The 115,343-nt window shown below is 58.1% G+C and carries 99 protein-coding genes and 1 pseudogene (1 of these 100 cut by a window edge); 54 read left to right on the top strand and 46 right to left on the bottom strand.

The window, feature by feature from the left end; genetic code table 11:
• The first annotated feature begins 68 nt into the window (after positions 1-68).
• The 5 genes from HDF12_RS13060 (at position 69) to HDF12_RS13040 (ending at position 7,810) form a co-directional block, all read left to right on the top strand.
• Positions 69-1,172, top strand: a complete 1,104-nt coding sequence (locus tag HDF12_RS13060) for a glycosyltransferase (RefSeq protein ID WP_179584046.1) — start codon at positions 69-71, stop codon at positions 1,170-1,172.
• A 341-nt stretch (positions 1,173-1,513) separates the two neighbouring features.
• On the top strand, positions 1,514-3,811 hold the full coding sequence (locus HDF12_RS13055) for a GumC family protein (RefSeq protein WP_179584044.1): 2,298 nt from the start codon (positions 1,514-1,516) through the stop codon (positions 3,809-3,811).
• Positions 3,798-4,817, top strand: coding sequence for a polysaccharide biosynthesis/export family protein (locus HDF12_RS13050; RefSeq protein WP_179584042.1), 1,020 nt, complete (start codon positions 3,798-3,800; stop codon positions 4,815-4,817). The genes HDF12_RS13055 and HDF12_RS13050 overlap by 14 nt, the downstream gene beginning before the upstream one ends.
• Before the next feature lie 165 nt (positions 4,818-4,982).
• Positions 4,983-6,335 carry an O-antigen ligase family protein gene (locus HDF12_RS13045; protein ID WP_179584040.1) on the top strand — a complete coding sequence of 451 codons (1,353 nt, stop codon included), beginning with the start codon at positions 4,983-4,985 and terminating at the stop codon, positions 6,333-6,335.
• 176 nt (positions 6,336-6,511) lie between these two features.
• Entirely contained in the window at positions 6,512-7,810 is a 1,299-nt protein-coding gene (locus HDF12_RS13040; protein WP_179584038.1) for a lipopolysaccharide biosynthesis protein, read from the top strand.
• A gap of 16 nt (positions 7,811-7,826) precedes the next feature.
• Here HDF12_RS13040 and HDF12_RS13035 read toward each other — a convergent pair whose 3' ends face one another.
• Positions 7,827-8,738 carry a glycosyltransferase family protein gene (locus HDF12_RS13035; RefSeq protein ID WP_179584035.1) on the bottom strand — a complete coding sequence of 304 codons (912 nt, stop codon included), beginning with the start codon at positions 8,736-8,738 and terminating at the stop codon, positions 7,827-7,829.
• Between the two features lie 114 nt (positions 8,739-8,852).
• Complete coding sequence (locus HDF12_RS13030) at positions 8,853-10,070, bottom strand: glycosyltransferase family 4 protein (protein ID WP_179584033.1); 1,218 nt, start codon at positions 10,068-10,070, stop codon at positions 8,853-8,855.
• Positions 10,071-10,259: 189 nt separating this feature from the next.
• Here HDF12_RS13030 and HDF12_RS13025 point away from each other — a divergent pair, with 189 nt between their 5' ends.
• From HDF12_RS13025 to HDF12_RS13010, 4 genes are all read left to right on the top strand, one after another.
• The gene (locus tag HDF12_RS13025; RefSeq protein WP_179584031.1) at positions 10,260-12,863 is read left to right on the top strand and encodes a glycosyl hydrolase family 28-related protein; all 2,604 of its coding nucleotides are present in this window, start codon (positions 10,260-10,262) and stop codon (positions 12,861-12,863) included.
• A gap of 147 nt (positions 12,864-13,010) precedes the next feature.
• Positions 13,011-14,165 (top strand): glycosyltransferase family 4 protein, encoded by a 1,155-nt coding sequence (locus tag HDF12_RS13020; protein WP_179584029.1) that lies wholly within the window; start codon positions 13,011-13,013, stop codon positions 14,163-14,165.
• A 177-nt stretch (positions 14,166-14,342) separates the two neighbouring features.
• On the top strand, positions 14,343-16,292 hold the full coding sequence (locus HDF12_RS13015) for a glycoside hydrolase family 55 protein (RefSeq protein ID WP_179584027.1): 1,950 nt from the start codon (positions 14,343-14,345) through the stop codon (positions 16,290-16,292).
• A gap of 203 nt (positions 16,293-16,495) precedes the next feature.
• Positions 16,496-17,269, top strand: coding sequence for a WecB/TagA/CpsF family glycosyltransferase (locus tag HDF12_RS13010; protein ID WP_179584025.1), 774 nt, complete (start codon positions 16,496-16,498; stop codon positions 17,267-17,269).
• Between the two features lie 74 nt (positions 17,270-17,343).
• On the opposite strand, the gene HDF12_RS13005 is transcribed toward HDF12_RS13010, so the two are convergent.
• Entirely contained in the window at positions 17,344-19,233 is a 1,890-nt protein-coding gene (locus HDF12_RS13005; RefSeq protein ID WP_179584023.1) for a hypothetical protein, read from the bottom strand.
• A gap of 135 nt (positions 19,234-19,368) precedes the next feature.
• Positions 19,369-21,906 carry an ABC transporter permease gene (locus HDF12_RS13000; protein ID WP_179584021.1) on the bottom strand — a complete coding sequence of 846 codons (2,538 nt, stop codon included), beginning with the start codon at positions 21,904-21,906 and terminating at the stop codon, positions 19,369-19,371.
• Positions 21,907-22,191: 285 nt separating this feature from the next.
• Here HDF12_RS13000 and hemC point away from each other — a divergent pair, with 285 nt between their 5' ends.
• The 4 genes from hemC (at position 22,192) to HDF12_RS12980 (ending at position 25,330) form a co-directional block, all read left to right on the top strand.
• Positions 22,192-23,172 (top strand): hydroxymethylbilane synthase, encoded by a 981-nt coding sequence (gene hemC / locus HDF12_RS12995; protein ID WP_179584019.1) that lies wholly within the window; start codon positions 22,192-22,194, stop codon positions 23,170-23,172.
• 131 nt (positions 23,173-23,303) lie between these two features.
• Positions 23,304-23,921 carry a hypothetical protein gene (locus HDF12_RS12990; RefSeq protein WP_179584017.1) on the top strand — a complete coding sequence of 206 codons (618 nt, stop codon included), beginning with the start codon at positions 23,304-23,306 and terminating at the stop codon, positions 23,919-23,921.
• Positions 23,922-24,007: 86 nt separating this feature from the next.
• Positions 24,008-24,505, top strand: a complete 498-nt coding sequence (locus HDF12_RS12985) for a hypothetical protein (protein WP_179584015.1) — start codon at positions 24,008-24,010, stop codon at positions 24,503-24,505.
• Positions 24,506-24,574: 69 nt separating this feature from the next.
• The gene (locus HDF12_RS12980; protein ID WP_179584013.1) at positions 24,575-25,330 is read left to right on the top strand and encodes a hypothetical protein; all 756 of its coding nucleotides are present in this window, start codon (positions 24,575-24,577) and stop codon (positions 25,328-25,330) included.
• A gap of 619 nt (positions 25,331-25,949) precedes the next feature.
• Here HDF12_RS12980 and HDF12_RS22910 read toward each other — a convergent pair.
• Together HDF12_RS22910 and HDF12_RS12970 are read right to left on the bottom strand one after the other, a co-directional pair.
• The gene (locus tag HDF12_RS22910; protein WP_179584011.1) at positions 25,950-28,037 is read right to left on the bottom strand and encodes an RICIN domain-containing protein; all 2,088 of its coding nucleotides are present in this window, start codon (positions 28,035-28,037) and stop codon (positions 25,950-25,952) included.
• 558 nt (positions 28,038-28,595) lie between these two features.
• Complete coding sequence (locus tag HDF12_RS12970) at positions 28,596-28,886, bottom strand: GYD domain-containing protein (RefSeq protein ID WP_179584009.1); 291 nt, start codon at positions 28,884-28,886, stop codon at positions 28,596-28,598.
• Positions 28,887-29,028: 142 nt separating this feature from the next.
• On the opposite strand from HDF12_RS12970, the gene HDF12_RS12965 reads away from it, so the two are divergent.
• Entirely contained in the window at positions 29,029-29,799 is a 771-nt protein-coding gene (locus HDF12_RS12965) for a uroporphyrinogen-III synthase (protein ID WP_179584007.1), read from the top strand.
• Here HDF12_RS12965 and HDF12_RS12960 read toward each other — a convergent pair.
• From HDF12_RS12960 to HDF12_RS12950, 3 genes are all read right to left on the bottom strand, one after another.
• Positions 29,796-30,719, bottom strand: coding sequence for a class I SAM-dependent methyltransferase (locus tag HDF12_RS12960; RefSeq protein WP_179584005.1), 924 nt, complete (start codon positions 30,717-30,719; stop codon positions 29,796-29,798). The two genes, HDF12_RS12965 and HDF12_RS12960, sit on opposite strands and share 4 nt — an antisense overlap.
• A 93-nt stretch (positions 30,720-30,812) precedes the next feature.
• The gene (gene nth / locus HDF12_RS12955) at positions 30,813-31,607 is read right to left on the bottom strand and encodes an endonuclease III (RefSeq protein WP_179584003.1); all 795 of its coding nucleotides are present in this window, start codon (positions 31,605-31,607) and stop codon (positions 30,813-30,815) included.
• Between the two features lie 5 nt (positions 31,608-31,612).
• Positions 31,613-32,428 (bottom strand): chlorite dismutase family protein, encoded by an 816-nt coding sequence (locus HDF12_RS12950; protein WP_179584001.1) that lies wholly within the window; start codon positions 32,426-32,428, stop codon positions 31,613-31,615.
• Between the two features lie 274 nt (positions 32,429-32,702).
• Between HDF12_RS12950 and HDF12_RS12945 the strand changes: the two genes are divergently transcribed.
• Positions 32,703-33,329, top strand: a complete 627-nt coding sequence (locus HDF12_RS12945; RefSeq protein WP_179583999.1) for a DedA family protein — start codon at positions 32,703-32,705, stop codon at positions 33,327-33,329.
• A 14-nt stretch (positions 33,330-33,343) separates the two neighbouring features.
• Here the strand turns inward: HDF12_RS12945 and HDF12_RS12940 are convergent, their stop codons facing one another.
• Complete coding sequence (locus HDF12_RS12940) at positions 33,344-33,979, bottom strand: hypothetical protein (RefSeq protein ID WP_179583997.1); 636 nt, start codon at positions 33,977-33,979, stop codon at positions 33,344-33,346.
• A 306-nt stretch (positions 33,980-34,285) separates the two neighbouring features.
• Here HDF12_RS12940 and HDF12_RS12935 point away from each other — a divergent pair, with 306 nt between their 5' ends.
• A complete protein-coding gene (locus HDF12_RS12935; protein ID WP_179583995.1) occupies positions 34,286-35,131 on the top strand; it encodes an ATP-binding response regulator in 846 nt (281 codons plus the stop codon).
• A gap of 94 nt (positions 35,132-35,225) precedes the next feature.
• Positions 35,226-36,053, top strand: coding sequence for a protein-L-isoaspartate O-methyltransferase family protein (locus HDF12_RS12930; protein ID WP_179583993.1), 828 nt, complete (start codon positions 35,226-35,228; stop codon positions 36,051-36,053).
• A gap of 65 nt (positions 36,054-36,118) precedes the next feature.
• Here the strand turns inward: HDF12_RS12930 and HDF12_RS12925 are convergent, their stop codons facing one another.
• Positions 36,119-36,700: a KdsC family phosphatase gene (locus HDF12_RS12925; RefSeq protein WP_179583991.1), complete on the bottom strand. Its 582-nt coding sequence runs from the start codon at positions 36,698-36,700 to the stop codon at positions 36,119-36,121.
• Positions 36,701-36,851: 151 nt separating this feature from the next.
• Between HDF12_RS12925 and HDF12_RS12920 the strand changes: the two genes are divergently transcribed.
• Positions 36,852-38,207: an inositol-3-phosphate synthase gene (locus tag HDF12_RS12920; RefSeq protein ID WP_179583989.1), complete on the top strand. Its 1,356-nt coding sequence runs from the start codon at positions 36,852-36,854 to the stop codon at positions 38,205-38,207.
• A 371-nt stretch (positions 38,208-38,578) separates the two neighbouring features.
• On the opposite strand, the gene yihA is transcribed toward HDF12_RS12920, so the two are convergent.
• The 3 genes from yihA to HDF12_RS22355 all read right to left on the bottom strand — a co-directional run bounded on the left by yihA (position 38,579) and on the right by HDF12_RS22355 (position 40,049).
• Positions 38,579-39,190 (bottom strand): ribosome biogenesis GTP-binding protein YihA/YsxC, encoded by a 612-nt coding sequence (yihA, locus tag HDF12_RS12915; protein ID WP_179583988.1) that lies wholly within the window; start codon positions 39,188-39,190, stop codon positions 38,579-38,581.
• Positions 39,191-39,304: 114 nt separating this feature from the next.
• The gene (locus HDF12_RS22360) at positions 39,305-39,787 is read right to left on the bottom strand and encodes a hypothetical protein (RefSeq protein ID WP_246373422.1); all 483 of its coding nucleotides are present in this window, start codon (positions 39,785-39,787) and stop codon (positions 39,305-39,307) included.
• Positions 39,771-40,049, bottom strand: a complete 279-nt coding sequence (locus HDF12_RS22355; protein ID WP_246373423.1) for a hypothetical protein — start codon at positions 40,047-40,049, stop codon at positions 39,771-39,773. The genes HDF12_RS22360 and HDF12_RS22355 overlap by 17 nt, the downstream gene beginning before the upstream one ends.
• Positions 40,050-40,783: 734 nt before the next feature.
• Here HDF12_RS22355 and HDF12_RS12905 point away from each other — a divergent pair.
• A complete protein-coding gene (locus HDF12_RS12905; RefSeq protein WP_179583987.1) occupies positions 40,784-42,901 on the top strand; it encodes a hypothetical protein in 2,118 nt (705 codons plus the stop codon).
• A gap of 194 nt (positions 42,902-43,095) precedes the next feature.
• Positions 43,096-45,582, top strand: a complete 2,487-nt coding sequence (locus HDF12_RS12900) for an Ig-like domain repeat protein (protein WP_179583986.1) — start codon at positions 43,096-43,098, stop codon at positions 45,580-45,582.
• 19 nt (positions 45,583-45,601) lie between these two features.
• Here HDF12_RS12900 and HDF12_RS12895 read toward each other — a convergent pair whose 3' ends face one another.
• The 8 genes from HDF12_RS12895 to HDF12_RS12860 all read right to left on the bottom strand — a co-directional run bounded on the left by HDF12_RS12895 (position 45,602) and on the right by HDF12_RS12860 (position 52,898).
• Entirely contained in the window at positions 45,602-46,330 is a 729-nt protein-coding gene (locus HDF12_RS12895) for a ZIP family metal transporter (protein WP_179583985.1), read from the bottom strand.
• Positions 46,331-46,450: 120 nt separating this feature from the next.
• On the bottom strand, positions 46,451-46,936 hold the full coding sequence (locus HDF12_RS12890; protein WP_179583984.1) for a DUF4149 domain-containing protein: 486 nt from the start codon (positions 46,934-46,936) through the stop codon (positions 46,451-46,453).
• 1 nt (position 46,937) lies between these two features.
• On the bottom strand, positions 46,938-47,786 hold the full coding sequence (locus HDF12_RS12885; RefSeq protein WP_179583983.1) for a zinc metalloprotease HtpX: 849 nt from the start codon (positions 47,784-47,786) through the stop codon (positions 46,938-46,940).
• A gap of 10 nt (positions 47,787-47,796) precedes the next feature.
• On the bottom strand, positions 47,797-49,140 hold the full coding sequence (locus HDF12_RS12880; RefSeq protein ID WP_257025651.1) for a peptidase associated/transthyretin-like domain-containing protein: 1,344 nt from the start codon (positions 49,138-49,140) through the stop codon (positions 47,797-47,799).
• Between the two features lie 367 nt (positions 49,141-49,507).
• Positions 49,508-49,801: a hypothetical protein gene (locus HDF12_RS12875; protein ID WP_179583981.1), complete on the bottom strand. Its 294-nt coding sequence runs from the start codon at positions 49,799-49,801 to the stop codon at positions 49,508-49,510.
• A gap of 1 nt (position 49,802) precedes the next feature.
• Entirely contained in the window at positions 49,803-50,372 is a 570-nt protein-coding gene (locus tag HDF12_RS12870) for a cytochrome c-type biogenesis protein CcmH (RefSeq protein WP_179583979.1), read from the bottom strand.
• Positions 50,365-52,434 (bottom strand): heme lyase CcmF/NrfE family subunit, encoded by a 2,070-nt coding sequence (locus tag HDF12_RS12865; protein WP_257025650.1) that lies wholly within the window; start codon positions 52,432-52,434, stop codon positions 50,365-50,367. The genes HDF12_RS12870 and HDF12_RS12865 overlap by 8 nt, the downstream gene beginning before the upstream one ends.
• Positions 52,435-52,502: 68 nt before the next feature.
• Positions 52,503-52,898 carry a response regulator gene (locus HDF12_RS12860; protein WP_179583977.1) on the bottom strand — a complete coding sequence of 132 codons (396 nt, stop codon included), beginning with the start codon at positions 52,896-52,898 and terminating at the stop codon, positions 52,503-52,505.
• A gap of 340 nt (positions 52,899-53,238) precedes the next feature.
• Between HDF12_RS12860 and HDF12_RS12855 the strand changes: the two genes are divergently transcribed.
• From HDF12_RS12855 to HDF12_RS12840, 4 genes are all read left to right on the top strand, one after another.
• The gene (locus HDF12_RS12855) at positions 53,239-55,074 is read left to right on the top strand and encodes a sodium:solute symporter family protein (protein WP_179583975.1); all 1,836 of its coding nucleotides are present in this window, start codon (positions 53,239-53,241) and stop codon (positions 55,072-55,074) included.
• Between the two features lie 723 nt (positions 55,075-55,797).
• Positions 55,798-56,052: a hypothetical protein gene (locus HDF12_RS12850; RefSeq protein ID WP_179583973.1), complete on the top strand. Its 255-nt coding sequence runs from the start codon at positions 55,798-55,800 to the stop codon at positions 56,050-56,052.
• Between the two features lie 129 nt (positions 56,053-56,181).
• Positions 56,182-57,405: an MFS transporter gene (locus tag HDF12_RS12845; protein WP_179583971.1), complete on the top strand. Its 1,224-nt coding sequence runs from the start codon at positions 56,182-56,184 to the stop codon at positions 57,403-57,405.
• A 72-nt stretch (positions 57,406-57,477) separates the two neighbouring features.
• Positions 57,478-59,973, top strand: a complete 2,496-nt coding sequence (locus tag HDF12_RS12840) for a serine/threonine-protein kinase (RefSeq protein ID WP_179583969.1) — start codon at positions 57,478-57,480, stop codon at positions 59,971-59,973.
• Positions 59,974-60,119: 146 nt separating this feature from the next.
• Here HDF12_RS12840 and HDF12_RS12835 read toward each other — a convergent pair whose 3' ends face one another.
• Positions 60,120-60,431 carry a helix-turn-helix transcriptional regulator gene (locus HDF12_RS12835; RefSeq protein ID WP_179583967.1) on the bottom strand — a complete coding sequence of 104 codons (312 nt, stop codon included), beginning with the start codon at positions 60,429-60,431 and terminating at the stop codon, positions 60,120-60,122.
• A 150-nt stretch (positions 60,432-60,581) separates the two neighbouring features.
• A complete protein-coding gene (locus HDF12_RS12830) occupies positions 60,582-61,499 on the bottom strand; it encodes a hypothetical protein (protein ID WP_179583965.1) in 918 nt (305 codons plus the stop codon).
• A 344-nt stretch (positions 61,500-61,843) separates the two neighbouring features.
• On the opposite strand from HDF12_RS12830, the gene eno reads away from it, so the two are divergent.
• Positions 61,844-63,292, top strand: a complete 1,449-nt coding sequence (gene eno, locus HDF12_RS12825) for a phosphopyruvate hydratase (RefSeq protein ID WP_479729376.1) — start codon at positions 61,844-61,846, stop codon at positions 63,290-63,292.
• A gap of 187 nt (positions 63,293-63,479) precedes the next feature.
• Here the strand turns inward: eno and HDF12_RS12820 are convergent, their stop codons facing one another.
• Entirely contained in the window at positions 63,480-63,878 is a 399-nt protein-coding gene (locus HDF12_RS12820; protein ID WP_246373427.1) for a cupin domain-containing protein, read from the bottom strand.
• A gap of 138 nt (positions 63,879-64,016) precedes the next feature.
• On the opposite strand from HDF12_RS12820, the gene HDF12_RS12815 reads away from it, so the two are divergent.
• Both HDF12_RS12815 and HDF12_RS12810 read left to right on the top strand, forming a co-directional pair.
• On the top strand, positions 64,017-65,522 hold the full coding sequence (locus HDF12_RS12815) for a glycoside hydrolase 5 family protein (RefSeq protein ID WP_179583964.1): 1,506 nt from the start codon (positions 64,017-64,019) through the stop codon (positions 65,520-65,522).
• 139 nt (positions 65,523-65,661) lie between these two features.
• Entirely contained in the window at positions 65,662-66,360 is a 699-nt protein-coding gene (locus HDF12_RS12810; RefSeq protein ID WP_179583961.1) for an SIR2 family NAD-dependent protein deacylase, read from the top strand.
• A 336-nt stretch (positions 66,361-66,696) separates the two neighbouring features.
• Here the strand turns inward: HDF12_RS12810 and HDF12_RS12805 are convergent, their stop codons facing one another.
• Together HDF12_RS12805 and HDF12_RS12800 are read right to left on the bottom strand one after the other, a co-directional pair.
• The gene (locus HDF12_RS12805; RefSeq protein ID WP_179583959.1) at positions 66,697-66,942 is read right to left on the bottom strand and encodes a hypothetical protein; all 246 of its coding nucleotides are present in this window, start codon (positions 66,940-66,942) and stop codon (positions 66,697-66,699) included.
• 417 nt (positions 66,943-67,359) lie between these two features.
• Entirely contained in the window at positions 67,360-68,145 is a 786-nt protein-coding gene (locus tag HDF12_RS12800) for a PP2C family protein-serine/threonine phosphatase (protein WP_218892455.1), read from the bottom strand.
• A 212-nt stretch (positions 68,146-68,357) separates the two neighbouring features.
• Between HDF12_RS12800 and gpmI the strand changes: the two genes are divergently transcribed.
• Entirely contained in the window at positions 68,358-69,983 is a 1,626-nt protein-coding gene (gpmI, locus tag HDF12_RS12795) for a 2,3-bisphosphoglycerate-independent phosphoglycerate mutase (RefSeq protein WP_179583954.1), read from the top strand.
• 152 nt (positions 69,984-70,135) lie between these two features.
• On the opposite strand, the gene HDF12_RS12790 is transcribed toward gpmI, so the two are convergent.
• The 5 genes from HDF12_RS12790 to HDF12_RS12770 all read right to left on the bottom strand — a co-directional run bounded on the left by HDF12_RS12790 (position 70,136) and on the right by HDF12_RS12770 (position 74,900).
• Entirely contained in the window at positions 70,136-71,152 is a 1,017-nt protein-coding gene (locus HDF12_RS12790; RefSeq protein WP_179583952.1) for a metallophosphoesterase, read from the bottom strand.
• A gap of 71 nt (positions 71,153-71,223) precedes the next feature.
• Positions 71,224-71,802 carry a recombination mediator RecR gene (recR, locus tag HDF12_RS12785; RefSeq protein ID WP_179583950.1) on the bottom strand — a complete coding sequence of 193 codons (579 nt, stop codon included), beginning with the start codon at positions 71,800-71,802 and terminating at the stop codon, positions 71,224-71,226.
• A 45-nt stretch (positions 71,803-71,847) separates the two neighbouring features.
• Positions 71,848-72,180, bottom strand: a complete 333-nt coding sequence (locus tag HDF12_RS12780) for a YbaB/EbfC family nucleoid-associated protein (RefSeq protein WP_179583948.1) — start codon at positions 72,178-72,180, stop codon at positions 71,848-71,850.
• Positions 72,181-72,210: 30 nt separating this feature from the next.
• The gene (gene dnaX / locus HDF12_RS12775; protein WP_179583946.1) at positions 72,211-74,274 is read right to left on the bottom strand and encodes a DNA polymerase III subunit gamma/tau; all 2,064 of its coding nucleotides are present in this window, start codon (positions 74,272-74,274) and stop codon (positions 72,211-72,213) included.
• Positions 74,275-74,441: 167 nt separating this feature from the next.
• On the bottom strand, positions 74,442-74,900 hold the full coding sequence (locus HDF12_RS12770) for an SET domain-containing protein (RefSeq protein WP_179586839.1): 459 nt from the start codon (positions 74,898-74,900) through the stop codon (positions 74,442-74,444).
• A gap of 114 nt (positions 74,901-75,014) precedes the next feature.
• Here HDF12_RS12770 and HDF12_RS12765 point away from each other — a divergent pair, with 114 nt between their 5' ends.
• Together HDF12_RS12765 and HDF12_RS12760 are read left to right on the top strand one after the other, a co-directional pair.
• Positions 75,015-75,722: an outer membrane protein assembly factor BamD gene (locus tag HDF12_RS12765; protein ID WP_179583945.1), complete on the top strand. Its 708-nt coding sequence runs from the start codon at positions 75,015-75,017 to the stop codon at positions 75,720-75,722.
• Between the two features lie 87 nt (positions 75,723-75,809).
• Positions 75,810-76,364, top strand: coding sequence for a DinB family protein (locus HDF12_RS12760; RefSeq protein WP_179583943.1), 555 nt, complete (start codon positions 75,810-75,812; stop codon positions 76,362-76,364).
• 44 nt (positions 76,365-76,408) lie between these two features.
• Here the strand turns inward: HDF12_RS12760 and HDF12_RS12755 are convergent, their stop codons facing one another.
• Positions 76,409-76,849 (bottom strand): hypothetical protein, encoded by a 441-nt coding sequence (locus tag HDF12_RS12755; RefSeq protein ID WP_179583941.1) that lies wholly within the window; start codon positions 76,847-76,849, stop codon positions 76,409-76,411.
• A gap of 232 nt (positions 76,850-77,081) precedes the next feature.
• Between HDF12_RS12755 and HDF12_RS12750 the strand changes: the two genes are divergently transcribed.
• The 5 genes from HDF12_RS12750 (at position 77,082) to HDF12_RS12730 (ending at position 82,713) form a co-directional block, all read left to right on the top strand.
• Positions 77,082-78,254, top strand: coding sequence for a tetratricopeptide repeat protein (locus HDF12_RS12750; RefSeq protein WP_257025649.1), 1,173 nt, complete (start codon positions 77,082-77,084; stop codon positions 78,252-78,254).
• Positions 78,255-78,624: 370 nt separating this feature from the next.
• The gene (locus HDF12_RS12745; protein WP_179583939.1) at positions 78,625-79,656 is read left to right on the top strand and encodes an alpha/beta hydrolase fold domain-containing protein; all 1,032 of its coding nucleotides are present in this window, start codon (positions 78,625-78,627) and stop codon (positions 79,654-79,656) included.
• Between the two features lie 113 nt (positions 79,657-79,769).
• Positions 79,770-80,087, top strand: a complete 318-nt coding sequence (locus tag HDF12_RS12740; RefSeq protein ID WP_179583937.1) for a PspC domain-containing protein — start codon at positions 79,770-79,772, stop codon at positions 80,085-80,087.
• 3 nt (positions 80,088-80,090) lie between these two features.
• Positions 80,091-81,392, top strand: coding sequence for a diaminopimelate decarboxylase (lysA, locus tag HDF12_RS12735; protein WP_218892454.1), 1,302 nt, complete (start codon positions 80,091-80,093; stop codon positions 81,390-81,392).
• A 478-nt stretch (positions 81,393-81,870) separates the two neighbouring features.
• On the top strand, positions 81,871-82,713 hold the full coding sequence (locus HDF12_RS12730) for an alpha/beta fold hydrolase (RefSeq protein WP_179583935.1): 843 nt from the start codon (positions 81,871-81,873) through the stop codon (positions 82,711-82,713).
• A 106-nt stretch (positions 82,714-82,819) separates the two neighbouring features.
• On the opposite strand, the gene HDF12_RS12725 is transcribed toward HDF12_RS12730, so the two are convergent.
• The gene (locus HDF12_RS12725; protein ID WP_179583933.1) at positions 82,820-83,908 is read right to left on the bottom strand and encodes a hypothetical protein; all 1,089 of its coding nucleotides are present in this window, start codon (positions 83,906-83,908) and stop codon (positions 82,820-82,822) included.
• Positions 83,909-84,097: 189 nt separating this feature from the next.
• Between HDF12_RS12725 and HDF12_RS12720 the strand changes: the two genes are divergently transcribed.
• The 4 genes from HDF12_RS12720 (at position 84,098) to HDF12_RS12705 (ending at position 87,752) form a co-directional block, all read left to right on the top strand.
• On the top strand, positions 84,098-84,847 hold the full coding sequence (locus HDF12_RS12720; protein ID WP_179583931.1) for a YebC/PmpR family DNA-binding transcriptional regulator: 750 nt from the start codon (positions 84,098-84,100) through the stop codon (positions 84,845-84,847).
• A gap of 79 nt (positions 84,848-84,926) precedes the next feature.
• A complete protein-coding gene (locus HDF12_RS12715; RefSeq protein ID WP_373563925.1) occupies positions 84,927-85,676 on the top strand; it encodes an acyloxyacyl hydrolase in 750 nt (249 codons plus the stop codon).
• Positions 85,677-85,712: 36 nt separating this feature from the next.
• On the top strand, positions 85,713-86,633 hold the full coding sequence (gene ftcD, locus HDF12_RS12710; protein ID WP_179583929.1) for a glutamate formimidoyltransferase: 921 nt from the start codon (positions 85,713-85,715) through the stop codon (positions 86,631-86,633).
• A gap of 147 nt (positions 86,634-86,780) precedes the next feature.
• The gene (locus tag HDF12_RS12705; protein WP_179583927.1) at positions 86,781-87,752 is read left to right on the top strand and encodes a hypothetical protein; all 972 of its coding nucleotides are present in this window, start codon (positions 86,781-86,783) and stop codon (positions 87,750-87,752) included.
• A 397-nt stretch (positions 87,753-88,149) separates the two neighbouring features.
• Here the strand turns inward: HDF12_RS12705 and HDF12_RS12700 are convergent, their stop codons facing one another.
• From HDF12_RS12700 to HDF12_RS12670, 7 genes are all read right to left on the bottom strand, one after another.
• Positions 88,150-88,617: a GyrI-like domain-containing protein gene (locus HDF12_RS12700; RefSeq protein ID WP_179583926.1), complete on the bottom strand. Its 468-nt coding sequence runs from the start codon at positions 88,615-88,617 to the stop codon at positions 88,150-88,152.
• Between the two features lie 51 nt (positions 88,618-88,668).
• The gene (locus HDF12_RS12695) at positions 88,669-88,833 is read right to left on the bottom strand and encodes a hypothetical protein (RefSeq protein ID WP_179583925.1); all 165 of its coding nucleotides are present in this window, start codon (positions 88,831-88,833) and stop codon (positions 88,669-88,671) included.
• Between the two features lie 92 nt (positions 88,834-88,925).
• Positions 88,926-89,381, bottom strand: a complete 456-nt coding sequence (locus tag HDF12_RS12690; protein ID WP_179583924.1) for a YybH family protein — start codon at positions 89,379-89,381, stop codon at positions 88,926-88,928.
• A 260-nt stretch (positions 89,382-89,641) separates the two neighbouring features.
• Positions 89,642-90,154, bottom strand: a complete 513-nt coding sequence (locus tag HDF12_RS12685) for a GyrI-like domain-containing protein (protein WP_179583923.1) — start codon at positions 90,152-90,154, stop codon at positions 89,642-89,644.
• Positions 90,114-90,776: a TetR/AcrR family transcriptional regulator gene (locus tag HDF12_RS12680; RefSeq protein WP_179583922.1), complete on the bottom strand. Its 663-nt coding sequence runs from the start codon at positions 90,774-90,776 to the stop codon at positions 90,114-90,116. The genes HDF12_RS12685 and HDF12_RS12680 overlap by 41 nt, the downstream gene beginning before the upstream one ends.
• A gap of 626 nt (positions 90,777-91,402) precedes the next feature.
• Positions 91,403-91,855, bottom strand: coding sequence for a chemotaxis protein CheX (locus HDF12_RS12675; protein ID WP_179583921.1), 453 nt, complete (start codon positions 91,853-91,855; stop codon positions 91,403-91,405).
• Positions 91,856-91,962: 107 nt separating this feature from the next.
• Entirely contained in the window at positions 91,963-92,364 is a 402-nt protein-coding gene (locus HDF12_RS12670) for a response regulator (protein WP_179583920.1), read from the bottom strand.
• Between the two features lie 118 nt (positions 92,365-92,482).
• On the opposite strand from HDF12_RS12670, the gene HDF12_RS12665 reads away from it, so the two are divergent.
• From HDF12_RS12665 to HDF12_RS12605, 13 genes are all read left to right on the top strand, one after another.
• Positions 92,483-93,238: a flagellar hook-basal body protein gene (locus HDF12_RS12665; RefSeq protein WP_179583919.1), complete on the top strand. Its 756-nt coding sequence runs from the start codon at positions 92,483-92,485 to the stop codon at positions 93,236-93,238.
• 48 nt (positions 93,239-93,286) lie between these two features.
• A complete protein-coding gene (flgG, locus tag HDF12_RS12660; protein WP_179583918.1) occupies positions 93,287-94,075 on the top strand; it encodes a flagellar basal-body rod protein FlgG in 789 nt (262 codons plus the stop codon).
• A gap of 560 nt (positions 94,076-94,635) precedes the next feature.
• Complete coding sequence (locus HDF12_RS12655) at positions 94,636-95,457, top strand: flagellar basal body L-ring protein FlgH (RefSeq protein WP_257025648.1); 822 nt, start codon at positions 94,636-94,638, stop codon at positions 95,455-95,457.
• An 11-nt stretch (positions 95,458-95,468) separates the two neighbouring features.
• Complete coding sequence (locus HDF12_RS12650) at positions 95,469-96,644, top strand: flagellar basal body P-ring protein FlgI (protein WP_257025647.1); 1,176 nt, start codon at positions 95,469-95,471, stop codon at positions 96,642-96,644.
• Positions 96,641-96,967 (top strand): hypothetical protein, encoded by a 327-nt coding sequence (locus tag HDF12_RS12645; protein ID WP_179583916.1) that lies wholly within the window; start codon positions 96,641-96,643, stop codon positions 96,965-96,967. Before HDF12_RS12650 ends, HDF12_RS12645 begins: the two co-directional genes overlap by 4 nt.
• 40 nt (positions 96,968-97,007) lie before the next feature.
• A complete protein-coding gene (flgM, locus tag HDF12_RS12640) occupies positions 97,008-97,316 on the top strand; it encodes a flagellar biosynthesis anti-sigma factor FlgM (RefSeq protein WP_179583914.1) in 309 nt (102 codons plus the stop codon).
• A gap of 250 nt (positions 97,317-97,566) precedes the next feature.
• Positions 97,567-98,979 (top strand): flagellar hook-associated protein FlgK, encoded by a 1,413-nt coding sequence (gene flgK, locus HDF12_RS12635; RefSeq protein ID WP_179583912.1) that lies wholly within the window; start codon positions 97,567-97,569, stop codon positions 98,977-98,979.
• A gap of 49 nt (positions 98,980-99,028) precedes the next feature.
• Entirely contained in the window at positions 99,029-99,931 is a 903-nt protein-coding gene (flgL, locus tag HDF12_RS12630; protein WP_179583910.1) for a flagellar hook-associated protein FlgL, read from the top strand.
• Between the two features lie 965 nt (positions 99,932-100,896).
• The gene (locus tag HDF12_RS12625) at positions 100,897-101,586 is read left to right on the top strand and encodes a dienelactone hydrolase family protein (protein WP_179583908.1); all 690 of its coding nucleotides are present in this window, start codon (positions 100,897-100,899) and stop codon (positions 101,584-101,586) included.
• A 119-nt stretch (positions 101,587-101,705) separates the two neighbouring features.
• Positions 101,706-101,972, top strand: coding sequence for a 30S ribosomal protein S15 (gene rpsO, locus HDF12_RS12620; protein ID WP_158944128.1), 267 nt, complete (start codon positions 101,706-101,708; stop codon positions 101,970-101,972).
• 300 nt (positions 101,973-102,272) lie between these two features.
• Positions 102,273-104,687: a polyribonucleotide nucleotidyltransferase gene (gene pnp / locus HDF12_RS12615; RefSeq protein WP_179583906.1), complete on the top strand. Its 2,415-nt coding sequence runs from the start codon at positions 102,273-102,275 to the stop codon at positions 104,685-104,687.
• 148 nt (positions 104,688-104,835) lie between these two features.
• Positions 104,836-105,624 (top strand): hypothetical protein, encoded by a 789-nt coding sequence (locus HDF12_RS12610; RefSeq protein WP_179583904.1) that lies wholly within the window; start codon positions 104,836-104,838, stop codon positions 105,622-105,624.
• 52 nt (positions 105,625-105,676) lie between these two features.
• Positions 105,677-106,075 carry a hypothetical protein gene (locus tag HDF12_RS12605; protein WP_257025646.1) on the top strand — a complete coding sequence of 133 codons (399 nt, stop codon included), beginning with the start codon at positions 105,677-105,679 and terminating at the stop codon, positions 106,073-106,075.
• Positions 106,076-106,556: 481 nt separating this feature from the next.
• On the opposite strand, the gene HDF12_RS12600 is transcribed toward HDF12_RS12605, so the two are convergent.
• The 4 genes and pseudogenes from HDF12_RS12600 to HDF12_RS12585 form a co-directional block, all read right to left on the bottom strand.
• The gene (locus tag HDF12_RS12600; RefSeq protein ID WP_179583901.1) at positions 106,557-109,631 is read right to left on the bottom strand and encodes a DUF7948 domain-containing protein; all 3,075 of its coding nucleotides are present in this window, start codon (positions 109,629-109,631) and stop codon (positions 106,557-106,559) included.
• Between the two features lie 175 nt (positions 109,632-109,806).
• Positions 109,807-110,592 carry a dienelactone hydrolase family protein gene (locus HDF12_RS12595; RefSeq protein ID WP_179583899.1) on the bottom strand — a complete coding sequence of 262 codons (786 nt, stop codon included), beginning with the start codon at positions 110,590-110,592 and terminating at the stop codon, positions 109,807-109,809.
• Positions 110,593-110,728: 136 nt separating this feature from the next.
• Complete coding sequence (locus tag HDF12_RS12590; RefSeq protein WP_179583897.1) at positions 110,729-111,691, bottom strand: DUF3300 domain-containing protein; 963 nt, start codon at positions 111,689-111,691, stop codon at positions 110,729-110,731.
• An 87-nt stretch (positions 111,692-111,778) separates the two neighbouring features.
• Positions 111,779-112,336, bottom strand: a pseudogene (locus HDF12_RS12585) (DNA-3-methyladenine glycosylase); the annotation flags it as partial.
• 349 nt (positions 112,337-112,685) lie between these two features.
• Here HDF12_RS12585 and HDF12_RS12580 point away from each other — a divergent pair.
• Positions 112,686-113,507 carry a hypothetical protein gene (locus tag HDF12_RS12580; protein ID WP_179583895.1) on the top strand — a complete coding sequence of 274 codons (822 nt, stop codon included), beginning with the start codon at positions 112,686-112,688 and terminating at the stop codon, positions 113,505-113,507.
• Positions 113,508-113,516: 9 nt separating this feature from the next.
• A complete protein-coding gene (locus tag HDF12_RS12575) occupies positions 113,517-114,296 on the top strand; it encodes a hypothetical protein (protein WP_179583893.1) in 780 nt (259 codons plus the stop codon).
• An 87-nt stretch (positions 114,297-114,383) separates the two neighbouring features.
• On the opposite strand, the gene uvrB is transcribed toward HDF12_RS12575, so the two are convergent.
• On the bottom strand, positions 114,384-115,343 hold the final stretch of the coding sequence (gene uvrB / locus HDF12_RS12570) for an excinuclease ABC subunit UvrB (RefSeq protein ID WP_218892453.1). The gene runs 1,029 nt beyond the window's last position; the window shows 960 of its 1,989 coding nt (coding positions 1,030-1,989); the start codon falls outside the window, past its right edge; it ends in the stop codon at positions 114,384-114,386.

The raw sequence follows: 115,343 nt of genomic DNA, 5'->3' as shown, positions 1-115,343 counted from the left end.
TTCTGTTTCTACACAATAGATACATCTATCGAGGGGGAGAAGATGAATCTCGGGAGCAGGAGATCGCGATGCTTCGGTCTCGCGGAGAGGAAGTTAGCGATTACACGCTCGACAATGCTGAAATAAAGTCGGGGAACTTGGTCACTGTCGGTCTGCGTTCTGTCTGGAACACTAGAGAAGCCGATCGAGTGAAAGACCTGATTCGATCGACAAAGCCGGATCTCATGAAGGTGGATAATTTTTTCCCTCTCCTTTCACCATCTGTCTTCGACGCCGCGAAGGCAATGGGTGTCCCAACCGCTCTTTCCGTCCGAAACTACCGGCTTATCTGCCCTTCCGCAAATCTTTTTCGCGACGGGCACGTATGTACTACATGCGTTGGCAGCAAAATTGCACTTGCAGCCATACAGCATCGTTGTTATCGGCAGAGCTATCTGCAGTCGGCTGCCGTCGTCGCCAGCAACGCGTACGCTCATCTCCGCGGCGTCTGGACAAACTCCGTTGATCGCTACATCGCGGTCAGCAGCTTCGTGAAGCAGCAGCTGGTCGCAGGTGGATTTCCTGAAGAGAGAATTATTGTGAAGCCGAACTTCATCTCGGATAGTGGCATTGGCGACGGTTCCGGCGGCTACGGTTTATATGTAGGCCGTCTGACTGAGGAGAAGGGTCTTCGCTCGCTTCTGAATGCGTGGCCCGACGTCCCGCCATCCGTCTGTTTGAAGATCATCGGCGACGGCCCCCTTGAGTCCCTCCTCCGTCAGGCATCGGAGGCTGATCCGAGGATCGAATACCTCGGACGAAAGTCGCTCGCAGAAGTATGCGAATATCTCGCCAAAGCAGCTTTCCTCGTCTTCCCGTCGGAGTGGTATGAACCCTTCGGCCGCACCATCGTCGAGGCATATTGCAAAGGGACGCCAGTGATTGCCGCCTTGACCCCGCCGATGAAGGCGATGGTTGACGAAGGTGTAACTGGTCTCCTATACAACCGCACTGATAAGAAGGGCCTCGCCTCCGCGGTAAGCATCCTTATGGCAGACTCAGAGCGTCTGAATCTAATGCGGGAGCGGGCTCGAGCCAAGTACCTTGCTATCTACACTGAAGATCAAAATTATCGACAGCTTATGGATATCTTTCACCAATGTATTGACACCCATCATTCGCAACTGGCGTAACAACGAAAATAGGTACCTTCCTGAGGTAGAGTCAGTCTTACAGCATGACCAACGTATCGATGAGTAACAAGCTCTTCGCCAAGAATGTAGTTTGAAAATTTGTTACACCATTTGAACAGATCGACGTCCGAAAGAAAGTTCCCTTGGGAGCAGTTACGTTACAGAGGTTCGAGGAGATCCATAAGTCCTGTGGTAGTATTCAAGAATAAATCTCTTATCTGCGCTGTAAGATTTTCAGCCCTCGAGTCTCAAGAGGGTGTTGCTCTTGAGCTAGCACAATTCATAGCATTCCCCCGATCAGTCAATTCCGTCCGAGGCGAATGCAAAAAAGGATTATTGCTATGAGTGCACTTCAGCCACATCCTTCTCTCTCCAAACATCAGCCTGCAGCATTAGGTACATTGTCCGAAGACGCTCTCTTCGGATCGAGCCCCTCCGAGTACGAGACGCTTTCCGGCGTACTCCGGGTTCTGCGCCGGCGATGGAAGACTGTCGTTCTCGTGGCGCTCGGTATCTTTCTTCTGGGCCTGCTGGTCTGCCTCTTGATGACGCCGAAGTATGCTTCCACGGCCATCATCGAAATCAACAAAGAAGATAACAGTGCCAATGTCTCGACCGACACGGGAGCCGCGTCGCCTACTGCCGATGAACTGAAGGCCGAGATAGAAACCGACATCAGCGTGCTCGAGAGTGATGGCATCGCGCTGGCCGTCATACGCGATCTCAATCTCACCCACATTCGTCCCTTCGACAAGGCTATCGTCGCCTCTGAGAAAGACAAGCCTCTCGATCAGGCGCCGCTCACCCGCGAAAAGTTGATCAAACGCTTCGCGAAGAGTCTCACGGTTGAGTCACCGCCGGACACGCGGCTCATCACAGTTACCTTCCAGAATCCGGACCCAGTCGTAGCCGCCAACGTCGCAAACGCTATCTCGCAGAAGTTCATCGAAAGCGCGATGGATCGCCGCCACAACTCGACGATTCAATCGTCGTTTTGGCTCCGCAAGCAGCTCGATGATCTGAAGAAACAGGTCGAAGAATCCGAACAGAAGTTGGCTGATTACCAGAGACAATCCGGCCTGGCGGGCGTTCAACTCTCCGGTGGTGGTCCCGGCGATAATGCGGCCAGTGTTGGTGTGTCACCTCATAGCACCGTCACCGATCGACTCTTCGGCCTCAACCAGGAGCTCACCACCGCAGAGTCCAATCGCATCTCTGCGGAGACCGTCTTCCACCTCGTCCAGTCGCAGGATCCTGAGGTTGTACTTGGCCTTGGCTCGATGAGCGTCTCAGGCGGTGGTGGAGGCGCACTGACAGCAGACGGCGGAATTCAACTCGTCCGCTCCCTCAGGACCCAGGAGGCTGAACTCGCTCAGGAGTACGCAGGGGCAGCGGTCAAGTACGGCGCCAATAATCCGCGTCTCGCGCAAACCCAGCAGCAGCTCGATGCCGTTCGCCAGCAGATGCACGCCGAACTGGCCCGCATCAGCAAGCGCGCAGAGAACTCCTACCTCTACGCAAAGCAGAACGAAGACACCATCCGGCAACAGTTCGTCAAGCAGCAGTCCGCCGCAAATGAGATGGCTGACTCCACCGTCCATCTCCAGGTCCTGGCCCAGGAAGCGAACTCCAATCGAACTCTCTACGAGAACCTCTTCTCGAAGCTGCAGACTGCAAGCCTGGCCTCTGGCGTTCGCGCCACCCGCATTGATATCGCCGATCAGGCCCGGCCCGCCGGCACTCCGGCCGTACCGAACTACCTGAAGTATCTATCTCTGATCGCCGGCATAGGAATGTTCTTCGGTATCTCTTCCGCCTTTCTGCGCGAGAGTCTCGATGAGACAGTACGCAGACCGCGTGATCTGCAGGGGGTCGCTGGCCTTCGCATGCTTGGCTATGTCCCCAGAATGCAGACCAAGAGTCTGCTGACCGCGTCAGGTGGAGATAGCAAGCTGATCGACGCTCCAAAGGCTCCTTTCTCCGAGGCCTTTCGCGTCATTCGAACCTCCATCCTGCGTGCCCTCCCATCCATCGGCTCCAGGACGCTGCTCGTCACAAGCGCCGCAGGCCGCGACGGCAAGACAACGGCGGTCTACAACCTTGGAGTGGCCTTCGCGCAGCAGGGCGCACGTGTTCTGCTGCTTGATTGCGATCTTCGCAACCCGGATCTGCACCGCCTCTTCGGATGCGCGATCTCTCCCGGTGTAAGCGACCTCGAAGACCCAGTCACCAAAGCGGAAGTTCTCGGCGTCGTACGGCACACCTCGCTCCCCAACCTCTTCATGCTCCCCGCCGGACGCCCCCCCGAGTTCCCCGCGGAGTTCTTCGAATCGCAAACCTTCGACGCTCTCCTGCGAGTCTGCGCCGCCGACTATGACTACGTTCTGATCGACAGTCCCCCAATCCTGTCGGTCACAGACACCGCCATCATCGCCAGCAAGGTTGGCGGCACCATCGCAGTAGTACGCTCACGCAGCACAACCCAGTCCGTGCTCTCCAGCCTGATCGACAGCCTCCATCACGCCAACACGCCTGTCCTGGGTGTTGTGTTGAACGATGTTCGCAATCCGACAGCTGACGGATTTCACGGCTACAGCTACTCCAGACAAGAGGAAGGTCAGGTTCATGCGACTATCTAGTCTTTATGGAAAAATGGTTCTTGCACCGGTATTTCTAGGCGCTCTCGCGTTCTCATCGCCTACCGCCCACGCTCAGCTTGCCCCACAAAAGGTAGGAGGGACCAGCACCTTCGACGGTCCCGGAGCCGGCGACACGGAACCGACCACCAGAAGAAGATTGACAACCCTGACGGTGGTTCCCGAGGACTTCTCCGGGCTGCAACTCGCGCCGGGCTTTCTTCTCAGCATGGAAGTGTATGACGCTCCCGAGCTATCCACCGACGTTCGCATCGACACCCATGGAGACATCACCCTCCCCATGATCGGATCAATCCACGTGGCAGGTCAGACCATGACCGAAGCTGCCGCCGCGATCGAGACGCGTCTTAAAGACGGCAAGATCCTCAACAATCCGCAGGTCAATCTGAACGTCAGCCAATACGCAGGCTCGAACGTCAGTGTTCTGGGCGAAGTACACAATCCCGGACGAATCGAGTTGCTCGCACCGCACAGCCTCGAGGACATCATCGCCCTCGCCGGCGGCGAAACCCAATTGGCTGGAAACGCCATCGAGATCCGTCACCCCGAAGGCGTCAATCCGCAGAAAGAGATGGTCCACTACTCGCGGAGCTCTGACGACATGACCCTGGTGGATACAAAGGTTCGCCCCGGGGACACGGTCACGGTGCGGCGCGCCGGTGTTGTCTACGTCCTTGGCGGTGTCAACAGGCCAGGAGGTTACATCATGCAGGAGGGAGGCGAACTCAATCTCACCCAGGCTCTCTCCCTCGCCTACGGAACGACCATCAACGCCGCGGTTGGCTCCATGCGGCTGATCCGCAAGATGCCGGACGGCCAGGTTCAGGAGACCGCCCTCGCATACAGAGACATCGAGAAGGGAAAGATCCCCCCACCCCGGCTGCAGGCGGAAGACCTGATCTATGTGCCGATCAGCAAGACGAAGACAGTTTTGACAAGCGGACTCTTCGCAAGTACGTCGCAGGCCGCCCTCTACGTCTATCACTAGAACTCTCTTGCCGAGTTCAGCCGCCATTTTGCTTCGCAACCAGCTGACGCCGGCATATCGTTATCTCAGCTCTGCGACTGTATATCGAGCCCGAAAACCCGATCACTCGTTTCTAATGCAGACTGACACTGGCGCTACCGGTTTTCGAACAGGATGGAAGTCTCTATGACGGCAGATCAACCCTACCCATTGCAAAGGCAGAACCCCCTTCTGTACTGGGCGACGTTGATCTACCTCGTCGGCGTACCGAACTTCATTCATTTCGACGTAACCGGCCGAACGCACGCGCAAGGGCTGTTCAACCTGACATCTCTCAGCGCAATGCTGATCACCTTCCTGTCGAGTTACGTTCTCGTTGTCGTCGTAATCCTGGGGCGTCGCCCGCTACTGTGCCGCAAAGTGAACATTGGCAACTGGCTCTGGATCGTCCTCGTCCTCCAAATGCTTTTGTCCACAGCTCTTCAGCCCGTCAGTCGCCTCACACCACCCGCCTACAGCGATATCCTCATCAGTCTGTACCGCATGTACGAGTGGGTTCTTGCCTTCGCTCTTGTCCTCGCGCTCTACACCCGCACTCCCGCAGATCGTAGAACGGAACTGATGGCTCACCTGATCGGCCGTGTCGCCTGGATATGGATCGCAATGACCTACATCGTCCTTCCGTTCATGCCGTCACAAGTCTACGGCGGCGCCGGCGAAGGAGAGATGACCAGTGCGCACGCACAGCTCGGCGGCGAATTTCTGTCTCCGTCCTACCTCGCCACACTCTCTGTTGCGGCTTTCTTCTACGCTCTTTTCTTCTTCCCTCGCGGCCTCATCAGATTTTGCGGGTGCGTCCTCGCCTTTGTGACCCTGGTCCTGGCTCGTACGCGCATCGAGCAGCTTAGCTTCTTGATCCTGATTCTTCTCTACGCCATCTTTTTCTCAGGTAAGTTCGTTTTACGAATCGGCACGATCATCTCCACCGCGGTTCTGGGAGCACTCGGTATTCTGTTTCGAAGCACAATCATCGAGTATGTCTCTCGAGGCCAAAACGCCAACTCACTGGCCACGCTGAACGACAGAACTCGCGTCTGGCAATCAGCCATCGAAGCAATCCGTGACAGGCCGGTCCTCGGATACGGCTACGTCGTGGGCGCCAAAAACGCGCTCCGCGATCACTGGATCTACACCCACTGGATTCCGCCTCACGCACATAACGAGTATCTCCACGCCTTTGTGAGTGGTGGGATTCTCGCGGCTATTCTGGCCCTCTGTATCTACGGCCTCGCCCTCTGGACAGCTTTCAGAACCGCATATCGCGGTCTCCATCAGGTCTTCTTCCTGTTCTTGATGATCCTCTTCACGGTCAGATCTCTCGGAGGTCCAAACCTCACCTACATTTACACCAGACCAGGTGCCATTTTTCTGCTCACATTCATAGGGCTCGTGGGTGGCGTAGATAAACTATCACCACGGAAGCTCAAGAAAAAGTCGCGACCTCTCAGTCACTCCATACCTCAGGAAGTGGGCGCATAGAAGCTTTCCTGTGCCGGTGATATCGTTAACCCAATTCATGGATTCAACAAGAGCATTCGGCTGTTGCCTTTGGATATCTCCTGATGACCAGGGCGCCCCGGCGTTGTTTTCGCAAGCTATAAACGTACGCAGAGGATCCATTGCGCACTGAAACTTCTGAAATCAAGCAGACTTTCTTGTCTCGATCCCTCGCCCGGATCGGCGGCGGCCGGACGCCTGCTGCACTCTTCGACCAGGGGCTGGTCAGCGGTGCAAACTTTATCACCAACGTTCTTCTCGCCCGCGCCTTCGGGGTTCGCGACTACGGTGTCTTTGCCCTCGGATGGGTAGCCGTATTGTTTGCTAACAGCCTCCAGTACGCAATGATTGTGACACCCATGATGAGCGTCGGGCCGAAACAGGAGCCGGAAGACCGCCCCGCGTACTATGGCTCGGTTCTTATACAGGAGCTTGCCTTCAGTCTGCTGGTGGCATTCGTCATGTTTCTCTGCGTATGGGGCTCCACAAAATTCTTTCCGCAATGGGGCGTGGGAGGTTTGGCGCTTCCGCTTAGCGGTGCAACGATCGCCTACCTGCTTCAGGAGTTCCTCCGCCGCTACTTCTTCTGCACCCGTCAAAGCAAGCGGGCTCTCGTCACCGATATCGTGAGCTACCTCACTCAGGTGCCAATCATCTTCTGGATCTCGCGCCACCACGGCGCAAAGCTGTCCACCATGCTCTGGATCATCGCCGCAACCTCATTCGCAGGATTCGTCACGTGCCTCCGCTGGTACGAGTCCGTCACCTTCAGTCGTCACGCTCTTCGAACCGTCTTTCTCAGGCACTGGCGCATGTCTCGATGGCTCGCACCTTCGGCCTTTATGCAGTGGGGAGCGGGCAATCTCTTTCAGATGGCGGCTCCGATCTACTACGGTGCGGCAGCCTCGGCAATTCTGCGCGCCGCACAGAACATCGTCGGCGTCGCCCACGTCTGGTTTCTCGGCTTGGATAATGTCGTACCCTCCGAGGCAGCCCGGCAGATGCGCCTTGGCGGTGTCGACGGCATGTTGCGTTACATCAAGCGGATCTCCCTCCAGTGGGGCGCCGTAACCCTGGCCTTCACAGGCATCGTGGCATGCTTTCCTACCTTCTGGCTGAAGCTCGCTTATGGAACGAAGTACTCCTCCGACGGCTTTGTGCTCCGTCTATACGCATTCATGTACTTGATCATCTTCGTCTCGGGCCCCTTGCGCTACGGTCTGCAGGCGCTCGAGTACACCGCACCCATCTTCTGGACCTACCCGGTACTGATCGCATTCTCCGCAGCGCTAGCCGGACCCCTCGCTCGACAACTTGGGTTGAACGGAGTCATGTTGGGCATGTGTGCGAGTCAGGTGATCTTTCAGGGACTCGTCGGGGTCGCGTTCTGGTTTAGAGTTCGAAAGCTCCGTCGCGAAGCCGCGTTAGAGAATACCGGAACGCTCCATCCAAGCTGAAGTCGACTCGACACGACTAGCGCGGGTGGAGCGACGACTCCTCCGCTTCAAGAACAGCAATATCTTCAGCCGTATACGTACTTCGAATCTGCTCGTCATTACGAGCAAGCAGAACATTGCTGTGGTAAAGCCCGCTGCCCTGCGTTCCGGGAACGAACGGAAATCTCAGCGGACGATTCCATATCTGGCGTGTCTTCATGCCCGCACGCAGCGCATTCACGTGCAGCCACACGTCGTCCGCCTTCGGGCAAAGCTGCATAAACTCGGCGCCCGCCAGTTTGAGTCTCTTCAATAACGACATCGGATAGATGCACCCGGATACTCCCGTACCAAAGTGAAGGAAGCCCGCCTCCGACGATCTGCATGGTTCCCACGTCTGATAGGGCGTGATGGCTCCATTCCCAAGTCCGATGCGGTGAGCTCGATAGCAGTTCACTCCCTCCGGATTCTCGCGATGCGCTCGAACCAGACCCTCCAGCCACCATCTGCTGTACAGCAAGTCGTCATCCGCGGTCACCAGCGGTACATCGAACGTATCGGTAGACAAAAGGTAAGGATAATATTTGGTGTGCGGACCGAAGTTCTCGGTGAGATAGATCTCCAGTCCTCTCTCCACCAACCTCTTCAGTCCGGCAGATCGATTCGCAAATCCTTCGGCACTATCCACCCACAAAATCAGCCTCGAAGGCAGAACAGAGCCTGCAGCGATTGATTCCAGCGCCAGGTGAACAGTACTCAGCCGCTCGCCGTAGGTGGTGACGGACACCACCGGCCCGCCCGCTGCCACTACACGCTCTTTCGAGTGTTCGTTGCGAGAAGTCAGTCGCCTCAGTTGAAACTTCGTAACCTTCGTCTCATTTCTCAAAAAGAAAAGCCACGCCTCAACGACGCGACTCGACACGTCACTCTTCGCCGCGCGTAGATTCAACGAGCGCCTCCTGAAAGATAGTGAAGTAAACACAAGCTCCAGAGAACCTGCCCATCCGGCGCACATGGAACAGTCGCGAGGTTATTCCGTTTACCCGCATCGATCTTGTGCAACTCAACCTTCACGTTGTCTCCCCACAAGCTCCGTATACAACTGTTCAGCTGCAGCCGCGCGCGAGGTCCACGTGTTCGTCCTAGCGAACTCCCAGCTCGCTCGAGACATCGCATTCTTTTCCTCGACACTCAGAGACGCGAATCGATCGATCGCAGCAGCAAGACCGCAGACAACTTCAGCCGGAGTCGTCACTGGTACCTTGATGCCGGCCTCCTCGGGCACAACGTCGCGGGCGCCATGCAGGTCCAGCGTAATCACAGGCAGACCAAGCGCCATCGCCTCCAGCAACTGCACTCCGGAGGTCTCACGAAGGCTCGTAAACAAAAGCACGTCATGTTCCAAGTAAGCCGCTCGAACCTCTTCCCACGTTAGTCGTCGTCCAGCCCAGTGCACCCGGTCACTCAACCCCCGCTCAGCGATCATCTGTCTCACCGTCGCCTCTGCGAGTCCGTTGCCAACGATCGTAAGCGTCCAGTCATGTTGGACCTTTGCCAGTGCATCGAGCGCCATCGGAAGCGCCTTTCTCGGCAAAATCCTTCCTACCCAGATCAGGCGGACCGGACCAGCATCCGGTTTGAAACTCCTTGGCCCCTTCGCGAGATAATCCGTTCCGACTCCATTATCGAACTGCAGGCCAACTTCCGATCGCCCCATCTTTTTTATAAGTCGCAAGGTATCTTCGTTCGCGGCAAGCACAGTGCTCATCTTCCCGAGCCATCGTCTGTGCAAGGGAGAGTAGGGAAGTGCCTTCGTCAACAATGTGCGGCTCTCCTCCGCCCGTCTGCTCGATCCGAAGTACCCCAGCATATTGGCGGGTGCAGTCTGACCTCCTCCCACTGGTCCGAATACAGTCGGAATGCCTAACCGCCAAAGCTGCGTCGGCACATGAATACTCGTGTACGTCACGTGATGCACCAGATCGAAGCGGCGTTGACGATTCAAAGACCTCGCAACTCCAACCGCGAACATCTGCCAGAGGGCATAGTGCATCCCGGTTCCAGGTTTGAACAGCTTCGTTGGAACTGTGACATAACCAAAGGCAACATTCGCATTCGGGTGATCCCGTCGGTAAGCTTCAATCTCTTCGCGCCCTTCACCACGAGTCAGAACCGTCACGTTGATTCCACGTTCTGCCAGATGCTTCGCCCAGTTCCAGCCGTTGCCAGGTTCAGAGCCGGAGTTCGGCATGCACGCATAAGCCGACAGCAGAACATTCATTCGAAGCAGACCTCTCTATCAACTTAGATGTCTTTTTACGTTGTTTGTATAATCGAGGAACCTGCTCGATAGGAGGCAATTGCATCTACAGGAACAGTTTACTGAGAACTGCATCGTTGTTGTTAAAAATGAGAAGACAACAGTTCCTCAACCTTCCATCCTGATCGTACTTTCACTCGAGGAGACGCGATGAAGAGGCCCATGGCATTGTTCCTGCTGCTCCTTCTCACAGGCATCCGCGCACAGGCCGCGACTTATACCGCCACCGCAACGCACCTCACCATGCATGCCGGCGACCCGCTCCCCCCCCTGATCTTCAAGTTGTCGTCTTACTCCGGACCGTACGCTGCTCTCTTCAAAGGCCAGCCGAAGTTGAGCACCTCCGCAACCTCGAGTGCTCCCCCAGGCAACTACCCCATCAAAATCGCCGCTGGCTCCATGTCGACCGTCAATCGGGCCGACAGTCTCACCTTTGTCGACGGCACCCTCTCGATCATTCCCGCCGACGGAATCGGAGCCCGCCTCACAAACAACATCATCTACCCTCCAGGCTTCGCCAGCGCCGCCGCCTTCCCCATCATCGACGTCACGCACAACCCGATCGCGAATCTCAAAGGCGATGGCATCACCGACAATACCGCCGGCCTCCAGAAGTTATTTGCATTCGGCCGTGGATCGGCACAAAGCAAGGTCAGCACCTCCGTCAGCGGAAACACCTACACTGTGACACAGGTTGGAGAATCGGTCTTCACCGGACTCGCTCCAGGCTCACCCATCCGCATAGCAGGTGTGGTCTACACCATCGCAACCGTACTCGATGCGCAGCACCTCACGCTCACAACAAATCCCGGCCCACTCTCCAACGTCGCCGCACGTCTCCCACCCAACGTAGTCAGCACCAGCGGAACCACGGTAACAGCGACCAGCGGTCCAACCTTCGTAGCATTGAAGCCGAACGCGAACCTTCAAATCGGCAGCGCCTTCTACAAGGTCGCCTCCGTCACGGACGCAACGCACCTCGAACTCACCACAACCCCACCCTCGCTCAAGAACGTGGATATGTACTACGGGTCAGGCGCAGGCGGCCAGCTTGGGGCGCTTCCGATGTTCCTCTACTTCCCGCCGGGAGTGTATCTCGCAAGTGACACCATCATTCCCTACGGCAACTACTGGTCTATCTACGGAGCCGGCGCTCAAACATCAATCATTAAGTTGGCGCCAAACTCGCCCGCCTTCAACACAGGCACATCGCCGGTCCAGTTCTTCAGTCCGCTCAGCGTCAACAAGAACGACAACTTCCATATCTTCATCGAAAACATGGGCTTCGAATCGGGTGTCGGAAATCCCAACGCCGAAATATTTACCACCCAGGTAAACAACATCGGCGCCGTTAGGAACGTTCAGGTCTGGTCCGACGATTCGAACTGCGTCAACGCCCTCAACATCCGCCGCGCCTACCCCGGCCCCGGAATGATGCGCAACGTAGCCGTCTACGGATGTCAGAACGGTATCTACAGCAATCAGCAGGAGTACAACTTCACCTTCGAAGACATCACTCTTGAAGGACAGACTGTCGCAGGAATCGGCAGCATGAACATGAAGTTCAGCATCCGTCACCTCCTCAGTGACAACACGGTCCCCGCACTTCAAGCTGAGCTCTTTCACGCCAACACCACCATCATGGATTCGGAACTCTTCGGAGACAACTCCACCGGCATCGGTCTGCAGAATGGCAAAGAGAACGGCCAGCAGGGTTGTCACCTCTACACTCGAAACGTAAAAGTCGTTGGCTACGCGACCTCAGAGGCAGACTACTGCGTCACTCCCTCCAAAACCTACAAGGGCGACCTGGCAGAGACTTGGTCGGGCGAAGCTCAGACCGTGTTCGATCAGACCGCCCCTCCGGCATCTCTTCATCTTCCAGAATCCGAGACGCCTCAGCCCAATGACCCCGATCCACGCACATGGACGATGCTGGGGACCTCTCCTGCAACCTGGGCAGCCATTATCTCCGGATCGAAATCTCCCACCGTCTACGCGCCTCCAGGCCAATATGGAGGCAATGGCGCATACGCAATCACAGTTCCTGACACGGTCAATCATCTCCAGTTTTTTAACGCCATGCCGACCCCGGGACGCACCTACACCATCAATCTCACAATCGCAGGTTCTTCGAAGACTCCCTTGATCATCGAAGGCTGCCCCAACAACGCCTGCGTCATCACTCACACAGGATCAAGAACTCTGGTCCTGATCGACGACAACACCTACAACTATTCGACTGCCGCAGGTGCCGGCAATCTTTACATCGATGACGTTATCCTCGGCTCCAACAATAATCCGGGAAATACGGTCACGTTCTATCCCGGCCAGCAGATCTGGGCGCGACAACTCGATGAAGAGCCTGCTCGCGCGGACAAGATAACCTGTAATGGCTGCACACTCTGGATCCTCGGCTACAAAACCGAACACAACGGCACCGACATCGTAGCTACTAACGCCCAGATCGAGATCTTCGGATTTTTTTACTACAAGCTCTCCCTTGCCGCCCCCGATTCAACAACCATGCAGATCACCGATTCGAACCTCTTCGCCACCGGCTACGAAAACATCAACATCGCCGGTTACGGAGCGCCGAACTGGGTCATCGAAACTCGAAACGGCACAACCTCACATCTCGTCGCTCCAGGTGTCAACAGCCCTCAACACCTCCACGTCTTCTATTCCTACGGTGGGAAAAAAGCATCAACCACTCCCGTCCGAAAGTTCCACAACACAATCCAGAACTTCTAACTCCCCACCCACCATCGACATCGACATCACAAATCAGGTAGTGCAGTCGAGAGGCTTCGACAGGGCTCAAGCAACTATTTGCCTTTACTTCGCTTCAGAGCATGTCAGCCATAGCCACGCCACGAACTACGTCTAGGAGGCTAAGGATTGCGCATCATCCACATGATTCCAGGAACCGCTGACCCGAATTCGGCCAATGGAGTTAACAAAGTCGTGCACTGGCTTGCAACCAACATGGTTGCCCAGGGTCACGAGTGCGAGGTCTGGATCTTACTTCCAACTGAGGAGCATTCCAATCACGCACGCACCTACAAGCTCGTTCCTTTTCCTGGGAGCAGATCGCAACTCGGGCTCACAAAAGATCTCCACGCCGCCCTGTCGGATCTGCCGGAAGGCACATGGGTGCAGTTGCACTCTGTTTTTGTTCCGCAACTCACATCCGCCGCAAAGCTACTGCACAAAAGAAAGATCCAATTCGGCATCACGCCGCACGGAGGTTATCTCTCCGACCGCAGCGGTCGATCCATCGCCGGCCGAATCCGGAAGCGACTCTATCTCTCCGCGTGGGAAGGCTGGACTCTACGAAACGCCTCCCTGATACACGCCATAGGCCAGACCGAAGTGGACGATCTCAAATCTAGATTCTCTTCGCTCCATCAGATCGCTCTAATTCCGAATGGCTTCGAACTGCCCAACCATGAGACTGCCAGCCAGCCCGGCCTCGAGAGCCGTTCTGACACCGAGATCATCAAGCCCACCATCACTTACTGCGGAAGAATGGTGATCTTCCAAAAGGGCTTGGACATCCTTCTAGAAGGATTCGCAGCATACCGGAAATTAGGAGGCACGCTCAACTTGACCATGGTTGGCGATGGCCCTGACCGACCTCAGCTAGAGGCGCTCGCGAAAGAACATGGCATCGTCGAATCCATCACCTGGACAGGGCAAATCTTCGGAGCGCCTCTTCGCAACATTCTTAGCGGCTCGACGTTCTTCGTTCACTCCTCCCGCTTCGACGTAATCCCCACGGCATGCCTTGAGGCCGCTTCATGCGGCGTTCCACTGATCGTCTCCGAAGAGACCAACCTCGCCGACTTCGTCCGGCACTCCGGCTCCGGACTGGTCCTTACTCCAAATACTCCCACTCGACTAGCCGGGCTCTTAGCAGAAGCAGAGAGACTTGGAGTCACTGAACGCACCCGCATGGGCGCCTCGGCGAAATTGATGATCGATCGAGATTTCACCTGGAGCGAGATCTCTCGCCATCTAGTCCTCGCAATCGAGCACGCAACTCACCCGTAGCGCGAGAAGGACGCTGCTTCATAAAAGTCAAAACAAATCTCAAGCCCAAAATTCAGCTCTTCAAAAAATATTGTTGCCACGCAACTTGGTCTCATCGAAGAAGTTCAGCCGTAATCTTCATAGGATGTACACCTTAGTACCATTGTGATGGCTGGGGAAGTATGCAACTATTTGCGTATGAGAAAATGCCCTCCCCCTCCCCAATTTCTCCATGAGATCTCTGCGTCCAGCGGAGGCCATCGAACGCCCTCAACCTTTCGCGCTGCGATAAGCGCCATCAGCCTGCTATGCATTGTGATTTTGGCGGGTTGCTCCGGACAGACCATCCCCGTCGAGGAAGGCGGCACCGCCGCGGTGCAGCCTGCCTTGTCAGGCGCAAACCTGAACAAGGGCCCTCTATCGTTTCCCACAGGCTTTATGACCTCGGTTAAAACATACGGTGCCGTCGGTGACGGCGTAACCGATGACACCGCGGCCATTCAGAAGGCTCTCTCCGACGGACGATCCAACGCTTCCGGCGACTACTACGGAGTGCCAAAGGCGTTGTACTTCCCGCCAGGAACCTACCTCGTTAGCAACACTCTTCAGTGGGTCGGATGCTGTGTCACACTGCAGGGATCGGGTTCGTCGAGCAGCATCATTCGCCTCGCCCCCGACTCCGGCGGCTTCAACAACACGTCAGCTCCAAAGCCGATGATCCTTACGCCGCTCGGAAACCAGTCCTTCCGTCAGAACGTTTGGGATCTTGGTCTCACGATCGGCTCCGGTAACCCAGGCGCCACCGCCATTACCTATGTCTCCAACAACATCGGCTCGATCCACAACGTCTTCGTCAAGAGCGAAGACGGAAAGGGGCATGCTGGTATCGATCTCACGCAGCACTACGCCGGCCCTCTGATGATCCGCAACACGGAGATACAGGGCTTCGACGTAGGCATCGATCTTCAAAACGCCGAGTACAGTGCCACCATGGAAGGCATCACCCTCACGAGCCAAAACATCGCCGGTATTCGCAACAGCAATCAACTGATCAATATTCGCGGTCTCACCAGCACCAACAAAGTTCCAGCCATCACCAACTCCGGAGGGTTCGTCGTTCTGCTCGACGGCACCCTCTCCGGCGGCGTGGCAACAGTTCCCGCAATCGAGACCGACAACACGATGTTCGTGCGAAATGTATCCTCAAGCGGATACGAAGCGACCTTGCAGGACACGAGCACCTCCACCCCAACTCTCCACAAAGGTACCCTCACGCATCTCGTAGTCGGCACGCCCTCAACGCTCACAGGAACCGCATCCTCAACCAACGGTCTCGATCTGGCCGTTCAAGAGACGCCCTCCTTCACTAGTACAAGCCTGTCCGATTGGGCCGTCTTCACTCCTAAGTGGTACGGGGATACCTCCGGTCTTCAGACCGTTCTCAACAGCGGCAAGCACACCGTTTACTTCCCATTTGCCGCATACTTTTCCTACAACGAAGCCGACGTCACCGTGCCCGATACTGTCGATCGAATCGTCGGCTTCTCCTCCGTCGTCAACACAGGCGCCGGAACAAACGGCGGCGGCATTCGCTTCGTCGTCACCAGCAACAGCACTCAGCCGCTCATCATCGAGCAGTTCGGCTACGGAATCAAGATCGATCATCGCGGTAGCCGCCCTGTCGTTCTCAAGGACGCATTCATCACTAACTACGCGAGCTACCCCGGCGCCGGGAAGCTCTTTCTTGAGGACATCGGCATCAACAGCTTCAACATCCAGAAGGGGCAGCAGGCCTTTGTGCGACAACTCGACAACGAGATCTCAGCAACCAAGATCTCGAATCTGGGCGGCTCCCTCTGGATTCTAGGCCTCAAGACCGAGAAGGCAGGCACAGTCATCAACACTGCCAGCGGTGGTCAGACAGAGCTTCTCGGAGGCCTTATCTATCCAGCCGTACCTGTGTCCTCTAGCCAACCCGCGTTCATCTCAACAGACGCCCAGACATCCTACATCTACAAAGAATCCGTCTACTGCTCAGGCTGCGGATACTCCATCCAGGTGCAGGAGACGCGCTCCGGCGTTACACAGGAAATCACCTCACCGAACAACAAATCATTTCGAATGCCGCTCTTCGTTGGTTACAAATAGGAAAGGCACAAAGGAGTGCTGTCGAACCGCGCAACCGGTCGACAGCCTCCGTCTACTTTCGTATACTCAAGCCATCAGCAACGCCAATCACGCAGTCAGACTCAGGTAGTCCGATCAAGCGCTCGGTCCCATTGCGAGCACGCGACTCCCGACCAACCGGCAACACAACAGATGCAGCACGAGTTCATAGTCAAGGAGCGATCATGATCTCTGCCGATCCGCCGAGAGTCAATATCCTTGGTGTCGGAATCAGTGCACTCTCCATGGAAAGCGCACTAGAGTGCAGCGAAGCCCTGCTAAACCGCGGTGAAAGCGGATACGTCTGCGTCACTGGCGTTCATGGCATCATAGAAGCACAATCGGACGAAGCCTTCCGAACCATCCTCAACAAGTCTTTTTTATCAACCCCTGATGGCGTGCCCACCGTATGGCTCGGCCACCTGCACGGTTTCAAACACATGACCCGCGTCTACGGTCCGGACTTCATGCTCAACATGTGCGCGCTCTCCGTGCAGCGCGGCTATCGCCACTTCCTTTACGGAGGCAGGCCCGGCATCGCCGAGGAGCTGCGGACAGAACTTACGCGCCGCTACCCCGGCCTTCAGATCGTTGGCACCTACACTCCGCCCTTCCGTCCCCTCAACGTCGAAGAGGAAGAAGATCTGCGAGCCCGCCTTGCAGCATCGCAGGCTGACATACTCTGGTGTGGCCTCAGCACGCCCAAGCAGGAGCGCTTCATGGCTTCCTACAACGGTCGCCTGCCGGTAAAGCTTATGGTCGGCGTCGGCGCGGCGTTCGATCTCCTCAGTGGCAACCTCGCCGAAGCTCCCGATTGGATGAAGCGATCCGGCCTGCAGTGGCTCTACCGCCTCATCAAAGAGCCCAAACGCCTGTGGCGCCGCTACCTGTTAAACAACCCACGCTTTATCTGGCTCAGCTTCTTACAACTCTCCCGCCTCAGACGCTTCTCCGTATAGGCACAGCAAAATAGAGCGGTCTTAGATCAAACTGGCAAACACCCGTAAAGACATTGCTTCACAAGAAGACGATTCTATTTAGTCAACTCGATCGTCAGTATCTGACCAGCAACGATCGAATCCGAGACCTCGGCATATCCAACTTTGGCCTTCATCCCTTCAATATCTGAGCATGGCTTGAGATCGCCTTCTGTCTCGTAGTTCGCCAGAGTAAACACCACCTTGTAGTAGTTATTGTTGTACAGTGAGACGGACTTCCCCTCCTTCTCAATCTTCAGAGCGATGACATTCGGATACGAGCATTGCACGTTGCGTATGATCCCCTGAATCATATGGCGAGGCCCTTTCGAGTCACCATCCGGATACTTCGGCGCCTCTTCCATCGTACCCATCATCTTGCCGTCGACCTTTCTAAACACAACCGTCTTCGAATTGTCCGGCTGCGCTCCAGAGGGCCGCGCTGTCTGCGTAACAGTTACTTGCGTAGATGCTTCGTTGTTCCGTTGCTGAGCGCGATCCATCTGCGACTGAAACTGTTCCAGTTGCTTCACGCGGTTCTCTAGCATCGCGACCTCCTCCGGAGTCTTTGCCACCCCCTTCGCGGCCTTCAGCACATTGGTCGCGCTCAAGTACTGCTGTTGCTGGCTTAAGACAGCCGCCGCGTTGATCCGATAGTTGAGGTTCTCGGGTTCGAGTTGAATCGCCTGTGCATTCAACATATGGGCTTCGCTCAAATGCTGGTTGCGCGAGGCGTAAAACATGGCCAGGGTATCGTAAGCAGGCGCAAAAGTCGGGTTCAGTTTGATCGAAGCACGCAGGCTCGATTCGATCGCTTCATCATGCTCCCGACCACCCGTCTGCAGGGACATAGCAGCAAAGTAGTAGTGAGCTAGATAGCTGTGAGAATCAAGCTGCACCGCTTCGCCATACCACTTCTTCGCGCTCGCGATGTCTCCTTCGCGATACTTCAAAAAACCCATCGTTTCGTGGGCGAGGGCATTGTTCGGATCGCCGCTAAGGCTGGTCTCCAGCAGTGCCTCGGCCTCCTTGATGCGGTCGTTGTAGACCAGAACATCAGCACGGACCGCATCGATTTCGGGTTTAGGAACAATCCGCACCTGAAATGCGGACTCATCGACGAGTACACCGGAATTTCTCTTGAACATCGAGAAGCTGCCTTGCTGCACGTAAGAATTCAATGCCTTCTGCAACACGCTCAAGTCGCCAAAGGCATGCTGCGCCGCTGTCACAGGATCTTCGTTCTGTGAGAGAAACTTGGCGTAGTCTCTCACGTGGTCAGTGTGTTTCTCGTAATCGCTCACTTCGAGATAGTGCGTCAGAGCCCAGGATTCGGCATAGAAGACTGACCCTTTCTGCTCGTCGTGATAGTACGGGGAGGTGTAATCGACCTTGAGCAGAGTCGTCAGCGGCAACAGGCGGTTCTGACGCAGGAAGAGAATATCGTCCGAACTTGGCTGGCCGAGCAGAACTTCTTTTTCGTGTATATCTGTATTCTGGTAAAACTCCGCGAGCCCCTCGTTCAACCAAAGCGGCATCCACGTCGCCTTTCTCATGATGTAGTGGGTGTACTCGTGATACACCACTGCAAACGGATGCTCGCTCTCGCCGTCAAGGCGAAGCAATATGTAGTTTTTGTCCGGCGCTCGCATAAAAAGTCCAGCCAGATCCAGTTGTCCTTTACTCAAGTACGCCGCAGGCTCAAGCGCTTGAAAATCCTTCTTGCTCTTTAAAGCAAGCACAACGATTGGAGAGCCCGCATCCGAGGGTGCGTTGGGAAGCATAGTCTGAAATACTGATCGCATCTGCTCAAACTGGCTTGCGATGCGAATCGCCTGTTTGTTATTGCTGTTGGTCAGAACGGTAAAGTGGGGGCTCTTTACCTCCAGCCAGTGATCGCTCGAATCTCCGCCAAAGACAGTTAAAGTCGTACACAAGAGAAACAAAACAGACGCGCATTTGTACATGATGCCAATGAGACTAAACGAACGAACTATTTGAAGATAGTAAAAAAAGACGGCTGGTTAGTCGTTGTTACCAACCACACAACCGCCAACTCTCTGGGGCTCCAAGCAGGCAACTCATTCCGTACGTAGCGCCGTCATCGGTTCGATATTCGCGGCGCGGCGAGCAGGGATAAAGCCAGCCACCGCGGCCGATCCCAGCAGCACCACCATTGCAACCAGCAAACTCACCGGATCATACGAGCGCACACCGTACAGTTGATCGGCCATCGCCCTTGCTCCAAAGATCGCAACAGGAATTCCAATCGCCAGTCCCAGTCCTGCCTGCAGAAACGCGCTTCGCATCACCATGCGCACCACGTTCCCCCGGTCCGCTCCCAGCGCCATACGGAGCCCTATCTCGCTCGTTCTTCGCGCCACCTGATACGACGTGATTCCATACAAACCAACCGCAGCAAGCACCAGCGCAAGCCCACCAAACAACATCGTCAGCCTCGCAATCAACCGCTCCTGCGTAAAGTTGTCAGCCACCTGGTAGTCCAGCGAATGCAGATCAAGCACCGTCAGATCCGGGTTGATCTTTGCAAGAGTTCGTCTCACCGTCGCGTCAAGATTTTGCGGCTCGCTTCGAAAAAAGAAAGTCACCGAGTTGATATAGCGCCCTCGCCCCTCAGCCATTGTTTCATTCGGATCCGTCAGCCCCGGCATCGTCTGCGTCAGCGGACGAAAGTACATCGTTCTCACCTCGTCGCGGGGATTCTGATACTTGGCATCCGCCACAATCCCCACAATCTCGAACAACGACGAGAACTTCTGCTCGTAGACTCCGAAGTGCTTTCCCATCGGATCTTCCTTTGGAAAGAACTTCCTCACGAACGCCTGATTCACCACGGCAACCTGCTGCGACGTCGCCGTATCCTGATCCGTAAATCCGCGTCCACGCACCACAGGCTGTCCCACCGTCTCAAAGAAGTGGTTGCTCACCCGGTCCCACGTTGAATTATTGTGATCGTTCGGTCCCGGTGCTGGCCGCCCATCAAAAAATACACCCTCGCCCCAGTTATTCCCCTCTAGGGTGCTGTAGAGCGCCAGTCCAACACTCTGGACTCCCGGCAGCGATCCAAACTCCTGCTCCAGCGCCTGATAAAACGCAGGCAGCTTCTCAGGCGTATATCCCGCACCCGCTGGGTCGATATGTAACACATAGCGGTTCTGCGTTTGAATACCAAAGTTCTGGTGCTCCATGTTCCGCAGGCTCTTCGTCAACAGACCTGCACCCACCAGCAGCACCAGCGACAGCGCTGCCTGAAACACAATCAGCGATCTCTGCGGCAGCGATGCCCGATCTCGCGTAGACCGATTCGACCCACGCAGCGCCTCCGCCGGGTCCGAGTGCGAGGTGATCCACGCCGGCACCACGCCAAACACCACTCCCGTCAGCAACGACAACAAAAATGCAAATCCCAGCACCGCCAGCGAAGGACTCGCCGCAATCGGCAGATTCGGAGAATCGGGAAACGCAAGCGCCAGAATCATCCGCGTCCCCGCATAAGCCACGCCCAGCCCAGCCAGACCGCCCGCACACCCCAGCAGCAAACTCTCCGTCAACGTCTGCCGAATCAATCTGCTCCTCGCCGCACCCAGCGCAACCCGCACCGAAGTATCAGCCCTCCGCGTCGTTCCCCGCGCCAGCAGCAGGTTCGCCACATTCGCGCACGCCACCAGCAGCACCAGTCCGGAGATCGTCATCAGCAGATAAAGTCCTTTGCCCGTCTCCTTCTGCAGATTCTGAATACCCGCGCCGCCCGGCACAATCACCACATGCTGTTTCGGAATAACCGCCGATCCGCCATTTCGAGAATAATTAGGTTGCGCCGCAAGAAACTGTCTCAAGCTGCCGGACATCTTGTCCTGCAACGCGCTGACGCTGACACCCGGCTTGAGCCTACCCACCGCATACAGCCAGTTGCTGTCCGGCACATGCAGAAGCGTATTCTTCCCCTCGATCGAAGGCTCCATGGCCAGTGGAATCCACAGCCCCGGCGGATTGCTCCTGATTCGGTCGCCAAAAAATCCCGGCGGTGCGATTCCCACCACTGTAGCGGGCTGCCCCTGTAGATAAAATGTCGACCCCACCACCTTCGGATCGCTCCCGTAGTCCGACTGCCATGCCTGATAGCTCATCACCACCGCCGGAGCCGCACCCGGCGTATCATCCGCATCCGTCAACACTCGCCCTGCAAACGGACCAATCCCGAACGTCGTAAAAAAATTGCCTGAAACATACTGCGCCCGCTCAGACTTAGCCGGCTCCGAACCTCGCCGCGTCGTCTTCTGTTCACCGCCCGACTGCATCGCAGCAAGGCGTTCGAACTCCGGCGTCGTCTCTTGAAGATGCTTGTACAACTCGTAAGAAAAGAGATCGAAATCCCCGTTGTCATTAATAAAGCCGCCGTTGACGCAGCAATCGTCCAGGTCCCCCACACGAAACAGCGTCTTCGGATCCGCTACCGGCAAAGACTTCATCAGGATCGCGTGCACCAGCGTAAAGATGGCCGTATTCGCCCCAATTCCCAGGGCAATTGTGAGCACTACCGTAATGACAAAGCCCGGCGACTTGTAGAACTGACGCACCGCAACCCAGACATCCTGCATGAAAATCCCTCCAGCTCTCAAGGCTGTCAGGCACTTACGCTGGCAGCGTCGACTTAGTTCCGAAGATTCTTTTCTGTTATCCACAAACAAGTCGTTGCGTCAGCGACGTTCCGTGACTCAAAACGCTTTTCACCCAACGAATATTTGTCGCCGCCCAAACCATGTCACTCCGACCGAACCCCGAGCGGAGTCGAAGGGGAAGGGAGGAGCCCGCTTCTCCTCAACCCAGAACAAACCGCCGTAAACGAACCAGCCCACCCATCATCCCGTATCCTAGTTAAGACTATGAGTTCCGAGCACAATAATCCCCGCAATCCCATCCGCATCGGCAGCCGAGGCTCTCAACTCGCTCTCTGGCAGGCCAACCACATCCTCTACGCCCTCCGCGACGCCGGCTACCACGTCGAGCTCGAGATCATCCGCACCACCGGCGACCGCATGCAGCAGCCTGGCTTCGTCCCGCCGCCCAACCTCGACGGCAAAGGCATCTTCATTAAAGAAATCGAGGAGGCCCTCGAAGAAGGCCGCATCGACCTCGCCGTCCACAGCTTGAAAGACCTCCCGACAAAATTAGCCCCTCAGTTCACCCTCGCCGCCATCCCCAAACGCGCCGACGCCCGCGACGTCTGGGTCTGCGAACCCTACTGGGCCCTTCACACCCTCCCCACCGGAGGCCGCATCGGCACCACCAGCCCTCGCCGCCGCGCACAAATCCTCGCCCTCCGCCCCGATGTCACCTTCGTCGAAGTCCGCGGCAACATCGACACCCGCCTCCGCAAGCTCGAGCAGGGCCAGTGCGACGCCCTCGTCCTCGCCGCCGCCGGCCTCGATCGCCTCAAGCGCACCGAATCCGTCCATCAGCGCTTCTCCCCCTGCGAACTCTGTCCCGCACCCGGCCAGGGAGCCCTCGCACTCGAAACCCGCAGCCCCGAACACGCGATCGACGAAGACCGCGACACCTACATCCGCAACGCCATCGCCTTCCTCGAGCACCCCTACACCCGCTTCGCCATCGACGCCGAGCGCACCACACTCGACGCCCTCGGCGGCGGCTGCTCCCTCCCCATCGGTGCCCACTGCTTCCACGAAGAAGGGAAGTGGAAGATGGTCGCCCAGGTCGTCTCCCCCGACGGCGAATCTATGGTCCAGGTCGAAACCGAAGCCACCAACGACGCCAACCCCATCGCCTTGGGCAACTGCGTCGCCGACGACCTCAAATCCAAAGGTGCCCTCGACCTCCTCAACCCAGTATTCTCCGCCGACTGACCGGCCCGCCAGCCACGAAGAAAAATACGACCAAACCAGTAATTTTGCCAATTCCTACTTGTGCAAGCTCCGGCGTAGACTCGCGATGAGATCAGGCCCCCCATCGAAAATCGCAGCTATTGGAGAGTGCTATGTCAAACACTTCAAGGATCTTCAACTCGAAAATCTTCAGGATCGCCATCAAGTGCCTGGTTGTCGCCGGCATCGCACTGCTGGCGCCCCATTCCGGATTCACCCGCGACAAGTACGAAACCCTCGAGGCTCAGGCCTTTGGCACCGGCACGCAGATGGGTCAGAACATCGGCATCACCCTGAACATCTACGAGTTCTCGACGCCCGCCGACAGAGTCAACTTGGTTCAGGCCTTCGAGAAGGGGCAAAATCAAGGACTGGTCAATGCACTTTCGAAGATGAAGGCCGTAGGCCACATCGAGATCACCGGCACGCTAGGCTATGACTGCGCCTATATCAAGATGACGCCAACGCCGACCGGTCGCAAGATCGTCTTTGTCACCAATCGCCAGATCCGCTTTGGCGAAGCCTTCTTCGACACCCAATCGCAGTCCTTTAATCTCACAGCCGGTGTCTTCGAACTCAACGCCCAAGACAAGAGCAAGAGCACGGGGATGCTCTATCCTCAGGCCCAGTTGATCCTGGATAAAGAAGGCCAGTTGCAGTTGGACTTGAGTCAGAATCCCTGGAGACTCTCTGACGTCCTCGATTGGGCAGGAACGGCCGGCGTCAACTAGCGCAGCAATTTTAAATCTGTTGCTGCACAAACGGCCATCGACAGCGTCTGTTCATGGCGCTGAGTAATCCACGTGTGAGGCGAATCATGACCACGAATCGACGCTTTGAGTTCAACCGTACTTCGCTATTATTATCAATCCTTGTGTTGTCCACCTACGCGACGGCCCAGTCAAAGAGCAGCGACTACGCCTGCTCAAAGGACGTCTCCGCACAAATGTGCACTGCGGAGAATACCTGCGGCTCCGCATCCAGTCCATGTGTCGTCGACGTGAAACGCACCGCGAATGCGGCCTCATCCACTCCCAACATTCCGAACGCCAAGGGCAATTCGCTCTTCTGCATAAAGCCCGGAACAAACGTCCAGTGGAAGAGCACAGGCAAGGACATAGGATTCGTCGTCGATTTTGGTCCTGAGTCTCCATTCGATCCGCCGGGAGCCATCCTCGGCGGCTCTGACCGCTCTGTCACCGTCGTGGCTAAAAGACCTGGGTGTTACAAATACTCCGCCGGAGCCTGCCGGTCCGGTGCCATCTATGGGATGTGCGGCCAAACCAACGTCCAACTCATCGTCACAGCGAACTAAACTCCCAACCCAGAGGCCGTGCCCCCGGACACCCTTATCAGTAGCACGCTGTGGCTCACGGAAGCGACTATGAAACCAGAGGGAATCGAAAAGCCCGAAAAAGAAAACCCCGAAAAGCTAAGGCCGCGATTCTTTCTCATGGCCGCGCTCCTTGCAGTTTTTTTTGTCGGTCTGTGGGCGCTGATGTTTTGGGCAGTCTTTCGCTTCGCCCCGACTGAGATTCACTGGAACGATATATACCTCAGCTGGATTGAAAAGGGTGGTCCGCGCCTCATCATTCCTCACGCCATCGCCTTCTTTATTTTGCCGATAGCCCTGCTTCTCTTTGTCGTTTACAGAAAGTTTCACGCATTCGAGAACTCCCGGACCCGCCCGCTCTACTGGCTCTATCTCACCATCGCTGCATTGACCTGCCTCCTGCTCAGCCTGCTCTGTTGGTACTTGATCTTTCGCCGTACCTTCGGAAGCCACTTCGCCTCCCACCACTTTTATTACAACGTTCTCGTGCGCATCATTCTCTGTACCGCGCTCATCCTCTTGGGCATCGTCATCTATCTGTTCAAGAAATACTTGAAAATCCTCTTCGGCCTGTGCGAAATCGTTATCGCAATCCTCACCAACATCGGTCTTTTAACGGGCTCTGATCTCACCCACATGCCCCCGCTCAATCTGCAACCACTGGGACTCTTCGCATTCGGCGCATTCACCTTCCTTCTCAGCAAGGGTGTCGGCGACGTAGTAGAAGGAGTACAGGAACGCATCGACAAGACCCTCGCCCCGCCGCAGCCTGTCGAGCCTATAGCCGTCGAGCCTCACGCTCCTTGAAACACATCCACGCGAATCCGATTCAGCAACACTCACCGGCTGGCAAACCCACACCCACCTCATCGCATCTACCTCTGCATAGCCGGTGACTGATCGCGTCGTCTTCAGCCCGTCTCTCCGTACGCCGAGAGTGTCCGAAACCTCGATGCCGTCAAAGCCACCGGCACACTCGGCATCGTCGGAGTCTTCATCCGGCAGGACTCCAAGGCCGAAGACGCCCTCGAGAAGAAGGGCCAGATCGCCTTCGACATGGGCAAATTCTGGTTCAAAGGACAGAAGATGGGCACTGGCCAATCCAACGTCAAGGCCTACAACCGTCGCCTCATGGACCTCATCCACCACGACAAAGCCAACCCCTCCTTCATCATCTCGCACGAACTTCCATTAGCCGAAGCCCCCAATGCCTACAAGCACTTCGACAACCGCGACGAAGGCTGGACCAAAGTATCCTCCACCCCCACGACGCATAAATCCGAGAACGCGAAAAGCGCGAGCCTTCCGTCGGTCAGCAAGATCCTCATCGCCGACCAACGGGAGGCCCGTGCATCTGGACCCGAAACGAAACGGTATTCCAGTCACGAAGTGACCGCCTCCCGCGCAGGGAGCCCGTCCGGCAGGACTACTTCAGCAACCAAGTCTGGTTCGACACGCCGCCCGCAGTCTCAAGATCCACGTACGGTCCCACGGTCTTGGTGCCGTTGATAACATCAAACACCAGCCCGGTCGCCTTATTCGTGATCACGTACCCGCCCCCTGAAGCCGCAGTCAAAGACCACAGCTGGCTCGCGTCGCTGGCGGGCAGTTCCTGTTCAAGAGAGATCCCGCTACTGCTCGAACTGCCGGGGTCGGTCAGAAACATCGCGCTGCTCACATTCTGCATTCTGTAATATCCCTGCCCGTCGTAGGAGAGGAACCACTTCTGATCGGACCCCACATCGATCACCGCCTGGCACATCGCGGTGCCGGCTACCTTCGAACCCGACGGATCTTCAAGCGCTAGCCCACTGTTGCTGTTCACCAGCGTGTAATCTCCATCAGCGACCAATGCAGGCGTCTTCCGAATCAAGCCGAAGATCCCCACGCTGTTGGTCGTTGCCACATACACCTTGCCGTTGACGACCGTCGGGGTAATGAACTTATTGCCCGCTCCGAAGTGGTCCCGTCCTGCGGCTGCCTGGCTAGTGTTATAAAACTCAGTGCTCAAATTGCCCGCGTCATACGCATGCAACAACGCAGGGTTTCGGTTATCCACCGCCCACACAATCGCGTTCGCCGTTCCATACGCCGAGATGCTGGGCGTCGTCCCGGGATAAGGAAACCCGGTCGCTGTGGTCTGAACCGTACTCCCCAGCCGCGCCGCGGCAATTGGAAATGACATCAAATTATGTCCTTGCGGCCCGTAGTAAACCCGCTCGTTGAAGTATGCAGGACTCGACCAGACCCCGCCCGCCAAAGCTCCCGTCAACTGCTGGTAGATCGTGCCGTCGTTGGTCGCGTCGTAGTGACCCATATTGTCTCGATCGGCCACATACAAATTGCCGTCCTTCCCCGCCGCTACCGCAAGGTGCCGCACCTTGCCCGTTGCGTCCTTCTGGTCCGGCAGCAGCATCAGTCCCCCCGAGCCAAGGTCCACGTCCTGCCCAGACTCCGAGCCGGTGTTATACATCGTCCAGTAGTCGAGCGGCGTCAGCGTCGATGCGTGCAGCTTCAACATCGAGTTGCCGTAATCTCCCTTCCCCGGCATACCCGCGGAGTTCAGCGTCGTATCGAACGTGCCGTTGCCCAGAGAGATATAAACATTGCCCAACGTATCCGCAGCCGGCCCCGCGCCCGCATTCCACGGCGCCGCCTCCGAGCCGTTCGGCGCAAAGTTGAACACCGCCGTCTGCGCCAGCGTGCGTTCGTTGTAGCTGATGATCCAGCCCGCGTAGGGCTCCGCATCACAGTGCGAACCCCAGGTCGTATACAGCGTTCCACTCAACACCAGCAGTGCAGGACGATCCTTGTACTGCTTCGGGTCGAACACCACCTTGCCCCCCGAACTCGCACGGCCCACCCCCGGATACGTAGCCGAAACCGTCACCGGACTGCCTTTCTGCTCCGCTCCCGACGACATATCCAGCGAGTGCACCCGATGGTAGTAATTTCCCGAACTGTCCTTGCTCATCGCCACCACAAAGATGGTCCCATGCCCTCCGACCCCACGGTCGATCACCGGCGTCGCCGTGATCCCGATCTCTGGCACCACCTGGCTGCAGCTGCGATCATCCGATGTCGTCTCCCCCGCGCCCAGCATGCTCTTGCGCCAGTAAATCTTTCCTGTATCTCCATCGATCGCATAGAGACTGTCATGCTCGGTCGCCACATACAGAATGTTGTGCGTACCCTGTCCGGCGACCGCTACCGCAGACGCATACAGCGGCTGCGCATCCACCTTGCCGTCCACCACCACGTTCGCAAGCAGCCCGAAGCTCGCCGAATTCACCACCGCAGGCGTCAGCAGAGACTCGCGAAGATTCTGACCCGTTCTCGCCACATCGTTGTGCCACGTCAACACATCGGTCTGCGCCATCAACGGTAGCGTGCCTGCAAACACTGCGGCAACCAACAGGAAGATGGACCGAAGCCCCGCGCGTCCGGGAAAAAAATCTCGTCGCAAAAAAGAATTTCGACGAATGAAGAAGTCTCGATGCAAAGAAAAGTACACGGGCTGCCTCCTTGATAGGTCTGATAGCAGATAAGTTCGGTAGCACCTCGCAGAATCATGTTCGCCCCGTCTTTGGCTCGCGCCAAGACGGATGTGTTCCGCAGCACTACACAGGTTGTCCAGAGCAGCAAAGAGCGGTACAGCCTCGCGACATGCCGAGGTCGCAACTCAACAAAAAGCCCAGCAGGGAAGTACCAACAGCGTAGCAGCAGAACGCGCTGAAGACCAGAAATGTGACCTAAAATGTCACAAAGATTTCATAGGAATTTGCTCGGAGCATTTCGCACACTACCCCACTTCTTCTGTAAGCACCACGGATACATAACCGAGACATACTGAAGTAATTTCTTGCCGCGTCCGCCAGGAATCCCCACGCGGTTCCGGATGTAACGCGCGCCCATCCCGCGCGCGCTCGCCCTCGAGCTCATTCGCCACACCCGAACCGTTGGCTCGCGGCAAATCAATTGTGCTTCCGAACCCAGCTCTCCGCAGCACTCGAATAACTTCCACTTCGACCGAAGATTCGGCGTCGCCCTGATCAACCTTCTGATGACATCGCTAGAGACTACCCAGGATCGCCCGATACTCATCCTCTGTAAAAGCCCGTGAGGTCTGCGTGGTGATTCCTCCCTTAGAAATCTGCGTGAGGAGCGCCTTCGCCATCGCCTCGTCGTTAGGGGCTTCAGAGATGATGACCATGTCATGGGTTCCTGTAGTCATATAGAAGTGAAGTATCTTCACTCCATCCGCCGCAAACCCTTTTCTCGCGGCGTCCAATCTGCTGGGACTCTCCTTCATATGTTGTGTCCCCTGCGCCGTCCATCGGCAAAGTGAAACGTAAGTTGGCATAGATCACCTCGTAGCCGGGCATCCTAGCCTCGCAACTCCAACAAGTCAAAGCCCGCCCACCGCATCGCTCGAGCAGCGGGAAAGCCGCCCACCACCACTTCTCCTCTAAGTCTTCCTCTATCGCCATCTACAATTGCAACACATGCCACTCGCCGGCAAACGCATCCTCATCACCCGAACCCGCCACCAGGCCTCCGACCTCGCCGCTCAACTCGAAGCCCTGGGTGCAACTCCTATCACCATCCCCACCATCGAAATCGTCCCACCTGCCTCATTCGCCGCCCTCGACGCCGCCCTCACCTGCCTCCGCACCTACGACTGGCTTCTCTTCACCAGCGCCAACGCCGTCGAAGCCTTCCATCGCCGAGCCCAGTTCCTCCACCTCACCCAACTCCCCAAGCACATCGCCGTCATCGGTCCAGCCACCCTTCGCGCCGCCAACGCCATCGGCCTCACAGTTGACCTCGTCCCCCCGCAGTACATCGCCGAATCTCTGGCCGAAGCTCTCCTTCCCGAAGCCCCCGGCAAGACCTTCCTCCTCCCCCGCGCCACCGAAGCCCGCGACATACTCCCCGAAGCCCTCACCGCCGCCGGAGCCACCGTCACCATCGCCGAAGCCTACCGCAACCAGACGCCCCCAGACTCCATCCCCGCCCTCCGACACCTCTTCAGCACTCCCGAGAACTACCCCGACGCCATCACCTTCACCAGCGCCTCCACCGCCACCAACCTCTTCGCTCTCCTCGAAGCCGCCAACCTCACCCTCCCACCCAACATCACCCTCGCCTCCATCGGCCCCATCACCAGCCGAACCCTCCGCGACCTCGGCTACTCCCCAACTGCAGAAGCCACCGAACCTACCATCCCCGCCCTCATACAGTCCCTAAGCTCCTGCTTTGAATCAACCGTCTAAGCGCGCACCCACGCAGCAAACGTCTCGCCCAGGTAAACCGGAATGCACATACTCCCCAACGAGTTCTCCTGCACCATGCGATGACCCAGACTGCTCCCCGGTATCCCATGCTGAGAGAGACGGTACAGCACATACTCAACCGTAAACGACGCCGGTCGCCGATCGAAGGCGATCCATCGCAGTCCAGCTGCATCTCCGCACCGCTTCAACGTCGTTCGGTCGAAGTAGTTCAGGTGCTCGGCCAGAAGCAGCGGCCATCGACCACCCAGCACGCGAGCCTGCAGGCTGCTGATGTCAGGAACGTTCGCAAACAGATACCCCCCAGGCTTCAACAGCGACGCGCACTCGGTAAGGAACGCCAGCGGATCGGTCACATGCTCCAGCACATCGAAAAGCGTCAGAGCATCGAAAGATTGAGGTTGCAGCTTCGCCTGCTGCAGCGTCGCGCAATGAACATCGCCGCGGCCATCCAGCAACTTCTTCGCATAGTTGGCAAGCGTCTCCGAAGGCTCAACTCCAGTGACCGTCCATCCAGCCTCGGCTGCAACCTTCAGGAACGAGCCAGAGGCACAGCCCACGTCCACCAGCCTGCCGCCTGCGATGTGTCGTTGCACCATCTTCAGGTGCCGCTGCGCTGTCTTTAGACGCCCCTGCGCCTCCTTTTCATACACCGTAGGATTCATCTCGCGATACAGCGTATGAAGCTCCTCGTCGGCTGGACGAAACTCCGAGAAGACAAACCCGCATCCCCTGCAGCGCAGCACCTTGCCGTGGCCAACGTCGGTCCGCGAAGAGCCAAGCGCGTCATGAGCGAGTGCACCGCCCGTTGCCTCCAGATGAACTTCTATGTCGCTGCCGGCACACAACGGGCATCGCTGCAGTGACGAGCCGGTAGTTACAGTTCCTTGTTCCAACGTCACTCTCTCTCCCACAATAAAACTCCTCATCGCACCGATCGCAAACACTCAACATTGATCAAACTTCGAAAAAACTCCTCACGCCTAGTGCGAGCTCTACGTCTTATCCCCCGAGTTACACAGCCTCTCAAGCGTACAGTCCACACACTTCGGCTTGCGAGCCACACAAATCTGCCGCCCATGATGAATCAACTCATGCGAAAACGCGATCCACCGATCCTGCGGAATAATCTTCATCAGATCCCGCTCCACCTTCTCCGGCGCCGTCGACCCAGGTGTAGTTCCAGCCAACTCCAGCCGTCGCGACAATCTCATAACATGCGTATCCACAACGACGCCAACCGCAATGTTAAACCACGAGCCCAACACCACATTCCCAGTCTTCCGAGCCACCCCCGGAAGCGTAAGAATCTCCTCCATCGTCTGAGGCACCTTACCCCCAAACTTCTCGACAACCACCCGCGCCGCCCCCTGAATCGACTTCGCCTTATTCCGGAAAAATCCGGTCGTCCGAATCAACTCTTCAAGCTCGGGCAGGGAAGCGGCAGCCATCGCCTTCGGAGTAGGAAACGCCTTGAACAACGCCGGAGTAACCAGATTCACCCGAACATCCGTGCACTGCGCCGACAGAATCGTAGCCACCGTCAGCTCCCACGCACCTCTATGATTCAGCGCGCACACCACACCGGGGTATGTCTTCCGCAGAGCATCCAGAATCGCCGCAACCCGCTCCGGCGCCAGCGGATTCCGTGTCTTCCCAGCCTTGTTCTTTACCGCAACAGGCTCAGACTTCGCAATCGCGCGAGCCTTCGCACCAACCACAGCTTCACTCTTCGCACCACGAGGTTGCTTTGCCGGCGTTCCCGTCCGAACCACAATCGTCTTCGCCATTCGCTCTAACCCAGACGATCCAGCATCTCCGCCGCAGGAACGCGAACACAACTGAAGATCGGTGTGTCCTCGAGCGTATACAAGCTGATCTCCGTCTCCCGAAGCTGCTGCACCAGATCCAGAAAGTCCTCGGGGAAGTTCGTCTCGAACGCCACCACAAACTCCTGGTCGTCGATCCCGAACGAGTAAGTCGTATTCAACTTCACCCGCGGATACATCAACCCAATCCGAATATGCTCATCCATCAGCCGCTTCCGCTCCGCAGCCGACAGCAGATACCACGGCCTCGTCTTCCAGAACGGATAAATAAAGATGTACTTCTGCCCCCCCGGACGAATCGCCCCGCGCCCTTCGCCCTCACTCTCATCCGGCCGGTCAATCTGGTACTGAGACCGCTTCGTCATCGCCAGAAAATTATGCGGCGAGTTCAAATATCCACCCAGCGGCGTCCGCATCAACTCACTCCGCATCTGGTTCAGCTCATCCACACCATACCCAATCGACCACACGCACATATCCACATCGCCTCGTGTCCCAATCGTCGAGTACGTCAACGACACAAACTCACCCGGCTTATTCCACCTCGTCAGCACCTCGGCAAACGCTGCTTTATGCGCCGCCTTCTCCTCCGCCGGCAATCTCCGCCACTCCGGCATCACCTTGTAGAAGCTGAAGCACACAATCTGCCGCTTCACCGGCGGCTTCGACGGATCGTGTGGCGCTGCCCCATAGCTGCTCGCCGGTCTGCCAGTCTGCGTCGGTTCAGTACCTTTAGTTTCAGTAGCGATTGAGGTTCCTGCTTCGGTAACGGTATTCGACATGGCGCAAATCTCCTGACTCCTCCATGCTAGAGCACCGAACCCGAAATGCCAAAGGGCTCCCCGCTAAGCAAAAACGCAGCACGGCCAAAGAAGCTGCACATAACCTCAATTTTCGGAAGAGCGCTTTCCTAAAAAGGTGTCATCCTGAGCGAAGCGCAGCGGAGTCGAAGGATCTGCATCTTTCCACGGCTGCAAATCGCAAAGCCCGCTAAATCATGCCCTCGTCACCCAAAACTCATCCCAACTAAACCCTCACCTCGTATACTGCAACTACATGTCAGAGAAGATCATTGCACTCCTTATCGGAGCCATCGTCAGCGGCGGCTACGCCAGTGTCGTCATCCTCATGGCGATCCAATCCGCGTGCATTCCCATCCCCTCCGAAGTCATCATGCCGCTCGCCGGCTATGCTCTCGCGCACACGCAACTCCAACTCATCATCCTCGCCACCGTTGCCTCTCTTGCGTCAAACCTCGGCTCCATCCCCGCCTACTGGGTCGGCGCCAAGGGCGGACGTCCCATGGTCGAGCGCTATGGAAGCATGATGCTCCTCAGCCGTCGCGACCTCGATCTCGTCGACCACTTCTTCTCCAAATACGGCTCCATCACCGTGCTCATCGGACGCATGCTCCCCATCGTCCGCACCTTCATCGCCTTTCCCGCGGGCGTTGCAAAGATGAACCAGCTCCGCTTCCACATCTACACCTTCATCGGCTCCTGGCCCTGGTGCTACGCACTCGCCTACATCGGCATGAAGTTAGGCGCAACCTGGAACACTAACCCCCGCTTCAAAGAGATCTTCCACCGCTTCCACCTCGCCGTCGAACTCGTCATCGTCGTGGGCTTCATCTGGTTCGTAGTCTCCCACTGGAAGAATCGCATCCGCACCGAAGCCGCCTGACCTGTCGTCGCAGCTCACTGCACGACGACCGGTCTGTTGGAATGGTGTTGATACGGTTCAATCTCCAAAGTATCAACCGGCTTGCCGTCTGCTTCACCCGCATTGAGGCGCAAAACCCACATCCCCTTCGAGCCCAAGTCGACGATACGATTTGCGATCTCTTGTGTGGTCGCGGAAGGAATCTCCGCAAAGGTAAACTGTTCCTCGTTGTTCGACGACGGGTGGCTGAGATTGTAGCCAGTCATTGGATTGGTGGCATCTCTTAGCCACATGTTCAAATGAAGCCCCAAGTCAAACATCGTGCTACCAGGCAATGTCTTGAAATTTGTGAGACGTAACGCCAGTAGATTGCGTTGCCGATCGGTCAAGGTCACAGGGACGATCACAAGCACATCCCCTTCCTGTTTCAACTCGTAGCCGGTCTCCCGAATAGCCTCCCGCAAAGCAGACGCTGCATCCGCACCTATCAGATCGAACTGCCGCTTCGTATGAAATATGGTCTCTTGGCGCGCATCGAGCACAAGTCCGATTGGGATTCGCGCCTGACGTCCCGCAGACTCGATCAGATCGAGCGCCGTGCCTTGACACCTGAAGGTGACCACCCTGTTCGGATTGTCAACGAGCTTAGGGGCAAACTCTGGCTGCGTCATGCACTTCGAAGCGATTGCGCTTTGGCCTTGCGAGCAGCCCGAGCCGAGCAGAAATAACGCAGTTGCAACCAAGGGGCGTAGCATATCGACAACCTCTAAAGATTAGACACCAAAGCTTATCGCGTTGAGCCAGAATGGATCTCCCATCGTAAGAACCGCATCCGCACCGAAGCCGCATAGCCATTGTGGATCTGATGTCCGCGACTCGGCTGCGGTTTAGCTGAAAATGAAGAATATCGCTAAACCTGCCACGACTCAGCGAACGAGATGATCTAAAGTTAAACGCGACCGCCCTCGGAGCCAACCATGAGTCGCGTCCTGATCATTGGAAGTGATACCCAAGTCGCCCGAAACATCGGCGATGCCCTCAACACCGCCAGTATCCCCAACGAGTATGCCTCTGGTCGCGCCGACGCTCTGCGCCGCCTTCGCATGCGATCCTTTGGCGTCGTCATCACCTGCGCCGAGAGCTCGGTCGAAGAAGACCTGGCGCTGCTCGAAGAGATGCGCCACATCCGCCCCGGCGTAAAGTGCATCGTTCTCGCCCGCGACAGTACTCCTGACGACGTCATCGCTGCCCTGCGAGCCCGTGTATTCGCCTGTTTTACGCCTCCCTTCGACGAGCGCGCGATCGCAAGCCTGGCCGGCGATACAGCCTCCGACAATCACTGGGAGCACGACATACAGGTTCTCTCCGCCCGCCCCGGCTGGGTCTCCGTCCGCGTCAGTTGTCGCCTCATCACCGCCGAGCGCCTCCTGATCTTCGCGAAAGAGCTCACCAACCATCTGCCCAGCGACGTACAGACCGACATGATGCATGCGCTGCGGGAGATTCTGCTCAACGCCATGGAGCATGGAGCCGCCTTCAATCCAGAACAGGTTGTAGAGGTCACCGCCGTTCGTACAGCACGGACGCTGGTCTTCCACGTACGCGACCCCGGCGCAGGCTTCCGCCAGGAGTCTCTCACCCACTCCGCCGTCGCAAATCCCGCTCAGGATCCCACCGCACATATCCGTCAGCGTGAAGAGGAGGGAATGCGCCCCGGCGGCTACGGCCTGCTCGTCGCAAACGGCACCGTAGACGAGCTGATCTACAGCGAGATCGGCAACGAAGTCCTGCTCATCAAATACGTCGATACTCCTTCCACCTAGGACCCGAACCCGGAGCCGACTTCAGGACTCCCACCACAAGAGCCGTCGCCCCAAACCTCATCCAGGTCTAGGATGAAAGTGTTGGAGAACGGCCATGGAACACATTCCGGCACACAGATGTTCTTTCGCCAATCTAATCACTGCCAGTGCCGGCCTTCCTCCAAACAGCGAACTCGCCTATGCCTTCGCCTCTACCCCCCGGGAGAACTTCGTAGGACCGCCTCCGTGGCATGTATTCATAGGTGCCGACTTCGTCCGGACCACCTCCGACGATCCAGCATGTCTCTATCAGGATGTCGTCGTCTCGCTCGGCGCCAAAGGCCCGCTCAACAACGGACAGCCCACCCTGCACGCCCTCTGCATCGCGGCCCTGAATCCAACGAAGGGCGAGCATGTCGTCCACATCGGCGCCGGCACCGGTTACTACACCACTCTGCTCGCGAAGCTGGTAGGAGAAACAGGAGCCGTAGACGCCTACGAGATTGAGCCAACCCTCGCTCAGCGCGCCACCGACAACCTCGCCGAGCTTCCCCACGTCAAAGTGCACCTCCGCTCCGGAGCAGAGGCGCCGCTCCCCCAATGTGATCTCCTCTACGTAAGCGCTGGAGCAACCCACCCACTCGCCGTTTGGCTTGACGCCCTGCGCCCCCTGGGGCGGCTCATCGTTCCCCTCACGCCCTCGGAGGGATACGGAGCCATGCTCCACGTCACCAAACGCGAAGACGGCACCTACGCGGCTCATTTTCTGACCCAGGTACAGTTTGTCTCCTGTATCGGAGCAAGGGATGAGGCAACCGCGCAAAAGCTCACCAAACTCTTCCGCAAGAGCAGCTGGACCAGGGTCAGGTCGCTGCATCGTGATGACGAGCCCGATGACACCTGCTGGTGTTCCGGCCCCGGCTGGTGGCTCTCAATGAGATGAGTTGAGCAGGACTGTCTACACCCGAGCCACCACGCAAGCCGCAGCCGGCAAATTGCGCCCGAGTGCTACGCCAGCGCCAGCGGCACGGCCTCTTCCCACCGCCCCTGTGCTTTCAGGATCAGTTCCACCACTTCGCGCGCAGTGCCGCGTCCCGCAAGTCTCCGAGTAGTAAAGTGACAGACCGCTTGCAACTCCGGTGCGCCGTCAGCCACACACACCGCCAATCCGGCTCGCCGCGCCAGAGGAATATCAGGTAGATCGTCGCCCATGTAGGCGACCTCTTCTTCGGTCACGCCCGCTTTTTGCATGCACTCCTCAAAAGCCTCTGTCTTCTTCGCCTGCCCGAGATAAACAAAGGTGACTCGAAGTTCTTCAGCGCGCTTCGCAACAGCTGGCGACGCTCGACCGGTGATGAAACCTGTCTGAATTCCCATCGTGTGCGCGAGCGAAAGTCCCTGCCCATCCTGGGCGTTGAACACCTTCATCTCGGAGACGACCGCGGTGCCCGAACCACCAGCGGAAGTCGACGAAATAAGACAGACGCCACCATCGGTCAGCGTGCCATCCACGTCCATCAAGAAGAGTTTGATCTTGCGGGCGCGTGCCAGAACTTCGGGCGAAGCGAGGGTAACGCTGATGTCGGTCATAGGGCGATTCTAAAACAGCGGCCTGCCGTCGGAAGCTGCACTCCATCCGTCGAACGCTCGCCTCCGCATTTGCCGCCACCGTCCTCGCTAAGCGATACTAAAGAGTCCGCGTTACACGGAACAATCGCACGATAGAAGGGTACCGCCAAGAATGTCTACACCCCCAGCCGCTAAGCCAGCATCCGCTGCGCAAGACGCGGCAACCATCAAGCCTGCCACTGGAAAACTAGGCGTCATGATTCCCGGCATGGGAGCCGTCGCCACCACCCTGATCGCCGGCGTCGAAGCCGTTCGCCGCGGTCTCGCCAAGCCCATCGGCTCCGTCTCCCAGATGGGCCACATTCGCCTCGGCAAACGCACCGACAATCGCAGCCCCCTCATCAAAGACTTCGCTCCCATCGCCGACCTCAACGACATCGTCTTCACCGGCTGGGATATCTTCGGTGGTAACCTCTACGACGCAGCCAAGACTGCACAAGTCCTCGACCGCGACCAGCTCGAACAGATCCGCCCCTTCCTCGAGTCCATCGAGCCCATGCCCGCCGTCTTCGACCAGCACTACGTCAAGCGCCTCACCGGCAAAAAAATCAAAACCGGCAAGAACAAGTGCGACCTCGCCAACCAGATCCGCAACGACATCGCGGAGTTCAAAACCAAGACCGATCGCCAGATCATGATCTGGTGCGGATCCACCGAGATCTTCCTCGAGCAGACCGCCGTCCACCAGACCCTCGAAGCCTTCGAGAAGGGCCTCGTCGACAACGACCCCAACATCTCTCCGTCGATGCTCTACGCCTGGGCCGCGCTCAAAGAAGGCATCCCCTTCGCCAACGGCGCACCCAACCTCACCGTCGACATCCCCGCCCTCAACGAGCTCTCCCGCAAGATGAACGCCCCCATCTGCGGCAAGGACTTCAAGACCGGACAGACCTTCATCAAGACCGTCCTCGCACCCGCCTTCAAGACCCGCATGCTCGGCGTCTCCGGCTGGTACTCCACCAACATCCTCGGCAACCGCGACGGCGAGGTCCTCGACGACCCCGAGTCCTTCAAGACCAAGGAAGAGTCCAAGCTCGGAGTCCTCGACGTCATCTTCCAGCCTGAGCTCTACCCCGACCTCTACAAGGACCTCTACCACAAGGTCCGCATCAACTACTATCCGCCCCGCGGCGACAACAAAGAGGGCTGGGACAACATCGACATCTTCGGCTGGCTCGGCTATCCCATGCAGCTCAAGGTAGACTTCCTCTGCCGCGACTCCATCCTCGCCGCCCCACTCGCCCTCGACCTGATCCTCTTCATGGACCTCGCGGCCCGCACGCCATCACTCCGCGGCCTCGGTATCCAGGAGTGGCTCAGCTTCTACTTCAAAGCTCCCGACAGCGCCCCCGGCGTCTATCCCGAGCACGACCTCTTCATCCAATCCATGAAGTTAAAAAACACCCTCCGCCACATCATGGGCGAAGACCTCATCACCCACCTCGGCCTCGACTACTACGGCGAATAGCCAAACCCGATCCAAAACCACCGAACAAAAAAAGCAGCCGCGACGGACAAATCGTCACGGCTGCTTCTTCCGCTGCTGCTCGCTCTATCGTCTTTGACGTCGTTATTTTCCCTTCAAACAAAGTGGAACGGCGAAGCCTAGTATGTGGATGGCGAAGCCAGTATGTGGAACGCCGAAGCCACGTATGTGGAATTGGGGAAGCCCAGTATTTGCCGTCATCCTGAGCGCAGCGAAGGATCCCGACGAATCCTGATCATCCCTAACCGTTCATTCCTTTTAACCCACCTTCTCCATGCTTTTGCCGTTGCGTGTTTTGGACACGCGGAAACCCACTTAATCCAAGCGTAGTCCATTTGTGTTCAGTAACACAGCTACTCCGCTACTTCCATCATCTTCGCCCAAAGCACCTTCGTCCCCGCATCCGTCTTCGCGCTCACCGGCAAAATCTCCTCCACCTCATGCACTTTTTTCAGCGCTGCCACCGACTTCGCCAACTGGTTATTCGATAGCTTGTCCGCTTTCGTCCCCACCACCAGATAAGGCCGCTGCGTCTGCTTGAAATATGTAATCAACTGAGTATCATTCTCCTGCGGCGGAATATTCGTATCCACCAGGCAGATGCAAAGCGCCAGCGTCTCCCGCTCCGCAAGATAAGGCTCAATAAACGAGGGCCACTCCGCCGAGATCGACTTCGAGATCTTCGCATACCCATACCCGGGTAAGTCCGCAAAAATCAACGTAGGCCGCACCTTCATCTTCTCTCCCGAACCCTCATGCAGCGCAAAGAAATTGATCGCCCGCGTCCGCCCCGGAGTCGACGACACCTTCGCCTCGCGCGAACCAAGCAGGGAATTGATGAGCGAAGACTTGCCCACATTCGAGCGCCCCAGGAACGCTACCTCCGGCGCGCCATAGGTCTTCGCTTCAGAAGGGAAGTGCGCGACATCGGTCGCAGATAACAGAAAGACAGGATTCAGCCGCATCTCTCAAGTCTACCGTCATCCGGCCGCGCTCTCTCCAAATCGCAACCGGACACAAAAAAGCACCTGCTCCAATCAATAGAGCAGGTGCTTTTTGGAATGAGAAAGCTTCAAACGTTATTCCCTGGGTTCTCTGGAACGAGCCGTGACCGTCACCGGAGCGGTCAAGTGAAAGCTCACCGTGGATTCGGAAGGAATTACAACGTCCTTGTTTCCCGTAAACGCCGCTCCGGCAGTTCCAGCGCCGGCGCCCAGCAGGCCGCCGATCAGAGCGCCTTTGCCGCCCCCGGCCAGCCCACCGATCAAAGCGCCACCGCCGGCACCGCCGCCGATAAAGCCCGCGGACCGCTTACCCTTGCCCGCTTGCTCCTTCTCATAGGTGCTCGTACTCACCGTAGTACCTCCGATCTCGGTCACGGCGATGCCAAGTGCACCTGACCCCTTGAACCGTCCGCGGCCCTTCGCAGCCACTACCGTACCCACCACATGCGCCCCACGCGGGAAGATCGTGCCTCCGCCCGAGCTCTTAACCGGCGCCGCCAACACCCCGGTAAATCCATCCCCAACATTGTTCTTGCTGGCACTAAGCTGTTCGGTCACTGTAACCGTCACGGTAGTGCCGGCCGGAGCGGTCAATCGGACGGGAGGTGGCGGAGGAGGTGGCGGCAGCGGAGCCGCCGCAACGGCTGGCTCCGAGGCTGGAGGCGGAGGTGGTGGCACCGCTGGCATCCCTGTCGTAGGCGATACCGCAGGCGTAACCGGCGCGGTTGCCGCGCTCGACGAAGTCGGAGTCGCAGGCGTCCCATCGGGGTTCTGGCTTTGCGTCGGCGCCGGCGTCGGAGCGGGCGCTGAGCTTTTGCATCCGCCCAAGAGTAGAGTCGCCGAAAGGGCTAAGCTTGCTGCAAGATACATCGATTTCACACGCATGGTCTTCTCCGGTCGCGAAGGATCTGATTGGCGAAGCAGTCTACTCGGATAGATTAGCTCTCTTTCACGAAAGTTGTCTGTAATTTACCCGAGCTGCAGAGAGTAAAACCGATCCTTTTTTGAAGATCTGACCGAGACTGACGACACCAATCAAAATCACGCTGATCGAAATCCACGGACAATTCGACAACAAGCCCTCTACAGTTTCCTTCAAATCTAATCTCGAACTTTATCAGGCCGAAGACTCTGCCCCCACAATCCTCAATCAACGGCCAGCGGACGAAACTGCAAAGAGTTGCATATTGCCGGGAGTCCTTCGTTTTTGCTATAGCTGTCCCGGTCACCGCTTTAACACACGCCACACGAATGACCCAAAAGTGTCACGAGTTATTTAGCAACAGAATGGCCAACCTCGGGTATGCTCCATCATGAGATGTTGAAAAGGTTTCAGTTGTCTTGTAACTGTCCTCCCCCTCAGGGGCCCTCCGACCCGAAGAGGCTCCGTTATCGAAGGAAGTTCCAGTTGCTTCATAGAACTCTTGCATTGACTAGCAATACGATATCTTTTTCCCCAGCCTGTTTCACTCTTGATTCGACGTCGTCCCGCTGGTCAGCACAACCATTACTTTGAACAGCAAACCGCACTACCACCTTTCGGAGGGAACACCCATGATTGGCAATTCTTTCGCCCGGCTGACGGGCTCAAAGCGAAATCTGCTCGCGCTTATGGCATCGAGCGCGGTCTTCACCGCAGGCTGCTCGAATATGGCCTCGACTGCGCCTTCCATCGTTAGCCCCGCCAGCTCCCCCGCTGCTCTCGGTGGGAAGATTCATGGAGGAAATCAGCCGGTCGTGGGGGCTACGGTCAAGCTGTATTACGCTGGTCAGAAATCGGGCTTCCCTCCCACCCTTGGCGCCACCACCACGACAGACGCCGCCGGGTCCTTCGGCTTCACGAAAGACACAACCAACGGCAATCCCGCGGATAACGGTTCCACCAGCACGTTCTCCTGCCCAACGAGCGTAGGAATCTCACCCCTCGTCTACGTCATCTCCACGGGCGGAAACACGCAAAACAACGGTGACTCCAGCCAGAACAATGCAGCAGCCGAATTTATCTCTGTCTTCGGTCCTTGCAATACGCTTACCGGATCCACCTTCATCGACATGACCGAAGTGACGACCGTAGCCACAATGGCCGCCTATCAGGGATTCTTCGATCCCACCACAGAGAGCATCGCCGCCGACGGTACAACCCAGCAGACCGCAATCATCACGGCCATCCCCAATACGATCGCTCTTCTTGCCAATCTAGCCACAGGTGCCTCCGTGACTTCAACCACGCTGAGCGCATCCGCCACAGGCAACATCAATCCGGCTGTCACGGTCACCGCGACTCCGGAGCCTGGCAAAGTCAACCTGCTCGCAAATATTCTCTCCGCCTGCATCAACACCGCATCCGCCTCTTCGGCAGCCTGCACTTCGCTCTTTGGGGCTGCAACTCCACCGAACTCCGCCTACACCTCTAACTTCGCACATGGCACTCTCCCCACTGCGACTACCACCCTCCAGGCGATCTACTATCTTTTGTCCAACCCGACCAGTACCAGTGGCGGCACCTCCAACATCCCCACTCTCTTCGGTCTCGCGGGTGGAGTCAGCGGCCCCTATCAACCGGCGCTCGCTACCCAGCCCACGGACTGGACCATCGCTATCAGCTTCTCCAGCACCAGCACCTGCGGAACCGCTTCCACCCCGGGTGGCTTCATCAGCGGGCCGATCGACATCAACATCGACGCCGCTGACAACGTTTGGATCGCCAACTCACAAGCTGCATCCGGTAACCTCTCCCAGATCTCGAGCGCCGGCATCCCCACCACCTGCGTCTTCCTCGGCAGCGGCGGCTCTCTGGGCGGTGCAGTCCTCGATTCGGCAGGTAACACCTGGTTCGGCTCCGGCACCAGCCTCTACCGGTACAACAATGGCACCACTCTTGCCTTCCCGACCACGGTATCGCCCATCGGTGTAACTGCGGATGGCCTCGGAAACGTCTACTTCACCGCAGTCTCCGGCTCCGTCGGTTCTCTCTACAGAATCCCCGGCGCAGCAGCGGCCGCCTCTGCCGTTGCCCCGGTCCAGATCTCAAACGGTGTCGGTACCAACCCGGTTCGCCTCATGCCGGATTTGCAGCGGACAGCTGGCGTCACAGTACAGGGCAACATCTTCGTCTCGACGGGAACAACCTCTGTCGCTGAGGTCTCGCCAAGCGCTGCAGTCGGAAACCTGAATGGATTTGTCACCAGCCCCATCTCCACCTCCGGCAACTCCTACGGTCTCTCTCTCGGACCTCAAAACAACCTCTTCGTCTCGGCCATCGACAGTGGTGCCATCACCGGGCTAACCGCTTCTAGCGGCTACACCGCGCCTATCAATGGTGGATTCCCCTTCAACACTCCGGGAACCATCGGCATCGCCACCCCGACCTCCATCGCAGTCGATGGTCGTCTCAACGTCTGGATCCCCAACAATGCAAACGGTACCGGCACCGGTAGCGTAAGCGAACTCGGAAGCCAGAACACCGCAACTGGGCTCTCACCCTCCACCGGCTACCAGAAGGCCTCGACCTTCCTGACCTCCGGCCGTGCCCTCGCGGTCGACCAGGCAGGCAACGTCTGGGTCGCAGGCGATGGTACGAACTTCATTACCGAGATCGTTGGTGGTGGCGTCCCCGTCTTCCAGCCCTACGCGCTCGGTTTGAAGAACGGCCGCTTCCAGGCTATCCCCTAACCTAACGCCGAACCAAACAGTAGAAGACCCCGGAGGCACTCTTCCGGGGTCTTCTACATTCAGGACCGGCCTTCGTCCACGACACTGCACTCTGCCCATCCGGGTTCAAAGCTCCGTTCTTCCGGTAAAGTAGGTCTAGTTGCAACCAAACCACCACCAACATCCTCTCCGCAGAGTTCCTTTGACCAGTCTTTATGGGTAAGCAGAGCATCCCTCACCCTCTTCGCGCCGAGCCCGTACCACTCAGGATCGCACTCGTTCTCCTGCTCTCCCTCCTGTCCCTTTCGAGCCTCCCAGCCCAGACCACCTCCGTCTCAGCGCTCACGATCCCCCTCGTCCTCCCCTCCGCCATCGTCTTCGATTCAGTCGGCAACCTCTACTTCGCCGAGACCGGAAACCACGTCATCCGCAAGGTCGACACGGTCGGCAACATCACGACCATCGCGGGCACCGGCACGCAAGGCTTCTCTGGCGATACGGGCCCCGCCACCACCGCAACGCTCGACTCTCCCCAAGGCCTCGCCCTCGACACCGCAAACGACCTCTACATAGCGGACACACACAACCACCGCATCCGCAAACTCAACCTCACCACCGGCATCATCACAACCATCGCCGGCACCACCTCTGGCTTCTCAGGAGACGGCGCCCCCGCACTCTCCTCCCAACTCAACCTCCCCACCGCTCTCGCGACCGACACCTCCGGCAATCTCTACCTCGCCGACACCGGCAATCACCGCATCCGCAGGATCACCTCCAGCACCGGCGTCATCACCACGATCGCGGGCACCGGCACGCAAGGCTACTCCGGCGACGGCGCCCTCGCCCTCTCAGCCGTCATCGACTCGCCCACCGGCATTGCCGTGGACGCCTCCAACAACCTCTACCTCGCCGATACTCACAACCATCGCATCCGCAGGATCACCTCCAGCACCGGCATCATCACAACCATCGCCGGCACCGGCCTGCCAGGCTTCTCCGGCGACACCACCCCCGCCACTGCCGCGACCCTCGCGCTCCCACACGGCCTCACCGCCGACGCCTCGGGCAACCTCTATCTCGCCGACACCGCGAACCACCGGATCCGTCGCATCGACGCCGTCACCGGCCTCATCACCACCGTCGTAGGCGACGGCACTCAGGCCTTCGCCGGCGACAACGGTCCCCCTACTGCCGCCTCTCTCGATAGTCCCACTGCACCATCGTTCTCTCCCGCCAACAACCTCACCCTCTCCGACACCGGCAACCAGCGCATTCGTCAGGTCGAGACCCAATCCGGCTCAAGCAGCACCCTCACCACCATCGCTGGCCTTGGTGTGACCACCCCCGGTGCGCTCACCCTCACGGCTCCTTCCACCATCCCGTATGGCACCGGGCAGCTCACAGCCTCTCTCGCCACCAGCCCCGCCACCGGCAGCGTCACCATCCTCGAAACCACCAGCACCACGACGAAGACTCTTGGCACTGCACCTCTAGTCTCCAACACCGCCACTCTCCCAACCACCACATTGCCTGCCGGCGCCTACACTCTCACTGCAACCTACTCCGGTGACCAGACCCATCCCTCCGCACAGAGCCCCGCGCTCGCTCTCACCATCACCCCGCAGCAACTCACCGCCACCATCGCACCCATCTCCCTCACCTACGGCCAATCGATCCCGAGCATCAGCGGCACTCTAACCGGAGTCCTTCCTCAAGACGCCGCAGCTCTCACCGTCACCTTCACCACCGCTTCCGCCGGATCGCCCGTCGGCACCTATCCCATCACGCCCGTTCTCACCGGCTCAGCAGCAGGGAACTACACCGTCGCCGCTCCCTCCGCATCCCTCACCATCACCCCCGCCCACACCCTCATCACGCTCAGCGACCTTGTAGCCACCGGCACCACCGGATCGACGGTCACCCTCACGGTGCACGTTGCCAGCAGCACCACCGGCACTCCACTCGGTTCGGTCACCCTGCTCGATGGCAACAGCCCCCTCTTCACCACGCCGCTCTCCTCTTCTGGAGACGCCGTCTTCCTCACCACCACCCTAGCCCAGGGCGCTCACACCTTTATCGCTGTCTATGACGGCAGCTCAAACTTCACCCCCAGCGAATCTGCACCCCAACTGATCACAGTAGGAACAGCTCCCCCATCTCCCGACTTCGCCCTCTCCGCCACCGGCAGCACCGCGCAAACCATCCTCTCCGGCGCCAGCGCCAGCTTTACCTTCGCCGTTCAGACCCAGAACAATCTATCCAGCCCCATCACACTCGCCGCCACCGGCCTGCCGAACCTCGCCACCGCCTCCTTCAACCCCGCCACCCTGCCCCCCGGCGCCACTCCCAACGCCTTCACCATGACGATCGCAACGCCGAAGACCTCCGCGACGAACGGCCCCTCACCCCGCCGCCTCTACCAGCCATTCCTCGCAGGAGTATCTCTCCTCTGTCCCATCGCCGGCCTCGCCCTTCGCAGGCGCAAATACACCGCCACCACAAAACTCGTCCTCTTCATCATCGCCAGCGTCACCCTGTCGCTCGCCACCGGCTGCGGAGACCGCATCAAAACCGACCCACTCCTGACCACTCCCGCCAAAAGCTACACCATCACGGTCACCGGCACAGCTACCTCCCCAACCGGAAGCTCTCTGCAACACTCCGCGACCGTAACCCTCGTTCTCGATCCCGCCAGCTGACCCGGCTGGCTCGCCGCAACTATCCAGGCCCCAGCAGCCGCAGAATAAAAAACACCACCACCCCAACAAAGAAGACCAGCGCCATCCGCAAACCCGGCTCCCGGTTCACTTCCGGCACCAGATCGGTAGCCGCAACGTAGATCGTCACTCCGGCCGACAGCGGCAGCCCCACCCGCACCCAGTCAGGCTTGAGATTAATCACAAGCACGCCCAGCACAGTCATCGCCCCCAGAAATAGAGCCGAGTTCAACGCCGCCGCCGGCCCTCGACCACCGGCCAGCATCACGCTCGCCATCGTAAAACCCTCAGGGATCTTATGCAGGAACACCGCGAAAAACAGAATCCACCCCAGCCAATGCGACAGCACAAACCCCGACCCAATCGCCACCCCATCGAAAAAAGTATGCGTCGCCAATCCCAGCAGAACCGAGTAGCTCGTCTTCGCCGAAAGAAACTCGTGGTGGTGCGTCTCCTCCCCAAAATGAAAGTGAGGCACCAGCGAATGTTCCAGCAGATGCACCCCGCAGTACCCCGCCAGAATCAACAGCGGAGCGAACCGCGCATTCACCCGCAGCCCCTCCGGGATCATCTCCAGCACCGCCGCCGCCAGCATAAAACCCGCACCCAGCGCGACAAAGTAGCGCAAAGCCCGCGCCGAAGGCGACTGCCGAACCAACAAAAATCCACCCAGATAATCTGCCAGTCCCGCCACCAGCCCCAGTGTCAGGCTCAACCACAGCGCCGACACCGCTAACGCCTCCGGCCGACGCTCAAAGCATCGCCACCCATCACAATAAATAACGCGCCCGCGTCCAGCCGCAGCAAACCAATCGCACAGATCTCCATGTTCTTACGATTCTACCGTCTCCTACTGCGACTCACGAGACAGCACAAACACCACACCCAACCCGCAAAAAAAGACGAACCCCTCCAGCCTCTCCGACAACACATGCAGCCGCTCAAAGTCCACGCGCCCCACGTTCGCCGCCGGAGCCGTCTCCACCGCCCCACCCGCCAGCGCCCTGTCCACCTCCATCGCCGGCAGTATCTTGAACTGCGAATAAAATGTTCCCGCCATCATCAGCCCGGTAAGAATCATCTCGATGGCAAACTCCATCCTCGCCGTCACCCCGGCCCGCAGCCACAAAAGCCCCGTCGCCACATAAAAGATCGCGCCGCCCACCAGCCCGATCCAGTGCAGCACCCGCAGCGTTCCGCCCACCACCATTCCCGCTTCGTGCGCACTCGGCAGACTATGAAAAGCCACCGGTGCCACCACAAACGCGAAAAATCCAAGCCCACCAACCCACGCCACCATCGCAAACAACCGCAGAGCCCGCAGCAAAATCTGCATCCTAAATGTGGTCCCTTCCAATCAGCCGCTGAATCCGTTCCTTCATAGGAGGATGCGTAGAAAAAAGATTTCCAATCCCGCCGCTCCCCAGCAGAGGAGCAACAATAAACAGATGCGCATTCGACGGCGAAGCCTGCATCGGAATCCTCTTCGAATAGTCCTCCAGCTTCTGCAGCGCCCGCGCCAGAGCATACGGATTCCCCGTCGTCGCCGCCCCCGTAGCATCAGCCTCAAACTCCCGCGTCCGCGAGATCCAGAGCTGAATCAGCGAAGCCGCAATCGGTGCAACGATAATCATCAACAAAGCCTGCAACCCGCCACCGCCGCGTCTGTCTCTCCCACCACCACCGCCAAACAACGAGGCGTAGTATCCCATCCGCGCGACCATCGTGATCGCTCCCGCCAGCGTCGCGGCAATCGAGCTGGTCAGAATATCCCGGTTCCTAACATGCCCCAGCTCATGCGCCAGTACACCTTCCAGCTCCTCGTCATCGAGCAGCTGCAGGATCCCATGCGTAACCGCCACCGAAGCATGTTGCGGATTCCGCCCCGTAGCAAAAGCATTTGGAGACTCCGTCGGCAGCACATAAATCTTCGGCATTGGCAGCCCCTGCTTCGCCGTCAGCCTCTCCACCGCCGCATACGCTCGCGGCAACTGCTCCCGCGTCACCGACTGCGCGTTGTACATCTTCAACGCTATCTTGTCCGAGAAGAAATACGTCCCAAAGTTGAAGGCAACCGACAGGACGAACGCAAGCACCATCCCATTCCGCCCGCCAACGCGATCCCCAATCAAAATCAAAAACACCGTCAGCAACACCAGCAGCAACGTCGACTTGAACGTGTTCATCGCCAGCACCTCAAACCACGGGTCCCGCCACATTAGACGTATCTAAACTCCGATCGCCTCCCGGGCCGCCGCGAGCCAGTGCCCGTCGCAACACCACCTCAAGCGCAGCTTTCTGCTCAACATACTCGCTCTCAGTCAATCTGCCCTGCAGCCTGTCAGTCTCAAGCGCAAACAGCTCTTCCTTCATCGCTGCCAGCAGGGAACCAGGAGCCGCTGGCCCCGCGCCGACCGGACTCGCCGCAGCCGCCGGCCCGTTCTTCAACATCACCCCCGCACCCACCGCCAGCACCAGCCCAAGCCCACCCAGAATCCACCACTTGTACTTCGCCCACGGATCGTTCGTCCCTTCAGGATCAAGCGGCGTCCCCAGCCCACCACCCGGCCTCGTATCGCTGGCCGCCGCACTTGTCGCACCGCCCGCACCAGGCTGCGCTGTAGCACCCGCCTCCGCGCCACCCTCTCCAGCCGTCGCAGCGGCGCTCGTATCTCGCGGCATCTGCCCGGTACCCGACACAGTAAAATCCAGCGTCTGCGAAGGAGCCACACTTCGCGCCACATAAGTCTGCGCCGTCGTCTCTTCGGTCACCGGCGTATACGGTGTAGAAGGCCCCGGCTTGAACGTCATGCTCTTCGGCATCATCACCGCAATCGTGTCCGTCGGCATCATCACCCGCGGCGAAAACTTCAGGCTCCCGCTATACGGCAGCTTGTACGTAATCTGAAACCGCGTCTCCCCCGGCCGAATTGGAAAGATAAACGCATAGTGATTCGGCTCCCCCAGCGGCACCGGCGAAGCCTGCACCGGCATCCCGCCCGGCGACAGCGCCGCCGAACCCTCCACCACCGCACCCTCCGGCAGATAAAACTCAAACGGTCTGTCGCTGAACTGCGTCAACGGAGGACTCGACTCATTCTTCACAAAAAAATTCTCCACCACATGCAGCGACTTTCCGCTCTCATCCGTCTGCAGCCGCATCACGTCCGCCTCGCTGCTCACACCCTTCACCTTCGCCGCAGCGTTATAAACATCCACCTCAACCGACTGCGTCCCTGGAGGCGCCGGCCGAAAATAATTCGCCTTGTCATGCGTCACCCGCACCAGGTGAATCGCCTGACCCTCGTTCGCCGGCACATCCAGCGTGAAGCGGCCCTTCGCGTCCGTCTTGGTCCGCGTCGCCTCCTGCATCCCCTGCTGCAGACGAATCAACACCACGTCATCACCAGCCGCAGGCTTGTTGGTTGTCTTATTTGTAACCGTGCCGGTGATCGAATCGGCAACTGCAAAGCTCGAAAACGCCGCCACCACAGCAGCAGCCACAACAACACGTCGAAGGGAAGAAGAAAAAAATCTCACCCTTCAAGTTTACGTCAAACCAACCCCATTCCTACGCAGTTGCAACCGTAGCTGCCACCATTGGAACCGTAGCCGCCGCCGCAATCGCCGTCGTTAGTCCTTGCCGTCATCCTGAGCGCAGCGAAGGATCCCGACAAACTCCACCTACCCATACCGCCCGAACCCACCCACCCAAATCACCACACCACACGAATCGCGCCCGTCAGGCCGTACCCGCCACCCTTGCCACCACCGTTCCTGGTTTTGCCGTCATCCTGAGCGCAGCGAAGGGTCCCGACAAACTCCGCCCACTCACACCGCTCGAACCTTTTCCACCCACACCGCACGAATCCCGTGCCCCAAACCATCGAAGCCGCCACCAACCAGCCTAAGCCCGACTCCGCCGCCCAAAATCCCCACGAGCCTCCAGCGCATCCATCTCCGCAATCACCCGCGCCGCCTCATCCTCAAGCCCCGCCCGCTGCTCCGCATAGTCCTGCTCCGGATACTTTCCAGCCAGATACTCGAAGTTCAGATCCCGCAGGTTCTCGTAAATAACATCCTTCCGCTCCCGCAGATAGTCCACCCGCGTCTTGTCCGCCTGCACAAAAGGATTCCGCTCCGGCCAGAAGATAAACCCAAACAGTGCCAACGTCAGCACCACACCTGCGATCATGCCCATCTCAGTACTCCGTCTCGCGCCGAATCCGCTCGCGCACAGCATCGCCACCCATCACAGTCCCCGCCGCACTCACAGCCCGACGCTGCGCCGACCGCGCCGACCACATCTTCACCAGAAATCCCGTCCCAATCGTCGCAAGCAGAAACACCGCCATCGGCGCAATCCAGGCGACGTTATCAAATCCCCCGCGAATCGGAGCCGCCAGCACTGTCGCCCCATACTTCGTCTCGAACCAGTTGAAGATCGAGGTATCGGTCCCCCCACCATCGATCCCCGAATGCAACTCGCTAATCATCACCGGAGAAACCGGGCAACCCACGTGATTGCACTCCAGCAGCACCTGCCCGCATCCGCAAGTGCAGATCATCTCGTGCCCCATCTTCTGGAACCGCGAATCAGGCGTAGCCCCCAGCATCACCACCGCCAGCAAACAAACCAGCCCAGCACCAGCAAAGCGTCGAAAGCGACCAACGGGAGCCGCACCCAAAGGGGTAAACAAGTCACGAAGTGGCCGCCCCACGCGCAGTGGGCCCGTCCGGCAGGACAGCCTTTGCCTCAATCCCTCAAACATGATGAACCTCAGCCTCAATAACCGGCGTCTCTGCCGCAACCCGCGCGGCAGTCCGAGCAAGGTTAGGCACCAGCGCCAAAAACGTCCCCCCCACCACAATCAAAACCCCAATCCATATCCAGTTCATCAGCGGGTTCAAAAACACCTTGATGATCGGACGATCGGTATCAGGATTCTTCCCCTCATAGATCACATACAGATCGCTGGCCAGCGTAGAGTGCAGCGCCACCATCGTCGACGAAGTCTGACTCGCAATGTAGAACCGCTTCTCCGGAGCAAGCTGCGTAATCTTCTTACTCCCGCGGAAGACATCCATCAACGCATACTCCGTGTCGTAGTTGCGGTTGCTGTCCTGCGTATAGCTCTTGCACACCAGCCGATACGGCCCCAGCTTCAACGTATCGCCAAAGCCCATCTCCTGCTCATGCGACTGGTTGAACGCCCCACCAGCAATTCCGATAAACATCACCACGATGCCGAAGTGAACAACATACCCGCCATACCGCCGCGTATTCCGCCGCACCAGCAGCACCGTAGAAGCCATCAGGTTCTTTCCCGTCTGCGTCGCCACCACGTTCGCCCCGCGCAGAAACTCCGCCCCAATCGCCGTAATCACACCAGCCGCCAGCGTAAACGTCACCAGCGAAAACAGCGTAGCCTGCCAATCATCGCCGGCCTGCCACGGCCTCACGCCCACGCCAAGCAAAACCACCAACGCCACACCCATCGCGATCGAAGGCAAAATAAAATTCCGCCGAATCGACCGCAGCGAAGTAGAACGCCACGCCAGCAGCGGCCCAATCCCCGTCAAGAATAGAAGAAACAATCCAATCGGCAGATTCACCCGGTTATAAAACGGAGCACCCATCGTGACCTTCGTGCCCTGCACATACTCGCTCAGCACCGGAAACAGCGTCCCCCACAGCACCGTAAAACAAGCCGCCAACAGAATCAGATTGTTGAACAGGAAACTCGACTCGCGGCTCACCAGCGACTCCAGCCGATTCTCGCTCTTCAAGTGATCCCGCTGCTTGAAGAACGTAAACAAACAAACCGCAAACACAATCAGGATGAACCCATAAAACCAATCACCGATCGAGCTCTGCGCAAACGCATGCACCGAGCTCACAATCCCTGACCGCGTCAGCAGCGTCCCCAGAATCGTCAGCATGAACGTCGAGAAGATCAGCCACACATTCCAGCTCTTCATCATCCCGCGCTTCTCCTGCATCATCACCGAGTGCAGAAACGCCGTCCCCGTCAGCCACGGCATCAGGCTCGCGTTCTCCACCGGATCCCAGCCCCAATACCCACCCCACCCCAGCACGCTATAGGCCCAGTGTGCGCCCAGAAAGATCCCGCACGTCAAAAACAACCACGTCACCATCGTCCAGCGCCGCGTAATGTGAATCCACTTCTCCCCCGGATACCGCATCATCAGCGCACCCAGCGCAAACGCAAACGGCACCGAGAACCCCACATACCCGAGGTACAGCATCGGAGGATGAATCACCATCTCCGGATACTGCAGCAACGGATTCAACCCAAACCCATCGGTCGCAATCGGCCCCGGCTGAATCGCAAACGGCGGCGCCGCAAAGTTCAGCAGCAACAAAAAGAAGACCTGAATCCCAGCCAGAATCGTCGAAGCAAACGCCGACAGCCGCACATCCACCTTGTGCCGTATCCGCAACACAAACCCATAAGCCGACAGTAGCCACGCCCACAGCAGTAGCGAGCCCTCCTGCCCCGACCACAGCGCAGAAAACTTATAAGCCGTATTCAAATCGCGATTCGTATGGTGCAGAATGTACGAGACCGAATAGTCGTTAGTAAACGAAGCCCACACCAGCGCAAACGCCGCACAACTCAAAGCCACAAAACTCGAAATCCCCGCCCGTCGCGCCGTCTCACCCAACCGCCCCGCACCGCCATCGACGCCAGCCGCCATCCCCCGCGTCCGCCACAAAGCAACCCCACCCATCACCAGCGTGTAGGCGCTCAGTGCCAGAGCCAGCAAAAGCGTAAAACTACCAAACTCCGGCATAGGATGTAGTCGCATGGATTCCTCTGCCTTATTCTCTCAAGCGCAGAGCGTATCAGCAATAAAGCATCGTTTACCGGACAGAGCTATTGCGGCAGCAGGTCGGAGTCGCGCTTCCCATCCCGGACCAGGCCATGAACTGTCGCCAACAGATGATCCGGCAGCAGCGGCTTCATCCGAAAGGTCACGTTCAAACCCTCATACTGCTCCTCCGCCTCTTCCAGCCCGCTGATCACCAGCACCGGCACCGAGGGGTTCGTCTGGCGCAGAGCCCGCACAAAATCCGCCCCGTTCATTCCCGGCATTACGTGGTCGGTAATCACCAACCGTATCTCTGCAGGGAACTCGCCACCCTGAATCTGCTCCAGTGCCCGTGAAGGGCTCAGCGCCGCAATCACAAAGTACCCGGCCCGTTTCAAAATCGTCTGTCGAGTTGCGGCCTGTACAGCATTGTCGTCAATAAGAAGAAGGGTGGCCGGCATTCGAGAGATCGCTTGTTCCAAAGGAGAATTCACCAATAAATCCAATTCAGAACCTCTTCCAGAAATCTGTGTTAGCGGTGCTGCGAGAGTGATCAGACCAATTCCACAAGCCGTGGGATGCACTATCTCGGTCAAACGTTGGTACTTGATCTCCATCTTTAGGAAAAAAATAGCGAACCGTGCGACATTTTGGCCCTGCACTACGACTTAATGTCCCAAAACCCTCAACATCCTACAAAATTTGGAAGACAACACCAAAACAATTTACAGTTGGCCCCAGTACCATAGAACTACCGAACCGAAAACTGCACCGAACGCCAGCCGCACCTCAAGGGTTACCGTGAATCTCTCTATCATCGACTGGCTCATCATGCTGGTCTACTTCGTCTTCGTTCTGGGCATCGGCTTCGCCCTCAAGCGATACATGCGCACCTCGAACGACTTCTTCCTCGCCGGCCGCTCCATCCCCGCCTGGGTCTGCGGCCTCGCCTTCATCTCCGCCAACCTCGGCGCCCAGGAGGTCATCGGCATGGGCGCCTCAGGCGCCAAGTACGGCATCATCACCAGCCACTTCTACTGGATCGGTGCCATCCCAGCCATGGTCTTCGTCGGCATCTTCATGATGCCCTTCTACTACGGTTCAAAAGCCCGCTCCGTCCCCGAGTACCTCCGCATGCGCTTCGACGAGAAGACCCGCGCCGTCAACGCCTTCTCCTTCGCCATCATGACCGTGCTCTCCTCCGGCATCTCCATGTACGCCATGGCGCTTTTGATCCAGACCCTCGGCCTCCTCCACGGCGTCATCCCCGACGCCTACGTCTTTCACGTCTCAGTCTTCCTATCGGCAATTATCGTGCTGGGCTATATCTTTCTTGGCGGACTCACCAGCGCCATCTACAACGAAGTTCTCCAGTTCTTCCTCATCGTCGCCGGCTTCGCCCCTCTGGTCTGGATCGGCCTCCGCAACGTAGGCGGCTGGCAGGGAATCAAGCACACCCTTCCTGCCACCATGACCCACTCCTGGCGCGGCATGGCCCACGCCTCCACCAACACCCTCGGCGTCGAGTGGGTCGGTCTCGCCATGGGCCTCGGCTTCGTTCTCTCGTTTGGCTACTGGTGCACCGACTTCCTCGTCATCCAGCGCGCCATGGCCGCCGACTCCGAGGTCTCCGCCCGCCGCGTCCCCCTCATCGCCGCCATCCCCAAGATGTTCTTCCCTTTCCTGGTCATACTCCCCGGCCTCATCGCCGTCACGGTAACCAGCCACATGGCTGGAGCTGGAACTCCGGCATCCATCCAACGCTTGGGTGCCCCATCCTTGGCAGCCCCGTCGCCAAGTGTGGGATCCACAAATATCCCCCTCGACGAAGCCCATCCCCACGGCATCATCCCCCAAAAGACCGACCCCGTCAGCGGCCAGCCCGTCCTCGACAACCACGGCAACCCCGTCTATAACTACGACCTCGCCATCCCCGTCATGCTCCTCCACTTCTTCCCAACCGGAATCCTCGGGCTCGGCCTCACCGCCCTCCTCGCCAGCTTTATGTCCGGCATGGCCGGCAACGTCACCGCCTTCAATACCGTCTGGACCTACGACATCTACCAGGCCTACATCAACAAAAAGGGAACCGACGCCCACTACCTCTGGATGGGTCGCATGGCCACCATAGGAGGCGTCGCCCTCTCCGTCGGCGCGGCCTACCTCGTCACCAACTTCAACAACATCATGGACGCGCTCCAGCTCGTCTTCTCCATCGTCAACGCGCCCCTCTTCGCCACCTTCCTCCTCGGCATGTTCTGGAAGCGGACCACAGGCCACGGCGCATTTACAGGTTTGCTTGCCGGCACCGGCGCCGCCCTCGTCCACCACGGCCTCACCCTCCCCGCAGACGCGGCCCCCGGCATCCACGGCGGCTGGATCGCCATCCTCCACCATTACCCCAGCGACATGGCCCAGAACTTCTGGACCGCCATCTTCGCCTTCACCGTCAACCTGCTCGTCACCAGCGCAGTCTCACTCGCCACCGCCCCACGCCCCGAGTCCGAACTGGTAGGCCTGGTCTACTCCCTCACCCCCAAGCCCATCGACACCCACCTCAGCTGGTACCAGAAGCCCGCCACCCTCGGCATCGTCGTCCTCGCCATGCTCATCGTCCTCAACCTCGTCTTCGCCTAACCCGGCATCTGCTGTTGCTTGTTCTTTTGTTTGTCATCCCGTAGGGATCTGCTGGTGTTTTTTCTGCTGTCTCTCGCCTCATTTCCGGCCCTAAGCCGCGGAGGATTTTGTCTTAGCTTGCTTTTCTTGTTGTCATCCCCGCAGGGGATCTGCGTTTGCACTTCCCAACCATCCACACCTCAAAGGAGCAACATGGGACCAGACAACCGCGATCGCTCAGGCATCGTACTCACGAACAGTCGTCATCCTGACCCTGAGCGAAGTCGAACGGCGAACGATGCCTCGAAGGATACGTGTAAGATAGGCGCGCACCGCAAGTCGCTCGCTGGACTTGATGCTTCAACCGCAGGAGTCCTCACCATCAACCACTCGGGAGATGGGAGACGGTGACGGCTCCTTGCGGTTCAGGATGCTGATCTACCTCTGTACCGCGTGCTGATACGAAGGCTTCTGAAAACGAAAGAAGCGACAATCGCAACGATCGCATCGGAACGGAAACAGAAAGATCAGGCTGAGGATTTTATCGAGTGGATGACGATGAGACCGTCTCACTTCACCTTGACTCACACATTCAGGACATTTCGGCATCATGTTTTTGCTCCGGGGAGGCGCAAAGAATAGTCCCACACCGCCGGTTGTAACGGAGCACCACCTTTGTGGGATTTACGCCAGAGCCGCGCCCTCCTCGATGCATAATGAAACCATCAACAAAAAGGACACATCTTGGGACTAGACATCCGCATCCCCCTCGGCCTCATCTTCCTCCTCATCGGAGGCCTCATGAGCGTCTACGGCCTCATCACCCGCCACAGCGCCGACATCTACGAAAAGTCCATGGGCATCAACCTCAACCTCACCTGGGGCCTGCTCATGTTCCTCTTCGGCCTCATCATGTACCTCGTAGGCCGCCGCCAAAAGTGGCAGGACGACCCAGTCAACCCCCGCCCCTGGGAAAAACCCGCCGGTCCCCGCCACTGATCCATGCACATCGAATAGGACATCACCGAGGCTGACTTCGTCGCCGCGAGATAATTCTCAACCCACTATCCGGCTTCATAGAAAAAATCTATACCCGTATGCCTGCCCGGACACGCTACCCTTGAATCCATGGGTCAGACCTCCACCATAGCCACCCCACTCTCCGCACCCTCCTCCTCGCAGACCCTGCTGCGCGTCCTCACCGCCGCCAGCTTCTGCCATCTCCTCAACGACATGGTGCAGTCCCTGCTGCCCTCCATCTACCCCATCCTCAAGAGCTCCTTCCATCTCAACTTCACCCAGATCGGCATCCTCACCCTCACCTTCCAGATCACCGCCTCCCTCCTTCAGCCCATCATCGGCCATCTGGGAGACCGCACTCCCCGCCCCTTCGCTCTGCCCATCGGCATGACCTTCACCCTCGCCGGCCTGCTCCTCCTCGCCGTGGCACCCACCTTCGGATGGCTCATCTTTGCGGCCTCCTTTGTCGGCATCGGCTCCGCCATCTTCCACCCCGAGTCCTCCCGCATCGCCCGCATGGCATCCGGCGGACGCCACGGCTTCGCGCAGTCCTTCTTCCAGGTCGGCGGAAACGCCGGCTCCGCCATCGGCCCACTCCTCGCAGCCTTCATCGTCCTGCCTCGCGGACAGATCGGCATGGCCTGGTTCGCCATCCCCGCCCTCCTCGCCATCTGCATCCTCATCTGGGTTGGCCGCTGGTATCGCACCACTCACACCCACGCCGCCGCCAACCAGCGCCCCGAAGCCACTCATCACACCCATCTCTCCCGCGGCAAAGTCATCGGAGCCATCGCGGTCCTCATCGCACTCATCTTTTCCAAGTATTTCTACCTCGCCAGCCTCACCAGCTACTACACCTTCTACCTCATCAACCGCTTCCAGGTCTCCGTCCGCACCTCGCAGGAGCTGCTCTTCCTCTTCCTCGCCGCGGTCGCCGCCGGAACCCTCATCGGCGGACCCGTAGGAGATCGCTATGGCCGCAAGTACGTCATCTGGGTCAGCATCCTCGGCGTCCTGCCCTTCACCCTCATCCTGCCCCACGCCAATCTGCTCTGGACCGCAATCCTCAGCGTCATCATCGGCTTCGTCCTCGCCTCCGCCTTCTCCGCCATCCTCGTCTACGCGCAGGAACTCGTCCCCGGCCGTGTCGGCATGATCTCCGGCCTCTTCTTCGGCTTCGCCTTCGGCATGGGAGGCATCGGCGCCGCCGTCCTCGGCAAAGTAGCCGACGCCACCAGCATCATCCACGTCTATCAGCTCTGCGCCTACCTGCCCGCCATCGGCCTCCTCACCTGGCTCCTCCCCAATCTGGAGCCAGCCAGAAAGCATTGAGAGAGGGCACACCTCCCCAACAAATAACCCTCCCTCAACCATCCACACCTCGCCCCTTGCGATAATCAATCCATGAAGCGCCGCGAGATCAAGCAGTACGAGTTCGTCCGCAAGATCGGCACAGGCGGCAGCGGTGTCGTCTTCCTCGCCACGGACACCCTCCTCCAGCGCCCCGTCGTCCTCAAACTCCTCAAACGCGGCAACCTCACCATCGAACAGATGCGCGCCACCCAGCTTCGCGAAGCCCGTCTCGCCTCCGCCATCGACCACCCCAACGTCTGCGCCATCTACGACGTCGGCGAAGCCCCCGCCGAAGGCGGAGACGGCGAAGAAGCCTACATCGTCATGCAGTATATCCCCGGCAAGTCCCTCGACAAGCTCATCGCCGAAGGCCCCGCCAGCCTCCAGCTCGTCCTCTCCGCCGGCATCCAAATCTCCGACGGCCTCTCCGCCGCCCACAACCTCGGCATCTTCCATCGCGACCTCAAGCCCGCCAACGTCATGCTCACCGACGGCGGTCTCATCAAGATCCTCGACTTCGGCCTCGCCCGCCGCCTCCGCCCCGACCAGACCGAGTTCGACCCCGGCGGCCCCGTCAACAAACGCACTCCCATGGCCGGAGCAACCTATACCGCCCGCGGCGGCACCATCGCCTACATGGCGCCCGAGCAGTTCGTCACCGGCCAGTCCAGCGTCCAGTCCGACATCTTCGCCCTCGGCCTCATCCTCTACGAGCTCGCCACCGGCCGCCACCCCTTCCACCGTCCCGACGCCGCAGAATTCCAGTCCATCCGCGCCATCCAGTTCGCCGATCCACCCTCCATCCGCGACATCGCCCCCGACCTCCCCATCGAACTCGAGTCCGTCATCCTGCGCTGCCTCGAAAAACAACCATCCGCCCGCTTCGGCTCCGCAGCCGAGGTCCGCGACGCACTCAAAACCATCATGCGCGCCATGCAGCTCGACTCCGTCCTCCTCCCCGGCGACAACATCCGCCCCTCCCATCAAACCCGTCTCCCACTCGACACACCCGAAGAAGAAAAGCGCACCACCGGCATCCTCTCCATGCTCGCCGAGCGCTTCCGCGAGTCCGGCACCTCCTCCACCAGCAATCAAAACAGCATCGTCGTCCTCCCCTTCGTCAACTTCGGCGCCGCCGACGTCGCCCCCCTCTACGGCTATGCCCTCGCCGACGCAATCGCCACCCGTCTCACCCGCATGTCCACCCTTGTCGTTCGCCCGTCGAGCTCCTTCATGAACATCCCCACCCAACAGCTAGACCCTCTGAGCATCGGCAAAAAACTCCTCGTCAACTTCGTCCTCGCCGGCAACTTCCTCCGCTCCGACAAAGGTTTCGACCTCAACTGGCAGCTTCTCGACGTCCCCAACCAAAGCGTCCGCGCCGGCGGCTCCATCAACGTAGCCTCCTTCGATCTCGTCTCCGTCCAATCCGAGATCTGCAACGAAGTCTTCAGCACCCTCCAGGGCTTCGGCGATCTCGCCCCACACGAAACCAGCCGCGTTGCCTCACTCTCCGCACCCTCTCTCAACCAGGCTCTCTCCGAGCAGTACCTCCAGGCCCGCGCCGTCCTTTCCTCCTTCATGACGCGCACCGGCAGCCGCGACGATCTCAACCGCGCCTGCGAGCTCTTCACCGATGTCGTCAAGCAAGACGAAAAATACGCCCCCGGCTGGTCAGGCCTCGGCATCACGCATCTTCAATACGCCCGCCACGGCCTCGGCGGCCAGATGCACGTCCTCGAAGCCCGCCGCGCGTTCGACAAAGCCCTCCAGCTCGACCCTGGCTCCGTCGAAGCCAACCTCTACCGCGTCTACATGCTCCTCTCCCGCGGCGAAAAAGAGTCTGCCCGCCACGGCATCGAAAACCTCCTCCAGACTGCAGGCAACGACTGGAACGTCCGCCTCGTCGCCGGCCAGACCCTCCGCATCGACGGCATGTACGACGAGGCCCTCGAGCAGTTCAACGCCTCACTCCGCATGAACCCTTCAAACGCCGCCATGGTCTACAACCACCGCGCCCGCGTCTACCAATATCAAAACCAGATGGAGCTAGCCGCCGACGAGATCGAAAAGGGCCTCACCCTCGAACCCCGCCAGCCGCTCCTCAGAATCTCCCTCGGCTACCAGCAGATGCGCACCGGTGATCTCCCCAAAGCCATCGAGACCCTCGAGAACGTCATCCGCGACGAGTCCTCTCTCCGCATCGTCTTCCCCACCATCGCCCTCTGCTACGTCCAGCTCGGCGAACGCGAAAAAGCCGCTACCTTCATCGTCGACGAAACCCTCTCCGCCGCCGAAGCCGACAGCGAGATGGCCTACCGTCTCGCCACCTACTTCGCACTAGAAGGCGACGAGTCCGAGGCCCTCCATTGGCTCCGACGAGCGATCTACTTAGGCAACGAAAACTATCCCTGGTTCAGCATCAACCCAGCCTGGCGCAAGCTAAAGGGCCACGCCGACTTCGAACGCATCCTCGAAGACCTCAAAAAGTCCTACCGCCGCAACCAGAAAAACTGGAAGCGCCTCCTGGCCCAGGTCCGCAACTAGCAAGCGCGGATCACAGGCAATAAGGCCCCGAAGGCGCGTCAGCCTCGATGGCAGATCGCGCCGTGCGCGCAGCACGCCGTTGCATCTGCATCTTTCCGCCGCAGACGGAAAGATGCTCGAAGCGGGTCTCTGCAAAAAAAAACCTACTACTCTTTTGTCGGTACCGGAGCGGCCGCCTTTGCACTTGGAGCCGCAGTGGCAACCGAAGCGGCTTTGGGTACGGTCACACCCAGATAGCCATCGACCGTCGCTACCGAGATCCCGAGGTTGGAAGCAATTTGAGAGAGCGCCTGCCCCTGTTGCTTCAGCTGGTGAACCTGTGCAGCCTGCGATAGTTTCACCGTGTCGCCGGTTGCCGAAACGGGTTTATGAACGACCTCAGTCGGAGTCGATTCAGCGGGGGAGGGAGGAGCAACGGTCGATTGAGATGACAACGAGCCGGAGATAGAAACAGCCATGGGAGATCCTTTCTTACACAAACGTAAGATCGGCAGGCCTACTGAAGAACATCTCCGTGTCGCAGAACGGCACAAAATCCCGGGATTCGGCGGCATCTGACACCCTTGCACACGCGCCGGTACTATCGCTACGAAGCGGCCTACTGCGAACTACTGCGTAGCTCCCACCCCACCCACCGCACTCGTATTCAAGCTGCTAAGCGGCGACCCACTCAGCGGAGTCAAAACCATCGGCGTAGTCAAGCTAAACACCAGCAGCTCATCCTTCGGCAGCGTAGCCTGACGATCCTGCTTCAACCACATCACCGTGCTGACCCCTGCGCCGATACCCGCACCCACCACAGCGCCCACGCCGCCGCCGATCATCGCTCCCGTCACCGCACCCGCGCCAGTCACGCCGCCCACGATCGCCAGTGTCTCCTTCGGATGGTCCTTCCGCTTCAACGTACCTTCGTTGTTCACATTGAACTCGCCCTTGCCCGTATCGATCAACTGAGCATGAACAATATAGTGCGTTCCATCCGGCAGCGTAACGTCATTGGTCTCCAGGTGCATCAGCGCCGCACCTGAAATCCGCCGTCCGCCGCGAACCTCCGTCACTCGCCCCTCAAGAATCGAACCAACGGGAATGATCACTCGCCCATTCCTCTCGATTGCCTCCGTGACTGTCGCAGAAAATCTCGTCCCCGCGACCGTCTTGTCCGTAGCCAGCGTCTCGCCAATCCGTACTTTCAGCAAAGTCCCTTCGCGCAACGTGCCTTCACGCTCCGGCACACTCGTCACGATCATCGCATCAGGATCGTCCGCCGCAGTCTCATTCACCACAGCACTCGAACCGCCAACCGTCGCGCCCTTGTAAGGAACATACGGCCCATACTCCACCGCCGGCGACGAAGGAGCAACCTCCGGCACATCTGCACTCGGCTTCGCAATCGGCGTCTGCGGAGTCGTCTCCTCTGTGCTCGTGATCACAGCGGAGTCGGGATGAGAGACTCCCGTCATCGCACTCTGAGAAAACGCGGGAGCAGCAGCAAGAACGAGAGCGGCGGTAGTGATGTGCATCTTCATGGCGATACCTCGGTGAAAATTTCGGTGAAACCTCTTGGCCCACTCAGAGCACTGAATTCTTCCAGTACTCTTATCACTCCAAAGGATAAAACTCTCCTCGCCCCAATGGAACAAATTCCTTACCCCGGAACCGACCCTGCTAATAAGCCCTTCAACGCCTTTTTTCACAGACACAAAATCGCGTCATCCCGACCGAAGGCGACGCACTTGTCGCCGCAGTGGAGGGACCCCCGCATTTCGCCTCTGCTGTTGCCTTTGCGGTTGCTTCTACTTGCAATCACACATTGTCCGCCAATTCATCCCCGTTCCAACAACCCTCCCATCCCTTTGCTAGAATCCGACAGGTGAGCCCATCGGACGCAAAGCTGGTCGAATCCATCACCCTCGCCGGCGGCAGCACCCTCCCGGTCGACCGTCGCCCAAAGCTCAACGAACGCTTGAACCATCGCATCGTAGCCCAACATTCCGCAGCACCAAGCCAATCAAATTTCAGGAGCAACATGACCGAGATCGTCTCTATCCACGCACGCGAAATTCTGGACTCCCGCGGTAATCCCACCGTCGAGGCCGACGTCCTCCTCGATAGCGGAGCCAAAGGCCGCGCCGCCGTTCCCAGCGGAGCCTCCACCGGCGAGCACGAAGCCGTAGAACTTCGCGACGGAGACAAAGAGCACTATCTCGGCAAAGGCGTTCTTCAGGCCGTAGAAAACGTCGAGACGATCCTCGGGCCCGAGCTCACCGGCATGGACGCCAGCAACCAACGCCTCATCGACGCGACCATGATCAACATCGACGGCACCGAGAACAAATCCAAACTCGGAGCCAACGCCATCCTCGCAGTCTCCATGGCGGTCGCCCGCGCAAGCGCCGAAGCCCTCAAGCTCCCTCTCTATCGCTACCTCGGCGGCGTCAACGCCTGCCTCCTCCCCACGCCCATGATGAACATCCTCAACGGCGGCTCGCACGCCGACTCCAACGTCGACTTCCAGGAGTTCATGGTCATGCCCGTCGGCGCAGAAACTTTCTCCGACGCCCTCCGCTGGGGCACCGAAGTCTTCCATACCCTCAAAGGCGTTCTCAAGAAAAAGGGCTACAACACTGCAGTAGGCGACGAAGGCGGCTTCGCTCCGTCACTCAAATCCAACGACGAAGCCCTCGACCTCATCCTCGAAGCCATCCAACTCGCCGGCTACACCGCAGGCGAAGACATCTCCATCGCGCTCGACCCCGCCTCCAGCGAGTTCTACAACAAAGAATCCGGCAAATACGTCTTCAAGAAATCCGACAAGCGCGAGCTCTCCTCCGAAGAGATGACCGCCTTCTGGGAGAACTGGGTCAACAAATATCCCATCATCTCCATCGAAGACGGCCTCGCCGAAGACGACTGGGCAGGCTGGGCTCACCTCACCAAAGTCCTCGGCGACAAAGTCCAACTCGTAGGCGACGACCTCTTCGTCACCAACACCCAGCGCCTCCAGCAGGGAATCGAGCAAAAAGTAGCCAACTCCATCCTCATCAAGGTCAACCAGATCGGCACCGTCTCCGAAACCCTCGAAGCCATCGAGCTGGCCCGTCGCTTCGGTTACACCAGCATCATCTCCCACCGCAGCGGCGAAACCGAAGACACCTTCATCGCCGACCTCGCCGTAGGCACCGGTGCCGGCCAGATCAAAACCGGCTCTGCCTCCCGCACCGACCGCATCGCCAAGTACAACCAGCTCCTTCGCATCGAAGAAGAGCTGGGCCAATCCGCCGAATTCCTCGGCATCGAATCCGTCAACTTCGGCGAATAGGTACTCCGAGGGTTCCTCTAGTGCTTCAGGTATGAGGTTTGCCTCAGCACTTAAGGATGTTCTTTTCTCATCACCCCAAAACCACGTCATCCCGACCGAAGCCGCTCACAGTCTCATCGTGAGCGGCGCTGCGGAGGGACCCCCGCATTTTGCCCGCAGCGCCAACACCCTTCCTACACCTTTACCATCAAACCGCAACCGTCTCACTCTGCGCCAACTCAAACGTAATGTTCACTGACCTCCCACCAACCGGCCGCGTCCGATGACGAACCCCGCGAGGAATCGTCACTAACTGTCCCGGACCAAGCTCGACCGATCCGCTCTCAAATTCAATGGCAAGTCGTCCTTCAACCACCAGAAACGTCTCATCCGAGTTCGGATGGAAATGCCAGTAGTAAGGTTCAACCATCGTGGCAATCCGAACGACATGGTCATTGATCTTAGCAATCGGATGATTGTCGTATCCGACCTGCAACGAAGACTCCGCCGTCAGCGTGATGACCTCTGGAAGCTGCCCATTCATCGTCAACCCTCGCGTTTCAATTGATCCCGCAACTCTCAGCATGCAACTCTTGATAGAGATCATCTCAAAGCGATCCGCACAAGCGAGAGCTCCATCCTAGGCGAAGAACGCGAAGCCCATCATCTCTAGTTTGCAAACCGTTGAACACCCATTCATAATGGCCAGCGATAGAAAAGCCAGCCTAACCGGGACGGAGAACGAATGTCAGGGACCCGCACGCGCAACATCATCTTAGCGACCTCAGCAATCATCCTTTTAGCCCCTCATCTCCCAGCCCAGACCGACGCCTTCGTCCAACGCACCGGAACCAAACTCACTCTTTCCGGCGCACCCTTCCGCTACTCCGGCCCAAACATCGAGTGGCTAGGCCTCGAAGGCTACGGCCCCCACGATCCCATGGGTCCCCGCCTCCCCAGCCACTTCGAGATCGACGACGCCTTTGATACCGCCGCCGAGATGGGCGCCAAAGTCGTCCGAGCCCAAACCATGGGCGACACCGTCGGCTGCCCCCTCTGTATCGAGCCCACCGAAGGCAACATCAACGAAGCCGCCTTCGCATCCTCTGACTACGCCGTCGCCACCGCCCACAAGCACGGCATGAAGCTCATCATCCCCCTCGTCGGCGACTGCGCCACCTGCGCCGGCGGAGGCATCGGCCAATACCTCGCCTGGCACCGCAAGCCAAACCCACAAGACTTCTTCACCGACCCCGCCCTCATCGCCGCCTACGAAAAACACATCGACGCCGTCCTCAATCACCTCAACCCCATCACCGGCCTCCGCTACAAAGACGACCCCACCATCATGGCCTGGGAGAACTGCAACATGTGCGGCCTCATCGCCCTCATCGGCCATCCCACTCCCGAATCCCTCGCCCAAATCTCCACCTGGTCCGAGACCATCGGCGCCCACATCAAGCAGACCGACCCCCACCACCTCTACCTCGACACCACCGGCCTCTTCCGCTACTACGCCAAAATCATCGACAACCCCAGCACCGACCTCGTCACCTTCGAGTTCTACCCCCACTGGGACGCCCTCCTCGGCCCAGGCGCACCCGCTACCACCGCCGCCACCTTCAGCCACGACGCCGCCACCGTCACCAGCCACGGCAAGGCCTTCATCGTCAATGAATTCGGTTGGGACCCCACCGACTGGAAGACCCCCGCCGACCTCGAACAAGTTCTCCACACCCTCGCCACCGATCCCAACATCTCCGGCGACGGCTTCTGGGCGCTCCAGGCCCATCTCGACAACTTCGGCTTCCAACCCATCCCCGCCGACAGCACCAACCCCATCTTCGCCGAGCACGGAGAATCCGGCCAATGGTGGGCGCTTTACTACCCCGGCGTCAAAACCCTCGTCAACACCGCAGATGACATGGCCGCCCGAGCCCAGCAACTCCGCGCCCACGCCTACGCCATGTCCGGCACCGCTGTCCCCAAGCACGCGATCCCACCGCGCCCCGTCATCACCTCCACTGTCATCGTCGGCCTCATCGCTTGGCGCGGCTCTGCAGGTGCCGTGCGCTACTCCGTCGAACGCAACGACGCGGGCTCAAAAGAATGGAAGTCCATCTGCGACCGCTGCGCCACCGACGCCGATGACCCCTGGGTTGACCCCCACGGCACCTTTGGCGGCATTCAATATCGCGTCATAGCCTGGAACGCAGACGGCATCCCCAGCGAACCCTCCGACCCAAGATAAGTGAAATAAAGCCGAGCAACGCGAGGCCCGACGCCTTTCACCAGGCAACACAAGGTACACAAGTCACGAAGTGACCGCCCCGCGCGCAGCGGGCCCGTCCGGCAGGACACAAGCAGCAGGACACCTGCATCCAACCAACATGCGCCTGACCCGACAGGATCGTCTCTTCGTCCTAACCGGAGCCGGCATCTCCGCCGAGAGCGGCCTCGCCACCTTCCGCGGCTCCGGCGGCCTTTGGAACGGTTACCGCGTCGAACAAGTCGCCACCCCCGAAGCCTGGGCCGCCGACCCGGCACTTGTCTGGCACTTCTACTCCCAGCGCCGCCGCAACGCCTCCTCCGCCCAACCCAACGCCGGGCATCTCGCACTCGCTCAAATCGAACAACAACTAGGCGATCGCTTCTACCTCTGCACCCAAAACGTCGACGAGCTCCACGAGCGGGCCGGCTCCCAGCGCATCCACCACATGCATGGCAACCTCTTCCAATCCCGCTGCACCCAATGCAATCAACCCTTCCCGGACACCGGCCTCTACGAAACCGCCGAAACTCTCCCCATGTGCACGAACTGCAATGCCCCAGTCCGCCCGCACATCGTCTGGTTCGGAGAAATCCCACTCGACATGGACACCATCTACGACAAACTCAACGAAGCCACCGTCTTTCTCGTCGTCGGCACCTCCGGCTCCGTCTATCCCGCCGCCGGCTTGGTCAATATCGCCAACCAGCAGCGCACCCGCACCATCTACATCGGCCCCGAAGAGCCGCTCAACCACGAAGCCTTCAAGGAGATCCTCCTGGGCACCGCCACCCAACTCCTCCCCACATTAGTGCCTTAGAAAAAAAGGCGCCGCAGGCGCGTCAGCCTCGATGGCAGATCGCGCCGTGCGCGCAGCACGCCGTTGCTTGTTCTCCTCCCCGTCCCTCCCCACAAGCTGTCATCCTGAGCAATCTCCAAAAACCTGTCAAGCCCCCAAGCGCACAAAACCCTCGTCAACAGCGAAGATTCGCGTGGCGTATCCACCCCACCCAATCCGCTAAAATAGAAGAAGCAACAAAAAAGAACCCGGCGCAAGCCGGGTCTTCCAATTTAAACCCGAATTAACCAGACCCATAGGTTCGGACCAGTGCAGGTCCAGACCTATGCCGTTTCATTCGAAGACTTTGCACACTTTTCACCCAGTGGGGGAGGGAACACAATGCAGCAAACAGTCACCAGCACCAACAACGTCAAACCGAAGCGCTACCAATGCCGTCACATCTTCACCGACGGCCATCGCTGCGGCAGCCCATGCCTTCGCGGCGAAGAGCTCTGCTACTACCACCACACCACCCGCAAACCCACCACCGGAGCCCGCCGTCGCCGCTCCCGCCGCACCGCCTTCGATCTGCCCCTGCCAGAGGATCGCTCCGCCATCCAATCCTCCATCGGCCAGGTCCTCCAGCGCATCGCCTCCAACGACATCGACTCACGCCGCGCCGGACTCCTCCTCTACGGCCTCCAGATCGCAAGCCTCAATCTGCCCCGCGATCCCGCCCGCCAAACCACGCCCCCGGCAGACACCGTCGAAGAGATCCTCCACGACCCGGCCTTAGGTCTCCTCGCTCCACGCTCCGAGGTCGGACAGGCCAACTCTCGCCCCAGCCCCGTCGCCGAGCTCCTCGATCGACTCGGCCTCCTCGAAGACGAAGAAGCCATAGAAGAAACCACCACAGACACCTCAGAGCAGCACCACAACGACGCAACACCCGCTCAGCACTCTATTCTCCCGGCAGTCCACGCCGCCGTCGGCCCTCCTGCGTGCTCGTCGCAATCGGTTCCATCGAACCCCTGCAATCTAACCAGCCCTGCCATGCCTCACCAGAGCAAGCGCGGTCAGATCCTCGTCCTCCGTCGCATGTCCAAATGGAAGATTCAGCCTGCGATACCAGGGAACTTGCTTGAACTCCTCAGCTGCCTTCAAGGCAGCCCGGCAAAGCTCCGTCGCCGAATGCGTCGCCGTCTCCTCCAGAAGAGGAATCAAACGCTCCACGCCGAAGTGTGTCCGCCCATGCCGCGTCTCCATCACGCCCTTGGTCACCAGCAGCAGCTTCGCCCGCGGCTCAAACGCCTGCATCGAAGGCTCATGGGTCAGGTGCGTAAACAAACCCAGCGGCGCAGCTTCGCTAGGCAGAATCCGCGCACCCTCCGAGTCGTGAAACACAGCCGTCATACCTCCCGCATTAATGTAAGCGAGAACTCCCAGCGAAACGTCATAGCAACCCAGAAAGGTCGGCGAAAAGCGAACCCCCTTCGCAGCCCGGATCAACTCGTGATTCACCGCCTGCGCCAGCCGCGCCGTGGCGTCCATCACATTCGTGCCCGCCGGCCCCAGCAACTCCGTAGCACTCCCGCGGAAGATATCCTGAACCGCGGCCGCAATCGGCTGCGTCGCCTTCTTGGTCCCGGCAATATCCGTCATCAGGAAGATCACGTGCGAGCCGAGGTCGACCGCATCGAAGAAGTCCCCACCCGTTCGGACGGAGTGATACTCAGCATGCAGATCGACACCCTGCATCTGCCGCAGGTCCATCGGTCGAGGACTTCGGCCCATCGCAGGCGAATCCGTGTGAGACGACATCATGGCATGACCCACCTGATTGGAATCTTTTCGCGATTGTAACCCCGCTCGTTACCCACTGGCCCATCGAATGACAGTCCTTTTTATCAGCCGAAAGTTTCACTCAAAATCTCGCTCCACTCCAAAGCCGCCCAGAAATTCACCGCTCCCCCGTTGTTGATATCCTCACCATAAGCCTGCACCACAACCAGACAGCAGCGAGAAACGAAGCCATCATGCCCAAAGCACCAGTAGTCCTCACCATCCTCGACGGATGGGGTTACCGCGCCGAAACCCACGGCAACGCCATCGCCCAGGCCCGCAAACCCACCTACGACGCGCTCCTCCGCGACTTCCCCAACACCCTCCTCCGCGCCAGTGAACACTTCGTCGGCCTCCCCGACGGCCAGATGGGCAACAGCGAAGTAGGCCATCTCAACCTCGGCGCCGGCCGCGTCGTCCGCATGGACATGACCCGCATCGACACCGCCATCCTCGACGGCTCCCTCTACACCGACCCCACCCTCGTCCGCGCCTACGAACTGGCCGGTCAGAAGGGAAGAGCACTCCACCTCATCGGCCTCCTCTCCGACGGCGGCGTCCACTCCCACCAGCGCCACCTCTACGCGCTCCTGCGCATGGCCGCTCAGCGCAAGCTCACCCGCGTCTTCATCCACGCCTTCATGGACGGTCGCGACACCATGCCCACCAGCGGCCTTGGCTACCTCGAGGAGCTTCTCCGCAAGTTCAACGAGTACAACGTCGGCCTCCTGGCCTCGGTGAGCGGCCGCTACTACGCTATGGACCGCGACCTCCGCTGGGAGAAAGAAAAACAAGCTTTCGACGCCCTGGTCACCGGCCATCCCGAAGGCGGCCGCTACAACGGCCCCACCGCACGTATCCGCGAACTCTACAACAACGGCATCACCGACGAGTTCATTCCACCCTTTACCTGCATGAACCCGACCGACGACACCCCCGTCGGCCTCATCCGCGACCACGACGTCGTCATCAACTTCAACTACCGCGCCGACCGCGTCCGCCAGATCACCCGCGTCCTCACCCGCAAGTCCGGCCTCACCGCAGACCCCATCGGCAGCCAGGGCCACCAACTCCCCAAAGCCGCCGAACTCGACGCCGAGATCCGCCTCGACCTCATCCCCTCCAACCTCCACTACGTCTGCATGACCCAGTACGACAAAAACTTCAAGCTCCCCATCATCATCCCAGCCGAGTCGATGGACAACCTCCTCGCCAACCTTATGTCCCAGGCCAACCTCCGCAACCTCCGCGTCGCCGAGACGGAAAAGTACGCCCACGTCACCTACTTCTTCAACGGCGGCATCGAAAAACCCTTCCCCGGCGAAGACCGCGCACTGGTCCCCTCACAAAAAGTAGCCACCTACGACCTCGCCCCCGCGATGTCCGCCGCGGGCATCGCCGACGCCGTCATCAAAGCCGTCAACGACACTGCCTTCGACGTCATCATCGTCAACTTCGCCAACGCCGACATGGTCGGCCACTCCGGCATGATGGAACCCACCATCCGCGCCGTCGAGACCGTAGACACTCAACTAGGCCGTATCTATAGCACAGTAAAGCAGAGAGGTGGCGCGTTACTCGTCACCGCCGACCACGGCAACGCCGAGATGCTCATCGACCCCGCCACCGGAGGCCCCCACACCGCACACACCACCAACCCCGTACCCTTCCTCTACATCACCGACGCCGGCAACACCCCCATCCTCCGCGAAGGCGGCAGCCTCCGCGACATCTCCCCCACCATCCTGTCTTTGCTAAACCTAGACCAACCCAACCAAATGACCGGCGGCAACCTCCGCGCGCAACCCAAAGCCGAATAAGAATTTTTCATCCGACCAAAGGAAGGACCCACGCACTTCACTCACCAAGACCGGTACACACGTCACGAAGTGACCGCCTCCCGCGCAGTGATCCCGTCCGGCAGGACACATCTTTCGCCACAATGACAGACACGCGAAGCGCCGAGCAGTACTTAAGCGATATTCGTAACCGTCCCATCCACCTTCTTCGTAAACGAGTGAATCACCCGCCCCTTCTCATCGAGATGCCGTAGCGTAAGCGTCTCCGGCGTCACCTCCAGATCGCTGAACCCATAAACCCGCTGCGCATAGGGCCCACGCTGAGCCTCATCGATCACGAGTGGATAAAGATCCGCCCCACCCCCACCCGACAACACAAAAGAAGTCGGATGCCCCTCAAACTCCAGGTGCTGCATATCGTGATCATGCCCGGCCAGATACATATGAGCCTTATGCTTCCGCAGCAGAGGCTCCCAGTCCCGCACCAGCACCTTATGATCCCCATGCGGCCCATTCGAAAAGATCGGATGATGCCCCATCACGACCAGAAACGGAGTACTCCGAGGTTTCTCCAACTCCGCCTCCAGCCAAACCAACTGCTCCGCCTGCTGCTCCGGAGTCAGCGTGAAGTCCGCACCTTTCTTCGGCCTTCCATCTGCGTGAGGCATATTGCTATCGAGTGCAATCACCGTCATCAGCGGCTTCTTCACCGGGAACTCGAAGCTATACCAGAGCGAAGGCATCGTCCACCGCGTCCCGCCCGCCTTCGCGTACTCTAGCTCCGCCACAACCTTGCTCATCGGCATCGTCTGGTAGTCATGGTTGCCAGGAATCGCATAGGCCGGACAATCGAACACGCTCGACGGATACATCTCTTCGAACTGTGTCTTCCACCGCACATCTTTCGCCCCGCCCGGCAGCGGCCCATACCAGTTATCACCCAGCATCAGGAGCCCCTCGGTCTTGAACCTCTGCTCGCGCACATACGCCTGCATCGACTTCGCCACACGGCTCTGCGCCTCAAAGTCCTCATACCCCCAATCCCCCACCATCAACAACCGCGACCCACCACCCGGCCCACCATGCTTCGCAGCACCCAGCGCCGGCAAACCACCAAGTCCGGCCAACGCACTGAACGCAAAACTCTGCCGCAGAAACCGCCTACGCGAATACGTCTCATCAAACCCCATACGTCTCCTCGAAATTGCAACTCTTGCAACGATAAGACGAATCAGCGGCAAGGAAAGCTGCTACACCCGGGTTAAAACTCGCGCCGCCCTTCCATCGCCCGTGTCATCGTCACCTCATCGGCATATTCGATATCGCTTCCCGCTGGCACTCCCGTCGCAATCCTCGTCACCTTCACATCACCCTTCGTTTTCCTAAGTTCAAGCGCCAAATACCCTGCCGTCGCCTCTCCCTCCGTCGTCGGCGAAGTCGCCAGAATCACCTCATCAATATCCTGCAAACGAGTCAGCAGATTCGTAATCCGCAACTGCTCCGGACCCACTCCACCGATCGGAGAGAGCGTCCCGTGCAGCACGTGATATACGCCGTTATAACTCCGCGTCTTCTCAATCGTCGCAATATTGGTCGGCTCTTCCACCACGCAAACCAACCGCTGATTTCGCACTGGGCTCATGCAATACCCACAAGGATCGATGTCCGTAATGTTGTTGCAGGTCGAGCAGAGCCGCAGGTGCAGCTTCAACTCTCGTATTGCTACTGACAACGCCTCGGCATCGTCGGCCGACGACCGCAGCACATGAAACGCCAGCCGCTGCGCACTCTTGGAACCAATCCCTGGCAGCTTTCTTAGCTCTTCAATCAGCCGCGACATCGGCTCCGCAAAACGACTCGGTGTGGCATGGAAAGAACCAGTCACTTAGCCCAACCCCGGCAGATCCGGCAAGCCCAACCCACCCATCATTCCGGCCACGCTCGACTTCATCGCTTCATCTGCCCTCCGCCCTGCTTCGTTCACTGCTGCTGCAATCAAATCTTCAAGCAACTCAAGATCGCTCGCCGAACTGCCCATCGCCGTTGGCTCAATCTTTACCCGCAGAATCTCTTTTTTACCGTTCATCCGCACCGTCACCACCCCGCCGCCGCTCGAAGCCTCCACCACCGTTGCAGCGAGCTTCTTCTCCATCTGCTCCTGCATCAGCTTCGCCTGCCCCATCATCTCTTTCATCTTCCCCAGATCAGAAAAGTCCATCTTCACCCCCTTTGGTGCTGTAATGACTGGCTAGTCGTTATCGCGCAGATCGATCACATTCCGAACTTCGGCATTGAACAACGTCTGCGCCCTTTGCACAATTGGATGCTCCAACGCCTTCGCCTGGACGCTTCCGCTCTTCGCTGCTCTCGGCTTTTTTGCGTTAGCGGCATTCTTGACGCCCGGCAGAAACATCAGCTTCAACGCCCCAACCCCGGCATCCCGCAACGCAGCTCTTATCAGTTTCTCCGCCTCCGCATTAATCACCATCGAAAGCATCGTCTTCGAGAGCTCCGTCTGCACCCGGATCTCGCCCTCTGTCACTGTCCACTCTGCATCCGCCAGAGCATCAGCCGGCGTCGCCTGATTCTTCGCCGCTAACAAAGCATCTACGGCCACCCTCTGCAGTTCCTCAGCGGAATGTAACGAAGTCAGTTGCATACCAGTGCTGCTCGCACTCTCAACGGGATCTGCCCTCTCAGCCGACATTTCAGTCGGCTTCTCCATCAACGGCGAAGGCACGTCTGCTGTCTCCGCACGATCCTCAGTCTCCACGAGTGCGGCTCCTATCGCATCGCCGTCAGTCAGCACCGTCTCCGCAGGTGTCGTTACCTGAGCCAGCGTGGGCACCGGCACAGGCGTAGGCGCCGCCATCGGCACAACAGGAGCAGTAACAGGTACAACAGCGACCGGCGAGGCCACTACGGCCCGCTCGTCAAACCGGTTCCTGTTCTGGTCCCTTTCAAAGGGAGAAAATGCTGGTCTGGCGCTCGCCGCCGCTGCACTCGTCTCCAACACGCGTGCCGTCGCCGCCCCGCTTACCGGATTCCTCGGAGGCGTTCCCACGGACGTGCTCAATGTCCTCGCCGTCGCTACTCCAGGCCCTGGCCGTGAACCGCCGCCAACAGGGAACTGGCTCAACACCTCTTCAATCGGCAGCAACCGCCGCAGATGCACGAGCTTCAGCAATCCCAGCTCGAAGTGGAACCGCTGCTCCTGCCGATATCCCAGCTCATCAAACGTCCTCAGCATCACCTGCAGAAAGCGCGTCAACTCCTCTTCGCTGAACAACGCCGCCGACCGCCCCGCGCGCCGCTGTTCATCGGCCGAGATCTGCAGCAACTCCCCTGCCACCCCATCCGCCCCAGCCCCATCTACACCGATGCCCGCAATCTTCGCAATCACCGTATTCCGCAGATACCTTACAAACTGACGCGCCAGCTGCGCCGGGGAGTTTCCCGCATCCAGCAATTGATTCGCGACCGTAATCACCTCGGCGCTACGATTTCCATCCACCGCCTCAAGGATCCGCTCAAACACTGCATTCGGAACCGTCCCCATCAGCTCCCGAATCTGCCCTGCATCCAACCGCGCTCGACGATCCTCCACCGGAGCGCTCGCAATCGCCTGGTCCATAATCGACAGCGCATCGCGCATCGACCCATCGCCCGCCTCGGCAAGCAGACTCAGCGCAGCCTCATCCGCATCCACGCCCTCCCGCTCCGCAATACCGCGCAGCTCGCCCAGAATGTCCACCAGCTTCACCGCATGAAAGCTGAAGTGTTGACAACGCGATCGCACCGTCTGCGGAATATCCTCCGGCTGCGTCGTCGCCATCATGAAGACAATATGATCCGGCGGTTCCTCCAACGTCTTCAACAATGCATTGAAGGCAGCATCGGTAATCTGGTGAGCCTCATCCAGGATGTAGATCTTGTACTTATCTCGCGCCGGACGATACCGCGCCGCATCCCGCAGCTCGCGAATCTCATCGATCCCGCGATTGGTCGCCGCATCGATCTCGATCACATCAACCGCATTCCCCGCCTTAATCTCCGTGCAGCTGTCGCAAACCTCGCAAGGCTCTGCCGTGGGCCGCATCGGCGACCCAATCGCATTCCGGCAGTTCAGCGCCATGGCCAGAATGCGCGCAATCGTCGTCTTTCCAATGCCGCGATGCCCACTGAAAATATATCCATGCGCGATACGGCCTTGCGTCAGCGCATTCATCAGCGTCACGGTCACGTGGTCCTGCCCTGCAACATCTGCGAAACGCTGGGGCCGGTATTTCCTAGCAAGTACCTGATATGCCATATAGAAAAGGTAGGGAAGTCACAATCGTCGCGACAGGTCCGCAGACTCTATTGTATCGCCCATCGCCAAGCCAGTTATCCTCGGAGACGAATGGCGCCGAAGGCGCGTCAGCCTCGATGGCAGATCGCGCCGTGCGCGCAGCACGCTTTAGCTTTTGCAGTTCAAAACTAGCGCCCAGCCTTAGCCAAAGCCCGAGCCTTCCGCGCCCGCCGCTTTACCTCAGCCTCGCTGAACATCGTACCCCGGCACTTCTTCGCGCCACAGTAGCAGTTCTGCTCATCATCGTCGCTGTCATACAGGTTGTACTCATAAGTCAGCTCCTCCCCAGCGGCGATATCCCGAATCGCAACAACAAACACTCGGCCATCGACATTCTCCGACTCGCAGTTTGGATCGCAGGAGTGGTTGATAAACATGGCAGTTCCAAACCCGTCGATTACCAACCCATTCTCCCCACAACTGAAAAGGTAAGTAATATCGCGGTCCTGGTACCTATCGTCCGCCTCATCCTTGGTAAACCGCGGCCCGTCATACTCGCAGACTCTCTTACCTTTTTTTATCGCTCGAGTGGTATAGCAGCCCGCCGCATGAATCGACGAAGAACGGATAATCAGCCCATCAACCATAGTCAAAGAAGTTCCATCAAATAAAATAGTGGCAGGGAAACAGCCAAGGTGAGCTGACTATAACAAACCGCCTCGCAACACCGTCAAAGTATCGAACGAGAACTCTGAACCCTTATGGCAGTCGGCTCTAAAATTCGCGCATTGCTAGCTGCGTTCCTGGTCTCCGCAGCCTGCCACGCACAGACCGCACCTGCGCAAAATCCACCCGCGCCATGCCCGGCTCCCGGCCAGAACACATCTCAGCCGGCCGCGCCATGCCCCCCGCCTCCACAGACAAAGAAGCCTTCAGCCGCTGAGCAGTTTCCGTTCCCCGGCACTCCGGCAAAGCCCGCAACTCCTCCGCCCGACGCCCCCAGCTCCACCACGGCACCTTCCTCCGCTGCAGAGGAGCATCCATTTCCCACAACCCCAGCTCCCAGGCTCCCAGGCGACGACTCCAGCAGCAGTTCCAGCTCCGGCAGCGCAGACTCCGACGCTGTTCCAGACACAGACATGCCCAAGCCGGGCACCGAAGGCAGTTCCGTGCATCGCAAGCTCCCCAAGGTCAAGCGCGTTCAGACCGATGACGAACGAGTGGATGAAGATCTGAAGGTCGCGAAGTTCTACATGCGCGACGATAATCTTCCGGGCGCCTATCTTCGCGCCCAGGATGCCGTCAAAACTCAGCCCGATTATTCCGCCGCTCACTACGCCCTCGCTGAGATCGCACAAAAGATGAAAAAGAAAGACGAGGCGATCGCCGAGTTCCAGACTTACCTAAAATTGGACCCCGATGGCGAAAAAGCTAAAGAGGCTCACAAGGCGTTGGATCAACTAAAGTAGTCTTCCATCCGTAGAGCCTTGCCCGTTCGCACCCGGCAGAGAACACTAGCCGCCGCGCCTGCAACCGGTGTAACGTGATCCTGCCTTATGAACTCCACCCTCCACCGCCTTCAGCGCGAGATCGCCTTCTCCCTCAACGGACTCGACGCCGCCCAGACACAGCTCCGACCACCCTCGCGCCCACAGAAGTGGACCATCCAGCAAATTATGGAGCATCTCCTTCTCAGCTACTCCGGCACCGAGCTGGCTCTGAATGCCCGACTCACCAAGCGAGCTCCCACCCGCGCAAAACCCAGCATCCCGCAGCACCTGGGCCAGTACACCCTCATCCGTCTCGGCTACTTCCCACACGGACGCAAATCCCCGCCTATGGTTACGCCGGCTCCAACCGAGCACCCACTCTGTGGCGAAGAGCTCACCACCGCCGCAGCCGAACACCTGGCTCACCTCGATCTGCTCTGCGCCGAAGCGGAAGAACTGTTCGGGACCAAATGCAAATTCGCGAGCCACGCGATCCTCGGCCCGCTCGACGTAAATCAGTGGCGAAAATTCCAGCTCATTCACGGCGAGCATCACCTCAAGCAGATTCTCGCCATCCGTAAAGCCCACAGCCTGATGCCCGTCGAGCGAGCGGCCAACTGAGCGCCTGAAACGCTCCTTTGGAAGACCCCGATCGAACCGGCGGCCTACTCTTCGAACCCGCCTACCGCAGCCTCAGCCGTCTCTTCCTCCAGATCGTCCTCGACACGCAGATACCGCCGCATATACCGAAGCGGCTCCTCGGCCGCAGCCATCTCCTTCAGGTGATACAGCCAGGCATCTTCACGCGCGCTCCGTCGGGTATATCCTTTGCGCTGCACAGTCCCGATCGACCCATCCTTCATCTTGCGGGTAAACGACTGCATCGGAACCTGAAAGGTCATCAACTCCCCGGGCTTCCAAAAAGTCGACGCGAACTCATGCGAGAACAGTAGCGCATAGTAACGACGTTCGGCCGCCAGCATCTCCACCGCATGACGGGCGCTCTGCCACGGCAGCCCAAGCTTCCCCACATACCATCTACGAAACTCGAACCCGTTGGTTCGCGCCTGCCCGATCAGTAACTGAAGCAACTCAACCCGTGTCATAAAGTCCGTTTCACTTTTAAAGAAAGATACCGCAGCATCCCGGTCAGTTCCGTGCCCAAAGGGTACAGTCTGCGGTGGCGTGCGTCCAATTCCGTGTACGCTACCAGAGAAGTAGCTTCAACATCTCAGCCTGCAGGGGAAGTCACCACTCCCATCACGCTTCGACGCCCAGGCCCGGAGAAGAGCCATAATACGCAGCGTAAAAATACTCAGCCTCCTTCTTGCCGTCCTGTTGGTAACTCCGGCATACTCGCAGTCCTATAACCCCGCTTTACACACTGACCCCATCAATCTCACTCCCGAGGTCCGCGACGCCTTCGCGCACTTCTACGACCTCGACTACGAGGGCGCCCTCTCCCGCTTTGAGACCATCCAACGAGCCAACCCGCAAAGCGTCATCTCCATTGGCAACGTTCTCCTCACCATCGTCTTCCGCGAGCTCTACCGCCAGGATCTCCTCGACACAACCTATTACGCTCACGACTCCTTTCTTACCTCCAAACGCAACGTCCCCGTCCCACAACCCATTCGCGACCGCATCGAGTCCCTCACCAACTCCGCCGTCGCCCTCGCCGACCGTCAGATCAAAGCCAATCCCAACGACGCAAACGCCTATTTCGCCCGAGGCTACGCCCGAGGCATGCACGCCGCCTTCATCACCCTCTGCGATCACAGCTACGTGGCCGCAGCCCGCCAGGGGCTAGCCTCACGCAACGACAGCGAAGCCACTCTCAAGATCGACCCCAACTACGCCGACGCCAAGATGGCCATGGGCATCCAGCAGTTCGCCGTCGCCAGCCTCCCGCGCCTCGTACGCATGCTCGTAGGAATCGCCGGTGTCGGCGGCAACAAAGAAAAAGGCCTCGAACTTCTCCGCGAGTCTGCCGCACACGGCATCGTTACGCCTATCGAGTCCCGCACCGCCCTCTCTCTCTTCCTCCGCCACGACGCCCGCTACGCCGAAGCTATCGTCGTTCAGAAAGGCCTCGCCGACCAGTATCCCCGCGACTTTCTCTTCCGCCTCGAGGTCGCCAATCTCACCAAAGACTCCGGCAACGGTCCCGGAGCCATCGCCCTCTATAACGCCATCCTCACCGACGCCAAAAAGCCCGGCTACTTCATCGGACCACGCCTCCATATGACCTACTTCGGCCTCGCTGACACCCAGCGCGGCCAGAACCAGATCACCCAGGCCGCGCAAAACTACCTCCAGGCAGCCGCCCAACCCACCTGCAGCGACTGGATCCGCCGCCGAGCCCAACTCAACGCTGGCGAGATGTTCGACCTCCTCCACAAACGCGACGAAGCCACCAAACAGTACGAACTAGCCTCAGCCGGAGGCGGCGACCAGTCCCAGTCCGACGCCGCCCATCGCTACCTCAAGACCCCATACACCGGAAAATAATGGGGTGTGTACCAGACATAAACGGGTGGGTAGCACGCACAAACGGATGGCGTAGCAGGCACGCTCGCCAAGAGGTGTCCTTCCCAAACCGGTCCCTTTGCCGTCATCCTGAGCGCAGCGAAGGATCCCGAAGAACCCTGACCTGCCACGACCTGTCCTCCCTTTTCAACCCATCTTCTCCAAGCCTTTGCCGTTGTCATTTCTTCATTCCCTCTTAGGACCGACACACGTGTAGTGGGCCGTCCGTCAGCGCATGCGCGGCGAAAACAACCGTCAAGCGCAGCAAAGTTCGATCGGATAACCGGCGTAAGTTGTCGCGCGCCGAACCTAACGCTCCTCCCCTCAAATCCTGCTAGCCTGAATCAAACTTATGCGCTCTCAATTCCTTCTCGCAGTCCTCCTCGCGCTCACCAGCACTCTCTCCGCCCAGCAACCACCCCAAACCAACTCCAGCGTCCTCGACGCCAACGGCACTGCCCACATCACCCGCGTCATCCCGGTCCCCACCACCATCAGCTCCGAGGCCCAAACCTCCCTCCGCCGCCCCGCCGATGCCGAACACCAGACCCTGGCCGAGCGCCGCACCGCCACCGACGCCTGGCAGACCCGCGCCGGCGAAGCCTCCCGCAAAGCCTACCCCGTCAACATCGAATCCATCACTATCGCCAACGTCCCCGTTCGCAACGTCCTACCCCTCGAAGACAAACACCCCGACCACGTCCTCATCAACGTCCACGGCGGCGGCTTCAACTCCGACTCCGGCTCCTTCACCGAGTCCATTCCCATCGCCAACCTCACCCACACCCGCGTCGTCTCCGTCCTCTACCGCCTCGCTCCCGAGCACCCCTTTCCCGCCGCCGTCGATGACACCATCGCCGTCTACCGCGACCTTCTTAAGACCTACAAGCCCACCCACATCGCCCTCTACGGCACCTCCGCCGGAGCCATCCTCACCGCCGAAGTAGCCGTTCGCCTTAAGCAGCTCAACCTGCCTCTCCCCGCCGCGCTCGGCATCTTCTCTGGCATGGGCGACTTCAGCCAGAACGGCGACTCCTGGTCCATGTACGCCCTCCGTGGTCTCACTGGCAGTCTCCCCGTCGCCGGAACCCAGCCCCGCAGCACCGAGTACACTGGCACCACCGATCCCAAAGACCCCGTCCTCTCGCCCCTCTACGCCGACCTCCACGGCATGCCTCCAACACTCTTCATCGCCAGCGGCCGCGACATCCTACTTAGTGGCACCGGCATCCTCCACCGCGCCTTCCTTCGCAGTGGAGACGACGCCCGCCTCATCGTCTTCGAGGCCCTCCCCCACGCCTTCTGGAACGACATCAGCCTTCCCGAGACCAAAGAAGCTTACAGCTACATGGCCGACTTCTTCTCCCAGCGACTCAACCGTTAGCCCATCGCCACCCGCAAACCAAGCCGCCGCCGGACAACACTGAACCCGCAGCTCTATCTCTGCGTATTCAATCTCGAGAGCGTATGGCAAAATAGAAGCTCTCGGAGACACTTATGTTCTGCAGTCATTGTGGCAATCAAGTCGATCCTTCCTCCCGCTTCTGTCCAGCCTGCGGAGCTCCAGCCGCCTCTATCGCTCCTCCCCCGACGGGTCACTACCCGTCCGGCACGCAACTCACGCGCCCGCGCCACAACCGCATGATCGCTGGCGTCTGCGCCGGCTTCGCCCTCCACTACGGCTGGGACCTCAACCTCGTCCGCGTCCTCACCGCGCTCATGATCGTCCTCACCGGCGTCGGCGCCATCGCCTACATCGCAGCCTGGGTCATCATCCCCGAAGCCCCGTACGCGCTTCCCGCAAAGAGCACCTAAGCTTTGTCAAAAAAGATCGCCGTAACCCCACCTCAATCCGAGGTCAGTCCACGCCCCTTCGCCTACCGCAATCGCCTCCTCCACTGCGACGGAGCAGACCTCACCGCGCTCGCCGCCGAACACGGCACGCCGCTCTACGTCTACTCTGCTCAACAAATCTCCCACCGCTTCCAGCTCTTCGCAGAAGCCTTCGCCACCCGCCCCCACACCATCTGCTACGCCGTCAAAGCAAACTCCTCCCTCGCGATCCTCCGTCTTCTTGCCAGACAAGGAGCAGGCTTCGACATCGTCTCCGGCGGCGAGCTCGAACGAGTCCGCAAAGCTCACAAGTCCGCGTTGAAAAAAGTAGTCTTCTCCGGTGTAGGCAAACAGATATGGGAGATCGACGCCGCACTCAAAGCCGACATCCTCCTCTTCAACGTAGAGTCCGAAGCCGAACTCCATCTCCTCGCTGTGCGCGCCGAAGCCTGCAACAAAATCGCCCGCTTCGCCCTCCGCGTCAACCCCGACGTCTTCGCCGAAACTCACCCCTACATCTCCACCGGCCTCAGTGAGCACAAGTTCGGCATCGGCATCAAAGCCGCCCGCTCCATCTATCGCAGCGCAAAAAAATCAAAGTGGCTCGACCCTGCCGGCGTCTCCGTCCACATCGGTTCACAGATTCGCAAAGTAGATCCCTTCGCCGCAGCCCTCACCCGCGTCACCAGCCTCATCGCTGACCTCCGCCACGACGGCCATAACATCCGCTACGTCGACGCAGGCGGCGGCCTCGGCATAGACTACGGTGCCACAGCATTTGACCCAGCAAAACAAGTAGCAAAGTACGCCGCCGCGATCACCAAAGGTCTCGGCACAGAACCCGCCAATCTACTCCTCGAACCCGGCCGCTTCATCGTTGCGCAGGCAGGCGCGCTCCTCACCCGCATCCTCTACATCAAGAAAAACGGCACCAAAACCTTCGTCATCACCGACGCCGGCATCAACGACCTCATCCGCCCCGCGCTCTACCACGCGCACCACGAGATCATCCCCATAAAACAGCCAGCAGGGAAGTCAACCTTCACAGCCGACGTAGTCGGCCCCGTCTGCGAGTCAGGCGACTTCTTCGCCCGCGATCGCATCCTGCCTCCAGTCAAACCGAACGACCTCATCCTTCTCCTCGACGCCGGAGCCTACGGCATGTCCCAAACCTCCAACTACAACTCCCGTCCCCGCCCCGCCGAGGTCCTCATCGACGGCGCCGCGACCCGTCTCATCCGCCGCCGCGAGACCATGCGCGACCTCCTAGCCCCCGAACTCCTCTAACCCACCCCAAACAGATCGCTGTTGCCTTGTTCTTGTCGTTGCTTGTCCCTTTGCTTGTCATCCCGTAGGGATCTGCATTTGCTTTTCCATCCCCTCTCTAAAACTCATCTCGACCGAAGCTACTCACAGCCTCATCGTGAGTAGCGCAGTGGAGAGACCCCCGCATTTCGCCCCCTCTTCCGGAACATTACAGCAGTCTTGTCGTTGTTTTTGTTGGTGATCAAACCAAGCGTCAAAAATCGTACGCCAAGCTCTTCTGCATCCGGTTCATCAACGTCCAGAGTTTGAACTTGCCGAAAATCTGACTTCACGGGAACGACCGTCCGTGACATTTAGAGGAACAAAACGTCTTTAGCTTATTCCTACCGGAGAACCACAATTGTTACGGACTCAACTTTGCTTGGCTACCCTCATCTCTCTCTGTTCTGCTGTGGCCGCTCAGAGTCCTGTACCGCCGGACCTCACGCCGCATAAGACAATGCAGATCGCAGTAGATGGCAACGTGAAACTCGAAGTGCTGGATTTTGGCGGTTCGGGACGTACCCTAATCTTCCTGTCGGGAATGGGCCTGGATGGTCACGAGTTCGACGACTTCGCACCAATGTTTCTACCTAACCATCGAGTGCTCGCTATCTCGCGGCGCGGTTTCGGAAAGTCAAGCGCTCCTACGCCAGACGAAGAAAACTACTCGGCAGACCGTCTTGGAAAAGATGTCCTCGCGGTGATCACAGCACTGAAAATCAACAGACCCGTTCTGGTCGGTCACTCTCTGGCCGGCGAAGAACTTAGTTCGATCGCGACCAGTCATCCCGAAGAAATCAGTGGCCTTATCTATTTAGAGGCGGGATACCCATACGCGCTGTACTCGCCAACCCTTGGCGATCCGATCATTGATGCGAAAGACCTTCAGCAGCACTTGAACCTGCTGTTTTCTGCTACGCTCCAGACCCGTTCCGACTTTGCTGGCCTGGAAGCATCCGTAGCAAGGTTTGATAAAGATTTGAAAGCGGTGGATCAGAAGCTTGCTTCTCAGCCTGTTCTTCCGCCTCGCCCGAAAGATGCGCCTCCTCCTCCGCCCATTCTTTTAGCGCTGGTCAATGGAGCGCAGAAGTTCACTGGGATCCCTGTTCCGACCCTAGCCATCTTCGCCATTCCTCGCTCGCCCGGCGAAACAACGAGCGCCCAAGCCGACGCGTTCCAGGCAGCAGTTCCGAAAGCTCGCGTAGTGCGTATCGCGGGGGCCGATCATTTCATCTTCCACTCCAACACAAAAGAGGTCATGAAGGAGATGACTGCATTTCTCAGTGGTCTCCCGAACTAACAAGAGGACTGCTGTCCCTGCAAAACGTCGTTATCGGAAACTTGAAATATTGGCTCGTCATCCCGTAGGGATATGCGTTTGCTCTCGCCATTCCCTCCAAAATTTGTCACCTCGACGCACTAATTGACTCTCGCACCGCGGCCAGAGGAGCCTTCGCATCCAACACAACTCCATGATTCGGACCCGCACTCACACCCAACTCCTTCCATAACGCCGGCAGATCCACATCCACCGGCTTCTCGCTCCACTTCGCGTACATATCGGTCAATACTGTCGTCCCGGTTGCGCGATCCCCGATCTGCAATACTCGCGACAGCGGCCAGTCCTTATCAATTCCACCCCCGCTGTCCACAACTGCGCGCAGAGCATCTCTAAGCCCCTTCCTGTCGTTCGTCTGACGTCGGATCGAAACATCCGCCATCAAACAAAACATCGCTCCACCCCAGTACGTCCGCCCCCACGTCTGTGTCTCATTCAGGCCGCGATCACTCTGCTCCGGTTCGCCATTGTGCATCTCGTGCAAAAACTCCGCCCACACCCTGGCCTCGGTCAGCCTGCCCGTCCCCGCGCGCGCAATCGGTTCGATGTACGTCGCCAGCCCCTCTTCCATCCAATGCTGATCATCCGGAAGATCCGGCAACGCCGTATGCACAAACTCATGCGTCATCACCCAGTCATCCCTCAGCTCGTCTCTGGTCACATGTTGTCCCAGCCGAACTCGCGTCACGGCAGGGAAGCCACCCATGTCACCCCACGTCGTACCGTGGATCGAATCGGAGTCGCCGGCGATCGGCTCAATCACCACCCGCGCCCGCACCACCGGAAACCTGCCGTAGTACACCGCCACCGAATGCGCCGACTCGTGAACCCACGAGACAACCTCTGCTTGCGAAAGATCAAGATCGCCCGCCGCGAAGTCCACCTGAATCGTCGCCCCTCCCTCGCCAAAGCTCTGCGATGCGACGATCCGCTCCCCCCGCCATCCCCGGTGGCCACCCGCAGTGTTCTCACTCTGCGCGCATCCCACGCAAGCCGGCCAGAGCAACGCCAGGCAAGCGCACATCGCTACGGTTCTCAGCCCCACAAACACCTCATCCCAACCTCGAACCGGAGTCTGCCCGATCGCTCGATCTTCTAATAGGACTCGTCCGCCGACGAAACCGTTACACAGCCCGCGGCACGCGCTTGCTCTCATCAACTTGCCAAAACCTCAAAGACGGCGGGTGCCCCATATCTCGATTTTGAGATGTGGGCATTCGCGCGACAGCGGGAACACCCTCTCCTGACAGGATGCATGATCCCCTCCTCAACATGCTAAAATCACAAGGTCGCGCAAGCCCGCAACCGATCGTAGGCACACGCAAAATCAACACCGAGGTAGTCCATGTCCGGCCACTCAAAATGGGCGACAATTAAGCACAAAAAGGGCGCCACAGACGCCAAACGCGGCAAGATCTTCACCCGCCTCATCAAGGAAATCACCATCGCCGCCAAGACCGGCGGAGGCGATCCCGACGGCAACCCCCGCCTCCGCGGCGCCATCGCAGCCGCCAAGGCCGAGAACATGCCCGCCGACAACATCAAGCGCGCCATCCAACGCGGCACCGGCGAACTCGAAGGCGTCAGCTACGAAGAGATCACCTACGAGGGCTACGGCCCCGGCGGCGTCGCTCTCATTGTTGACGTCCTCACCGACAACAAAAACCGCGCCGTAAGCGAGATCCGCCACGCATTTTCGAAGAACGGTGGAAACCTCGGAGAGTCCAACTCCGTCTCCTGGATGTTCACTAAGAAGGGCGTCATCACCATCGCAAAATCAGCTGCATCTGAAGACAAGCTCACCGAGATCGTCCTCGATGCAGGTGCCGAAGATCTCTCCGACGAAGGCGAAAACTGGGAGGTCCTCACCGATCCCAAAGACTTTGAAGCCGTCACCGAAGCCCTGAAGGCCGCAAAGATAACCCCCGAACACGCTGAAGTTACAAAGATCGCCTCGACCTACACCAAACTCGAAGGCACTCAAGCCAACGCCATGATCCGCCTCCTCGAGACCATCGAAGATCTGGACGACACGCAAAACGTTTATTCCAACTTCGACTTCGACGAAGCTGCAGTCGCCAACGCCAGCCATTGATGCAAAACGGTAGCTAAGCCCCCAACGGCCGCCGTTCACAGGCGGCCTTCTTCTGTTGTGCTCAACACCGGAGACCTAAGTGATTAAGCAACTCGCACGCCTCGGAGCGACCGCCCTCTGGACCCTCGCCCTCCTGCTAACCGCCACCCGACCCTCCTGCGGTCAGGCAATCGTCAGTAACGAGAACAATCCCTTCCTCGATCCCAAAGGCCACCAGCCCTTCGAGATCGGAGCTCTCGTCCAGGGCGGCATCGGCGTCACTGAAAATCGCAACGACTTCAAGTTCCTCATGGCTGGAGTCCACGCCGGCAAGGTCCTCACCCCCAACTTGGGCCACGGCCCCCTGCGCGGCAACTTCGAGTACGCCGTCGAAGTCTTCCCCTTCTGGCAGTCCTACACACCAAAGTTCCAGCGCCCCTTCTGCACCAACCCGCCCGGCACCCCGGAGCAGTGCACCCCCTTCTACACCGTAGGCGGTACCTTCACCGGAGCCTCCGTCACCCCGATCATCCTCCGCTGGAACGTCGTCGGCACAAAGAAATTCTCCTTCTGGGGACAAGCCGCTGGCGGTCTCCTCTGGACAAACCATAAGTACCCAGCCTTCGGCGGACCACCCTACAACTCGCAAAACGACGGCAAATACGCCGACGCCAGTGTCTTCAACTTCACCCCCCAGGGTGGCGTCGGCGTCCACTACTTCATCCATCCCCGCCGCTCTATCGACTTCAGCGCCAACGCCGTCCACATCTCCAGCGCCTCCCTCGGAGATCGCAACCCCGGCGTCAACGCCAGTGTTCAGTTCTCCCTCGGCTACACCTGGTGGAAATAACCATGTATCTTTCGCTAACTAGCTGACTCGCTACCCATGAATCCAGAAGCCATCATCGAGTGCGTCCCTAATTTCTCTGAAGGCACCGACGCCGCCAAGGTCGAGCAGATCGTCGCCGCCACCCAGGTAGAAGGCGTGCGCCTGCTCGACTGGTCCCTCGACACCGCCCACAACCGCTCCGTCGTCACCCTCGCCGGCTCGCCCACCGGCATCGTCGAAGCCGCCGTCCGCGCCGCTGGCAAAGCCGCCGAGCTCATCAACCTCACCACCCAGAACGGCGTCCACCCCCGCATCGGCGCCGCAGACGTCATCCCCTTCATCCCCGTGAGCGGAGCCTCCCTAGCCGACTGCGCCGTCCTCGCCCGCCAGGCTGGCCTCCTCATCTGGCGTCGCTACGGCGTCCCAGTCTACTTCTACGGAGCCGCCGCCGCCCGCCCCGACCGCGTCCTCCTCGAAGACGTTCGCCGCGGCCAGTTCGAAGGCCTCCGCGACGCCGCCCTCCGCGACGCCACCCGCCGCCCCGACATCGGCGGCCCCGAGCTCCACGCCACCGCCGGAGCCTCCGCGGTCGGCGCCCGCAGCTTCCTCATCGCCTACAACATCCACCTCCAGCAGCCCGACATCGCCGCCGCCCGCGCCATCGCCCGCGACATCCGCGCCGCCAACGGCGGCCTCCACGGCGTCAAAGCCATCGGCGTCCTCGCCAACGGCCGCGCCCAGGTCAGCATGAACGTCACCGACTTCCGCATCACCCCCATGCACCACGTCCACGCCACCGTTCAGCATCTCGCCCAGCGCCACGGCGTCCTCATCGAAGACGCCGAGCTCATCGGCCTCATTCCCCAGGCCGCCTATGAGCCCGATTCCGATTGGGTTCGTCAAATCACTGGCTTCGATCCCGACGGCAAGGTGCTCGAGCGCAGACTTCACTCCCCCATCTCGTGGCCTCAGCACTAGTTATTCCAAAGCCACCCCATCTACCACGAAAGTAGCAAGCTTGCTAACAGAAACCTCACCCATCCAGTCTTGCAACCAGCGCGTATTCACGGAACAATGGTGGTATTGCAGCTACACTGCCAGTAGCTCAAGGAGTAAAGGAAACAAATGAACACACCCAAGCGCACCCTCTTCACCACCGCCGTCGTCATTGCGACCATGACGGCGACCATGATGGCCCCAAACTTCGCCTCCGCTGCACAGCTTTCCAGCGACGCCAAGTCCGCCACCCCCAAGGAAGTTCAGCAGCTCATCGTCGTCGACTATCGCGCCATGCAGAACTCCCCCGCCGCGATGGACCTCAAAGATCGCGTCCTCCCCCCTGAACTCAAGCGCCTCGAGACCGCCCTCAAAAGCTCCGGCCTCAAAGTCGACCAGGATGCCGACGTCCTAGCCTTCGCCGCCTTCCGCGACCAGAAGGGTGACGGAACCCGCATCGTAGGCATCGCCCAGGGCCAGTTCCACACCCGCGAGGTCATGGCCAACTTCACCAAGAACAAGATCAAGCCCACCATGATCCGCAACAACAGCGTCTATTCCATGGGCTCCAACGGCATGAGCGTCGTCTTCCTTAACCAGACCACCATGGTCTTCGGCGACAAAGACGCCGTCAAGGAAGCGATGGACGCCCGCGACGGCATCACCTCCAACTTCCTCTCCAACGGCGACATGGTCAACGAGATGAACGTCGTAGACACCAAGGCCGTCTGGAGCCTGCTCGACGCCAAAGGCACCCAGACCATGATGAAGAGCGTCCTCGGTGACGCCGCACAACTCGCCGACTACGACACCGTCAAGAACCGCATGAAGAGCAGCCGCTACACCATGGACTTCCAGAACGGCGTCAAGTTCGATATGGCTGTCGTCATGTCCGACACCATCACCGCCGCAACCGCAGCCACTCTCATGAAGGGGGTTTCCATCCTGAAGAAAAACTCCGGCACCCCGCTCGAGAAATCCGCTCTCGATCAGACCACCATCGACTCCAATGCCGGCACCCTGACCGTCGACTACTCCTCCTCCGACAGCCAGTTCGCCAGCCTGCTCACCTCACCGCTCTTCCAGTCAGTCGTCAAGTAGCCGCTCACGAACTGCCAAAGAAGCAACTCGCAAAAAAGCCCGGCGTCCGCACTTTGCGGACCGGGCTTTTCATCGCAGGTTAGGTCTTTGCCGTCATCCTGACCCTGAGCTTGTCGAAGGGAAAGGACCCCGACGAACTCCCTCCTGCCCAAACCGCCCGTCCCTTTCCACCCACATCTGAAGTCGTCATCCTGAACGGAGTGAAGGATCCCGGCACATTCCACCCACCCATACCGTTCTAGCCGTTCCCGTTCTGCCTCCACCCAAAGTCATCCCACCAGACAATTGCCTGTGTTCTTCCCGTTACCGTCGCACGGCTGTGCTGTCATACCGCCCTGAGCTTGTCGAAAGGGAAGATCCCTATATTTGTAACCATATCTGCTACGTTTTCCTTTCCTCAACGCCCCACAAGCGGTCGATTCAACTCCGTTCGCCAGTTAGCCGGGTCCGGACCAGCTTCCATGCCTGTAAGATATCGCTCCCACAGGTCCTCTGCCGTCTTATACCCATTCTTTGCGATCCAGGCTTCAAACTCGCCCCACCCAGCGCCGAGTCCCGAGTAATCTCCGTGGTAGACCGTCCTCACCACCTTCATCGCAGGCCATACCCCAGCCTGCACCCTGCCCGCAGTCACAATCGGCGCAGCCACCGGCACGCAGATCTCGAAATCAAAGGTCCCCTTTGGCTTGACCAGGTGGTGGGTGAACCAGGGTCCAGCCTCGGAAACCCCTTGTGCGGCCGCCGCGGCCTTCACCTCGTTCAATCCGGGAATCATGACCTTTTGAATCTCCGAGGTCGGCACCGTGAGATGAAGGAAGGCCATTGGCAGTGCAACCGTCTCAACGATCTTTGGTGTCTCTATCATCTCGTCTCCTCTGGTTCTTTGTGCTAATTACGACGCAATCGGCAGACTCTTTCAAGTCGTCATCCAGACCCTGAGCGAAGTCGAATGGGGAAGGATCCCGACGCCTTCCACCCGCCCATACCGTTCGAACCTTTCAGCCGAAACACTCCAGCCTTTGCCGTTCTGGATCCGGCGCAGCGCAACCGTCTCCACAGCCTGTGGCGTCTCGATTGTCACATCTATCCCTCGTTCTGTGTGCCAATTTCCAAATCGAATTGAGAAATGGTCGGGTACACCCGTCTTTAGGCAGATCAAAATTTTAAAACTAGCTAAGGCTGCAAATCAAACGCCGGCCGCAAACTGCCATCCATGTAAAACGGCACCGACGTATGGGAGTGTGTGATCCTCCACTGACCAGCCTCCCGCTTCAGATGAAGAGTGGAACGCATCCAGAAGCTGACCAGCCGCGCCCCCGCCTTTGCGGTCGCTTTCATGTGCATAAAACCATGACAGAACGCAACATCGCCGCTGACTGTCACCTCAAAATCATGCGCTTCCACTTCCACCGGCCCATCCCAGGAATCGAACCACGCCTGTTTCTCCCGGCGATCGATTCCAAGATGAGATAGCGGCGGAGCCAGATTGTAGTCGGCCGCATCCGCCGCGAACAACGCCGCAAATCCAGCGGCATCTTTGTCATGATTCGTCTTGCGGAGTTGATCGATCACTGCCAGAACTTCGGCCTGATCCTTCGAAACATCGGTCTGCATCGTTGCTGTCGCCATCGTGGTTCTCCTCTCTAATTAGCTGCCCATCCAAGCCTTTGCTGTCATCCTTGAGGCGCATTAGCCCTGTGTCATCCTGAACGCTCAAGCCTTTGCTGTCATCCTGAGCGTAGCGAAGGATCCCGACGAACTCCATCCTGCCCAAACCGCTCGTCCTTTTCCGCCCCCTCTTCACGCCGTTGTCCAATCTTCATCGCCCTTTCAAGATGCTGCTGCCTCTGGACGTAGTTTGTGTGCTGTCGAGCTTTAGGTTCAGAGCACTACCGAATCGGCACCCAGACCTCGACGTCGCCCGCGCCGATCTTCGCGTCGAAGCTCTCGCCATAGCGTTCGAAGAAACCCGGCGACCCCGGAGTCCCCAGCGCAAACGAGTATCGAGACTTTGGCAGCCACTCGTGCTCAATCGCACGGCAGGTCTCCGGAAGCTTTGAGACGTGGCCGCTGTGCGTGAACACCGCATATCGTTCGACAGGCATCGTCACCACGCTGAACTCTCCAGGCAATCCCTCTGCACTCCGTACTTCCACTGCCGCCATGTAGCCAAAACCATCCGACGAAGGAAAACAAACCCCATACGCTACCTTGGTAACCGGACCTGGGACTTTATCTAAATAAGTAGTAAAACGCTGCCACAGCGCCGGAATCTCTTTCATCGTTGCCATCGTGTACTCCCCGCGCAGTCCAGCCAGCAGCATAGGCTTTCCGTCTTCAAACCGTGGCGTCTCCAACTCCTCAGAAGGTGTCTTGTCTCCTTGCTGTGGAACTTCTGTCATGAAGAACTCTCCTCGAATCAGATTGAGTGAACAACATCTCAATATAACGGTGAAGGTGATCAATACAAGCAACTGCGATCTCAGGGCCGCCCTTGGCCTTCGCGAGAATGAACGCTCCCTGTAGCGTCGCCTGCGTGTAGAGCGCAAGACTCTGGGCGGTCCACTCCGCATCAACCCCATACTTCTGCATAGCCTCCGCTATGTCCGCCTCCACGGTCGCCGCATGAGTGCTGATGCTCTTATTGCATGCCTCTCGTATCGGAGGATTCGTGTCATAAACCTCCTGCACCATCGTGCCTACAAGACAGGTAAAGTCACACAACGTTCTTCCTTGAAGAATCGCCTTACGAAAGTCCACATAAGCTAGAACGCGATCCAGCGGGTCGGGCAACTCGCGATAGGGTGCGGACGCGAACACGCCACCAGTAACCTCGCTCCAGTGGTCGGCCGCAGCCAGAGCTAGCTCCTCCTTGCTCCTGAAGTGATGGAAGAAGCTTCCCTTGGTCAGCCCCGCCTCTTCGCAGACATCCTCGATGCGTGTCGCGCTATACCCTTTGACGCGGATGACGTGCATCGCTGCATCCAGAAACTTCGTCTTCGATTCGTGCCGACTGTCGATCATGAGGTGCCTTCTGTTTGTTGGGAAATAGAATACCAACTAGTGGGTATGCTGTCAATCCATATTTCGCCTCACATTAGGCCTTTCGCAAACCCTCAGTTGTTGCCTTGTCGCTGCCTGTCCCTTTGTTGTCATCCCCGAAGGGGATCTGCGGTTGCCCTTGCCCTTGTCGTTGCCTGTTCTTTTGTTGTCATCCCGTGGATTTGCTTTTGTTATTGCCGTTGCCCGTTCTTCGTTGCGGATCCCCGCAGTATCCCGTAGGGATCTGCTGCTTCGATTGTCCGCCCGATACGCGGCTGCCTCTTTCCATCTGCGCCTACCCGTGTCAATTGTGCGCGAAGCGAGTAGTCACCGTCGGGGCAAAATCTGTCAAGCCCTATATTCAACTAAGCCCCATTCCATCAGTAAGATACACGTGGCGTATTAGTTCTATCCCGCAAGCTATACTTAGTACAGAGAGTGCAGAAAATTGACTTCAGCGATCTTCCGAAGAGGAAGTTGACGTAAGTCCTTTGACTGGACGAATTTGCGCGCAACCCTTTTGAAATGACTATTTTGCAGAAAGCTACTTTTGGCAAATCATTCAATCAAAATGATTTACGGTCAAATACCCCCGGGGGGGTACCTCCCTAGAACGCGAGTACAACGCCGAACACGTTACCCTGGAACGAATATTTCCGGCTGAATTTGGTCCCAAACTTAGCCTGATATCCCTCGAGCCCATCCCGAGTAACGGCAGGGGTCGAGATCGAGCAGTTGGAGTCCGGCGAGGCGAGCTTGCTCTTCCAGCCGCCGGCTATCATATTGCAAAGCTCCCCGATTGCATCGTCCACCATCGGATCGTGCGGCTCTGACGGTGTTCCCAGCAACGCCTCGGCAGTCACCGACGCAGTAGCCTGACTCGCATACAACAGGCACTCGCCATCCACTGCCCCGGTAAATTGAATCCTTGCCACGATCCGCCCCTCCACCGTGTCGACCTCGCCCTCCAAAGGGTCGCAGCTTCTCTCCAGCATCGTCTCAAAAACTTCCGCGACAGCCGAATCCAGCCGAGTCACTGCCTCATCCTGCGTATTTGACACAATCGTCCTCTTCCCGCTCCAGGTTTATGTTCCGGAATAAATCAAAACAGCTCTCAACTAAAGGTCCAACAAAAAGCTTCAACAACGACGAGCAACACTAGAACCGCTTACGCTGCCCGCAACAGAGGAAGCACCCGCGCCTTCACCTGCTCGGCCGTGAACGGCTTGCAAATATAGCCTTGTGCGCCAGCAGCGATCGCACGCAGCACGAAGCTCTCATTGCCTTCCGTCGTAATCATCACGACCGGAACGCCCTGCGCCAGATTCTCCTGCTTCCGGGCCTCCAGAAACTGCAGTCCATCCATCACCGGCATATTGATATCACTCAGAATCAACGCAAGTGCGTCCGAACCTTGATTGTCTCGAAGAGTCTGCAACGCCTCCTCACCATTCGAAGCCTGCAACACCTCGCTGAGTTCGAGGCCTGCCTGTCGCAACGCCCGTTCGATTACCTTTCTCATTACCGCCGAATCATCAATAATTAGCGCTCGCACCGACCCTCCCAACATATCTTCTGGTCTGATTGCTGTATCGGCAGATCAACTGCAACCTTGAACGATCTTGCCCTTAGCGCTTTCTAACGATCGCCTCTCCAACTTCGGCCACCGAACTGCATAGGCTTGTGGCATGGACAGCGGACTCTACGCAGCATACACAGGACTCTTGGCACGCACGCAAGCGCTCGACACTGCAGCCAACAACCTGGCCAACGCAGGAACCTCTGGCTTTCGTGCTCAGCGCGACTACTTCAGCGGGGTTCTTGCGGGAGGCATCGATCAGGACCCCGCGACAGCATCCCAAGTCGGTCAATCCGTAAACGGCTTCGGGGTCCTAGGCGGAAATAGGCTGGATCTCGGACAGGGAGAGCTGAAAGCCACCGGCAATCCGCTGGACCTCGCCCTGGAAGGTCAAGGATTCTTCGCCATCCAGACCTCCAACGGCATCCGGTACACAAGAGACGGAGCCTTCTCCCGCTCCCCCAAGGGAGTGCTGCAAACAAGTCGGGGAGAGGCAGTGCTCGACGCCAACCTCAAGCCCATCACCATCCCAACAGGCAACATCTACGTGTCACCCGATGGGAACATCTCGGTCTCTACAACAGACGGCAGCGTAATTGTAGGCAAGGTTGGAGCCTTCGATTTTTCAGATAAATCAGTTCTCTCCGCTGAAGGTTCTAATCGCTTTTCTGCAAATGAAACAAAACCCATTGCAGCGAATGTTTCGGTAGAACAGGGCTCGGTAGAAGGAGCTAATGAAGATGCCGTTCACGGCACGATGCAACTGGTGCTGGTGCAACGACAGGCGGAGATGATGCAAAAAGCGTTGAGCGTCTTCAACAATGATTTCGATAAAACGGCGTCAGAAGATCTTCCTCGAGTTTGACCAAAAGTCCATATTTTATAGAGTTCTATACAAGACAAGGAGCTTGAAATGATTCGTGCACTTTATACAGCCGCAAGTGGAATGAGCGCCCAGCAGACAAATTTAGATACCATCGCAAACAATCTGGCGAACTCGGGGACTGCGGGTTTCAGACAGCGTCAAGTGCAATTTGAAGACATGATCTATCAAAATCTGGTCACTCCCGGATCCGCCGAGACACAGCAGACTCTTTCGGCTGGCTTGCAGGTTGGTCTTGGTACCAAGACAGCAGCCAGCGAAGTAATTATGACGCAGGGCGATCCTAACAACACCGGCAACCCATATGACCTTGAGATTCAAGGCGCGGGATTTTTCCAGGTTTCTCTTCCCGACGGAACCATTGCTTACACGCGCGCTGGGAACTTTCACTTGAACAGTCAGGGCACGATTGTGACCTCTTCTGGGGATACGATCTTGCCTGCGATCACGATCCCGTCTAATGCTACTAATGTCGTGATCTCTCAATACGGCGTTGTAACTGCAACGCTTCCTGGACAGACAAACGCCGCGCAGCTTGGCACCATTCAGCTTGCAACTTTCCCTAATACGGGTGGCCTGAGTTCCATCGGCAGTAATTTGTTGCAACAGACAGCATCCTCCGGCAATCCCATCACGGACACTCCTGGGGGGACCAGCGGAATAGGAACACTGCAGCAAGGGTATCTAGAAAATTCGAACGTTGATGTTGTCGCAGAGTTCGTGCAAATGATTCTGGCGCAACGTGCCTACGAGAGTAACTCTAAGGTAATACATGTCGCCGATGACATGTACTCACAGATTAATGGTCTCGTTCGGTAGACCGCCATGTCCGATACCTTCTCAGTATTCAAAACGATTGGCAGAAGTTCTTTTCTCTTACTGCACGGAACATGGCTTACCAGTACAGCTCTCGCAGTTTGTTACAAAACGCCAACTGATGCGATAGCCGTGGACGTCACGAGCTCATCGTATTCGATATTGGAGAGCGGTGGTTATCGGGTGGCGAGCATTCAGTCCGACCCGGTTTTGAGGCAGAGTTGGGCGACGATTATTCATTGCGGTCATCCAGGATGGCCCGCGGTCGCTCTTCCATTGCCCGATTCAATTCCGCCGATACGACTCAGAGAGCAGGGAAGTGTAAACAATATTCCTTCTTCTGTCCTAATTCGTGCCGGCGAAATTGTTCGGCTTTGGAGGCAAGAAAGCTTCTTACGGATTGAAGTCGCCGGGATCTCAGAAGGGAATGGCGGATTGGGCGATCTCATAAAAGTGCGACTCTTGCGTAGAGGTACAGACGACCAGACGATAGCGGAACAATTCTCCGGCATCGTTCGAGGGCCGTCTGATGTGGAGATGAAACCATGAGGGGGATCCCAGGGATGAGTTCACTTATCAATTTCATCCAGAAGCCAGTGCTCAGTAAGGTCCAGATCCTTACAAGTCAACCGTCTTTGGTGTTATTCGGCAATAAAAGCTCAAGTCGCTTCGCGTTGACAATCGCTGCGCCGTTGCTGTTGTTTTCGATTCTCCCTTCTGTGCAAGCACAGACCGAAGCGATCCATAAATTGATTGAGCCAAAGCCCAATGTGGCTGCGGCATCCTTGTCCTCTTATCTGGAGAGAGTGCGGGCGGAGAACTCCAACATCCAACCTGCGCCAGGATCTATCTGGACTGACAGTGGAAGGCTCACACGCATCAACACGGATGTGCGGGCTATGCGGCCTCATGATCTGATTTCGGTCGTGGTCTCCGAGAGCCTCGCAGCGTCGACGGACGGAACGGTGAAGAACTCGCGAGCGTCCAATGCCAGTTCCTCTATCTCCGGTCTAATTGGCACTCTGCGTGCGGGGAACGCGTTGCAAAATTTGATTAACCAAACCTCCTCATCGGGACTTAACGCGCAGGGAACAAGTGCAACTAATTCGAGCCTGAGCACCACGTTTGGAGGACAAGTGATAGAGGTTCTTTCAAATGGGATGCTGGTGATAGAGGCAGCTCGGCAGGTGGAGTTTAGCCAGCAAACCCAGACGATCGTTTTGAGAGGACTAGTCCGTCCCGAGGATATATCTCAACAAAATCAGGTTCTATCAACAGCTATCTCTAGTCTGGAGCTTGAAGTACGTGGGAAGGGAATTATCAACGATTACACCCATCGTCAGAATGTCTTGGTTCGTCTTCTACAAAAGGTGTTGATTTTTTAATGAGGAACTCCATGCACGTCGCCAACAGGCCGGAAGAATTAGAGGTAGAGAAAAACCTCACAAGACTCCCAATCTCCTTTGCATGCCTATTGATTTGTTTTATTGCCACAGCCGCGTGTGCTCTCTCTTCAGATGCGACAACATCTACGTCAAGGCAGGCGCGCGTCAAAGATATCGCTTCAATCGAGGGTATTCGCGACAATCAATTGGTTGGATACGGCATAGTTGTCGGCCTACAAGGTACCGGCGACAGTCAGCAAACAACCTTTCCTGCACAAACCTTGGCGTCAACGCTGCTTCGTATGGGAGTCAGCGTACCGGCATCGGCGATTAGAGTGCAAAATCTTGCTGCAGTCTTTGTTTCAGCCACGTTGCCACCCTTCGCTCGTCCAGGCACCAAGCTGGATATTACTGTCTCCTCGGCAGGCGATGCGAGAAGCCTTGAGGGCGGACTGCTTCTAATGACTCCTCTCTATGGATCGGATGGAAAAATATATGCCCAGGCGCAAGGACCATTGATAGTAGGTGGATATTCGGTCAACGTAAATGGGAATGTAAAACAATATAATCACCCCAACACGGCAAGGGTACCTTTCGGGGCAATGGTAGAACGTGGAGTCCCGCTGGATTTGGAAGGAAAAAAACAATTCTCAATATTGTTGAACGATGCTGACTTTCGTAGCGCAGAAGCGATGGCTCTTGCGATTAATCATTCGTTAGGACGACCTGCTGCCCACGTTCTCGATAGCCGAAGGATTGATTTGCTGGTGGCCGTCGGTGAAGAGGTTCCAGCCCTATTGGCTCAGGTTGAGTCCATAGAAGTACCTGTCTTTCCTCGCGCAAAGGTGGTTGTCAATGAGCGTACAGGAACGGTAGTTATTGGCGGGACCGTCGTCTTGCAGCCGGTGTCTATCCTTCATGGTGGATTAGCTGTCAACGTGGTGAGCGAATTTCAAGTATCACAACCAAACGCATTTTCCTCAGGTGGCACGACACAGGTCGTTCAGCAGACAAGAGTCGACGCTCAAGATAAACCGGTCAACCGAATTGAGCTAAAGCAAGGAGCTACTGTGGACGACCTGGTTCGAAGCCTCCAGACGATCGGGGCCTCCGCGCGGGACGTCATCTCGATCCTTCAGGCGATGAAGTCTGCGGGCGCATTGGAAGCGGAGATTGAAGTCCTATGAAAATAGAGTTAGATGTCTCAATCCCATCTGTTTCCGACGTCCCAAGACAAAAACAAGCCAAGCTGGTGGATGCTGCACAACAATTCGAAGCGACAATGTTGCAGGAGCTGTTAAAACCAATGCAGCATGGGCAAAGTAGTTGGGGAGAAGAAGAGAAGAATGACGACTCTGCTTCCGACACGATGAGCAGCTTCGGGACGGAGTCTATTGCAAAGGCGATATCGAAGGGTGGCGGCTTCGGGATCGCTCGAAGCGTAGTGAAGCAGATCACTAAAGAGCATCAACAAGACTCAGAAAGAAAACCTTCGGGTACTAAAGTTTGAGGGTTGGATGTCGATATAGTCATGTAGACGGAGGCTCATCATGAGCTATATAAGTGGAATTGGCAGTCAACAGACAGCCAACGCGGTCACTCTATCTGAAGCGCAGCCGGTTGTAACCGTGAACGCGCCCGGGACCGTGGGCGACAAATCTGAAGCACTTAGCGCAAATGTAGGCCGCGCCGACGATACGGCTTTGAGTTCAACGGGCGGCCTCGTACTTCAGTCTTTTGGAGCTTCAGATACACGAACTGCGAAGGTTTCATCTTTGCAGGAAGCGATCGCCGCTGGAAGGTACACGGTGTCTTCGTCAGACGTGGCAGACAAGATCATGCGGTCCTTACTGGAATAACTATGGCAATTGATCAGACAGTGGCTGACGCACTCGATGAGACGATTAAGGCTCTCACCATTTTGGATCTGAATAGACTACAAACCCTGGAAGAGCGGATCTCAGCGCTTGCGAAATACAGCATCGTATGTAGCACAGGTAGCCTAAGTTCAATTTTGGCAAAGAAGCATCTGCTTGAACTCATTGTTCAAAATTGTGAGTCGAATCTGGCTGCACTTCACCACCTGCACGGGAGAGACACGAGAGACCAATGGGCACACTAACGTCATTATTGAATATAGCCAGCGAAGCTTTACTGGCAGACCAGGCTGCGCTGAACGCGACCGCTAACAACGTTGCGAATCAACTCACGCCTGGCTACACGCGCGAGGTCGTAAGTTTCCAGTCGGGGGATTCCGTCTCTCTCAGTGGGATTGCCCAGAGCTCAGGCGTCACTGCTACGGTTTCGTCTCAGAGGGATCGCGTTCTTGAACAGCGCGTACAGCAGCAAACACAGGCCACGGCGCAGAGCACAGCGCTTCAAACTGCTTTGCAGCAGGTAGAAAACATATTCGGGTTGACCTCGGCTTCAACGGGGTCGGGAGCCGTAGCGTCGTCTCAGCTTGGCACCGCAATTAACGGGTTCTTCAGTTCTCTGTCTTCACTGGAGGCTAATCCGTCTGACACAGCAACGCGGCAAAAAGTACTAACAGCAGCGAGCGCGTTAGCCGGCGCATTCAATACCGCATCGAGTCAGCTTTCCCAGATATCGACTAGTCTCAATCAGAAAGTCAGCGGCGATGTCAGTCAGATAAACTCCCTCACATCTTCGATAGCCTCTCTTAATTCTAAGATCGCCAGCAGCAGTCCAAATGGGGATGCAGGCAGTCTCGAAGACCAACGGCAGGAGGATATCGATCAACTGTCTCAGCTCGTTGGACTGGATCAAATTTCAACTTCAAACAACGGCATTGTTCTGACAACAAGCAGTGGAGCAGTTTTGGTTAGCGGTGATCAGTCATTCCAAGTAAGCACGACGCAGGTGGGAGGCAACACGGACGTGCTGGCAGGGGATCCTCCTCAGGACGTAACTTCAAACCTCAGCGGCGGAGACCTGGGTGGTGCTTTGCAGGCGAGGGATCAGTACTTGCCGGCTTATTCAGCGGCATTAGATAACTTAGCTTTTTCCCTTGGAACTGCAGTAAATCAGCAGAACGAGCTGGGTGTTGACAGTAGCGGAAACCCAGGATTGGCGATCTTCAGCCTGCCGGGCAGTGCGACTGGTTCTGCTGCATCGATTGCGGTGTCTGCAACTGCCCCAGGGGCCGTCGCGGCCGCTTCTGCGGGCGAGGGGTCTTCGGGCAACGGCAATGCCACTACTCTCGCCGATCTTTCTACGACGAACGTGGTTGGGAGCCAGACGGCCACAGGTTTCCTCGCCTCATTCCTCGATCAGGTTGGCAGCGATGCATCTGGAGCGACCACGGAGAATACAACCCAGCAGGCTACGCTCACTCAGCTTACGACGCAGCGCAATTCGCTCTCGAGTGTGTCTTCCGATGAAGAAGCATCGAATCTAACGCAATATCAGCGCTCCTATCAAGCGGCATCTCAGGTGTTCTCGATCGTTGACACTCTGATGGCGAGCGCAATCAATCTTGGTGAACAAACGACAGTGACCTAGTAGGCCCAGGCACTCTTCGACTTAACGAACTACCAATCAGGAGCGCATCTTGCGAGTAGATCCAACTTATCTCAGCAGCCTTACCGGGGCACTCAACCAGTCCAGCTCCATGATTAACAACCTGACGTCCGAGCTATCAAGCGGACTAAGTATCCAATCTCTTCAGGACAATCCGGTTGCCGTTGCGCAAAGCACCCTCCTGGCCAGTCAGATCGAACAAGCGGACACGTTCGTTCAGTCAGCTACCGGGGTGGGATCGATGATGCAGGTGGCAGACTCGACTTTGGGCGACGTGGTGACTCAGATCGACAAGGCGCTCTCGCTCGCGGTGGAAGCCAACAACGGAACGCAGAACGCATCGAACAACGCCAGCGTTGCTCAATCGCTCAGCGGAATTCTCAGTGAGGTGGTCTCGCTGGCGAATACCAGTTATCAGGGGCAATATCTGTTCAGCGGTAGCCAGGGGTCCGTTCAGCCTTTTACGCTCAATACCGTCGCCACTCCACCGACAGCTACCTACGCCGGCGACACCAATGTGCAAACCGTCGAAGTGCCAGGCGGACAAAAGCTTCCAATCAATCTGCCGGGCTCCTCTGTCTTCGGTTCGGGAGCCACCGGGATTATGGGCGCTCTGAGTCAATTGATCGGCGATATTTCGAGTGGCGCCTCGACCGCGAGCCTCTCGACCGATACGGCGGCGCTCACCACCGCTCTTGGTCAGCTGTCAGATCAGCGACAAATACTCGATAGCTCTTTGAGCCGGCTCAACTCCGCCAGTACCTTTGCACAGACCAGTGAAAGTCAGCTTCTGGTGGCGCAGGGCAGTCTGGTCTCCGCAAATCCGGCGGTAGTGGCGACGCAACTGTCGTCTGCCGAGACTCAACATCAGGCCTTGCTTAGTGTCATGAATACCCTGGCAAACCAACAAGACCTCTTTCAGCTCATGAGATAAACGGATTCCGGCAGTTTGTCCCGCTGCTCCAGGATGCGAGCAGTTCGTTGGCCGCGGCGGGACGCTTGCTGGCTATCTAGCTCCGAAGATGGACTTTATGTACCACCCCCCCCGGGTACCCTTCATTTGATAAAGTATCTGTTTTCATGTGTTTGCGCCCCGCTTTGAGTGCAGAGTATTCATTATAAAAGGTTTGAAGCTAAAGTATTCAATTCAGGTGACTTGCTGCTTTAAACGCGTCGGACAAAAATAAGCCCCGATTCTTATCGGGGGCTTCCTAACAATATCTCTTATTTAAGTATAGCTGAATGGTATGACTCATGCGCCACGCGTATGTGACTGTGTAGGCTGGAGTTAGGAGTTTTTGGGGTTGACAGAAACTGCAGGGCTGAGCGGTTTTGCCTGCGATTGCTCTTGAACTGTGCAACTATCGCTTTTGCCTGAGTTAGAAAAAGTAATTGTCATGGTCGGGGGCTGGACGATAGAGAAGACAAAAGACAGGCAACGGCAAATGCTTACGACAACCGCAACCGCAGATCCCCTTCGGGGATGACAACAAAAGAACAGGCAACGGCAAAACACCTTTGAGGTAGTGCCTATACTTTTAATTTGAGGACTCCTGATGGGTGCAGAGGTGAGATTTCTTTGGAACGCGACGCGCGGTAACAGATTGAGGCCGTGGCGAAGCCCCTATCTGCGATGGAGACTCGAGACCTATTCGGGCCAACGCGCGGATACCGTACGCGCGCTCGATTTCTGGAACCTGTTCTGGAGAGAAAAAAAACAACTCTTTCGATTTCTTCGCTGGACGCGCGAGATCAAAAGTTACACCGACTCAACAAACAATTAGAACCAGGAGACAGCAGATCTCCCTTGAAGATCTCGCGGCTTCAAAGGGTGACTTTTACCTTTATTTGACAACCCACCGGGGCCAGACAGCTCGATGGATTGGATATGATGGAGTTATGAGTGAGTGGATCAAGCTGAAGGCAAAAGACGGTCATGAACTGGGAGCGTATGTTGCAAGGCCCAGTGGGGAAGCAATCGGGGTTTTAATTCTTGTGCAGGAGATATTTGGCGTCAACGCCCACATCCGCAGCGTGGCGGATGGGTATGCCAAAGATGGGTTTCTGGTGGTTGCGCCTGCGATCTTCGACCGGTTCGAGCCTGGTGTACAGCTGACGTACCAGCTCGAGGATATGAAGCGGGCCTATAACTTCTATGGCATGTTGAAGCCCGAGACGACGCTGATGGATGTGGCCGCGGCCTATCAGTGGGCGAAGCAAGCCGGCAAAAAGATTAGTGTTATCGGCTATTGTTACGGCGGGTTGACTAGTTGGCTGGTGGCAACGCGCGGCAAAGACTATGAAATGCAGCCTTCCGGCTGCGTCGGCTACTATGCGGGTGGGATTGGGTCGGTGGCGAACGAAGATCCTAGCTGCCCGGTGATGTTGCACTTCGGAGCGAACGATAGCCATATTGGGCAGGATCAGGTAGAGGCAGTTCGTTCGGCTCATCCTGAGGTGAAGGTCTTCCTCTACGAAGGTGCGGGGCACGCCTTTAACCGTGACGTCGATCCGAGCAGTTACCACGCCGCGTCGGCCAAGCTGGCACGAGAGCGTTCGCTCGAGTTTTTGAAGACGCATATCGCCTAAATGCTCCCAAAAATCGTTAGCATCGCTGGCGGCTCTCGATTGCCCGGTTTCGCCAGCGGTGCTATCCTTATGTGGACACTAAGAGTGAATTAGAAAGAAGATTAGGAGTAGAAACAGCTGTGTTGGCATCCGCTAAAAAGACAGACATTATTGAGAAGTTCCGCACGCACGACTCAGACACCGGGAGTCCAGAGGTTCAGATCGCCATTTTGAGCGAGCGTATTGGCGAGTTGACGGAACACTTCAAGGCACACAAGAAGGACCACGGATCGCGTCGCGGGCTTCTGATGCTTGTGAGTAAGCGTCGCCGCTTGCTTGATTACCTGAAGAAGTGTGACGCGGACCGTTATCGCGAGGTCATCGGCAAACTCGGAATCCGCAAGTAACCGCAACATCCCCGGAGAAACCGTTCAAACTATGGGAGCATACACGGCCCGTTCTCATTCGGCTGCCAACTTCGTGCAAGGTCCAGTAAGACCTTGTCGCCGGGGTTGCTGACGATGGGACGCCGCGGTGCCGTATCCCTGGTTTTCAAGTCACGCGGGTGTTGGCTCATGAACAACCTACTCCAGCGCAGCTTGCTGGCGGCTTACTAGTCGCCAGCGTCGAGCTGCGCTTTTTCGCGCCCGATCAACGGATGACGCGATTCAAGCTTAATCGATAGAACACGAGAGAAGAGAGGCAACATGAAACAGGATGTGACAGTTGAGCTTGCCGGCGGCAAGCAAATTAAATTCGAGACCGGACGCATGGCGAAGCAAGCCCCCGGCGCGGCCCTTACTTCGAGCGGCGATAACGTAGTTCTGGCGACGGCAACCGCCTCACCCGATCCGAAAGAGGGAATCGATTTTTTCCCGCTCACAGTTGAATACCGCGAATTTACCTATGCCGGCGGCCGTATCCCGGGTGGGTTCATCAAGCGCGAAGGCCGTCCGAGTGAAAAGGAGATCTTGACGAGCCGTCAGATCGACCGCCCTATTCGCCCGCTATTCCCTGAGGCGTTTCGCAATGAAACTCAGGTTGTTGCCTTCGTCTACTCCGCGGATAAAGAAAATGATCCCGATGTGCTTGGCATCAATGGCGCCAGCTGCGCTTTGGCGTTGAGCGATGTTCCTTTTCACGGTCCGGTTGGTGCGGTGCGAATCGGTCTGATCGACGATCAGTTTGTCGTGAATCCTACGTACGCCGAACGGGCGCAGAGCAAGTTGAACATTATGGTCGTCGGTACGAAGGACGGTATCGTGATGATCGAGTCCGGTGCAAAGGAAGTCGCAGAAAACCGTGTGGTGGATGCGATTGAGTTTGCTCATGAGCAGATCAAGAAGATTTGCGCGGCGATTGAAGACCTCGTTACTCGCGCGGGTAAGACCAAGCGCACCGTCAGCGAAGTTGAAGTTGATGACGAGTATCTGAATCAGCTGACGGCAAAGGTTGGTTCGCAGTTGAAAGATGCCCTCGACACCGAGAAGCACCCGAAGTTCGAGAGCTATGCGCTGGTCAAGACGATCAAGGATGAACTGAAGAAGGATCTCCCTGAAGGGGATGCAGCCGCTGCAAAGAAGCTCAGCAAATACTATGAGCTTTTGCGCGAAAAGATCTTCCGCGACCAGGTTTTGCACGATCGGATTCGTCCGGATCATCGGGCTTTCGATAAGATTCGCGACCTGAGCATCGAGGTCGGTGTGCTTCCGCGCGTTCACGGTTCGGCTCTATTTACACGCGGCGAGACGCAGGCGCTGGTGAGTGCGACGCTGGGTACGACGGATGATGCGCAACGGCTTGAGAGCTATGAGGGTGAGCAGAAGCGCCGCTTCATGCTGCACTACAACTTCCCGCCGTTCTCGGTTGGTGAAGTCGGTCGTATGTCTGGCGTGGGCCGGCGAGAGATCGGTCACGGTGCCTTGGCTTCGCGCGCAATTGAAGCTGTGCTGCCGGCTGAGGATGAGTCGCCTTATACGCTGCGTGTCGTTTCAGACATCCTGGAGTCGAATGGATCGTCCTCAATGGCTACGGTGTGCGGAGCGTCGCTTGCGCTGATGCAGGCTGGTATTGCGATCAAGGGATCGGTCGCGGGCGTTGCGATGGGTCTTGTGAAGGAAGGCGAGAACTATGCCATTCTGACCGATATCGCCGGTGCGGAAGATCACTATGGCGATATGGACTTCAAGGTCGCGGGAACGCGTAACGGAATCACGGCGCTGCAGATGGATATCAAGATCATGGGGATCACTCCGCAGATCATGCGGGAGGCTCTGGAGCAGGCGCGTAAAGGTCGGCTCTTCCTACTGGATACGATGGATGCTGTGATCTCGGGCGCGAACCAGGAGAAGTCGCAGTTTGCTCCGCGCATTCATACGTTGCAGATTCCTACCGATAAGATCCGCGATTTGATCGGACCGGGAGGCAAGGTGATTCGCGGGATCATTGATGCCACGGGCGTGAAGATCGACGTGGACGATACTGGGCGGGTCAATGTGGCGTCGAGCGATGCGGATGGTCTTGCGCGCGCGATCCAGATGATCAGCGATCTGACTGCTGTGCCTGAGATTGGGAAGACCTATCTCGGGAAGGTGGTTCGTCTTGCGGAGTTTGGGGCGTTTGTCGAGATCTTCCCCGGAACCGATGGTCTTCTGCATGTCTCCGAGATTGCAGAGCATCGCGTGAAGGAAGTGAAGGATGAACTTCGCGAAGGCGATCAGATTCTGGTGAAGGTTCTTGCGATAGAAGGGAATCGGATCAAACTTTCCAGAAAAGCTGTTTTGCGTGAACAGCGCGCCAAGCTTGGTCTTCCGGAGCCAGGTCAGATTGGTACGGATGGAGGCGGCGTCGCAGCCGGTGGACAGGGTCGTCAAGACGTTGTTGTCGGTGATGTTGCCGGGAGCGACGATGACGGTGAGGACTTCGACGATGATGGTGACGAGTCGACGGAAGAGCCTAACTTCAACCGCGAGGAGGGCGCTGTTCCTGTCCAGGCGGGCGGAGCTCCGGGGCCGAATGGACCTGGTGGGCAGCGGCGGCCAGGTGGCGGAAGACGTCGTCGCGGCGGTCGTCGACCGGGCTCTGGGTCCGGTGCTCCTCCTTCGGGCGGCGGCAATCGGTAAGGTTCCGTAACGGATGGAGAGACCGCGCACTTTCGCGCGGTCTTTCTGTCTCTGGGTGAGAGTCGAGATGGTTAGACGCGTGTGGCTTGCGTTTGCAGCGCTTTGTATATTGTCGGCTACGTCCTGGGTGGTTCCTCGAACCGAGGGTTTGCCTGCGCTTGAGTCGCAGGGGCTTCGTTACGGGTTGATTGGGTTCGTTGCGTTTTTGTTGGTGCGGGGCCGGGTTCGGTTTGGGAGGGTGGGGCTGCGGGTGGCTGCGGCTGGGGTGGGGTTCTTTGGGGTTCCCATGGTGGTGGGGGAGTGGGCGCGGGTCGGTGTGCCGGAGATCAGCAGGTCGGCGTTGTTTGCCATGGTTCCTGTGGTTGTGGTGATGGTGGTTGCGGCGGGGGATGAGGAGCGTGGAGTCCGGCGGTTTCTTGTTCCGGCTTTGGTCGGACTCGGCGGGCTTCTGCTGTTGCTGCCGCTAAAGTTCTCCGGATCGCTTCGAGGGCGGTTGATGCAGGGTGCGGTGTGTCTTGCGGTGGTTTCGGTTGGCTTGTCGAGCGTGTGGCTCTATCGGCTGCTGCGTGGGTTGGCTCTGGCGGAGGCGCTCGCGGTTGTTGGTCTGAGTAACGGTGTGTTTCTGCTGGTTTGCAGTGCGGTTAGGGAGGAGTTCGTTTGGCGGTGGAGCAGGTTGGCTTCGGTGGTGTCGCTTTCTTCGCTGGTGGATGTTGCGGAGGTGGTGTTGCTGGTGTGGTTGCTGCGGGAGATGATGCCGGTGCGTTTTGCTGCTCGGTACCTGGTGATTCCGTTGCTGACCTTGCTGGAGAGTTATGCTCTGATGCGGCCTGAGCTGACGGTGAGGGTGATCTGCGGAGTGGTACTGCTTGCGGCTGGTGCGGGGATGCTACTGGCTTTGAAGACTGGCGAGGAAGAGACGATGCTGTCTCTTCGTTGATACTTTTCTGTGTAGACTTCTGCGCGGTACACTTTGGGCAATGGCTGCTTCCATGTACATTGTGGTCGAGGGCGACGACCCTGGGTTCGATATCTTTGTAAATGGGCGATCGCTGGCGCGACATGAAGATGCGCTGGAGCGTCTGGCTTTGCGACTTGGAGTCAGGCCGCTGATTGAATTCTTTTCGGCGGATGAGAATTCGATGTCACTGCTGATCGAAGAGGGTGCTGGGAACCAGGAGCTTCTTCGTCGGCTGCCCCCGCCGCAGTGGTACTCGCCTGCGGATGGATTGAAGACCGTGCGTGCTCTGTTGAGGACGCTGGAGGCTGATCCGCAACAACTGGGGACCGAGGGCGAGCAGGTGCTCTCGGAGCTGCTGGAGTACGCCCACGTGCTCGAGAAGACGATGGACCGGAAGATGCGGTGGCATCTGGCTGTCAGCTGGAGATAGTACGGACCCTGTGCTGGACTGCGGCGGGTACCCCCCTCCCCCATATGCGCTCGCAAGTAACTTATTATCATGAAGTTAGTGAAATGACCCCTTGGTAAAATAGTCATTACAAAAGGGTTACGCCCAAATACGTCCAAACAAAGGGTTTGCAGTCGTTTGCTCCTTGCTAAGAACAAGAGCCCCGGCGGTAGCCGGGGCTTTTTTTGATTCTTTATTGATTATAGCGTTTGGACCATAACTCATACGCCACGCGAATGTGCTGGACTGGCGCGGGGATTTGCGGTTTGGGGGCTTGACAGGAATTTTGAGCTGGAAGGACGCAAAGAGGCAGGCGGGAAGCATATAGGGACAAAGTCTCAGAGACATCGATCGAAGATTGATCCCTGGCGTTGATCCCGTTGCACCGGTCGACGCAAACGTTAGAGGGCGGATGCGGCGGTGGTCCTCTGAGTGGAACGTCGCCGGCTCATACGAAAGGTCATCAGGGGGTCGATGAGGTGATGGTCAAAGTTCCGTCTACAAAGTTGAAGGTGTAGTCGGACGCTTCCAGAGTTCCCTTTCCAATCTCGATGGTGTAGACACCTGCAGGCGATCCTTGTCTGGCATGCGTGACTTCTCTGGCATCTCCTGTGACTACTGTCGGCTTGTCGCCGTTTACGAAGCCGGCGATAGAAGAGGTGAGCGTGGGGATTGCGTGGCCAACGGGCACGCTCACACTTTTCGCGGTGACCGTTAGTTGGGCTCTGGTTGCTGTCAGTGCGAATGTGGCCGGGGCCGATACGCCAGAGACCGATGCCTCCGCCGTGAGGTTGCCGGATGCTTCAGCCGTTGCGTCTACCGACGCTTCGCCGTTCGCGCCGGTGACTGCGGTAGCGCTTGAGAACTTGATCCCTGCGCCGCTGAAGGTAATTTTGACACCCGAGACCGGAGTGCCATCGATGTCCTTTACGAGTGCAATGAGTGGCGCTGCAAACTTCGACCCGTAGATGGCTTTCTGATGAGAGCCTGAGACGCCCGCTATTCGGGCTGGGGGGCCGATGACCTTCTCCGAGAGGGCGTCGCTGCTGCTGGGCAAGTAGTCTTCATCGCCAAGGTAGCGGGCCTTGAATCTGAATTTGCCGGGTGTTCGAGCGGTCCAGGTGACGGTCGCTTGGCCAGTCTCGTTCAACGGCACTGTGGCGAAGGTGACAGCATCAACATTGATCCTTAGATATCCGGTTGGAGTTCCGGTTCCCGAAGCCGCTCGGACATAGGCTGTGAAGGTGATTTTGTCGCCTACTCTGACGGGATTGGCATTGGCAGTCAGTTGGGTGGTCGTCTCGAGCCGGACTGAATGTTTGGCAAAGACAAATTTGGAGACGAACGCATTGGCGTTGTCGGTCGAGCCGGTCGGATCGACTGGTTGAAATGCTCCGGCGGTGGTCGGGAAGTTCTGTGAAGAAGCTATTCCGGTCAAGTAAGCGTTTCCTGCGAGGTCGAGAACGATGGCTCTTCCATAGTCTCCAAATGCAAATGAATAACCTCCGTTTCCGCCGAGATAGGTCGAGTAGTCGAGAGCTGTGCCGTTGGGAGCGAGTTCCGTGACGAAGGCGTTGGAGGTACCGGCTGGTTCGGACCCTCCGTTGGAGCTTTGAAAGGCATCCTCGGTAACAGGGAAGTCGTGAGACTGTGTGTATCCGGTGACGAGTGCGTTTCCGAAGCGATTGACTGCCATGCCAAGTATCGAGTCGGAGTAGGTTCCGCCGAGATAGGTGGAGTAGATGAGAGCGGTCGCGTCGGGATTGAGCTTTGTGATGAAGCCGTTGGTCTCTTCGATGCCGGTGCTGCGCTTGATCGATTGAAATGCTCCGGCGGTGACGGGGAAGTCGGTAGATGCTGTAGATCCCGCCACGTAGGCGTCGCCTGACGAGTCGATCGCGATGGCGTTGCCGGAGTCCCCGCCGCTTCCGCCGAGATAGGTGGCATAGATCAGCCCCGTGCCTTGTGGATTCAGCTTGGCAACGAAGGCGCTTCCATTGAAGGTTTTGGCGGTTGTTTGAAAGACTCCGCTGGTCACGGGAAAGTCAGAGGAGCCAGAGACGCCGGTGACGTATGCGTCGCCTGAGTCATCGATCGCAATGCCGTTACCGTAGTCCTGCGTGCTGCCACCGAGGTAGGTGGAGTAGAGGAGCGCGGAGCCGGCTGGATTGAGTTTAGACACGAAGATTGACTTGCCGTAATCGTATCCAGCGGTGTCTGGGTTGTGGGTCTGAAAGGCTCCCGGAGTTACGGGGAAATTAGTCGATCCAGTATCTCCTGCGAGGTAGAGATCGCCAGCTGCATCTACTGCGATGCCTTCGACACCGTCGGGTCCGTTGGCCTGATCTCCGCCCAGGCGAGCTGAATAGAGCAGCGCGGTTCCAGCCGGGTTGAGCTTCACAATGAAGAGGCCACCGCCTGGAGCCTGGAAGGAGCCTGGTGTTACGGGAAAGTTGCTGGACGCGCCACCTGTGACGTAGGCGTTTCCGGAGCTGTCTACTGCAATGTGTGAGGGAGTTGAGTCGCCAAAGATCGCAGAGTAGACCAGTGCTGTGCCCGTCGGATTGAGCTTTGTGACGAATCCTCTTTCGATAGACGTCGATGGTCCTGCAAAGGCTCCGGGGGTGGAAGGGAAGGTATCGGATTCGGTGTATCCGACGACGTAGGCATTGCCCTGTGGATCGACGGCCATGGAGGACGGTGAGGTGTAGTAAGGAGTCACTCCTCCCAGATAGGTGGAGTAGGCGAGGGTGGGGTCGATGACCAGGGTTTGGTGGTGATCGTAGGCGCCCAGGGTGAAGGTGATGGAGTTGTCAGCCAGTAGTTTGAATTTGCCATCGATGGTTTGGCGGCGGCCGTTTTTTTCCTGGTAGACGAGTGGCTTCTGGAAGGCTATCTCGCCATTTTTTGCGCGGACGGTGAGGTTGCCGCTGGGGTCGAGCGTGAGCCTTTGCGCGCCGGTGAATTGGAGGCGCAGTGGTTTGGGGTCGGCTCCGGGAGCCAGGATGAAGTCGTACTCGAGATGCTGCTGGTTGCCGTAGTAGACCAGGTCGACTCCGGGGTAGACGCCTGTGTAACTGACCCGAGCGTAGGTTGGGATGTTGGTATGCCACTTAGTGGAGTCGCGTCCGATGAAGTAGTTGGCCGTCCCTGACAGTTGCTCGGCGCCGGTGACTCGTTGGGGGTGCGATGCTCCGACCAGTTCCATGCGCACTGCGTCCGTGTTTATGGATCTGGCGGCGTGATTCTTTTGCGGTGGAGACGAGTAGTCGGAGGCTGCTGGCGGTTCGGGCCTGGCGAGCGTGAGGACCGCTGCGGAGTCTGTGAGGAAGAGCGAATAACCATGGCCGCGCGAGAGAAACCTGACCTGGGAATCGGTCTGGCCCTGATTGGCTTCGAAACTTAACGGTAATTTTCCGTAGTCTGTCGCTGGGACAGGGTGGGCAGGATGATTCGACGCGGCCGCAGACGTCTGGGCCATTGCGGGTAGAGGAAGAAGGATGACGAGAAGGAGGGGTAATGATAGGTGCGGGTTCATAGACGCTCCATGGGCGCGATCAGAGGAGGAGGGAGAAATGCTACAGAGAAATAAAGGCCCAGGGGAGGAACGCGCAACGATAGTCTCGCAAATACTTGTGCGAGTCAACTGAAGTGTGAGCAAAGATTCAGGCCGGAACGTTGTGCGTGGGCTGCCTGTCCGGGGCGAGCCGATTTTAGTGGCGGGTCTCGGTGGAGGCGGTGGTTTGGGTGGTCTGGTCGCCTTCGCCTAGTTTGCGATGGAAGAGATTGAAGACCAGGCCGTAGAGGGTATGGGCGAGTTCGGGGTCGTAGCGGATGCCTTCGTCGCGCATGAAGGCGTGGGCTCCGTTGACCTCGTGCCAGCTGAATCTCTTTTCGAGTTCGTTGAGACGGGCGAGGACGGTCATGCGACCTTCGAGAGGAATGTGCGGGTCCTGGCGGCCCCAGATTAGGAGGAGTTCGCCTTTGATGTCGGCGGCGCGTTGGAGGGAGTCGTCGCCGCCATTGCCGAGGGAGCCTTTGTGGATGTCGGTGGCGTAGAAGCAGGCGGTGGCGAGGACGTCGGGGTTCATGGCGGCGCGGAAGGCGAGGTGGCCGCCGATGCAGATGCCCATGGCTCCGAGATGGCCGGTGCAGTCGGGGCGGGATTTGAGGTGGTCGAGTGCGGCGCGGGCATCGGCGTCGTAGCTGGAGAGCTCTTTGGTGGTCTTGAGGATGTTGCCGCGGTCGGAGCCGGTTTGGTCGTAGGCGAAGACGGTACCGGCGGGTTCGAACTCGTGATAGATCTCGGGCATGGCGACGATGTAGCCGTGGCCGGCGAGAATGGCGGCGGTGCGGCGGATGGGTGGGGTGATCTGGAAGATCTCGGAGTAGAAGACGACGCCGGGGTAGCGGCCGGGGGCAGCGGGGCGGACGATGTGGGTCCGCATGGGGCCTTTGGGGGTGTCGAGTGTGACGTATTCGTCGTTGACGATGATCATGCTTCCTCGACTGGTTCTTTGGCTGCTCGGGGTTCAGAGCTGGAGATAAGAGTAGCAAGGAATTGGTGATTGCGAATTAAACGGCATGTCCGACAGAGGATGTCTGTCGGACATGTTTGTTTGTGACTGGCGGAGTTTAGTGGTGGTGGTCGCCGCCGTGTTCTTCGTAGTGGGCGTGGCTTTCTACGCGAGGGGATGCTGGGCGCACGTAGGGGTGGGCGTAGGGGTGAACGTAGACGCCGCTGTTGTAGTAGGTGCGGGTCCAGGGGTGGTGGTCGATGAAGATGGCGTGGCCTCCCCAGCCGAAGCCTGCTCCGTACCAGCCGTAGACGCCGAAGGCCGGACCGATGGTAACGACGGGGCCGAAACGGATCCCTGTGCTGATGATGAATCCGGGGCGGGGGCGGTAGAAGACGACGGCCGGGCTGTAGATGGGGACGTAGTAGTAGGCGGGGTTGATGGGCTGGATCTCGAGGTAGCCGCCGTTGTCAACGACGTTGTCGTAGGAGTTGGGGGTGAGGTAGCCGTAGTCGTGGGCGACGCGGCGCTGGCGCTGGACGGCGTCCATGACGTCAGGGCGCTGGCTGAGGACGGCGTTGCCGAGCGTGCCGGTCCATTGGGGGTCGCGGGCCATCATGTCGAGGACGTTCGGGAAGGGGAGCAGGGCGAGGACGCTGGGATCCCAGGGGAGGTTATCGGTCTGGATGGCTTGGGCGAGGGAGTCGCCAGTCATGAAGCTATGCTGCTGGGCCCAGGTGGCGGCGTCGGGGATCTCGTTCCAAAAGGTGGAGGCGGTGAGGACCTGGGCGAGGAGCGGGTCTGGATAGAGGGCGATGCGCTGGACGAGCTGGTCGAGTTGCTGGGCGGCCATGGGTGGTGGGGGTGCCTGTTGTTGCTGATCGGGCGCGCCCCGTTGCTGTTGGTACTGGGGCTGGTCTTGCTGTGGGTAGGCTGGTGGATTTTGTGGGTAGGGCTGGGCTTGTTGCTGGTCGGGCGGCGGCGGTGGTGGCGCCTGACGTTCGATGGGGGCCTGGGCTAGGGAGATTGCGCTGAGAGTCAAGAGAGTTAAGGCTGACAGCGTTTTGTGAATGGTCTTCATACCTTCGTTATACCTGTGTTCCTTTGGCGCTTTGTGCACTATCACTAGACTCCATTTTGGAGAGGAAGTTGCTCATGATGCCGTGGCTCAGCCGAGGAGGAAGCGGAGGGGGCTGTCGGCGGCTTTGCTGATGCCGATGCGTGGGGTGGTTTGGATTTCGGTGGGATGGTGGCCGTCGTCGGCGATCCGGATGGCGGAGGTGGGTGAGGTTACGTCGAGGCCGTTGGAGTTGTTGCGGGTGATGTCGAGAGCCTGACAGAGACGGCCGGGGCCTCCGGTGAGGAGTTTGGGTTTGGCGTTGAGGGGGAGGCCGCGGAGATCGGCCATGGTTTCGAGGCCGTCGATTGGATCGAGGGCTCGGATGAGGACTCCTCCGGCTTCGCCGGGAAGATGCGAGGCGACGTTGAGACAGTAGTACATGCCGTAGATGAAGTAGACATACACGTGTCCGGATGGGCCGAAGAGTATTGCGTTGCTGGGAGTGAGACCGCGGGCTGCGTGGGATGCCGGGTCGATGAGGCCGAGGTAGGCTTCGACCTCGGTGATGCGGGCGGTGAGGCGCTTGCCTTGGAGGTCGCGGATGAGGAGTTTGCCGAGGAGTGCTCGCGCTACGATCTCGGGGGAGCGGGAGTAGAAGCTGCGTCGGAGTTGGCGGGTTTGTGGATGTGCTCTCCTATTCTCTGTGTGTTTTTTGACGACTACATCCTTTCATCCTCACCCGTCCGCTTCGCGTTAGGGATGGAGCGGTGGCCTCCTTCGAAGATGTGGGTGCAGAGGGTGCGGATGTCCTTGATGACTTCGATGGTCTTGTTCATGGGTACCCCCTCCCCGGGGTACTTTCTTGCGCAAAATCTAGTGAGAAAAAGGCTTGGGTCTGGACTTCTGTATGTGGTGAGTTTGAGAGGGCCACCCGTCCCCGAGGTATCTTGATTCAATTGAGAATTCACCGTACTATTCTCGAACTCATGTCGGCCCGCTGCACTTGGAGTGGAAGATGACTGTTAAGACGATCGCGGAGCTTCTCGAACAGATCTCAACTCGGCGTGTGCGACCGACAATCGCTGATTTCCTATTTCTGCGACTCCTCACTGACGCAGATAGTGCCGATACGCAGACTATGCTTCGAGAGAATAGTTCATTAAGTGAAATCCGCGATCTCTTGTCGGAGGCCGTGAGTGGTGATGAACCCACGTGCTCCGAAGCCTCTTCCGCATTGCTCGCCTGGCGCGAATCTATTATCGCTGAAGAAGCTGGGGATCGAGATTCGTCGATTAAACACTCGAAGGCGATAATCAGCTATACAGACTGCAGTAGATTTCCACTAACATGCGGGCAAGCTTATTTGAAAATTGGTACCGCACTTGCGGTCAAATCGCAAACCCGAAAAAAGACGGATGAGAACATCCTGACAGAAGCTATTCAGAACCTGGAGCAATCACTTTCAACTTTTGGAGAATCGGCAATGCCGGATCTGAGATGTTTAGCTCACTACGATCTGGCGCGAGCTTTTCACGGGCGATGGATGAGGGCAAGTGATTGGGATGAAGACGCTGGCGGTAGCTCGAAAGAGAACGCTATCCGGCATGGAACTGCAGCGTTGCACTTAATGGACGCCGGATGCCAGATAGGTGATCGCCTCGCTCTGACGAGAATTATGATTGAACTACTAATTTCAGACAGAACGTCTTATCAAAATAAGGAGACGCATTCACAAATTGCAAAGATGGTGGAGGGCTTGTTAGCGTCCAATGACGCAGCCAGGCTTGATCCTGATACAGCCGAAGCTTTCCAGAATATTCTAAAAGAAAATACTTGAGGCTTGAAAATGGCGATGGGTTCAAAGAAAGGTCAGGTTAAGGCTCTAACGGAATATCTGTACCTAGATAAGTCAAGAATTCGCAGCTATGCTGAACAGATCGGCGCGACGCTATCTAGCGATAAGCGACCTGAATGGAAAGTCGGTCTTTCCCTCACTGGACCTTCCGTCGAAGGGAAACAGAGCGAAACCGTTCGTCCTACGACTGACCCTGAGATGGTTGATGCTCTAGTTGCACATTTAACGGAGCATGGCTCATTGTTGCTAAGTCGACCGAAATCTGAAGAGGATGCTCTTGCTCACCAACCTCAATTTGTGTTGGAAACCATGCAGGCCAGGCAGATCATATTCCATTGTGAGCCACAATCCGTGGTGACAGGCCTCCGAGATCTCGTAGTTTGGGTGTCAAATCCAATTGAGAAACCCGACGTGACTCTGAGCGAGGAGAAACGGTACAGAGCACGAGGTATGTTTGTTTATCTTTTGGTCGGCTTCTGGGACGACGAGCAGTCTACGCGTGCTTACTCGATGAACACCGCGCTCAATGTACTTTTGAGAACACTGGAAAGTTTAGGTGCTAATAAGGGCGAGAGCGACGGAACCAGACGGGACTTCGCGTCGCCGACAGCAATTCTTGAGCGCGCAGGTGGTTTCCGAGGCGAGGTAAGAACTATCAGAACCCTCTATACGGTTCGCGCCGTTTCGGAAAATAAAGTGGTAAGTGTGGAAGGGACGACAATTCGTTGCAACGATTTGTTCGGATACCCCCTTTTCATTGCGACAGCCTAGCTATTTGAGTAGAGGGCTATTGCGGATCAAGACGATTAGGTTGGACTGGCGCTACGGTTCGTAGGAACCGCAGCGGACGATTGAAGCTCAGCTGAATAAAAATTCTTTGGTGCGTAATTCCTTTACTGTGTCGCGGAGCTTGGCGGCTTTTTCGAATTCGAATTTTTTGGCGGCTTCGCGCATGTCGGATTCTAGTTTGCCGATGTAGACGTCGAGTTCTTGCTGGGTGGAGAAGTCGGGCATGCCTTCGGCTTCGTCGGTGAGATCGGCGTAGTCGGCTTTGAGGATGCCGGCGAGGCCCATCTCTATTGGGCGGATGATGCTTGCGGGGGTGATGCCGTTTTCTTCGTTGTAGGCGACTTGCTTTTCGCGCCGGCGGTCGGTCTCGTTGATGGCGCGCTGCATGGAGTCGGTCATCTTGTCGGCGTAGAGGATGGCGCGGCCTTCGACGTGGCGCGCGGCGCGGCCGATGGTTTGGATGAGAGAGCCTTGCGAGCGGAGGAAGCCTTCTTTGTCGGCATCCAGGATGGCGACGAGGGAGACCTCCGGAAGGTCGAGGCCTTCGCGTAGGAGGTTGATGCCGATGAGGACGTCGTACTCGCCTTTGCGGAGGTCGCGGAGGAGCTTGATGCGTTCGAGGGTTTCGATCTCGGAGTGCATGTAGCGGCAGCGGACGCCGACTTCGGTGTAGTAGCTGGCGAGGTCCTCGGACATGCGCTTGGTGAGGGTGGTGACGAGGACGCGTTGATTTTTTGCGGTGCGGTCGCGAATCTCGGCGAGGAGGTCGTCGATCTGGCCTTTGATGGGGCGGATCTCGACCTGAGGATCGATCAGGCCCGTGGGGCGGATGATCTGTTCGACGACGACGCCTGCGGATTTTGTGAGCTCGTAGGCGCCGGGGGTGGCGGAGACGTAGATGATCTGGCCGGTGCGGGACTCGAACTCTTCGAAGCGGAGGGGGCGGTTGTCCATGGCGCTGGGGAGGCGGAAGCCGTAGTCGACGAGGTTTTGCTTGCGGCTGCGGTCGCCGTGCCACATGCCGTGGAG

It is taken from the genome of Tunturiibacter gelidiferens, assembly GCF_013410115.1.
GTDB lineage: Bacteria > Acidobacteriota > Terriglobia > Terriglobales > Acidobacteriaceae > Edaphobacter > Edaphobacter gelidiferens.
The sequence above is the reverse complement of the archived record's forward strand: the minus strand, read 5'-3'. Positions and strand labels throughout refer to the sequence as shown.

Coding starts and splice junctions, on each gene's coding strand:
- hemC (WP_179584019.1), top strand. CDS start 22,192: ATGAGTTCCGAGCACAATAATCCCCGCAATCCCATCCGCATCGGCAGC.
- HDF12_RS12755 (WP_179583941.1), bottom strand. CDS start 76,849: ATGACACGGGTTGAGTTGCTTCAGTTACTGATCGGGCAGGCGCGAACC.
- HDF12_RS12830 (WP_179583965.1), bottom strand. CDS start 61,499: ATGAAGATGCACATCACTACCGCCGCTCTCGTTCTTGCTGCTGCTCCC.
- HDF12_RS13030 (WP_179584033.1), bottom strand. CDS start 10,070: ATGAATGTTCTGCTGTCGGCTTATGCGTGCATGCCGAACTCCGGCTCT.
- HDF12_RS12885 (WP_179583983.1), bottom strand. CDS start 47,786: ATGAACACGTTCAAGTCGACGTTGCTGCTGGTGTTGCTGACGGTGTTT.
- gpmI (WP_179583954.1), top strand. CDS start 68,358: ATGCCCAAAGCACCAGTAGTCCTCACCATCCTCGACGGATGGGGTTAC.
- ftcD (WP_179583929.1), top strand. CDS start 85,713: ATGAATCCAGAAGCCATCATCGAGTGCGTCCCTAATTTCTCTGAAGGC.
- HDF12_RS12845 (WP_179583971.1), top strand. CDS start 56,182: ATGGGTCAGACCTCCACCATAGCCACCCCACTCTCCGCACCCTCCTCC.
- HDF12_RS12925 (WP_179583991.1), bottom strand. CDS start 36,700: ATGACCGACATCAGCGTTACCCTCGCTTCGCCCGAAGTTCTGGCACGC.
- HDF12_RS12760 (WP_179583943.1), top strand. CDS start 75,810: ATGAACTCCACCCTCCACCGCCTTCAGCGCGAGATCGCCTTCTCCCTC.
- HDF12_RS12770 (WP_179586839.1), bottom strand. CDS start 74,900: ATGGTTGATGGGCTGATTATCCGTTCTTCGTCGATTCATGCGGCGGGC.
- HDF12_RS12730 (WP_179583935.1), top strand. CDS start 81,871: ATGCAGATCGCAGTAGATGGCAACGTGAAACTCGAAGTGCTGGATTTT.
- HDF12_RS12590 (WP_179583897.1), bottom strand. CDS start 111,691: ATGAAGACCATTCACAAAACGCTGTCAGCCTTAACTCTCTTGACTCTC.
- flgG (WP_179583918.1), top strand. CDS start 93,287: ATGATTCGTGCACTTTATACAGCCGCAAGTGGAATGAGCGCCCAGCAG.
- HDF12_RS12720 (WP_179583931.1), top strand. CDS start 84,098: ATGTCCGGCCACTCAAAATGGGCGACAATTAAGCACAAAAAGGGCGCC.
- HDF12_RS12920 (WP_179583989.1), top strand. CDS start 36,852: ATGTCTACACCCCCAGCCGCTAAGCCAGCATCCGCTGCGCAAGACGCG.
- HDF12_RS12650 (WP_257025647.1), top strand. CDS start 95,469: ATGCACGTCGCCAACAGGCCGGAAGAATTAGAGGTAGAGAAAAACCTC.
- HDF12_RS12900 (WP_179583986.1), top strand. CDS start 43,096: ATGGGTAAGCAGAGCATCCCTCACCCTCTTCGCGCCGAGCCCGTACCA.
- HDF12_RS12865 (WP_257025650.1), bottom strand. CDS start 52,434: ATGCGACTACATCCTATGCCGGAGTTTGGTAGTTTTACGCTTTTGCTG.
- HDF12_RS12680 (WP_179583922.1), bottom strand. CDS start 90,776: ATGATCGACAGTCGGCACGAATCGAAGACGAAGTTTCTGGATGCAGCG.
- HDF12_RS12965 (WP_179584007.1), top strand. CDS start 29,029: ATGCCACTCGCCGGCAAACGCATCCTCATCACCCGAACCCGCCACCAG.
- dnaX (WP_179583946.1), bottom strand. CDS start 74,274: ATGGCATATCAGGTACTTGCTAGGAAATACCGGCCCCAGCGTTTCGCA.
- HDF12_RS12810 (WP_179583961.1), top strand. CDS start 65,662: ATGCGCCTGACCCGACAGGATCGTCTCTTCGTCCTAACCGGAGCCGGC.
- HDF12_RS12595 (WP_179583899.1), bottom strand. CDS start 110,592: ATGATCATCGTCAACGACGAATACGTCACACTCGACACCCCCAAAGGC.
- HDF12_RS12725 (WP_179583933.1), bottom strand. CDS start 83,908: ATGAGAGCAAGCGCGTGCCGCGGGCTGTGTAACGGTTTCGTCGGCGGA.
- HDF12_RS12655 (WP_257025648.1), top strand. CDS start 94,636: ATGAGTTCACTTATCAATTTCATCCAGAAGCCAGTGCTCAGTAAGGTC.
- HDF12_RS12840 (WP_179583969.1), top strand. CDS start 57,478: ATGAAGCGCCGCGAGATCAAGCAGTACGAGTTCGTCCGCAAGATCGGC.
- HDF12_RS12930 (WP_179583993.1), top strand. CDS start 35,226: ATGGAACACATTCCGGCACACAGATGTTCTTTCGCCAATCTAATCACT.
- HDF12_RS12870 (WP_179583979.1), bottom strand. CDS start 50,372: ATGTTTGAGGGATTGAGGCAAAGGCTGTCCTGCCGGACGGGCCCACTG.
- nth (WP_179584003.1), bottom strand. CDS start 31,607: ATGGCGAAGACGATTGTGGTTCGGACGGGAACGCCGGCAAAGCAACCT.
- HDF12_RS12790 (WP_179583952.1), bottom strand. CDS start 71,152: ATGGGGTTTGATGAGACGTATTCGCGTAGGCGGTTTCTGCGGCAGAGT.
- HDF12_RS12605 (WP_257025646.1), top strand. CDS start 105,677: ATGTACATTGTGGTCGAGGGCGACGACCCTGGGTTCGATATCTTTGTA.
- HDF12_RS13050 (WP_179584042.1), top strand. CDS start 3,798: ATGCGACTATCTAGTCTTTATGGAAAAATGGTTCTTGCACCGGTATTT.
- HDF12_RS12945 (WP_179583999.1), top strand. CDS start 32,703: ATGTCAGAGAAGATCATTGCACTCCTTATCGGAGCCATCGTCAGCGGC.
- HDF12_RS12665 (WP_179583919.1), top strand. CDS start 92,483: ATGGACAGCGGACTCTACGCAGCATACACAGGACTCTTGGCACGCACG.
- HDF12_RS12970 (WP_179584009.1), bottom strand. CDS start 28,886: ATGCCAACTTACGTTTCACTTTGCCGATGGACGGCGCAGGGGACACAA.
- HDF12_RS13025 (WP_179584031.1), top strand. CDS start 10,260: ATGAAGAGGCCCATGGCATTGTTCCTGCTGCTCCTTCTCACAGGCATC.
- HDF12_RS13010 (WP_179584025.1), top strand. CDS start 16,496: ATGATCTCTGCCGATCCGCCGAGAGTCAATATCCTTGGTGTCGGAATC.
- HDF12_RS13045 (WP_179584040.1), top strand. CDS start 4,983: ATGACGGCAGATCAACCCTACCCATTGCAAAGGCAGAACCCCCTTCTG.
- HDF12_RS12905 (WP_179583987.1), top strand. CDS start 40,784: ATGATTGGCAATTCTTTCGCCCGGCTGACGGGCTCAAAGCGAAATCTG.
- HDF12_RS12670 (WP_179583920.1), bottom strand. CDS start 92,364: ATGTTGGGAGGGTCGGTGCGAGCGCTAATTATTGATGATTCGGCGGTA.
- flgM (WP_179583914.1), top strand. CDS start 97,008: ATGAGCTATATAAGTGGAATTGGCAGTCAACAGACAGCCAACGCGGTC.
- HDF12_RS12740 (WP_179583937.1), top strand. CDS start 79,770: ATGTTCTGCAGTCATTGTGGCAATCAAGTCGATCCTTCCTCCCGCTTC.
- HDF12_RS12890 (WP_179583984.1), bottom strand. CDS start 46,936: ATGCAGATTTTGCTGCGGGCTCTGCGGTTGTTTGCGATGGTGGCGTGG.
- HDF12_RS12835 (WP_179583967.1), bottom strand. CDS start 60,431: ATGGCTGTTTCTATCTCCGGCTCGTTGTCATCTCAATCGACCGTTGCT.
- HDF12_RS12950 (WP_179584001.1), bottom strand. CDS start 32,428: ATGTCGAATACCGTTACCGAAGCAGGAACCTCAATCGCTACTGAAACT.
- HDF12_RS12780 (WP_179583948.1), bottom strand. CDS start 72,180: ATGGACTTTTCTGATCTGGGGAAGATGAAAGAGATGATGGGGCAGGCG.
- yihA (WP_179583988.1), bottom strand. CDS start 39,190: ATGCGGCTGAATCCTGTCTTTCTGTTATCTGCGACCGATGTCGCGCAC.
- HDF12_RS13060 (WP_179584046.1), top strand. CDS start 69: ATGCTTCGGTCTCGCGGAGAGGAAGTTAGCGATTACACGCTCGACAAT.
- pnp (WP_179583906.1), top strand. CDS start 102,273: ATGAAACAGGATGTGACAGTTGAGCTTGCCGGCGGCAAGCAAATTAAA.
- HDF12_RS12690 (WP_179583924.1), bottom strand. CDS start 89,381: ATGGCGACAGCAACGATGCAGACCGATGTTTCGAAGGATCAGGCCGAA.
- HDF12_RS12815 (WP_179583964.1), top strand. CDS start 64,017: ATGTCAGGGACCCGCACGCGCAACATCATCTTAGCGACCTCAGCAATC.
- HDF12_RS12860 (WP_179583977.1), bottom strand. CDS start 52,898: ATGCCGGCCACCCTTCTTCTTATTGACGACAATGCTGTACAGGCCGCA.
- HDF12_RS12745 (WP_179583939.1), top strand. CDS start 78,625: ATGCGCTCTCAATTCCTTCTCGCAGTCCTCCTCGCGCTCACCAGCACT.
- HDF12_RS12645 (WP_179583916.1), top strand. CDS start 96,641: ATGAAAATAGAGTTAGATGTCTCAATCCCATCTGTTTCCGACGTCCCA.
- HDF12_RS12580 (WP_179583895.1), top strand. CDS start 112,686: ATGACTGTTAAGACGATCGCGGAGCTTCTCGAACAGATCTCAACTCGG.
- HDF12_RS12800 (WP_218892455.1), bottom strand. CDS start 68,145: ATGATGTCGTCTCACACGGATTCGCCTGCGATGGGCCGAAGTCCTCGA.
- HDF12_RS13015 (WP_179584027.1), top strand. CDS start 14,343: ATGAGAAAATGCCCTCCCCCTCCCCAATTTCTCCATGAGATCTCTGCG.
- HDF12_RS12990 (WP_179584017.1), top strand. CDS start 23,304: ATGTCAAACACTTCAAGGATCTTCAACTCGAAAATCTTCAGGATCGCC.
- recR (WP_179583950.1), bottom strand. CDS start 71,802: ATGTCGCGGCTGATTGAAGAGCTAAGAAAGCTGCCAGGGATTGGTTCC.
- HDF12_RS12765 (WP_179583945.1), top strand. CDS start 75,015: ATGGCAGTCGGCTCTAAAATTCGCGCATTGCTAGCTGCGTTCCTGGTC.
- HDF12_RS12685 (WP_179583923.1), bottom strand. CDS start 90,154: ATGACAGAAGTTCCACAGCAAGGAGACAAGACACCTTCTGAGGAGTTG.
- HDF12_RS12875 (WP_179583981.1), bottom strand. CDS start 49,801: ATGGGCATGATCGCAGGTGTGGTGCTGACGTTGGCACTGTTTGGGTTT.
- HDF12_RS12940 (WP_179583997.1), bottom strand. CDS start 33,979: ATGACGCAGCCAGAGTTTGCCCCTAAGCTCGTTGACAATCCGAACAGG.
- flgK (WP_179583912.1), top strand. CDS start 97,567: ATGGGCACACTAACGTCATTATTGAATATAGCCAGCGAAGCTTTACTG.
- HDF12_RS13055 (WP_179584044.1), top strand. CDS start 1,514: ATGAGTGCACTTCAGCCACATCCTTCTCTCTCCAAACATCAGCCTGCA.
- HDF12_RS12600 (WP_179583901.1), bottom strand. CDS start 109,631: ATGAACCCGCACCTATCATTACCCCTCCTTCTCGTCATCCTTCTTCCT.
- HDF12_RS22355 (WP_246373423.1), bottom strand. CDS start 40,049: ATGCAAAAGCTCAGCGCCCGCTCCGACGCCGGCGCCGACGCAAAGCCA.
- HDF12_RS12705 (WP_179583927.1), top strand. CDS start 86,781: ATGAACACACCCAAGCGCACCCTCTTCACCACCGCCGTCGTCATTGCG.
- HDF12_RS12935 (WP_179583995.1), top strand. CDS start 34,286: ATGAGTCGCGTCCTGATCATTGGAAGTGATACCCAAGTCGCCCGAAAC.
- HDF12_RS12700 (WP_179583926.1), bottom strand. CDS start 88,617: ATGATAGAGACACCAAAGATCGTTGAGACGGTTGCACTGCCAATGGCC.
- HDF12_RS12625 (WP_179583908.1), top strand. CDS start 100,897: ATGAGTGAGTGGATCAAGCTGAAGGCAAAAGACGGTCATGAACTGGGA.
- HDF12_RS12575 (WP_179583893.1), top strand. CDS start 113,517: ATGGCGATGGGTTCAAAGAAAGGTCAGGTTAAGGCTCTAACGGAATAT.
- HDF12_RS12980 (WP_179584013.1), top strand. CDS start 24,575: ATGAAACCAGAGGGAATCGAAAAGCCCGAAAAAGAAAACCCCGAAAAG.
- HDF12_RS12985 (WP_179584015.1), top strand. CDS start 24,008: ATGACCACGAATCGACGCTTTGAGTTCAACCGTACTTCGCTATTATTA.
- HDF12_RS13000 (WP_179584021.1), bottom strand. CDS start 21,906: ATGCAGGATGTCTGGGTTGCGGTGCGTCAGTTCTACAAGTCGCCGGGC.
- HDF12_RS12820 (WP_246373427.1), bottom strand. CDS start 63,878: ATGATCTCTATCAAGAGTTGCATGCTGAGAGTTGCGGGATCAATTGAA.